105 protein-coding genes and 1 pseudogene (1 of these 106 running past the window's edge) are annotated in these 115,343 nt (G+C 57.8%); 42 read left to right on the top strand and 64 right to left on the bottom strand.

Features of this window, described 5'->3' with window-relative positions; genetic code table 11:
- The 3 genes from VN577_05655 to VN577_05645 all read right to left on the bottom strand — a co-directional run.
- On the bottom strand, positions 1-192 hold the beginning of the coding sequence (locus tag VN577_05655) for a HEAT repeat domain-containing protein (GenBank protein HWR14290.1). 750 nt of this gene lie to the left of the window's left edge; only the first 192 of its 942 coding nucleotides appear in the window; the start codon lies at positions 190-192; the stop codon falls past the left edge of the window.
- A 6-nt stretch (positions 193-198) separates the two neighbouring features.
- Entirely contained in the window at positions 199-885 is a 687-nt protein-coding gene (locus VN577_05650; protein HWR14289.1) for a sigma-70 family RNA polymerase sigma factor, read from the bottom strand.
- A 293-nt stretch (positions 886-1,178) separates the two neighbouring features.
- Positions 1,179-1,400 carry a hypothetical protein gene (locus VN577_05645; protein HWR14288.1) on the bottom strand — a complete coding sequence of 74 codons (222 nt, stop codon included), beginning with the start codon at positions 1,398-1,400 and terminating at the stop codon, positions 1,179-1,181.
- 194 nt (positions 1,401-1,594) lie between these two features.
- Between VN577_05645 and VN577_05640 the strand changes: the two genes are divergently transcribed.
- The gene (locus VN577_05640) at positions 1,595-1,780 is read left to right on the top strand and encodes a DUF6800 family protein (protein HWR14287.1); all 186 of its coding nucleotides are present in this window, start codon (positions 1,595-1,597) and stop codon (positions 1,778-1,780) included.
- Between the two features lie 70 nt (positions 1,781-1,850).
- Here VN577_05640 and VN577_05635 read toward each other — a convergent pair whose 3' ends face one another.
- Positions 1,851-2,105, bottom strand: a complete 255-nt coding sequence (locus VN577_05635) for a YtxH domain-containing protein (protein HWR14286.1) — start codon at positions 2,103-2,105, stop codon at positions 1,851-1,853.
- A 182-nt stretch (positions 2,106-2,287) separates the two neighbouring features.
- On the opposite strand from VN577_05635, the gene VN577_05630 reads away from it, so the two are divergent.
- Entirely contained in the window at positions 2,288-3,412 is a 1,125-nt protein-coding gene (locus tag VN577_05630) for an aldo/keto reductase (protein ID HWR14285.1), read from the top strand.
- 16 nt (positions 3,413-3,428) lie between these two features.
- On the opposite strand, the gene VN577_05625 is transcribed toward VN577_05630, so the two are convergent.
- The 3 genes from VN577_05625 to VN577_05615 all read right to left on the bottom strand — a co-directional run bounded on the left by VN577_05625 (position 3,429) and on the right by VN577_05615 (position 8,385).
- The gene (locus VN577_05625) at positions 3,429-5,672 is read right to left on the bottom strand and encodes a PBP1A family penicillin-binding protein (protein ID HWR14284.1); all 2,244 of its coding nucleotides are present in this window, start codon (positions 5,670-5,672) and stop codon (positions 3,429-3,431) included.
- Between the two features lie 132 nt (positions 5,673-5,804).
- Positions 5,805-7,031, bottom strand: a complete 1,227-nt coding sequence (locus VN577_05620; GenBank protein HWR14283.1) for a S41 family peptidase — start codon at positions 7,029-7,031, stop codon at positions 5,805-5,807.
- A gap of 145 nt (positions 7,032-7,176) precedes the next feature.
- Positions 7,177-8,385: a cation:proton antiporter gene (locus tag VN577_05615; protein ID HWR14282.1), complete on the bottom strand. Its 1,209-nt coding sequence runs from the start codon at positions 8,383-8,385 to the stop codon at positions 7,177-7,179.
- Between the two features lie 212 nt (positions 8,386-8,597).
- On the opposite strand from VN577_05615, the gene VN577_05610 reads away from it, so the two are divergent.
- Positions 8,598-9,212: a TetR/AcrR family transcriptional regulator gene (locus VN577_05610; GenBank protein ID HWR14281.1), complete on the top strand. Its 615-nt coding sequence runs from the start codon at positions 8,598-8,600 to the stop codon at positions 9,210-9,212.
- 685 nt (positions 9,213-9,897) lie between these two features.
- Here VN577_05610 and VN577_05605 read toward each other — a convergent pair.
- The 6 genes from VN577_05605 to VN577_05580 all read right to left on the bottom strand — a co-directional run bounded on the left by VN577_05605 (position 9,898) and on the right by VN577_05580 (position 15,206).
- Entirely contained in the window at positions 9,898-10,329 is a 432-nt protein-coding gene (locus tag VN577_05605; protein HWR14280.1) for a hypothetical protein, read from the bottom strand.
- Complete coding sequence (locus VN577_05600) at positions 10,326-11,114, bottom strand: RHS repeat-associated core domain-containing protein (protein HWR14279.1); 789 nt, start codon at positions 11,112-11,114, stop codon at positions 10,326-10,328. The genes VN577_05605 and VN577_05600 overlap by 4 nt, the downstream gene beginning before the upstream one ends.
- Before the next feature lie 547 nt (positions 11,115-11,661).
- Complete coding sequence (locus VN577_05595) at positions 11,662-12,432, bottom strand: RHS repeat-associated core domain-containing protein (protein HWR14278.1); 771 nt, start codon at positions 12,430-12,432, stop codon at positions 11,662-11,664.
- Positions 12,433-12,789: 357 nt separating this feature from the next.
- Entirely contained in the window at positions 12,790-13,128 is a 339-nt protein-coding gene (locus VN577_05590; protein HWR14277.1) for a hypothetical protein, read from the bottom strand.
- 462 nt (positions 13,129-13,590) lie between these two features.
- Positions 13,591-13,959 carry an NTF2 fold immunity protein gene (locus tag VN577_05585; GenBank protein ID HWR14276.1) on the bottom strand — a complete coding sequence of 123 codons (369 nt, stop codon included), beginning with the start codon at positions 13,957-13,959 and terminating at the stop codon, positions 13,591-13,593.
- Positions 13,960-14,204: 245 nt separating this feature from the next.
- A complete protein-coding gene (locus VN577_05580; protein ID HWR14275.1) occupies positions 14,205-15,206 on the bottom strand; it encodes a DUF4349 domain-containing protein in 1,002 nt (333 codons plus the stop codon).
- A gap of 307 nt (positions 15,207-15,513) precedes the next feature.
- On the opposite strand from VN577_05580, the gene VN577_05575 reads away from it, so the two are divergent.
- Entirely contained in the window at positions 15,514-18,462 is a 2,949-nt protein-coding gene (locus tag VN577_05575; GenBank protein ID HWR14274.1) for a glycosyl hydrolase 115 family protein, read from the top strand.
- A gap of 72 nt (positions 18,463-18,534) precedes the next feature.
- On the opposite strand, the gene VN577_05570 is transcribed toward VN577_05575, so the two are convergent.
- Positions 18,535-19,803 carry a vanadium-dependent haloperoxidase gene (locus VN577_05570; protein ID HWR14273.1) on the bottom strand — a complete coding sequence of 423 codons (1,269 nt, stop codon included), beginning with the start codon at positions 19,801-19,803 and terminating at the stop codon, positions 18,535-18,537.
- A 156-nt stretch (positions 19,804-19,959) separates the two neighbouring features.
- Positions 19,960-20,178 carry a tautomerase family protein gene (locus tag VN577_05565; protein ID HWR14272.1) on the bottom strand — a complete coding sequence of 73 codons (219 nt, stop codon included), beginning with the start codon at positions 20,176-20,178 and terminating at the stop codon, positions 19,960-19,962.
- 172 nt (positions 20,179-20,350) lie between these two features.
- Between VN577_05565 and VN577_05560 the strand changes: the two genes are divergently transcribed.
- Positions 20,351-21,346 (top strand): AraC family transcriptional regulator, encoded by a 996-nt coding sequence (locus VN577_05560; protein HWR14271.1) that lies wholly within the window; start codon positions 20,351-20,353, stop codon positions 21,344-21,346.
- A 126-nt stretch (positions 21,347-21,472) separates the two neighbouring features.
- Positions 21,473-22,654 (top strand): hypothetical protein, encoded by a 1,182-nt coding sequence (locus VN577_05555; GenBank protein HWR14270.1) that lies wholly within the window; start codon positions 21,473-21,475, stop codon positions 22,652-22,654.
- A 6-nt stretch (positions 22,655-22,660) separates the two neighbouring features.
- Here VN577_05555 and VN577_05550 read toward each other — a convergent pair whose 3' ends face one another.
- The 4 genes from VN577_05550 to VN577_05535 all read right to left on the bottom strand — a co-directional run bounded on the left by VN577_05550 (position 22,661) and on the right by VN577_05535 (position 27,607).
- Positions 22,661-25,198 carry a PAS domain-containing protein gene (locus VN577_05550; GenBank protein HWR14269.1) on the bottom strand — a complete coding sequence of 846 codons (2,538 nt, stop codon included), beginning with the start codon at positions 25,196-25,198 and terminating at the stop codon, positions 22,661-22,663.
- Between the two features lie 164 nt (positions 25,199-25,362).
- On the bottom strand, positions 25,363-26,028 hold the full coding sequence (locus VN577_05545) for a DUF1326 domain-containing protein (GenBank protein HWR14268.1): 666 nt from the start codon (positions 26,026-26,028) through the stop codon (positions 25,363-25,365).
- Between the two features lie 51 nt (positions 26,029-26,079).
- Positions 26,080-27,489 (bottom strand): deoxyribodipyrimidine photo-lyase, encoded by a 1,410-nt coding sequence (locus VN577_05540; GenBank protein HWR14267.1) that lies wholly within the window; start codon positions 27,487-27,489, stop codon positions 26,080-26,082.
- Positions 27,461-27,607 (bottom strand): hypothetical protein, encoded by a 147-nt coding sequence (locus VN577_05535; GenBank protein ID HWR14266.1) that lies wholly within the window; start codon positions 27,605-27,607, stop codon positions 27,461-27,463. Before VN577_05535 ends, VN577_05540 begins: the two co-directional genes overlap by 29 nt.
- Before the next feature lie 161 nt (positions 27,608-27,768).
- Between VN577_05535 and VN577_05530 the strand changes: the two genes are divergently transcribed.
- From VN577_05530 to VN577_05520, 3 genes are read left to right on the top strand one after another with little or no spacing between them, the layout of a single operon-like run.
- The gene (locus VN577_05530; GenBank protein ID HWR14265.1) at positions 27,769-28,920 is read left to right on the top strand and encodes a pyridoxal phosphate-dependent aminotransferase; all 1,152 of its coding nucleotides are present in this window, start codon (positions 27,769-27,771) and stop codon (positions 28,918-28,920) included.
- A gap of 32 nt (positions 28,921-28,952) precedes the next feature.
- Complete coding sequence (locus VN577_05525; GenBank protein ID HWR14264.1) at positions 28,953-29,828, top strand: penicillin-binding transpeptidase domain-containing protein; 876 nt, start codon at positions 28,953-28,955, stop codon at positions 29,826-29,828.
- Positions 29,807-31,447, top strand: a complete 1,641-nt coding sequence (locus tag VN577_05520) for a SpoIID/LytB domain-containing protein (GenBank protein HWR14263.1) — start codon at positions 29,807-29,809, stop codon at positions 31,445-31,447. Before VN577_05525 ends, VN577_05520 begins: the two co-directional genes overlap by 22 nt.
- Here VN577_05520 and VN577_05515 read toward each other — a convergent pair.
- The 4 genes from VN577_05515 to VN577_05500 form a co-directional block, all read right to left on the bottom strand.
- The gene (locus tag VN577_05515) at positions 31,425-32,249 is read right to left on the bottom strand and encodes a hypothetical protein (GenBank protein ID HWR14262.1); all 825 of its coding nucleotides are present in this window, start codon (positions 32,247-32,249) and stop codon (positions 31,425-31,427) included. The two genes, VN577_05520 and VN577_05515, sit on opposite strands and share 23 nt — an antisense overlap.
- The gene (locus VN577_05510) at positions 32,246-36,886 is read right to left on the bottom strand and encodes an MG2 domain-containing protein (protein ID HWR14261.1); all 4,641 of its coding nucleotides are present in this window, start codon (positions 36,884-36,886) and stop codon (positions 32,246-32,248) included. The genes VN577_05515 and VN577_05510 overlap by 4 nt, the downstream gene beginning before the upstream one ends.
- A 1-nt stretch (position 36,887) precedes the next feature.
- Entirely contained in the window at positions 36,888-37,931 is a 1,044-nt protein-coding gene (locus tag VN577_05505; GenBank protein ID HWR14260.1) for a DUF1175 family protein, read from the bottom strand.
- Positions 37,932-38,274: 343 nt separating this feature from the next.
- The gene (locus tag VN577_05500) at positions 38,275-38,568 is read right to left on the bottom strand and encodes a hypothetical protein (protein HWR14259.1); all 294 of its coding nucleotides are present in this window, start codon (positions 38,566-38,568) and stop codon (positions 38,275-38,277) included.
- A 106-nt stretch (positions 38,569-38,674) separates the two neighbouring features.
- Between VN577_05500 and VN577_05495 the strand changes: the two genes are divergently transcribed.
- The gene (locus VN577_05495) at positions 38,675-39,391 is read left to right on the top strand and encodes a hypothetical protein (protein ID HWR14258.1); all 717 of its coding nucleotides are present in this window, start codon (positions 38,675-38,677) and stop codon (positions 39,389-39,391) included.
- A gap of 118 nt (positions 39,392-39,509) precedes the next feature.
- Here VN577_05495 and VN577_05490 read toward each other — a convergent pair whose 3' ends face one another.
- The 3 genes from VN577_05490 to VN577_05480 form a co-directional block, all read right to left on the bottom strand.
- On the bottom strand, positions 39,510-40,661 hold the full coding sequence (locus VN577_05490; protein ID HWR14257.1) for an SDR family NAD(P)-dependent oxidoreductase: 1,152 nt from the start codon (positions 40,659-40,661) through the stop codon (positions 39,510-39,512).
- A gap of 179 nt (positions 40,662-40,840) precedes the next feature.
- Entirely contained in the window at positions 40,841-41,071 is a 231-nt protein-coding gene (locus VN577_05485; protein HWR14256.1) for a hypothetical protein, read from the bottom strand.
- A gap of 236 nt (positions 41,072-41,307) precedes the next feature.
- Positions 41,308-41,487, bottom strand: a complete 180-nt coding sequence (locus VN577_05480) for a Trm112 family protein (protein ID HWR14255.1) — start codon at positions 41,485-41,487, stop codon at positions 41,308-41,310.
- Positions 41,488-41,574: 87 nt separating this feature from the next.
- On the opposite strand from VN577_05480, the gene coaE reads away from it, so the two are divergent.
- Positions 41,575-42,219 carry a dephospho-CoA kinase gene (coaE, locus tag VN577_05475; protein HWR14254.1) on the top strand — a complete coding sequence of 215 codons (645 nt, stop codon included), beginning with the start codon at positions 41,575-41,577 and terminating at the stop codon, positions 42,217-42,219.
- A gap of 173 nt (positions 42,220-42,392) precedes the next feature.
- Positions 42,393-42,719, top strand: coding sequence for a hypothetical protein (locus VN577_05470; GenBank protein HWR14253.1), 327 nt, complete (start codon positions 42,393-42,395; stop codon positions 42,717-42,719).
- A 49-nt stretch (positions 42,720-42,768) separates the two neighbouring features.
- Here VN577_05470 and amrA read toward each other — a convergent pair whose 3' ends face one another.
- The 3 genes from amrA to VN577_05455 all read right to left on the bottom strand — a co-directional run bounded on the left by amrA (position 42,769) and on the right by VN577_05455 (position 47,129).
- Entirely contained in the window at positions 42,769-43,314 is a 546-nt protein-coding gene (gene amrA / locus VN577_05465; protein ID HWR14252.1) for an AmmeMemoRadiSam system protein A, read from the bottom strand.
- A 14-nt stretch (positions 43,315-43,328) separates the two neighbouring features.
- Positions 43,329-44,000: a CDP-diacylglycerol--glycerol-3-phosphate 3-phosphatidyltransferase gene (pgsA, locus tag VN577_05460; protein ID HWR14251.1), complete on the bottom strand. Its 672-nt coding sequence runs from the start codon at positions 43,998-44,000 to the stop codon at positions 43,329-43,331.
- Positions 44,001-44,132: 132 nt separating this feature from the next.
- Positions 44,133-47,129 (bottom strand): AsmA family protein, encoded by a 2,997-nt coding sequence (locus VN577_05455; protein ID HWR14250.1) that lies wholly within the window; start codon positions 47,127-47,129, stop codon positions 44,133-44,135.
- 265 nt (positions 47,130-47,394) lie between these two features.
- Here VN577_05455 and VN577_05450 point away from each other — a divergent pair, with 265 nt between their 5' ends.
- From VN577_05450 to VN577_05440, 3 genes are all read left to right on the top strand, one after another.
- A complete protein-coding gene (locus tag VN577_05450; GenBank protein ID HWR14249.1) occupies positions 47,395-48,105 on the top strand; it encodes a tetratricopeptide repeat protein in 711 nt (236 codons plus the stop codon).
- 83 nt (positions 48,106-48,188) lie between these two features.
- On the top strand, positions 48,189-48,650 hold the full coding sequence (locus VN577_05445) for a hypothetical protein (protein ID HWR14248.1): 462 nt from the start codon (positions 48,189-48,191) through the stop codon (positions 48,648-48,650).
- The gene (locus VN577_05440; GenBank protein ID HWR14247.1) at positions 48,647-48,871 is read left to right on the top strand and encodes a DUF2905 domain-containing protein; all 225 of its coding nucleotides are present in this window, start codon (positions 48,647-48,649) and stop codon (positions 48,869-48,871) included. Before VN577_05445 ends, VN577_05440 begins: the two co-directional genes overlap by 4 nt.
- Here VN577_05440 and VN577_05435 read toward each other — a convergent pair.
- Complete coding sequence (locus VN577_05435; GenBank protein HWR14246.1) at positions 48,840-49,295, bottom strand: hypothetical protein; 456 nt, start codon at positions 49,293-49,295, stop codon at positions 48,840-48,842. The two genes, VN577_05440 and VN577_05435, sit on opposite strands and share 32 nt — an antisense overlap.
- Before the next feature lie 22 nt (positions 49,296-49,317).
- A complete protein-coding gene (locus VN577_05430) occupies positions 49,318-51,495 on the bottom strand; it encodes a M28 family metallopeptidase (protein HWR14245.1) in 2,178 nt (725 codons plus the stop codon).
- A 194-nt stretch (positions 51,496-51,689) separates the two neighbouring features.
- Here VN577_05430 and VN577_05425 point away from each other — a divergent pair, with 194 nt between their 5' ends.
- Positions 51,690-52,343 carry a YdcF family protein gene (locus tag VN577_05425; protein ID HWR14244.1) on the top strand — a complete coding sequence of 218 codons (654 nt, stop codon included), beginning with the start codon at positions 51,690-51,692 and terminating at the stop codon, positions 52,341-52,343.
- On the opposite strand, the gene queA is transcribed toward VN577_05425, so the two are convergent.
- Genes queA through VN577_05405 form a run of 4 tightly spaced genes read right to left on the bottom strand, consistent with a single transcriptional unit; the run spans position 52,316 to position 55,565 of the window.
- Positions 52,316-53,389, bottom strand: a complete 1,074-nt coding sequence (gene queA, locus VN577_05420) for a tRNA preQ1(34) S-adenosylmethionine ribosyltransferase-isomerase QueA (GenBank protein ID HWR14243.1) — start codon at positions 53,387-53,389, stop codon at positions 52,316-52,318. The two genes, VN577_05425 and queA, sit on opposite strands and share 28 nt — an antisense overlap.
- 20 nt (positions 53,390-53,409) lie before the next feature.
- Positions 53,410-54,624, bottom strand: a complete 1,215-nt coding sequence (locus VN577_05415) for an MFS transporter (GenBank protein HWR14242.1) — start codon at positions 54,622-54,624, stop codon at positions 53,410-53,412.
- 45 nt (positions 54,625-54,669) lie between these two features.
- Positions 54,670-55,167 (bottom strand): OsmC family protein, encoded by a 498-nt coding sequence (locus VN577_05410; GenBank protein ID HWR14241.1) that lies wholly within the window; start codon positions 55,165-55,167, stop codon positions 54,670-54,672.
- Positions 55,164-55,565 carry a hypothetical protein gene (locus tag VN577_05405; protein ID HWR14240.1) on the bottom strand — a complete coding sequence of 134 codons (402 nt, stop codon included), beginning with the start codon at positions 55,563-55,565 and terminating at the stop codon, positions 55,164-55,166. The genes VN577_05410 and VN577_05405 overlap by 4 nt, the downstream gene beginning before the upstream one ends.
- 75 nt (positions 55,566-55,640) lie before the next feature.
- On the opposite strand from VN577_05405, the gene VN577_05400 reads away from it, so the two are divergent.
- The gene (locus VN577_05400; protein ID HWR14239.1) at positions 55,641-56,321 is read left to right on the top strand and encodes a winged helix-turn-helix domain-containing protein; all 681 of its coding nucleotides are present in this window, start codon (positions 55,641-55,643) and stop codon (positions 56,319-56,321) included.
- Here the strand turns inward: VN577_05400 and VN577_05395 are convergent.
- Positions 56,318-58,075, bottom strand: a complete 1,758-nt coding sequence (locus VN577_05395) for an ATP-dependent DNA ligase (protein ID HWR14238.1) — start codon at positions 58,073-58,075, stop codon at positions 56,318-56,320. The two genes, VN577_05400 and VN577_05395, sit on opposite strands and share 4 nt — an antisense overlap.
- Before the next feature lie 45 nt (positions 58,076-58,120).
- Positions 58,121-58,399: a hypothetical protein gene (locus VN577_05390; GenBank protein ID HWR14237.1), complete on the bottom strand. Its 279-nt coding sequence runs from the start codon at positions 58,397-58,399 to the stop codon at positions 58,121-58,123.
- 28 nt (positions 58,400-58,427) lie between these two features.
- On the opposite strand from VN577_05390, the pseudogene VN577_05385 reads away from it, so the two are divergent.
- Both VN577_05385 and VN577_05380 read left to right on the top strand, forming a co-directional pair.
- Positions 58,428-58,568: pseudogene (locus VN577_05385) on the top strand (DUF6496 domain-containing protein).
- 3 nt (positions 58,569-58,571) lie between these two features.
- Entirely contained in the window at positions 58,572-59,255 is a 684-nt protein-coding gene (locus VN577_05380) for an HAD family hydrolase (GenBank protein ID HWR14236.1), read from the top strand.
- On the opposite strand, the gene VN577_05375 is transcribed toward VN577_05380, so the two are convergent.
- Positions 59,256-59,954: a PilZ domain-containing protein gene (locus VN577_05375; protein ID HWR14235.1), complete on the bottom strand. Its 699-nt coding sequence runs from the start codon at positions 59,952-59,954 to the stop codon at positions 59,256-59,258.
- A 208-nt stretch (positions 59,955-60,162) separates the two neighbouring features.
- Here VN577_05375 and VN577_05370 point away from each other — a divergent pair, with 208 nt between their 5' ends.
- Positions 60,163-60,687, top strand: a complete 525-nt coding sequence (locus VN577_05370) for a hypothetical protein (GenBank protein ID HWR14234.1) — start codon at positions 60,163-60,165, stop codon at positions 60,685-60,687.
- Positions 60,688-60,751: 64 nt separating this feature from the next.
- On the opposite strand, the gene fabF is transcribed toward VN577_05370, so the two are convergent.
- The 4 genes from fabF to VN577_05350 form a co-directional block, all read right to left on the bottom strand.
- The gene (gene fabF / locus VN577_05365) at positions 60,752-61,987 is read right to left on the bottom strand and encodes a beta-ketoacyl-ACP synthase II (protein HWR14233.1); all 1,236 of its coding nucleotides are present in this window, start codon (positions 61,985-61,987) and stop codon (positions 60,752-60,754) included.
- 1 nt (position 61,988) lies between these two features.
- The gene (acpP, locus tag VN577_05360; protein ID HWR14232.1) at positions 61,989-62,234 is read right to left on the bottom strand and encodes an acyl carrier protein; all 246 of its coding nucleotides are present in this window, start codon (positions 62,232-62,234) and stop codon (positions 61,989-61,991) included.
- Positions 62,235-62,316: 82 nt separating this feature from the next.
- A complete protein-coding gene (acpP, locus tag VN577_05355) occupies positions 62,317-62,562 on the bottom strand; it encodes an acyl carrier protein (GenBank protein HWR14231.1) in 246 nt (81 codons plus the stop codon).
- Positions 62,563-62,716: 154 nt separating this feature from the next.
- Positions 62,717-63,445, bottom strand: a complete 729-nt coding sequence (locus VN577_05350) for a polysaccharide deacetylase family protein (GenBank protein HWR14230.1) — start codon at positions 63,443-63,445, stop codon at positions 62,717-62,719.
- A 132-nt stretch (positions 63,446-63,577) separates the two neighbouring features.
- Between VN577_05350 and VN577_05345 the strand changes: the two genes are divergently transcribed.
- Positions 63,578-63,967 carry a hypothetical protein gene (locus VN577_05345; GenBank protein HWR14229.1) on the top strand — a complete coding sequence of 130 codons (390 nt, stop codon included), beginning with the start codon at positions 63,578-63,580 and terminating at the stop codon, positions 63,965-63,967.
- A gap of 69 nt (positions 63,968-64,036) precedes the next feature.
- A complete protein-coding gene (cax, locus tag VN577_05340; protein HWR14228.1) occupies positions 64,037-65,176 on the top strand; it encodes a calcium/proton exchanger in 1,140 nt (379 codons plus the stop codon).
- Here cax and VN577_05335 read toward each other — a convergent pair.
- From VN577_05335 to VN577_05320, 4 genes are all read right to left on the bottom strand, one after another.
- Entirely contained in the window at positions 65,173-65,667 is a 495-nt protein-coding gene (locus tag VN577_05335) for a DinB family protein (protein ID HWR14227.1), read from the bottom strand. The genes cax and VN577_05335 overlap by 4 nt on opposite strands.
- On the bottom strand, positions 65,668-66,942 hold the full coding sequence (gene purD / locus VN577_05330) for a phosphoribosylamine--glycine ligase (GenBank protein ID HWR14226.1): 1,275 nt from the start codon (positions 66,940-66,942) through the stop codon (positions 65,668-65,670).
- Positions 66,943-67,055: 113 nt separating this feature from the next.
- Positions 67,056-67,781 (bottom strand): hypothetical protein, encoded by a 726-nt coding sequence (locus VN577_05325; GenBank protein HWR14225.1) that lies wholly within the window; start codon positions 67,779-67,781, stop codon positions 67,056-67,058.
- A 124-nt stretch (positions 67,782-67,905) separates the two neighbouring features.
- Positions 67,906-68,277, bottom strand: coding sequence for a hypothetical protein (locus tag VN577_05320; GenBank protein HWR14224.1), 372 nt, complete (start codon positions 68,275-68,277; stop codon positions 67,906-67,908).
- A 131-nt stretch (positions 68,278-68,408) separates the two neighbouring features.
- On the opposite strand from VN577_05320, the gene VN577_05315 reads away from it, so the two are divergent.
- The 3 genes from VN577_05315 to VN577_05305 are packed head-to-tail and all read left to right on the top strand — an operon-like array spanning position 68,409 to position 71,078.
- Positions 68,409-69,116, top strand: a complete 708-nt coding sequence (locus VN577_05315; protein ID HWR14223.1) for a metal-dependent transcriptional regulator — start codon at positions 68,409-68,411, stop codon at positions 69,114-69,116.
- The gene (locus tag VN577_05310; GenBank protein HWR14222.1) at positions 69,088-70,452 is read left to right on the top strand and encodes an Nramp family divalent metal transporter; all 1,365 of its coding nucleotides are present in this window, start codon (positions 69,088-69,090) and stop codon (positions 70,450-70,452) included. Before VN577_05315 ends, VN577_05310 begins: the two co-directional genes overlap by 29 nt.
- A 50-nt stretch (positions 70,453-70,502) precedes the next feature.
- On the top strand, positions 70,503-71,078 hold the full coding sequence (locus tag VN577_05305; protein HWR14221.1) for a ribonuclease HI family protein: 576 nt from the start codon (positions 70,503-70,505) through the stop codon (positions 71,076-71,078).
- A gap of 16 nt (positions 71,079-71,094) precedes the next feature.
- Here the strand turns inward: VN577_05305 and VN577_05300 are convergent, their stop codons facing one another.
- The 5 genes from VN577_05300 to VN577_05280 form a co-directional block, all read right to left on the bottom strand.
- Positions 71,095-71,757, bottom strand: a complete 663-nt coding sequence (locus VN577_05300) for a deoxynucleoside kinase (protein ID HWR14220.1) — start codon at positions 71,755-71,757, stop codon at positions 71,095-71,097.
- Between the two features lie 78 nt (positions 71,758-71,835).
- Entirely contained in the window at positions 71,836-72,348 is a 513-nt protein-coding gene (locus tag VN577_05295; GenBank protein ID HWR14219.1) for a heme-binding domain-containing protein, read from the bottom strand.
- An 18-nt stretch (positions 72,349-72,366) separates the two neighbouring features.
- Positions 72,367-73,410: a Holliday junction branch migration DNA helicase RuvB gene (gene ruvB / locus VN577_05290; GenBank protein ID HWR14218.1), complete on the bottom strand. Its 1,044-nt coding sequence runs from the start codon at positions 73,408-73,410 to the stop codon at positions 72,367-72,369.
- Between the two features lie 53 nt (positions 73,411-73,463).
- Positions 73,464-73,949 (bottom strand): prepilin-type N-terminal cleavage/methylation domain-containing protein, encoded by a 486-nt coding sequence (locus VN577_05285; GenBank protein ID HWR14217.1) that lies wholly within the window; start codon positions 73,947-73,949, stop codon positions 73,464-73,466.
- 188 nt (positions 73,950-74,137) lie between these two features.
- The gene (locus VN577_05280) at positions 74,138-74,344 is read right to left on the bottom strand and encodes a hypothetical protein (protein ID HWR14216.1); all 207 of its coding nucleotides are present in this window, start codon (positions 74,342-74,344) and stop codon (positions 74,138-74,140) included.
- 120 nt (positions 74,345-74,464) lie between these two features.
- On the opposite strand from VN577_05280, the gene rpmE reads away from it, so the two are divergent.
- From rpmE to VN577_05245, 7 genes are all read left to right on the top strand, one after another.
- Entirely contained in the window at positions 74,465-74,683 is a 219-nt protein-coding gene (rpmE, locus tag VN577_05275) for a 50S ribosomal protein L31 (protein HWR14215.1), read from the top strand.
- Between the two features lie 131 nt (positions 74,684-74,814).
- Positions 74,815-76,302: a c-type cytochrome gene (locus tag VN577_05270; protein HWR14214.1), complete on the top strand. Its 1,488-nt coding sequence runs from the start codon at positions 74,815-74,817 to the stop codon at positions 76,300-76,302.
- Between the two features lie 10 nt (positions 76,303-76,312).
- Positions 76,313-77,419, top strand: a complete 1,107-nt coding sequence (locus VN577_05265) for a hypothetical protein (protein ID HWR14213.1) — start codon at positions 76,313-76,315, stop codon at positions 77,417-77,419.
- 49 nt (positions 77,420-77,468) lie between these two features.
- The gene (locus VN577_05260) at positions 77,469-79,031 is read left to right on the top strand and encodes a glycosyltransferase family 39 protein (protein HWR14212.1); all 1,563 of its coding nucleotides are present in this window, start codon (positions 77,469-77,471) and stop codon (positions 79,029-79,031) included.
- 81 nt (positions 79,032-79,112) lie between these two features.
- Positions 79,113-80,144, top strand: coding sequence for an L-glyceraldehyde 3-phosphate reductase (gene mgrA, locus VN577_05255; GenBank protein HWR14211.1), 1,032 nt, complete (start codon positions 79,113-79,115; stop codon positions 80,142-80,144).
- 15 nt (positions 80,145-80,159) lie between these two features.
- Entirely contained in the window at positions 80,160-80,456 is a 297-nt protein-coding gene (locus VN577_05250) for a helix-turn-helix domain-containing protein (GenBank protein ID HWR14210.1), read from the top strand.
- 94 nt (positions 80,457-80,550) lie between these two features.
- Positions 80,551-81,309, top strand: a complete 759-nt coding sequence (locus tag VN577_05245) for a glucose 1-dehydrogenase (protein ID HWR14209.1) — start codon at positions 80,551-80,553, stop codon at positions 81,307-81,309.
- A gap of 70 nt (positions 81,310-81,379) precedes the next feature.
- Here VN577_05245 and gyrA read toward each other — a convergent pair whose 3' ends face one another.
- Together gyrA and VN577_05235 are read right to left on the bottom strand one after the other, a co-directional pair.
- Positions 81,380-83,998 carry a DNA gyrase subunit A gene (gyrA, locus tag VN577_05240; protein HWR14208.1) on the bottom strand — a complete coding sequence of 873 codons (2,619 nt, stop codon included), beginning with the start codon at positions 83,996-83,998 and terminating at the stop codon, positions 81,380-81,382.
- A 249-nt stretch (positions 83,999-84,247) separates the two neighbouring features.
- Positions 84,248-85,315: a VWA domain-containing protein gene (locus tag VN577_05235; protein HWR14207.1), complete on the bottom strand. Its 1,068-nt coding sequence runs from the start codon at positions 85,313-85,315 to the stop codon at positions 84,248-84,250.
- A gap of 104 nt (positions 85,316-85,419) precedes the next feature.
- Here VN577_05235 and VN577_05230 point away from each other — a divergent pair, with 104 nt between their 5' ends.
- On the top strand, positions 85,420-85,707 hold the full coding sequence (locus VN577_05230; protein HWR14206.1) for a hypothetical protein: 288 nt from the start codon (positions 85,420-85,422) through the stop codon (positions 85,705-85,707).
- A 14-nt stretch (positions 85,708-85,721) separates the two neighbouring features.
- On the opposite strand, the gene VN577_05225 is transcribed toward VN577_05230, so the two are convergent.
- From VN577_05225 to VN577_05215, 3 genes are all read right to left on the bottom strand, one after another.
- The gene (locus VN577_05225) at positions 85,722-86,468 is read right to left on the bottom strand and encodes a hypothetical protein (protein HWR14205.1); all 747 of its coding nucleotides are present in this window, start codon (positions 86,466-86,468) and stop codon (positions 85,722-85,724) included.
- A gap of 142 nt (positions 86,469-86,610) precedes the next feature.
- The gene (locus tag VN577_05220; GenBank protein ID HWR14204.1) at positions 86,611-90,369 is read right to left on the bottom strand and encodes a TonB-dependent receptor; all 3,759 of its coding nucleotides are present in this window, start codon (positions 90,367-90,369) and stop codon (positions 86,611-86,613) included.
- Positions 90,370-90,679: 310 nt separating this feature from the next.
- Positions 90,680-91,597 carry an isoaspartyl peptidase/L-asparaginase gene (locus tag VN577_05215; protein ID HWR14203.1) on the bottom strand — a complete coding sequence of 306 codons (918 nt, stop codon included), beginning with the start codon at positions 91,595-91,597 and terminating at the stop codon, positions 90,680-90,682.
- 141 nt (positions 91,598-91,738) lie between these two features.
- Here VN577_05215 and VN577_05210 point away from each other — a divergent pair, with 141 nt between their 5' ends.
- Complete coding sequence (locus VN577_05210; protein ID HWR14202.1) at positions 91,739-92,536, top strand: hypothetical protein; 798 nt, start codon at positions 91,739-91,741, stop codon at positions 92,534-92,536.
- Here VN577_05210 and VN577_05205 read toward each other — a convergent pair whose 3' ends face one another.
- Positions 92,537-93,100 (bottom strand): hypothetical protein, encoded by a 564-nt coding sequence (locus VN577_05205; protein HWR14201.1) that lies wholly within the window; start codon positions 93,098-93,100, stop codon positions 92,537-92,539. It lies immediately after the preceding gene.
- Between the two features lie 165 nt (positions 93,101-93,265).
- Here VN577_05205 and sigJ point away from each other — a divergent pair, with 165 nt between their 5' ends.
- The 3 genes from sigJ to VN577_05190 all read left to right on the top strand — a co-directional run bounded on the left by sigJ (position 93,266) and on the right by VN577_05190 (position 97,263).
- Positions 93,266-94,108 (top strand): RNA polymerase sigma factor SigJ, encoded by an 843-nt coding sequence (gene sigJ, locus VN577_05200; protein ID HWR14200.1) that lies wholly within the window; start codon positions 93,266-93,268, stop codon positions 94,106-94,108.
- Between the two features lie 575 nt (positions 94,109-94,683).
- Positions 94,684-95,175, top strand: coding sequence for a hypothetical protein (locus tag VN577_05195; GenBank protein HWR14199.1), 492 nt, complete (start codon positions 94,684-94,686; stop codon positions 95,173-95,175).
- 1,299 nt (positions 95,176-96,474) lie between these two features.
- Positions 96,475-97,263 carry a hypothetical protein gene (locus VN577_05190; protein HWR14198.1) on the top strand — a complete coding sequence of 263 codons (789 nt, stop codon included), beginning with the start codon at positions 96,475-96,477 and terminating at the stop codon, positions 97,261-97,263.
- Between the two features lie 832 nt (positions 97,264-98,095).
- On the opposite strand, the gene lpdA is transcribed toward VN577_05190, so the two are convergent.
- Positions 98,096-99,508 (bottom strand): dihydrolipoyl dehydrogenase, encoded by a 1,413-nt coding sequence (gene lpdA / locus VN577_05185; GenBank protein ID HWR14197.1) that lies wholly within the window; start codon positions 99,506-99,508, stop codon positions 98,096-98,098.
- Between the two features lie 160 nt (positions 99,509-99,668).
- On the opposite strand from lpdA, the gene VN577_05180 reads away from it, so the two are divergent.
- Both VN577_05180 and VN577_05175 read left to right on the top strand, forming a co-directional pair.
- Positions 99,669-99,890, top strand: coding sequence for a hypothetical protein (locus VN577_05180; protein ID HWR14196.1), 222 nt, complete (start codon positions 99,669-99,671; stop codon positions 99,888-99,890).
- Positions 99,891-100,035: 145 nt separating this feature from the next.
- Positions 100,036-102,699, top strand: coding sequence for a PAS domain S-box protein (locus VN577_05175; GenBank protein ID HWR14195.1), 2,664 nt, complete (start codon positions 100,036-100,038; stop codon positions 102,697-102,699).
- Here VN577_05175 and VN577_05170 read toward each other — a convergent pair whose 3' ends face one another.
- A complete protein-coding gene (locus tag VN577_05170) occupies positions 102,700-103,575 on the bottom strand; it encodes an NAD(P)-dependent oxidoreductase (protein HWR14194.1) in 876 nt (291 codons plus the stop codon).
- On the bottom strand, positions 103,572-105,053 hold the full coding sequence (locus tag VN577_05165; protein HWR14193.1) for a M20/M25/M40 family metallo-hydrolase: 1,482 nt from the start codon (positions 105,051-105,053) through the stop codon (positions 103,572-103,574). Before VN577_05165 ends, VN577_05170 begins: the two co-directional genes overlap by 4 nt.
- Positions 105,054-105,206: 153 nt before the next feature.
- Between VN577_05165 and VN577_05160 the strand changes: the two genes are divergently transcribed.
- Positions 105,207-108,440 (top strand): hypothetical protein, encoded by a 3,234-nt coding sequence (locus tag VN577_05160; GenBank protein ID HWR14192.1) that lies wholly within the window; start codon positions 105,207-105,209, stop codon positions 108,438-108,440.
- A 42-nt stretch (positions 108,441-108,482) separates the two neighbouring features.
- Here the strand turns inward: VN577_05160 and VN577_05155 are convergent, their stop codons facing one another.
- Positions 108,483-109,586, bottom strand: a complete 1,104-nt coding sequence (locus VN577_05155; protein ID HWR14191.1) for a TonB family protein — start codon at positions 109,584-109,586, stop codon at positions 108,483-108,485.
- A gap of 187 nt (positions 109,587-109,773) precedes the next feature.
- Positions 109,774-111,861 (bottom strand): molybdopterin-dependent oxidoreductase, encoded by a 2,088-nt coding sequence (locus VN577_05150; GenBank protein ID HWR14190.1) that lies wholly within the window; start codon positions 111,859-111,861, stop codon positions 109,774-109,776.
- Between the two features lie 1,126 nt (positions 111,862-112,987).
- Between VN577_05150 and VN577_05145 the strand changes: the two genes are divergently transcribed.
- Positions 112,988-113,566 (top strand): cupin domain-containing protein, encoded by a 579-nt coding sequence (locus tag VN577_05145; GenBank protein ID HWR14189.1) that lies wholly within the window; start codon positions 112,988-112,990, stop codon positions 113,564-113,566.
- 114 nt (positions 113,567-113,680) lie between these two features.
- On the opposite strand, the gene VN577_05140 is transcribed toward VN577_05145, so the two are convergent.
- Entirely contained in the window at positions 113,681-114,253 is a 573-nt protein-coding gene (locus VN577_05140) for a hypothetical protein (protein HWR14188.1), read from the bottom strand.
- A 61-nt stretch (positions 114,254-114,314) separates the two neighbouring features.
- A complete protein-coding gene (locus tag VN577_05135; GenBank protein HWR14187.1) occupies positions 114,315-114,920 on the bottom strand; it encodes a hypothetical protein in 606 nt (201 codons plus the stop codon).
- A gap of 50 nt (positions 114,921-114,970) precedes the next feature.
- Here VN577_05135 and VN577_05130 point away from each other — a divergent pair.
- A partial coding sequence (locus VN577_05130) for an SRPBCC family protein (GenBank protein HWR14186.1) occupies positions 114,971-115,343 on the top strand: 373 nt, incomplete at its 3' end.

The following is a 115,343-nucleotide window of genomic DNA, read 5'->3' as shown; positions in this document are numbered from 1 at the left end:
CGCCAGCAAGCTCGCCGAAGGCTCCAGCACCGGTGCCGCATCCATGGCAGCTCGCAAGCCGTTCAGCGCCTTCACTTCGTTCGCGCAATCGGCGCAGCGGTTCACATGCTGCTCGAACTCGAAGCGCAAATCGTCGCTTAGTTCGTCATAGGCGTACAGGAACGTGTTTTCTTTGACCCATTGACAGTTCATACTTCCCTACCTCATCTCCGCCAGAGCGAGCCGCAGCTTTTGCGTGGCCCGGAACAACGTGTTCTTCGCTGTCTCTTCCGTCGTGCTCAACATCTCGCCGATGGTTCGCAGCTTTAATCCCTGGTAGTGCTTCAACTCAAAAACCATGCGCTCTCTTTCGGTCAGTCTTGTGAGCGCCTTCCCGATCTTGCGTCCCAGCTCTTTGCGCATCAGGTCGTGCTCGGGATTGTGTGCGGCGCGATCGTCGGATACCTGGTCCAGCAGGCTGTACTCCTCGCCATCGCCGTCGCTCACAATTGCCGAATCCTCCTTGCGCACCTGCCTCTTGCGCAGGTGGTCGAGACAAAGATTCGTAACAATCCTGTATAGCCACGTGTAGAACGAACACTCGAACCGGAAATTGCCGACGCTCTTGTAAGCCTTCAGGAACGCTTCCTGGTATATGTCCTGGGCGTCATCCGGCGATCCCGTCAGGTGCAACGCCAGTCGCAACACTGCCGAGTCGTATTGCCGGATCAATTCCTCGAATGCGCGATGGTTTCCCTTCTGCGCCTCTCGGATCAGGTTCGTGTCGTCTACGCGACCTTGTGTCTGCCCTGCCATTCGCCCCCGACTTGGTGAAGCCGCATCACTGCGCTCCATTCTCTTCGCGCCGCCAACCGCAAACGACCATGTCATTGACTCGGCCGGCATCTTGCGTTCACCTGTCTTCTGTCGTTCCCTCTGCTGGATTCGGGCCGCTCGCCAGAGCCACTAGCTCTCTGGCTTGCAACGACTTAGACGGGCTGGCAGTCGAAGGGTGAGCAATTATAGGACCCGCCGCTCTGGGACGAAAATTCAAAAACCTGTGATCAAATGTAAGCAGTTGAAAAGGTAGGACTTACCCGATTCCCGGATTGGAACTCCCAAAATTCCCGCAAAATTAAAGGGCACGGTTTCATCCGTGCCCTGAGCGCCATCGATACTTCCGACGCCCCAACCCCGTTCTAAGCCTGGCGTGTTAGCCGGGCGATCTGTTGTACCCAGGGGGAGGCGATCTCGTTCAGCGTCGCCATGCCGATATCGGCGACAGCCATGTTCAAAGTCGAAATTCCCGCTACTACCGCAATCACCGCGCTCGCCAGCGTCCATGCAGTCCGTGCGCCGTGGCCTACCAAGGCCACCCGGCTCGCCATCTGCTGTATCGCTGCTGAAATCGCGGTGTTCATCTTTGTTCTCGCACCTCATCTGATGCGCCAACTCATAATGGAGTTACATCATTCAACTCACAACAGTACAGAGGTAATCTGGGGTACTCAGGTAACACAAAATCCTGTCACTTTGGACCCGTGTGACAGCATGGTTGACCGGAATGCGAGGAATGCCTGAATCTATTCACGTACTCATTTCGACAGGAGACTGTATGACCACACCCACCCGTAAGAGCGAAATCCGGCGTCGCTGGGCGCGCGCCCGCAAAATCAGTACACTGCGCCGGCACTACAAAGCCGCAAAGAACGAAGGCGACAAGCGTGCTGTTCTCGAAAAACTCCAGCGCCTGGTTCCTCCGATGTCTTCGGAAGACTTCCTCCGCCCGCTGCAGAAGTAGCAACCTCGTCGGGCCAAAACAAAATGGCAGCCATTTCGGCTGCCACGTTTGTTCTGCTGAACCGCTTTTATTACAACGTCGACGTTTCCGTTCCCGTCGGACGCGTTTCGCCGATGCTGCTGCCGGTCATGCGATCCGTTGCGCTACGAATGGCGCTGACGCCACGCTGCATACGGTCGCGGCCCTGTTCCACCGTGTCGCGGGCCGAATCGGCCAGATCACTCGCAGTTTCCGAAAGACGGCTGCGCGTTTCCTCGCCGCTCATCGGAGCGAACAGCACACCCAGGCCAACGCCGATGCCCAGACCCATCAAGAACGACTTCATACTGCCTCCTTGGACTTGGGGATTGCCGAGGAGCGGCCTCGTGTCGCAAAGAGGACTGCCCACCTCAGACAAGCTTTACCCTACGCAAGGAGAGATGCGCAGCCACAGCCAAAGTTTGCCGACTCGCGCGCGGTGCAGTTCCGGATTCTCAGATCCCGCTGCTGCATTGCTACACTAACCGGATGATCGCCGGCTTCGCTACGCCCGAAGGCACCTCTCGTTTTCGCTCCCGATTCACAGATCTCGCCAACGCGGGCTTTTACCGACATGCTCCCGGTGTCCCAGCGGCCGGAGATCTTTGGCTCTCCTCGATCGGCATCGGAACCTATCTCGGTGATCCCACGGCCGAAGCCGATGTTGCCTACACAGCAGCTCTACTCGCGGCGATAGGATCCGGCATCAACGTACTAGACACTGCCATCAATTACCGTCATCAGCGCTCCGAGAGAAATCTCGGAGAAGCCCTTCGCCAGGCGGTCGCCGCCGGAACCGTTTCGCGGGATGAAGTGCTCGTCTGCACGAAGGCCGGCTATCTGCCCTTTGACACCGACATGCCCCGCGACGCCGTCTCCTACTTGCGGCGCGAATACATCGAGAGCGGCCTCGCGCCCGCCGGGGAAATCGTCGGCGGATCTCACTGCATGAATCCGCGCTACCTTTCCGACCAGATCGAGCGCAGTCGCCGCAACCTCGGCCTGCAGACTCTCGATGTCTTTTACGTCCACAACCCTGAATCACAACTCAGCCACGTGTCGCGCGAGCTGTTCTACTCGCGCCTTCGTACGGCTTTCGAAATGCTCGAGCGCGCTGTCTCCGACAATCGCATCCGCTACTATGGCGCCGCTACCTGGAACGGCTTTCGTGCCAATCCGGCTGATCGCTCGCATCTCTCCGTCGAGCACTTCGTACAAATCGCGACGCAGGTGGCTGGCAAGGACCATCACTTCCGCTTCGTGCAGTTGCCTTTCAACCTGGCAATGCTTGAGGCCTATGCTTACGCAAACCAGTCGCGTGACGGCGCCAACGCATCCTTGCTGACGCACGCTCCAGAGTTCGGAGTAGCAGTTGTCGGCAGCGGGACGCTGCATCAGGGAAATCTCACCTCGGGATTACCGGAGCAGTTGAAGCAAATTCTTGGCTCTGACACCGACTCCGAAGCCGCGATCCAGTTCGCGCGCTCCGCTACCAACCTGACTACGTCACTTGTCGGGATGGGCAGCAAACGCCATGTGGAAACGAATCTCCAGGTCGCAAGCAAACCGCTGATGCCGCGAGAGGGTTGGGAAGCATTGTTTGCACGAAACTGAGGGAAACGGCTGGTGCTTAGTGCGCTTCGCCGTCACCCGGACGGAAGTCTGGAGTATCCACTTTGCGCGCCACTGGGTTGGCAGCTTTCTCGGGCTTCGGCGCCTCCGGGAACTGCTCGTTCTCATGACCTTGGATAGCCACTTTCATGAATTCGACCCACGCCGGCAAAGCTGCCTGTGCGCCAGTCTCTTTTTCGCCAAGCGATCTCTTTTCGTCGAACCCGATCCACACCCCGCAGGTGATCGACGGAGAAAACCCTACGAACCATGCGTCGGTGTAATCGTTTGTCGTTCCCGTCTTCCCCGCCAGTGGATGGTTGAGCTTCGAAGCCTGGAATCCGGTCCCATGTAGTACCACTTCGCGCAACATTGCGGTTAGTGTGCGAGCAGTATTCACCGAAATCACATCTTTCGCTTCGGGGTAATTCTGTTCCAGCACGCGCCCGTTATAGTCTTCAACCTTGCGGATGTAGCGGGGTACTACGCGGACACCATCGTTGGGAAATGCCGTGAACGCGCTCACCTGCTCCGTCAGCGTCAGGTCGGCTGATCCGAGCGCAACCGGCAACACCGGCGGAATCTGTGATGTGATACCGAACTTGCGTGCGTAATCGATGACAGTCTTGATGCCGACCTTCGCGGCAGTTTTTACCGCCGGAACGTTGCGTGACTGCGCTAGCGCCCGCCGCAATGTAATGTTGCCTTCGAACTTGCCGTCGTAGTTTCTCGGTGACCACGCGCCCGACGCGGTCGCGAATGTCACCGGCGCATCCAGGATGACGTCGTCGGGAGTCGCTCCGTCCTGTTCGACGGCAGCCGCGTAAACAAACGGCTTAAACGACGATCCGACCTGACGATACGCCTGCGTAGCACGGTTGAACTTCGACAGATCGAAGTTGCGTCCTCCCACGAGCGCCTTTACGTCACCGGTTGCGTTGTCCAGTGCCAGCAGCGCTCCTTGCGCTCCGGAATCTTGTTCCAGTGTCGCCTTCGCCTGCCCCTCCGATGAGAGCGACGTCACCTTTAGATACACCACGTCGCCTTTCGACAGGATCTCCTCGTAACCCTTGCGCTTCGTCCATGCCATGTCCGCAAGCGTCAGCGTCGAGGTGTATACCCCGAAACGCACGTGAACCTGGTCCGGAGCAACGTCTGTCACCAAGCCATGTACGTAAGTGCCGACGCGGATTGGTTTGTCCCAATCCGGATGGTCGTACTTCGCCAGATCAACTCCCTCTGCAATTGCATTGGGAAGAACGCCCTTCCACCCGTGACGCCGCTCGTAAGCTGCGAGCGCATCGAGCACCGCCTGGTTCGCTGCCATCTGCAAGCCGGTATTCAGTGACGTGTACACCCGCAGACCTCGCTCGTGTACTTCGTCAGTACCGTACTTGCGTTCGAGGTAGCGGCGAATCTCCTCCACGAAATACGGTGCCAGCCAATTTGGATCGCTCTGGATGCGCAGTCGCACCGGAGAATTCTTCGCGCGGGCAGCTTCCGCGGCGGTGATCTTCCCATCTTCCAGCATGGCGTTGATCACCAGGTTGCGACGCCGCAGTGCGCGCTCGGGATTGTTAATCGGCGAAAATGCGCTGGGCCCTTTGGGAAGGCCTGCGAGTAATGCCGCCTCCTCGAGCGTCAGATCCTTAGCGTGCTTGCTGAAGTAGTACTGTGCACCGGCCTCGAAGCCGTAAACGCCGTGACCAAGAAAGATCTGGTTGGCATAGAGGGTAAAGATCTGCGCTTTCGTAAAACGCCGCTCGATCTGCATCGACAGCAGAATCTCGTTCAGCTTTCGGTGGAAACTGCGCTCCGGCGAAAGGTACAAGTTGCGCGCCAACTGCATGGTGATTGTCGACGCCCCTTGCACTCGCGCTCCCGCTGTCAGGTCGTAGTACGCAGCACCAATGCCGCGCCACAGGTTGATGCCCCAGTGACGATAAAAGTCTTTGTCTTCAATCGAGAGAATGGCTTCGCGCAGGACCTTCGGAAAGTCGTCGTAGCTCACGACCACGCGCCGTTGCAGCGCGAACGATCCAATGACTTTGCCCTGATCGTCGTAAAGTTCTGTAACCGAACTCGGACGGTACCGTTCCAGTTCCGACACTTCCGGCAAGTCGGTGGTGTAGACCAGCAACACGCCCGCCGTAGCGCCGACTACCGCTGCCGCAATCACCAGGATGGAAAATGCGAGAACGCTGAGCCAACGCCGGCGTCGGATGACCATCGGCGGAGGTGGTTCTGCTGCTAGGATCGACATCGTCTCTCTGGAAACTGGCTCAGAGCAGGTTCAGAATAGCACGCTGTAGACGGCATGGCGGCGAGGCGTTCCTTCTAGGTAAAAAGCAAAATCGCGGGCACTTGGCCCGCGATCTCAAGTGAACTGCTTATATCAGGCGGCTTTCTTCTCTTTGTTTTGAAGAACCTGGATCGCCCGCTGCAATTGCTGGTCGTTCTCCAGAGTGCGAACCTTCTTCTGTTCAGGTTCCGGAGTCGATTCCGGTGCGTCCTCATCGGGGAGCACGAAGTCGTCGTCGTTCTCCGCGACGGTAATGTTCGGCGTCACCGCGGTATCCTGAATCGCTTTGCCATTCGGCGTGTAGTACTTTGCGATCGACAGGATCAGCGCCGATCCGTCAGGAACATTGATTACCTTCTGAATCGATCCGATTCCGAATGTCTTGTCGCCAACCACATCGGCGCGTGCATTTTCCAGGAGCGCCGCGGCGACCACTTCCGCTGGGCCACCCGTCCCACGGTTCACCAGCACAACTACCGGTAACGTGGTGATGGCTTTCTTCGGATCGGCTGTGAACGTTTCACGCGGATACTTCTGCCCCTGCAGGTAGGTGATGGTTCCATGATCGAGGAACAGGTTCGCCGCTGCGATGCCCTCGTTCATGTCGCCGTCGGACGTATCCCGCAGATCGAGAATCAGTTTCTTCGCGCCCTGCGAAGTCGCTCCCTTGATCTTTTCCGCAATCTGCTGCGATTCGCCTTTAGGAAGCGCGTCGACCTTGATGTATCCGATGTTCTCCTGCAGCATCTTCTCGCTTGCCGGTGGATACTTCACTAGGTCGCGAGTGATAGTGACCTTCAACGGCTCGGCGCGACGAGCACGCACGATCGAAACATTGAGGTTCGATCCCACCTGTCCGGCTAGCAGCCCCTGGATCTCCGCCAGAGACATCTCGCGGGTACTGCGGCCCTCGATTGCTTCAATGATGTCTCCGGTCTCTACGCCCGACTTCGCCGCGGCGCTTCCGGGCAGCACGGAAACGACAGCCGCATAGCCGAAGCGTTTCGAGATCGTGGCGCCGATGTTGCCCTTGCCCTCGTTCTGGCGTTCCTTGAGCTTCTTGTATTCCTCTGGCGTCAGGTAGCTGGAATTGGCATCGAGAGACTCCAGCAATCCGTGCAGCGCGCCATCGGTCACCTGCGGAATGTTTGGCTCTTCCACGTACTCCGTCCGGATACGCGAAAGAACTTCGCTGAACACGCCAAGCTGGCGGTAAGCGCCGTCATTGGACGCAGCGCTGACGCGAAGCCCGCCGATTACGATGAAAGCCACAACTGCTACGGAAGAGAGAAGGAGTACCGCTTTGAGAGTCTTAGACATGAGCTACTGATGACCAGGCCTGCCGGGCAAACTGTTGCTACATTATAGCCGGATTTCACCGGCTACCCTGCCAGGCATAATCTTTGGACGCTAGCTGCGGGAAAAGGTTTCCGGAAAATCGATTGCCAGCCAACAACTTACCCCTTTATCCCAGCGGACTGCGGCTGACTTCCTCCTCCATTTCGCTGGGAATGACCGTTCCGGCGTCCCGGAACAGGTACCGGAGCGCCACAGGGGCCACAATCGTGGTTACGGCGGTCATAAAGATGACCACCGCGTAGGCCTGCTGGGAGATAACGTTCATCTGCAACCCAATCAGTGCAACGATGAGGGCGACCTCGCCGCGGGGCGTCATGCCGACACCAACCTGGAGGGCTTGCCTCCAGCCGTTTCGCCTCAGGATTGGCAGTCCACAACCCACAACCTTGGAGACCAATGCCAGGAATGAGATGACCACCGCGATGATCAGCACTTCCCTGGTGAACAGGTTCACATCCAACCGCGAGCCCATGACGAAGAAGAAGAAGGGGGCAAGGAACTCGTTGATGCCGTGGGCGCGCGGGCTGATCTTCCATTCGTGGTCGTAATCGGCGAACACCAAACCGGCGAAGAAGGCGCCGATGATAGCGGCCATGCCGATCTTGGTGGAGAGCACCGACAGGCCGAGGCAGATGGCCAAGGCGAGGATCAGCGGCGCGTCGTGGGTGCTCATCCGCTGCAGGCCGGGACGCATGCGGCGCACGATGCGGGGGCCGATGAAGATCATGAAGATCGCGAAGCCGATAGACTCCGCGACCAGCACGATGATGTGCAGCCACTGGAATTCCGCGCCTGTGGCCATGCCGGTGACGATGGTCAGCAAGACCATGCCAAGGATGTCGTCGAACACGGCCGCGCCGAGGATGATGCGGGCAACATGCGTGTGCAGGACGTGCATGTCGCTCATGACGCGGGCGGTGATTCCGACGCTGGTGGCGACCATAGCGGCAGCGACGAATACGGCTTCGTGTCGCGGTTCGCCAATGGCGGCGAGGTATCCGAAGCCGAGGACGAAGGGGACGGCGATTCCGGCAAGGGCTACGTTGAGGGCTTCGCGGCCGACCTTAATAAGGTCGGATGGGCGCGTCTCGAGTCCGACGGTAAAGAGCAGGAAAATGGCGCCGATTTCGGCGATGGAGACGACGGTTTCGCTGGGCTGGACAAGTCCGGCGAGATGCGGACCGAGTATGACTCCGGCGAGGATTTCGCCCAGAACTCCGGGAAGTGAGATCTGCTCAAAGATCTCACCAAAGACCTTCGCCCAAACAAAGATGGCAAAGAGTTCCAGCAGGAAAATGTCAGCAGTGTGAGGCATCTTACGGTCGAACTAGAGGACTAAGGGGCAATCTTTATTTGTACTCCAACAACCTTAGGTGAGACCACGAAATTCCAAAGCTCCTGCTGCTGCAGCAGCTTGCGGCGAAGTTGGTCCGGGCGTATAAACCAACTGGTTAATTAAAAGTGACGAAGGCCGGCGAAAAAATCGCAAGGACAAAGGGCCGGGGGGACCCGGCGAAGACGCGCGCTGTGATTTTGAAGGCGGCGCTGGAGGAGTTTGCCACGGAGGGGGTGGCCGGGGCGCGGACGGATGCAATCGCCCGGGCGGCGGGGGTGAATAAGGCGCTCCTCTACTACTACTTCCGGAGCAAGGAATCTCTCTACGGGGCGGTGATGGACTCGATCCTGGAGGGGCTCCGGGACACCCTGCTGGAGTCGCTGGCGGGTGAGAGGCCTCCGCGGGAGAAATTGGCCCGCTACGTGGAGGCGCACTTCGATTACGTGGCGCGGTCGGCGCATCTACCGCGGCTGATCCAGTACGAGTTCATGCGGTCGGGCCGGAAGAAGTCTCCGCACCTGAGGCGCTTTGCCCAGAACTACTTCGTCCCGATCTGGGCCAAACTGATCGAGACGGTGGAGACCGGCATCGCGTCGGGTGAGTTCCGGCAGATGGACGTGCCGGGATTCCTGGTGTGCATGGTTGGATCGATCGTGAACTACTTCAACACGATTCCGTTTGCGCTGGCGATGGACCAACCCAATCCGCTGGGGAAGGAAGCGCTGGCGGCACAGAAGGCGGCAACCCTGGACTTCGTTGCGCATGCAGTGGCGAACACCCAGAATCGAGAATCGGGCAATTTGTAATCGGGTGATCTGAGAACCCGTTACGGCAACGGCTTTCGTCTGACCACAAGATGTTGTATTCGGCCAAAGTTCCCCGTCAGGTACCCCCCACCCCCTCCCAGGTCACAAAACAAAGCACTTGCACGACGGACTATGAAAACAAAGCACTTATAAGTCACTGATTTTGCAGCTAGTTACATTATCAATTTGATAACAAAGAACTTAGCTGTGGGTACAAGATGTTGTGTTCTGCTCACTGCTTATAGCTATTAGCTATTGGCTCTCAGTCGGCAATTCATTACCTACATTTTCAGAATAGCAATTTGGGCGGGGGCATCATGCCAAGGTTCTGAAATTTATTTTGCGAGTGTTTTCAAGATGTTGCGGGGAAAAGGGCGCGGTGACCCCCTTGACACGCTCCGGAGCAGGCAGTGCCGAAACAGAACAAAAAAGATAACCACAGAGACGCAGAGGCACAGAGAGTTGAATGGGAAAGAGTTCGGTGTGAACGCCGGCGGTAGTCCCGGTCATTGGTGTCACCGGTCAGGCGTCGAAGAACCCACCGGGAAGGGAGTGCGGTGGTCTCCCACCCTTCGGCTTCGCTCAGGGCAGGCCCTTAACGTCCCAAACAGCGGGACGTGAAGGTGGGGCACGTAAGCTGTGTAACTGGTCCGTTACGTGGGCCACCAGTCCGGAGGACGGAGGGCTAGAGCTCTTTGAATCCATACAACTTCCAAATCCCGTTGTCTTTGTGGAACTCGAAAGTGAAAATCGAACTTCCCTTTTGGAAAACGACACTTGTCGTATATGTAGCTGACCAGTTGTTCAGTGAACCTTCAGTTTTTACAGAGTATCCCTCGATTTCAAAGGACTTAAGCATCCCATAGTGGTCGGTTAGCGATTCCATTATCCGAAGGTAATCTTCAAAGGGTACAGCCGCCTTGAAATCTGAACCTGCCAAGGAATACGCTAGGTGGTTGTCTCCAATGGTGACTGCATGCATGTAAGACTCAAAGGCGTGGAGCGCTTCCTTGCGTTCATATCTGATTTTCGTCACCGCAAGAATTGCCACAACGCAGAGAAGAGTTCCCACAGCGATAAGCAGTGTCTTGGCTGACCTAATCACGCTCTTATTCACAATAAATCCCTATCTGGTACAGATTTCTGCATTTCTTGAACAAGATATTGGCCAAATAGATTCAAACTCTCTCTGGTGCTACTTAAAGCCCTTCCGAGCTGACTGAAGTTGATTTTGACTCCAATCCCAATCATTCCCTGGAGAGTCGCTCCGACTTTTACGTCTTTGTTCCCAGCGAGCGTCAGGCTCTTGTCCACATTTCCGTCGTGGTTAATACTGACCGACCCTTGGACCGGACCGATCCGACCGTTAGCGCTTGCCTCAACCTTCGCACCGTCAACGGTTGATAGTTCAGCTCCTGCCTTGATCTTGCCTTCCACCGGTCCCGATTGAGCTCCGAATTCAAAAAGCTTCGCAACATCCTTTGCCTCTGCGTTACCTCCTCCGAGTCCTGACTTCAGTTCTACTCCAACTCGCAGAGCTTCGACCTTGTACTCCACCGTTCCGGCTTGTGCTGAAGCTTTCACACCTACGCCAGCGTCAACTTCAACTTCAACTACATTCAGGAAATCTTTTATAAGCCCATCTTCATGCCTGTCTATATCCGGCAACCAGACGGGGTTGTTCCGGACATATGAATACAAATTAAGAGTTCTCGGATCACTCTGGTCCAAGTACGGCACTGTTTTTGGAGTCTCGGCCCAGTCAGGGCTCGTCCACCGTCCCACTGTGTTTCCGTAGTATCGGGCCCCGAAGTAGTCGAGTCCGGTTTCAGAGTCACGTTCTTTGCCGGTGAACTGGTACGTATAACGCGGTGAGACGTCGTACCTGTACCTCGAAATCACTCGATCGCCGAAGTCAACGTTAGTTGCATGATTCTGCGATCGTCATCGATCGTGCCACGGAGCGTCGTACCGTCAGACCACTCTACCTCGAATGATGATGTTCGCCCGTTCGGGTAACGAGATACGACACGCATCGCACGGCCGAATTTCCTTGAGGCGCTTGTACCGTTGGAACCGAGGACCAGCACGCAAGTCCCGGTTTCTCCAGAACGCTTGCCTGAAACCGTTACGGAATAAACTGGCGACTCTTCTCTGTCGACGAAATACGAACCGGCTGATACCTTTGTGTCTCCGACCAACCATTCGTAATCAATGTTCCCTCGATCTGAGTAGCCCTTTGCAAGTTCCTTTCGGGTAGATTTAGGTTCACCAAATCGCGCTCGCAGCCGGTCAAACGTATCGCGGCCGAGCCTTATTCCGGCGCAGCTAGTTGGAGCTCTCCCGGCCATCTGCTGAGGAGCATGATCCCCCGCCAATCGCGCTGGGGAAAGAACGACGCAAAGGGCTACAATCATCAGAACGTATTTTCTTCGTACTACGACGCGCATCAAGGTTTCACCTCCTCATTCTTTTTTAGCGTTCTGTTGTTCACTACAACGGTATATGTCAGGGGGTCGTCTTTGGCTGTGGTTTTAATCTGCTTCATTGCGTCTTCTGTCATCCGTATACATCCCTGGGTTGCATGCTCCGGACCCTTTCGTTTCAGCCCATCCGGCTTGTTTTCTCGGCCTGCATGTACGCCGACACCCTGATGCTTGTTGAGATTCCCTTTCGCATCCTTGTCTGGACCACTGAAGTCCTTCACCCGGAATATGCCAACCGTGCCGTACTCGCCATCTTTCGAGTCTTTTGCAGCATCATGCGTATGTGGAGCTTTGGTGTCCTGCATGTCATAGGTTCCATCCGGCAATCCGTTCTTTAGGCCCGAGTGACTGTCGACGTTGTTGGCAGCGTCCCAGTGACCCACTTGCTTGTTGTCTTTGTCGTACAGAGTGATTGTCTTCTCTTCACCGTCGAAAACAAGTGAGGAATGACCATCAGGATCAATGAACTTCAAAGGGTTGTTGTAACCGTAGGCATATTTGTTCAGTGATTGAGGATTGCCGATGTCCGCGTATGGAAGGGGCCCGGGCGGCGTGGGATCGCCGCCGAACACGCTGACCGGTCCGCCTGCAAACTCATCAGGACTGACGAACCTCCCCACGTTTGACCCGTAGTATCTGGCCCCGGAGTAGTCGAGGCCGGTTTCGGCATCACGTTCTTTGCCGGTGAACTGTGACACGCAACACAGCGGAACGTCGTACGAGTATCCGCTCATGCCGCTCGGCTTCGTAGTAGCACCAGAAACACGTAGCTCAATGCCAAAGTTATCAAGAAATACAGAGAGAGGTTGTGAGCAAGTGTGCCTCCGCACCTCTGAAACACCAGCACGATTGTGAGTAGTCCAGCGAATGCGACTCCTGTTTTCGCTAGAGAGACATGCCCTTGAGAAGTTCGCAGGCTTGCCAGCCGCGTTCCCAGACCCGCTAGTGCTCCGGCACCGAGGATAATCGATGCCGGATAGGCAACCGTGTTAGTCGCGGCCAGGAGTCGCGAATCTGGAGACAATAGCTCGTTTCCTGCCGCCCAACATACGACTGCGATGACGGCTAGCACGAATAATAGAAGGAGTTTCTTAGTTTCCATCCTTCTTCTCCTTCTGCTTGTTTTGAATTGCGGACGTTGACTGTGAAGCTGCGTTACCGGCTGCGGTCGCGGCGGTATTTATCTTGATCTGCACCTCAGCCACCGGTCGAAGTCCAGTCGTAGTCTTAACAGCATCGTATGCACTCGGATTACTGAGATTCTGTACAGTGTTTTGTCCAGCAGGCGTCACAACCGTAGATGAAACCAATGCCTTGGCCACCGCAGTACCGACGGCACCACTGACTGCACCTGCGACTGCGTCCTTGCTGATCTGCTTGCCGTCCATGGCGTGATGGTTCGGATCTCCGCTGGTAGCTCGCTGTACCATACCGCCTACGACGTTTGCTGCTCCCCCCTTCAAGGCATTGCCAATGAGTGATGTACCAAGCGTTGCCCCCGCTAGAGCTCCCGACCCTGCCCCTCCAAGGGCGGCTGAAGCGACTTTTTCGGTGTCAATTTTGGCTATGCTGTGTCCATTGCTTTTCCATTGAGAATAGAAACTAACGCCTGCACCAACAGCACCGCCTATCGCGCCACCAATCACAGACGTACAAACCGGCCAGCAATGTCCGTCTGCGTCTGCCCGCGCAACTGGGTTGTTTCCCACGTACTGATATAAGTTGAGGGTTTGAGGGTTATTGAATTCGGCGAAGGGTACCGGCTCAGGCTTTTCGGCCCAATCAGCAGATAGATACCTCCCGATATTACTTCCGTAGTATCTGGCCCCGAAGTAGTCGAGTCCGGTTTCAGAGTCACGTTCTTTGCCGGGAGAACGTGATCGTCTGTTGTTCTAAATGTCATACCCGACGCTGACTACGCACCCATTGCTTTTCAGCCGTACAACGGCAACACCCCCATGAGTGGTCTTCGGTATCTTCTTAGTCCGAAAGCCCCGAACGATCCACTCATCGTCATCTCGCCGGGCTTCGTACCTCTTCAATGCCCGGAACTCCGAATTTCCAAATTCGCTGCGAATGACAACTTGAGCAAACTGAATTGCGGTTTGTTCGTCGCGAATAGTAAATGGTTCCGACGCTTTCTGATCTGCAGCAAGACAACTAAACGCTGGTCCAGAAAGCATGGCGACGGCCAAAATACCAAAGAGTATCAATGTTTTCATTGTTGGTCTGGCTCCCAGGAATTTGATTTGGAATTCCACTTCTCGACTCTTCCGCCATCGCTTCCATCTCACATGAGTTAATCGATGGAACAGAGAAATATCCGTTCCCGACTGCCAGTGATTTTGCTCTCACGCTAGCGTGCTGTCCATTCCGATTCGATCTCGAGTAGCCCCATGTCGGTACCTTGAACTGGACAATCAGTCGAGGGTGATACGAACGTTCGTCTCACCCCACCCTATTGGCTGCGCGAATAGAGTGGGGCACCCCGGCAATGGGCGCCAGCCTAAATAGTGTTCACAGGTTTGGAGCTGAAGGTGAGGCGCAGTGCCCATCGGAGCAAACGCCACCCGACTGCCATGCCCACGAGGATCGTCGTGCACCAGAGCAGAATGGCGGGCAGGTGGAATGCGAATGACAGCATGCCGTTCAAGTACTGAACCAGGCTTTCGAGTCCTGTGCGCAGGCCCATCTTTATCTCCCACAGCGGCCGCCACTGGATGCCGAATACTTTCAACTCGGTTTCCGTGCGGAAGGACAAGGAGATGAGACAGGTGGCGACTCGAAGCGTGAGCGTTTTGAATTCAGCCTCGCGTTTCTCGATCTCACGTCGGACTTCGTGCAGCTTTTCGGTGACTTCGAGGATGTCCTTCACGGTGGAGGCACGATTCAGGATGTCGCGATAGCGGACTTCTTCGGCACGGTAGTTCTGGAGGGCGGCTTCGGAATCTACGTACTGGCGTGTTACGTCGTCGGCGGCGGTGGTTTCGGTGAGAACCTGGCGAGCGAGTTTTCGCAGCTGCGAGCGAACGTCGTCGTAGTCGCGGGCAGGCACCCGGATCTGCATGGATGCGTACTGCGCATTCGAGTCGCCGCGGATGTCGGAGCTGACAACGAATCCGCCGACGCTTTCCGCGATGCGCTGGCTTTGCTGGACCGAGTCGAGAGTAGAGGAGACGAGCAGGTCGAAGCTGGCGGAGCGAACCATCTTGCGGTCGCGGGATACTACGTTGATTTCCTTGTCCTGATCGTTGGGGTTCGGAGGAGCCGCGAGTGCGAGGTATTGGACCGAGCGTGCCTGTTCAGAGTATTCCTCTTCGTATTCGGTGAGGACTCCCGAAACTGCGCCGAGGCCGGTGGCTTTTGATTCAGCGATCCCCCGATAGCGAGACAGCGGGCGCACCCATCCCATGTTCAGTGCGATCAAGATTGCAATGCCTACAGCGGCGTATCGCGGAATGCGAGTGACGTGATCACGGCAGAACTTCCTAACGTTCGAGGTATCCATGTAATCCCCCTGGGAAATTCGACCCCAAGGGCACGGAGGTTGTTCCCACGATATTTCTTCGGCTGGCGGGAACAAGTGGTGAGCGGGTGGTGTCGTTCGCATGGGACACGAGCCCCATCTTCGCCGGTTATGGGCGAGGCTGGTGAGTGAACGGGTCTGCTGGAAAAGAGGCTCGTCGGATTGTACGGTTCGCATCACAAAGACAGAGTTCGGTGCCGAGGGTTCTTGTGGAATGAAAGGAAGAATCGATTTAGTCTTTACCTCAAACTATTCCGGCGGTCGGCTTCTGCCAACGAGGGAATTTGGGATGGCGTCTTCAAACAACACAGTTCGCGGCAAGGTGATTCGGACACTGTTGCTGTTCATGGCCGGCTTGGCGACGGCAGCGCCGGCAGCAGCGCAAACGATCCAACTCTTCGATGGAAAGAATGTCGCAACCATCTTTTACGACAACGCGAGCGGCACGCCCATCCGCAAATCGGCGGAGTTGCTGCAGCATGACCTGACGGCGTTGAGCGGACAGACGGCTGCGGTCAGCTCGAAGTTCAGCGACGGTCGTGGAGTCGGAGTGATTATTGGCCGGGCGGACTCGCCGGGGATGGCTGCGCTGTTGAAGAAAAACAAGGTCGACGTATCGCCGATCAGCGGCAAATGGGAAGTGTACGGGCGCGCCGTTGTTCCTGCCCCGTGGAACGCGAAACAGAAGGCGCTGGTGATCTTCGGATCCGACACGCGCGGCACGATCTGGGGCGTGATCGATCTCAGCCGTGAGATCGGCGTGTCGGCCTGGGAATGGTGGGCCGACGTCAAGATCCGCAGAGTGGACAGCATCAGCGCGAGCGCTGCGACGTACTACTCGAAACAGCCGTCCGTGAAGTACCGGGGATTCTTCATCAACACGCTGTCCCTGCAAAAATGGGCGGCGAACACTTTCGATCCAGAGCACGGCGGCATTGGGTTGAAGACTTACGCTCGTGTTTTTGAGCTCATGTGGCGGCTGAAGGCGAACATGCTCTGGCCTGCCATGACCAACTACGACAAGGTTTTCAACGAAATTCCGGGCAGTTACGACCTGGCGAGCGATTACGCAATCGTCCGAGGCAGCTCTCATGTCGAGATGCTGCTTCGCAACAATGGGCATGAGTGGGACCCCAAAACGATGGGTCCGTACAACTGGCTTACGAACAAAGCCCGGATGCTCCAGTACTGGAGAGAAGCAGTCGAGAAGTTCGGGAAATACGACAATCTGTACACGGTGGGACTGCGCGGGGCTGATGACTTTCCGATGGAAGGCGCCGCTACCCCCGAACAGATGGCAGACGTGGTAAGCGAAGTGATAGCGGAGCAACGAAAGATCCTGAGTGAAGTCCTTCACAAACCTGCGGATCAGGTACCGCAGGTGTTTACTCCGTACAAAGAGATCACGACCGCCTACAACACGGGCCGTCTGAAGCTGCCCGCAGACATCATCCTGAATTGGTCCGAAGACAATTTCGGTTACATCATGCAATTGGATAACCCGGCGGAGCGAAAGCGACCCGGTGGGTCCGGCGTCTATTACCATGCGACGTTCTGGGGCGCTCCGGCGGCGTATCTATGGCTTGGCTCTACGGACCCGACACTGATGTGGGAGGAGATGACGAAGGCCTACCACTTCAACGCGCGTAACCTGTGGGTGCTGAACGTTGGTTCGATCAAGCCAGTGGAATACCTGAACGAGTTCTTCCTGGCGATGGCCTTTGACATAGAAGCATTCGAGAAGCCGGAAAGCGTACAGAAATATTTGCACGAGTGGGCAGGGCGCAACTTCGGCCCGGAGCACCAGGACGAAGTCGCGAATGTAATGTGGCGTTACTACAAGCTGGCATTCGACAAGAATCCGGAACTGGCTTCATTCTCGACGACATTTCCAGAATCGTCGGTGCAGCAATCGAAATTCAACATCCTCGATTTCAGCGACGAGAACGCACGCCGAGCCGACGCTTACAGGGCCATCATTGCCGAATCGGCGAAGCTGATGGAAGAAATGCCGGCGGACCGCAAGTCCGCCTTTTATGAGCTGGTGCAATACACGGTGAACACCGGCGGGAACTTGAGCCTGCGTCAGTTGGCACTGGACAAGTCGATTGTTTACGGACTGCAGCACCGGGCCAGCGCCAATGTATACGCGCAGGAAGCCAAGGCGGCGCAGGAGCGGATTGCCGCCGACACTCGCCGGTTCAATGAGGTGATCGAGAACGGCAAATGGAACGGGATGGTCACCGACTATCCACATGCGCTTCCGAACTACGAAGCGCCGTATATCCCGCAATGGCAGGCTCCAACCGACGCACGCAAATGCGGTGTGCAGGTGGAAGGTGGCGGATACTTTGATGACGTGGGCTGGTGGACACCAACGCTGCCATCGTTCCATCGTGAGTTGGGAGCCAAGAGTTACTACCTCGATGTATTTACGGAAGCTTCGATTGATGAAGACTGGAGCGCGCAGCCGAGCGCACCATGGATCAAGATCGATCGCAGTGCGGGTCGCTTCTCGCAAGCAGACCGCCGGTTCGAAGAGCGCATCATGGTTTCGATCGATTGGGCGACGGCACCTGAAAAAGGCGAGGGCACGGTGACGGTTCAGTGCAGTGCGGGCAAACAGCCGCTACCCGTTCACGTAAGGATTGCACGTCCGATCGACACGAAAGCAGCGTCGTTTATCGACTCGCAAGGCGTGGTGGCGATGTATGCGAACCACGCTGACGAAAGGAGCGGCCGATGGAAGGTGCTCGAGGGAGTTGGTCATGCGGGTGCGGCGCTGCAATCCGATCTGGATTTGACGCCGGTAGATGTTGCCGATGCGGCGGCATTCGCCAATGCGCCGCGAGTGGTCTATCGCTTTGCGACTGGACCGCAAGACCGTGATTACAGTTTTCCCAACTACGTGATTGATGAGATCGCTACGATCAAGGCCATCGCGCTTCCCACCTTTCCGATCACCAAGAGCGATAAGCTGCGCATTGCGATTTCGCTCGATGGCGGGGCGCCGAAGGTGCTGGATTTCAGCATCGTGTATTACGGCGCCAAGTGGCGGCAAAACGTGCTCGACAACGCTGCGGTTGTCGCCCTTCACGACGTGCCGATCGCTCCGGGCAACCACACGCTGACGGTAACGGCACTGGACCCGGGCATAACGTTGGATCGTTTCGAAATCGTTTTTGCCGGTGCGTCCGGGGCTTATATGCCGATTCCGGAAACGCGGATCAAGAAGTGACATCTACAAAAATACCCCTGAGCACGAGGCTCAGGGGTGTGCGTAAGGGTACTGCCGTTTAGAGGAGAATCGTTAGTCGGTGTTGCCGCGCAGACGCTGGAAGCCGGTCTGCATGACGTGGTTGGCGACGGATGCGCCGATCTGGTTGCCGACGGTGCACGCCGGGCGATAGTGAATTCCGCCGAAGATGCGAGAGTCGTTGTTCTCGAGAAGAGCGTCGGTGAACGACGTAAACGAGCGCGTTCCGGGACGGACTTCCGATGCGACGGAGAAGTTGGCGCTGTCTCCGAAGTACTTGATCAGCACGGCGGCGGCTGCACCACTGAGGGTCGAGTGTCCGGAGGGGAACTCGGGGTGAGCGGGCGTGGTGAGGAGCGGAGTCCAGCCGAGTTGAGCGTCGGTGGCGGGATTGCTGTCCTGATCGGCGAGCGGGATGGCCGTGACCGGGCGCCACGCGCTGTAGTAGTACTTGGCGTCCCAGCAGGCGATGCCGGCGTCGGCGATGGCGACGTTGAGCGTGCCGAAGAGCAGCGATTCCTGCGAGAGGCTCAGTTCACGCTGGGCCGCAACCTGACGGGCGATGCGATTCCAATAGAGCGTGGTGTTGCCGCTCCAGAAGAATGAGACGTAGGTTTGCTCGGCGGTGCGGGTGGATGAAGTGAGTTCGCCGATGGTTTTGACTTCGTTGTAGGCGTCGGCATAAGCGGCGCTGTCGAGCGACGGAGGCGCGGACGGACGGAACTGGCTGGGGGCGGTCATGAACCACGGCGTCATGGTTGCGAACTGAGGCGCAGCGCCGGGGGCGAGGCCCGGAGGAGTGGGACGCCACTTGCCGATCTCAGTGGACCCGGTGTAAGGCGGAGGCGCGGGGGTGAAGCCGTCAGTGGCGCGCCAAGCGAGGATCTGGTTGGCGACGTGCTCTCCCCACTCGAGTCCGCGCGCGACGGAGACACCGCCATTACCACCGTTGGTAAGCGCGGCTAAAGCGGCTTCGCGCTTGATGGTGAGCGTGCCCTGCTGATTCGGGTACATGGCGACGAGCGCGGTGTAAGCGGCCTGGATGACGGCAGCACGACGCGAGGCCCCGAAGGGTGCGTCGGGCGTAACGTGGATGGGGGTATAGCGGCGCTCGATGCCGTTGAGGGCGTCGAACATGGACGCGCCGACGATGCCCATGACACGGGTGGTGACAAGCGGGTTGGTGCCGCCGGCGAGAACCGTGTCGTTGGCGACCTGGATCCATTCGCTGGCGGTATCTGCCTGCGCCGGCACAGCGGTGAGGGCGAAAGCAGCGATCAAGATGAGGGTGGAACAAAAGACTTTGCTTCTTCTGGCGAACATCGTTTTTTCTCCTGCGCAATGCGCTATCTGAATTTCGTGATACGGCGGTGTGGCCGCGGAGTGCAACGCGATGCCGTCATTGCTGCGTACATCACGAACCTACGAATCCACGGCGGTCTGCCCGAGGGCGATTGGCCCCCAGGCAGAGAAGTTGTTTCATTTGCCAGCGGCGATGGCGTGGACGTCGGCTGCGCTGAGGGCTTTACCGCCCAGAGCCCAGTCGCCGCCGCGGATTTCCTCGATGATGACCCAGGTGACGGGGCGCATGTTTTCGCCTTCGACGGCGACCATGGCATCGGTGAGCTTGGTGATCATCTGTTTCTTCTGCTCGGGGGTGAAAACGTTTTCGATTAACTTGACTTCGATCAGCGGCATATCAACTCTCCTTGGTTTGTGCTAACAGCGGTGACCCGCTACGAGAAGCAGTGTGCCGTGAAGGGACGGGGCGCACTTTGCAGGGCGTCTGGTTAAATTGACTGGGGCACGATAGGATGTGGGAATAGTTGACCCGGCGTCCGAAAACCTTTGCCGGGAGTCCGACCCCACCATGGATGCACTTTCAGAAGTGTTAAATGCAGTGAAGATGGAAGGCGCAGTCTTCTACAACGCCGAGTTCACGGCGCCATGGGGATTTCGTTCGCCACAATCGTGCAACATCGCGAGCTTTCTGGGTAAGGGGACGAAGCACATCATCATCTACCACCTGGTGACGGAAGGACGCGCGACGGCGAAGACGGACGACGACACGTGCAGAATTCCACTGATTCCCGGGGACATCGTGGTGTTCCCGCATGGAGATGCGCACACGATCTTCAATGGATCGCCGATGGAGATGATCGGCGGCAGCGAAGGTCAGATGAAGCGCGTGTTCGGGCGCGGCATGAAACTAGCACGCGCGGGTGGCGGCGGCGAACCGACGAGGTTCGTCTGCGGGTATATGGAATGCGACCGCGAGTTGAGCAAGGGATTCCTTGGCGGACTGCCACCACTGTTCAAGGTGAACATCCGCAACGATGACGCGGGAAAGTGGCTGGAAGGATCGATCAAGTTTTCGGCGGAGCAAGCGGCGGAAGAGCGCGCAGGCGGAGACGCGGTGCTGGCGAAGTTGTCGGAGGCGTTATTCGTGGAAACACTGCGACGATACATGATGGAGTTGCCGGGTGAGCAGACGGGCTGGCTGGCCGGGGCACGCGATCCGCTCGTCGGACAGGCGCTGGCGTTTCTGCACCGTGAGCCGGCGCGTTCGTGGACGATCGCTGAGGTGGCGAAAGAGGTGGGGGCGTCGCGCTCGGTGCTGGCGGAGAGGTTCCGGCATTTCCTGGGAGAGCCTCCGATGACGTACCTGATGCGCTGGCGGCTGCAACTGGGCGCGCAGATGCTGCACTCGACAAGCTACAGCGTGGCGCAGATCGCGGATGAGGTGGGGTATGAGTCGGAGCCGGCGTTCAACAGAGCTTTTAAACGCGAGTACGGCATGCCTCCGGCCCGGTTCCGCGTTCAGACGAAGAAGGCCAAACGGGCTTCGGCGGCATCGGTTCAATAAGCTTTAGTACTACGAAAGAGTGCTTAGTCGGCTGGCACGAGAGTTGCCGGTTGAGCAGCTGACATCTCCAGAAGCAGATCACACCTTCTAAAACACAGGCTGATCCCCATTACAAGGCGGTTTCCTGTGCAATTGCTACGAGCTGGTCTGTTCGTGCTGACACTTTCCTTTGTTGCGGTGTTTGCCGGATGCGGCGGAAATCCGGAACCTTCGAACAACAACGGCAATGCGAATCCAAATCCGGGTGGAGCTAATAATCCGCCGAGCGCTTCGTCGTGTCCGCAGGTGACATCGGCGATCAGCCAGGGACCGATGACCGGGGTGGCTCCGATGCCTCCGGCAGCGCCGATACCGGCACCGCAGCCGGGAACAACAGCGGCAGGGTCGGTGTGTGTATCGAGTCCGGCGAATGGGGCGTCGGTGAGTTCGCCGGCGCATATCGTGGCGTCAACGACGATGAAGAATATCGCCTACATGCGGGTGTATGTAGACGACAGCCCCCAGCAGTTCACGTTCTGGAACACGCTGGACTCGCTGGTCTTCATGTCGCCCGGAACACATACCGTGGTGATCGTGGCGACAGACAAGAGCGGCAACAATGCGAGCACGTCGTTCTCGCTGAATGTCGCATCGGCACAACCGTACACGATCGCTGACATACAGAAGATTCCGAATTGGGAGTTCTGTTCGGCGTTGTTTCCCGCGGGACATCCGAGGGCAGGCCAGCTTTGTGCTGCGGGGCTGGGAAATGCGGAATCCACGATGACAGAGAACCAGAGCACGCCGTCGATGAGCGGAGCGTCGGCGAAGCTCACGATAGGTGGTCCGAAGGGATACTCGAACGCGTTGTGGACGAAGTTCCTAGGCGGAGGCTCGTTCCCGACACGTTTCACGTACGACATGTACTTCATGATCGATAATCCAGACCTGCCGCAAGCGCTGGAGTTCGACGTGAACCAGGCGTTCAACAACCGTCGATGGGTGTTCGGGACGGAGTGCAACTTCAGGGGCAGCGGCAAATGGGACGTGTGGGACGGAAATCTCGGATGGCAACCGACGAATGTTCCTTGTGTGCCGTTTCCGGCGAACACGTGGATACACCTGGTGTGGGAGTTTGAACGCGTCGATAACCAGGTGCACTACATCAGCGTAACGGTGGCGGACAAGAAGTATCCGCTGGACCTGTATTACTCGAACGAGCCCGTCTGGACGATGGAAAGCATCGATGTGGCATTCCAGATGGACGGCAACTTCGCACAGCAGCCGTATAACGTCTGGCTCGACAAGGTAAACCTGACGGTGCAGTAAGGGGAATCAGAAGCCGACGGCCATGTTGTGGGCCGGGGCTTCGACGATAATCGCTTCATAGGGTAGAAACACTCGGAAGACGGTGCCGTGGGCGCCCCGGGCTTGGGAGCTGCGGAACTGAATGGTGCCATCGTGCTTGTCAATGATGCCCTTAGAAATCCATAGGCCGAGTCCGGTACCGGTTCCCTGCTTGGTAGTGAAGAAGGCGTCGAAGAGACGGCTCTTGACGCCGGGGGTCATGCCGAGACCCGTGTCAGCGATGGTGACAAAGACGCCGCCCCGGCCATCGCTGTGGCGGTAGCCGTCGCGCGTGCGAATCATCAGATATCCACCGTTGGGCATGGCATCGATCGCGTTACCAATGAGGTTGCTGAAGACCTGGCGAATTTCTCCATCGAGACAGAAAACGGGCGAGGTGGCCCGCATGGATTTCTCGATGACGATGCCGGTGTTGCTGAGGCGTCCCTGGAAGAGCGGGAGCAGAGACTGAACTACGTTGGAGAGATTGGTGCGGGATGGGGCTGTGGATTGACGATGGAAACGGAGCGTTTGCGTCGCGATCTGTGACACACGCTTAAGTTCCTGATCGGCCAAGGCGGCGTAACGCTTCGTCTCGTCGTGATACTCCGTGTTTTCGATGAGGTAAAGAAGGTTGGTTACGGCCTCGAGAGGATTGTTGATCTCGTGGGCGATGGAAGCGGCGAGGCGTCCGACGGCGGCCAGCTTTTCACTACGCACGAGTGCCTCCTGGGCACGACGGCGTTCGGTGACGTCGATGCCGAGCGCAATGATGCCGGAGACCTGTCCTTTACTGTCGCGTACCGGCTGATATACGAAATCGAGGAAGCGCTCTTCGAGCGGCTGTCCTGGCGTGCGATCGATCTCGAGCCGGAAGCCTTGGGCGACATAGGGCTCACCTGTTTCGTAAACCTTCTGAAGCAGGTGAAGCACACCCTGACTTTGGACCTCGGGCAATGCGTCGCGCATGCGTTTACCTATAACCTGACGGTTGCCGATGAGTTGCTGGTATGAGGCGTTCGTCAGTTCGAATACGAAGTCAGGCCCGCGCAAACCGGCGATGAACGCCGGCGCCTGCTGGAAGAGTTCAATGAGCCGGCGTCGTTCACTGGAGAGCTCGGCTTCGACCAGCTTGTGCGCTGTGATGTCCCAGTTGATGCCTAGCACGCGAATTGGCCGGCCGGCCTCGTCGTAGATGGCGCGACCGCGTCCGACGAGCCAGTGAATGGAGCCGTCGGGCCAACGCACGCGGAACTCGTGGTTGTACTCGGAACGGTTATCGATGGCGTGCTGGAGAGCTCGCATGGTTGCAAGGCGGTCTTCTTCGACGACGCGGTCCACGCACTTCTGGATCGGCGTCATCTCGGAAACCGGCGAGCCATAGACGGGTGCACTACTATCAGCCCAGGTGATGGAACCGTCGATGAGGTTCCAATCCCAGGTTGCGAGGTTTGCCGTCTGCTGCGCGAGGGCGAGCCGGTCGTGGGCGATCTTGAGGGATTCCTGCGCAAGCTTCTTTTCAGTGACGTCGCGAGCGAGGGCTTCCGCACGCCTCCGTTCTTCCTGGTAGGCGTGAGCGTCGGCGATGCTACTGGCGATCTGGCCGGCAACGCGTTCAAAGAAACGCCGGTACGAAACGTCAAACTCCTTGTGAGGGTTGATAGCGGCGACGAGGTAGGCGTTCGGGTGATGCTGACCGGTCGAAATGACGGGCAGGACGGCTGCACTGTGCGGCGGCACGTTCCAGGCACCAAGAGGAACTTTGCCGAACCGTGAAACGAGATCGGTGACAATCGCATTTTCCCGCGGCTCTGCTGCAAGTGGCCAAGCGGAATTTTCGAAGAGAGTGCCAGATGCCTGAGCACAGCCCGAAGTAGCAGCGAGCTTCCAATCACCAGCGGCGTCGTTCAGAAAAATCAAGCTGAACGGTACATCTTGAAGGTTGTTCTCCAGGATTTCCGCGGCAAGTTTGCAAGCCTGCTGCTCGGTTCGCGCTTCAGAGGTGCGGGCGGCAAGATCGCTCAAAGTGCGAAGACGACGCTCCTCGATCAAGCGTTCGGTGACTTCAATGACGGTGACAAAAACGCCGCCAACTTTCTCAGGGTCGTCATGAGGGATGGGACTGTAGGAGAAGGTGTAGTAACACTCTTCGATGTATCCGTTGCGATCAAGAAAGAGGCACTGGTCGATGAGTGTGGTGGCTTCCCCTTCGGCCAAGACGCGGTGGAACATGGGACCGATGAAATCCCAGATTTCCCTGAACGTTTCCGGCGTGCCGATGCCAAGCGCGGCGGGATGCTTGGTCTTGCCGAGAATGGGACGGTAGCCGTCGTTGTAAAACTGGGTAAACTCGGGACCCCACGCGATGTACATGGGGTAGCCGGAGCCAAGGAGAATTCGGAGGGCAATGCGAAGGGAGTGAGGCCAATTCTCGGGCGGCCCAAGCTTCGTACGCGACCAATCGAGCGAGCGCATCAGCGCGCCCATTTCGCCGCCGCCTACGAAGAGATTTTGATGCTCATTCATTTATTACAGACATGTAGTAAAACGTGCGTGAATTTTGAGGCCCGACAAGAGAGCAGCAGGAGAATGGAGTACCAGCAGCCCGAAGTCTGAGTAGATGCGGACTGCTGGGAACTTGTTGTACGTGAGGGCCCCAAACAGCAGAGTAGCCGGAAGCGTTAACGAAACTACCTCGCGAACGTACCGACAAATGCACTGCGTTTGCCGCTGTTCGACCAATTGGCATTCAGGCCCGGTCCCTGGTATTCGTCCTTCATGGCAACCACCGGCATGGCATGCGTGGTCTTTGTAAGCGGCGGATAGTAGGTTTCTTCGTTTCCGCAGATGTGATCGTTTCCGTTCAGCGGACGTGTTTGCACGGTCACAAAATTACCGGCACGCAACAAAGCTTTACCGTGGCGATCGTGACTTTGCGCAACCGAGAGATCCACGGGTGCGTCAACAACCCGCTCCACGTCGTCAGTGAGCTTGCCGGTCATGTGGTGAACGAAATTGATCAGCGCGGCACGCTGCTGCGGTGAGGCCTGATCGTCGATAACGAGCACCGACTTGGCGGGATATGGGTTCGCATAAGGATCGCCAAGAGTGGCCTTAGCCCGTACTACGGCAACAGCGGAGAGGCCGTCGAGCTTAACGCCGTCCCATGAACCGTTGGTGACACGCCAGCCCATGATGGCTTCGTTGCCCATCAAGTTCACTTCCCCGTTGGCGAAGCACGCGCCGGTGTAGACGTCGGCCGTACGGGTTTCAATGTAGTCGCCACTGATCTGCTGGGCAAAAACGGAAGGAACGACGAACAGCAAGAGCACAAAGAGAAGCTTCTTCACAGCCATACCTCACCCTATTGACTCTATTCTCTCGCAAGTTTGGGGGAGACGCAAAAGCTAGAAGAGGGCTTTTTGAAGCTCTGGTCCGCTGTTCTGCTCGATATAGAGCTTGCTGTTGAACTTTTTGCCCGTGCTGGCCTGAGACATGTAGCGGATCTTCCCGAAGATGGGGCGCTCGAACCAGGGGCGATCGAACTTTCCCAGTATGGCCCAGGCGACGCCGGCATAGCCATTGGGGTCGCGTCCATCGAGGAAGTACTTGTCGTTGAGAGCGATGGCGATCTGGTGCGCCTGCGCGGGGGAGTTCGTCCATTCGAGAATCTTCTTGGCCCAGTACATGCGCATCACGTTGTGCATCCAGCCGTGGGTGACCATCTGGCGCTGGGCGGCATTCCAGAGTTCGTCGTGGGTTTCTGCGTTCTCGAGTTGGCGCTCGGTGTAGACGACGGGGCGCGGGTCTTGGGCATGGTCGAGCAGAGTGCGGTGGGCCCAGGGTTCGGCGACTTCGAAGGAGTCGTAGAGCGGATTGAACCAGCAAAGGTTGATAGCGAGTTCGCGCCAGACCACTAATTCGTTAAAGAGCGAGTCTTTGTCTTCGGCGGGCGCATCGGCGTTGCGAGCCGCGAGCATGATGGTGAGCGGGCTGAGATGCCCGAAATGCAGGTAAGGAGAGAGTCGAGTGGTGGCGTCGAGTTCGGGTTTGTTTCGGCGTTCGGCATAACCGCGAAGCTTGTCCGCGAGAAATTCCTTGAGCAGGCGACGGGCCTCGCTGGAACCACCTTTGAACGACGATACCGGGCTGACAGAACGATCAATCGGCCATTCGTCGAGAATGTCGAAGTCGACAGGCAGGGAGCGAAAACGGTTGGGTGGAGTCCATTTCACTCGGGCCTTAGGGTTGTCGCAGGGTAGGAGGAATTGGTCGAGAAGAGATTTGAGGCGTGGACGGAAATGGTAAGCGGCGTATTGCGCTTTCTCGAAGAGCTTGCTGGGGACGATAACGTCGGAGTCGACGGTCCAGAGCGGGACCTTGAGTTTCCTGGACGCGATGGTGCGCCACTGGTTGGGCTCGCGAAGGGGATTTTCATCTCCGACAACGAGCGCGGGGTTAACTTCGTCGCAGAAGCGGAGCAGGCTGTGATCAGGATAGCGACGAAGAACGAAGCCGACGTTGCGAACTGCGAGATCGGAGGCGATGTCCGGAATGCCTTGAGCGAGGAATGCGTAGGCGCGAAGATTGGCGTGGGGATAAAACGGGACCGGCGCAAAATAGGCGACCACCGGGAGATTCAGGGCGTTGGCGGCGTGGACGGCGACGTCGAGAGCGGGATTGTCGAAGCCGCGTTGCGAACGCTGCATCCAGTAGACGACACAGCACCCACCGGGTACCGGCGCGCCGCGACGGCGAATGGTCAGGCGAGGGTCACGGGCGAGGTCTTCAAGCGACTTGTTTGGCGAACTCTTCAAAGGAAATCGCCTTCTCCTCCGTTCCTGATTCGATGCGTTCTTCACGCATAAGTTCGGTCACAATGAAGAAAGTGACCGGATCAAGTTCGTGGACTTTGTGACGGTCGTTGCGCTCCATACGATACCTCTCACCTTCAACTTTAGAGTAAGCGAATTTGATGAATGTTCAATAAATGAACGCTCTCGCCAGATGGAGTTCGCTACCGGCAAAGGGGAGGGCAGGTTCTTTCGCGACGGTCAAATCAGCATTTTGCTAAGCTCGATAGCAGGAGTGTGGGGATGCCGTCATTAAGTGCCCGCGCGGGGCGGATTGCGCAGTCGGAAATACGTGTGATGTCGGTGGAGTGCGAGAAGGTTTGCGGTGTGAACCTGGCGCAGGGTGTGTGCGATACACCTGTTCCGATCGAGGTGCGGCAGGCGGCAGAGCAGGCGATTGAACTGGGGCATAACTCGTATACGCGACTGGATGGGGTACATCCGCTGCGGCAGCAGATTGCGCGCAAGATGCTGGACTTCAACGGAGTGGGTTGCGATCCGGAAAAGGAAGTGGTGGTGACGGCGGGATCGACGGGCGCGTTCTACTGCGCGTGCCTGGCGCTGCTGAATCCGGGAGACGAGGTGATCCTTTTCGAACCTTATTACGGATATCACCTGCATACAGTGCTCTCGGTGGACGCGGTCCCGGTGTATGTGACTCTGAAAGCGCCGGACTGGAAGTTTTGGCCGGAGGACGTGGAGAAGGCGATCACGCCGAGAACGCGCGCGATTGTGGTGAACTCCCCGGCGAATCCGTCGGGAAGAGTGTTCAGTCGTACGGAACTGGAGACGATCGCGGAGTTGGCGAAAAAGCACGACCTGTTTGTGATCACGGACGAGATTTACGAGTACTTCCTTTATGACGACCTGCAACACCTGAGCATGGCCACATTACCCGGGATGAGAGACCGCACGATCACGATTTCCGGATACTCGAAGACGTTCAGCATTACGGGTTGGCGCATCGGGTATGCAGTGGCCGATGCGAGGTGGGCCCATGCGATCGGGTACTACAGCGATCTGTGCTACGTGTGCGCACCGGCACCGCTGCAACATGGGGTGGCCGCGGGGATTGCGCTGCTGAAGGATGATTTCTATCGAGAACTGCGGACGGAGTACGCGAAGAAGCGAGACCTGATCTGCTCGACGCTGGATGAGGTGGGGCTGACGCCCAGCGTTCCCAGCGGCGCGTATTACGTTCTGTCGGATGCGTCGAAGCTGCCGGGCAACAGCAGCAAGGCAAAATCGATGTACCTGCTGGAGAAGACCGGCGTGGCGACAGTGCCGGGCGGGGCGTTCTATCACGATGACGCCGGCGAGAATCTGATCCGGTTCTGTTTCGCGAAAACCCAATCCGATCTGGAAAATGCATGCGAGCGTTTACGGAAGCTGTGAACTCCATAGACGGGCCGCGTTAGAATCACGGCGTGATCCGGCTGCTCGCAGTCATTCTCTTTCTGATTCCTTCGTGTTTTGGCGCCGATCTGGAAGCGGCTCTGGCGCGGTTGATGCGCGGGCGCTCGGGGACGGCTGTAGTGATGAACGTCGCTTCCGGGAAAATCCTCGCCTCCTATCACCCGGAAGTCGCGGCTCGACGGCTCGCAAGGCCGGGTTCGACCTTCAAGGTCTTCACGCTATTGTCGCTAATCGAGAGTGGCAAGGTGCGCGCGAATGAGTCGTTTGTGTGCCGCCGGAACCTGCGCGTTGGGAGGCACAATCTTTCGTGTTCGCATCCGGAGTCGGGCGCATTGCAGGCGGTATCGGCGCTGGCGTATTCGTGCAATGACTACTTTGCGACTTCAGGATCGCGCCTCACGGCGGAGGAGTTGCGGCAGGCGTTTGCGAAGGCGGGGTTCACTTCGGCGACCGGATTGCAGAAGGGTGAGGCGACAGGATCGATCAAACTGGCGCGAACCGATGAGGAACGCAAGTTGCAGGCTATCGGCGAAGGCGAGATGAAGATCACGCCGCTGGAACTGCTGACCGCGTTTCGGTCGCTTGCGTTACGGCGTACCTCGACCGATGCGAGGAAGGCGGAGCGAACGGTATTCGCCGGACTGGAGGCTTCGACCGAGTACGGCATGGGAAGACTGGCGTCGCCAAAGGGAATGAAAGTCGCAGGAAAGACAGGCACTTCGAGAACAGAGGGCGGATCGTGGACAAACGCGTGGTTCGCGGGATACGCGCCAGCGGACAAGCCGCAAGTGACGGTCGTCGTTTTCCTGGAGCGCGGAACAGGGCCGGGCGATGCGGCTCCGATTGCAGGTGAAATCTTCGAAGCATGGAAGCAGAGCGCAAGGTGATGAAGGTAGCGTTCGCTACGGTGTGTCTGTTGCTGGCTTGCGTGTCAGCCGAGGCACAGCAGCGAATGGTGAAGGTGCGACTGTTCTGGCAGCATCCGCCGGAGAAGATCCTCGTTGAGCCGGTGGGAGCAACCTGGCAAGGCAAAGCGATGCGAGCGCCGGTTGAAGTGAGCGGCGCGTCAGCGAGCAGTTTCACACTTTCGGGAGCGGCGAGAATTTCGGGGGCGGGCTTTCCGGCATTTGTCACGCGCGATGAAATGAAGGTTGAATCACGCCAGGGCGTGCTGCTCTTGACGCTGACAATGCCGCTGGAAGATTACGTCACTGCCGTATTACAGGGCGAGAGCGGCGGATTCAAGTCGGATGAAGCGCTGAAGTCGATGGCAGTGGCAGCCCGTACTTACGCGATGAGGTTCGGCTCGCGACACAAACTGGAAGGCTTTGACTTCTGCGATACGACGCACTGTCAGGATGTCCGATTGGGGAACGAGTCGGCGCGAATGCGCGCTGCTGTCTCTGCCACCGAAGGTGAACTATTGTGGTTCGAAGGAAGGCCGGCCGCTACGTACTATCACCGGAGTTGCGGCGGCGAACTGGAGGACGCGAGTGCGCTGGAACCCACGTTGCGCGCGCCCTACCTGCGACGGCATCAGGACGACTACTGCTCGCGCACGGATGAGTGGCGGGCGGAGATCGCGAAGGCCGATCTGGCTCGCGCGCTTGGGCGTCCGGTGAATACGCTGAGCGTGGCGGAACGGACAGGTTCGGGGCGGACGGCGAAGGTGCTGGTGAATGGGCGACCGATGAGCGCCGTGGATTTTCGCCTGGGGATTGGGCGTGCTCTTGGATGGGACAAGATTCGAAGTGACCTCTACCAGATGGAAGATCGCGGAGATCGTATTGCATTCCGGGGGCGCGGACAGGGACATGGTGTGGGTCTGTGCCAGACCGGAGCCGATGCGATGGGCGCGAGAGGCAAGAGCTATCGCGAGATCCTTGCGTACTACTATCCGGGAACTGCGCTCGGACTGAACGCGCAAGGGCTGGCATGGGAGAAGTTGCCGGGGGCATCGGTGGATGTCGTCACCACCAACCGCAATGACGCTGCAACACTGATTCCAGTAGTGGAACGCGCATTCAGCTTCGCGCAGAACGCGACGCCGTGGAAGGTGAGCGGGCGTCCACAGGTGAAGGTCTATCCGACGATCGGAATTTATCGCGACGCAACGGGAGAACCCGGATGGGTGGCCGCAAGCACAAGGGGCAACGTGATTCGTTTACAGCCACTGAGCACATTGCAGCGGACGGGGGCGCTGGAGTCGACGCTGCGACACGAGTTTCTGCATATGTTGATTGAATCGCAGGCGCGAGGTGATTCGCCGCTGTGGCTGCGGGAAGGTCTTGCCATCTACTTGAGCAATCGGGCAACAGCGCGGCCCGCGAAAGTTGACGTTGTTGCGCTGGAGCGGCGGCTACACTCTCTACGCACGGAGGCCGAGATGAGAGCGGCATACCGGGATTGCGCCAGTGCGGTTGCCGACGCGGTTCAACGGTATGGACTGCCGAAGGTGCTCGACTGGGTGAAGTCTGGAGTGCCTACTTTGTCGGCGACGCAGTAACCGGTTCCGTTTCCGGTTCCACGCTTGTTTCCGTTTCTCCTTCGCTCGCCCGCATGATCGCGGCACACAGTACCAGCCACGCAGTCACCAACAACAGGTACCCCAACCCGAGTCGCATCACCATGCTCCAGGTTTGTGCATTCAGCGACGAAGGCTTGTCGGGCGTCATCCAAGCGAGCCGGTAGGGCAGATATGCGCCGATGACGAAGCAGACGGCGTAGGCGATCCAGAAGCGCAGTTCCCTCACGGGACGGAAAGCGGCAGCCGTGAAGAAACCGCGAAGCCCGCGAGTCGCAACCTGCGCCCCGACCGGGACAAAGAAGATTGGCCAGAGGAAGAAGCAGAGGAAGAAGACCGCTCCGTTGGCGGCGGAGATTACTGAGCGCGGACTGATCTGGCGCCGCAGGAATTCAGGAAATGTGTGGCGGGCCCAGGCCCCGATCTGCTCGTCGTAGTTCCAGAGCAACGAGATGGCCCAGAGCACAAATCCGAAGATCAAGGTCCAAACCAGAAACGCTGGAATGCGCGTCACGGCACGACGAAGCGACACTTTGAACGATCGCGGTGCCAGGCGGAAGTAATCGAAGGTGGCGCTGTGCAGCCAGAGGGTGATGAAGACGATGCTCAGGCCGCTGATGACGCTCATGGTGAACTGCCATCCGCGCTCGTCGGGAATGCGTGTCCAATAGAAAAACGACAGTATTAGCAGGGCATTCACAATGACGTGAATCAGCCATACACCCTTACTGTGCAGGACTGCCAGGAGCGAATCACGTTCGAAATCAGTCATGCGGGGGTTCATTTGACCTCCAGCGTCAGCGGATCGCTAGTCGCAAAATAGGACGGCTGGTACATCGGTTCCACTTTGCCCGGACTCACGCGGAACACGCCGGGGTTCACCACCTTCAGCATGTACACATATTCGCGGGCGCCACGCCAGAAGTAGGTGGTGAAGAATGCGGCACGGTCGTCGTGGAACTCACGTCGCGTGAAGTACCAACTCCACCAGCGAGGCTGATCTTTCAGCGTATATAGGTTGTCGTGCTCGATGAACTCGGTGCCGGGTGGAATCGGGTCCTCGATCATCAGGTACTTCCAATCAGAACCGGAGACGGTAAGCCGCACAGCGAGCGTGTCACCGACCTGCACCGGCCCACTTAGCGATTCCAGCTTGTACTTCACCGAGCCGTTTTCGCGCACGGGAGAGAGCTTGAAGTACTCGCGCGCGAGCGTCAGGTTGAAGGAGCCCACATTCGTGAGCTTCTTCTCGTCGGAGTAGTACTCGCCGCGCAGCGACCAGTAGAGGCGGCCCTGCCCCTTCTTCCGGATGATGACACGGTTGTTCTGCCCGAGTTGTTCGGGGGTAAGGCGAAGCATGACGGCGCTGGCTCCAAACGCATCGGCTTCGGTGAAGCGGTGCGAGATGATCTGACGGTCGTTGACCAGCACCTCGACGGAAAAGCTGGGCTTCAGTTCCCCGCTCTGCTTCAAGAAGTCCGTGAGCCCGTACACGACAAAAGCAGTTTGCTTCGTCGAGTTCCACCAGTATCCCTCGTTGCGATGCATGACCAGCCAGAATGCGGCCTTTGGAAGCAGCGCGCTTTCCGGCCGGACTTTGCTGAGGAACTTCGCGGCGAACGCTGTCGCTTCTGGGCTGGCGTCGGTCTCGAAGTCGAGCATTGGATCGCGGTTCAAGCTCCAGTGCGCCGTTTGCTCGTCGGTGACGGCGCCTTTCTCTACGATTGTGGCAAGCTCCGTTGTACGCGAATCTTTCACGAGATCCATGGCGAGGCCGAGCATGGCGGCGCCATAAGGGCTAAGTTCTGAACGCTGCTTCCAAACCGAGTCGAGGATGGCCTTGTCGTTAGCTCCGCTCAGCATGAGCGAATAGGCCATGTAGGCGCGAAGGTCGGCAATGATCTTCTTATCGTTATCGAAGGTTTGCCTGACCCAGCCCTGCGCGCGAGTGACGCGGTCCTGCTCAACGTTGTACCCGACCTGCTTTGCCTGGCTCAATCCGGCGAGCACATAGGTAGACATGAACACGTGGCTATCGTCAGTTTGCCACCATCCCCAACCACCGTCTTCGTGCTGATAGTCATAGAGACGCTTCAGACCGGCTTCGATTTTGGCGTTTAGTTCCTTCTCGTCCATCTGCGGCTTCAAGCCGAGTTGTTTCACCGCATCGGCCACGATGATGTTGGGAAGGAAACTGGACATCGTCTGCTCGGTGCAGCCGTACGGATAAGAAGTGAGGTATTGCAACGCGCCGAAGATGGCACCGGCGGCAGAGGGTGACAGATCGACTTGCAGGAAGCGTCCGCTGGGTTCGCTGCGCTGCGGGAAGTTGATCTCCTGGGTGATCTCGCCAGTGGTGCTGTTGAGCGAACCAGACTGCGGAACCGCCATCTTCACGCCATAGGGGATGACAGGCAGCGACAACTCCATGGCATCGGACTCTTCATTGGTGAGCGCCTTGGCGAGCACGGTGCTTTGGAGAACATTGTCGGCCTTCACGCGCCAGTCGACTTTCACTTCGCCGCGGCTGGGAACATTCACGTCTCGCGTGGAGCCTTCCAGCACTTGCAGGCCTTTCAGGTCCATGGAGACGCGTGCCATTTTTGCCGCAGGCAAATAGTTGTGGACGATTGCCGAGATTGTGACCTGATCGCCCTGCCGGAAGAAGCGGGGCACGACCAGGCGCACCATGACGTTCTTGCGAACGATCACCTTCTCGACGGCGCTGCCGACTTTGGTGTCGGCGGTGACGCCGCGTGCGGTCGCTCGCCATGCAGTGAGCGAATCGGGGAAGCTGAATTTCACGGTGGCACGGCCATCGGCTCCAGTACGGACGTCGGCGACCCAGAAGGCGGTGTCGGGAAATGCCTTGCGGATCTTAGGTTGAACGAGTCGCTCGGGCTTAATCTGTGCCAGCCAGTTGCGCCGCTTCACTTCGGCGAGACGCATCTGCTTCTTGCCGGCCTCGCCACGGAAGTAGTACGAGAGCGAGCTGTCGGTGTTCACCCGATTGAAAGTGCGTCCGTAGAAGAACTTCAGGATATCGGTGGTGGCTTCCGGACGAATCGCGTAAATGGCTTCGTCAACCACACCAATACTGAACTCGCCGCTGACCGGTTTGCCATTCGAGTCTTTGGCAACAATGGTGTATGAGGCTGCTTCGCCGGGCTGGAACTGCGGTTTCGAAGGCTGAATCTGAACGTTCAGCTTGTAGGCATCAGGCGGAACATTGATGCTCTTCGATCCGGTGTGCAGCGCGTTGTCCTTGATGTAAGCGGCGCTGACGAAGAAGTTGGGCGCGTATTCCGTACGAACCGGGACATCAACGGTGATGGGCCCGCCCTTGCTCCTGATGACCTGACGGCTGTGAAGTCCCATGCCTTCAGTGGTCACGAGAATACTTACGGGATCGGGACCGGCCATGATGAGAAGTTTCGCGGTGTCCCCGGGCTTGTAAGACTTCTGGTCGGGGACAATCTGGATGCGTTCGCTTGAGCCTCCCCAATACCAGTTGCGGTCGGGAACCCACAGGTAAGCAGTGTCTTCGAGTTGCCGATTTTCCGGAGTGGCGGCGGTTACGATCGCGCGCAGCGAACCGCCTCGGGTGATCGGGATGCTGACCTCCGCGTGGCCGTTGGCATCTGTCTGGCCATCGGCGGCGAAAACTTCGTCACCGCTCCGGGAGCGGTAATCCCAGGTACGAACAATGATGTGAAAAGCGGTCTGAATCGGCTTGCCGTCGTAGTCGCGGGCATCGACGTTGATCTGTGCGGTTTTGCCGACTTCGTACACGTAACTGGTTGGGTTGGCGCCGATCTTGAAGCTGCCGTATGTGGCAAGGATGTAGTTGCGGCCAGTAATCTCGCGATTACCCTCGTCGGTCACACGAGCTTCAATGCGATAGCTGATGTCCGACTTTCTGCTCGCGTCGAAGGTGGTGGGCAGGGAGATGCGCAACTTGCCATCAGCGTCGAGCGTCCCGGTCTTCTCTTCGGTTTGCTCGCCGTAGTAATAGTTCTCGCTGTCGCCGCCTTCACCTTCTCCTTCACCACCGTACTCGGAATAATCCTCGTCGTCTTCCCAGGTGTACAGGCTGTTTGAGACGCGATTCTGGTGGACAACCCAGGTGACTTTGGCGTTTGCTACCGGCTCGCCGAAGTAGTAGCGGGCTTCAATGGTGGCCTGAATCGGTTGCCCTTGCAGCACGCGTTTGCTGTCAGGGACCACACGAACTTCATATTCGGGCTTCTTGTATTCCTCCACGGCGAAGCTGCCACCCGATGTGTACGATTCGCCGCGGCGTACCTGGATGTTGTAGTCACCAAGCGAGGCGTTGAGCGGGATGGCGTATTCGCCATTCAACGTTCCCAGGGAGGAAGACTTCACGGTCTTGGTGAGGACGTCTTTTCCTTCCACGTCGGTGATGTTGACGTTGAATTCAGTATTTGCCCGAGCCTGGTAGGTGAATCCCGAACGCGTGCGCAGAATGGCCTTGAAGTGGACGGTATCACCCGGACGGTAGACGGGACGATCGGTATAGACGTAAGTGGTGAGCGAGCGGGCCGGGTCGGTGCTCATCCAGTAGGACCACGGCGAGCTGACGGCGAAGTCGTCCTTGGTGCGGGCCATTACCAGCACGTTTTCGGGATGCGCTTCAGTTACGGCAATTTGGGCGAGACCGTCGTTGTCAGTGACTTGCTGTCCACTCTGGTTGCGATTGATGAAGAAGTAAGTCTGCGCGTTCGTGACTGGCTGGCTCGACTGGCGGTCAACCACGAAGGCGAGAACGGTTCCGGGAGCAGTTTTGGTGACGATCGCCATCTGGCTGACAATGACGATGGTGTAGGCGCGCAGCTTGCCGTCGGTAGCTTCAACCAGATAAACGCCTCGGTCCTTCACCGGAACATTGACGACTTCCGTTTCCCATCGTTCACGTCCGGAGGGAACGTTTTGCTTCCACGTGGCAACGAGTTGCTGCGAGTTCAGGATCGGTATCTGCGCGAAGACCTGGGCGGGAGTTTGCGGCTGCTGCCTGGTCGCGGTCCGACGCTCACGGATTACACGGCGATTCTCTGCGGTGAACTGTGCGCGGAAGAAGTCGCGGATCCACGAGTAGATGCCGCGCTTCCAGTCGTGGAAGCGTTCCAGCCAGGTGAGCTTGTGAGGAGGAGCGGGCACCCGGCCGCCGAACTGGTGGGCGTCGTCGAGATCTTTGAAGAACTTGACGGGGTCGTTGACGCGATAGACGCGGAACTCGAGCGTCTCGACGTTTTGGGCCCACATGTCCACGGTGACCTTCTGGCCCGGAGCGTAGGTTCGGCTGGAGTTCAGCGAGAAGTAACCGACCTTCTCTTCCTGTGCGAAAGATAAGAGCGAGATGAAGACGAAAACCGCGAGCGCAACCGCGCGATAGGCGCGCATATCAGTCGGCCTCCCGGAGAATGTTCCAGCGATAAATACCCATGAACGCCGGATTTTGCGGCAATGGCCGCCAACGAACTTCAGGGTGATGCATAAGATCTTCTACGGTCACGCGCCGGATTTCGCCGGCATGTCCTTCGCTGGGACCAGTGTGGTAGACGAGCCAGTTGTCGCCGTCGCCGAAATGGCTTTGCCCAAGGAAGATCATGGTGTGAAAGGGCATACGCTGCCCGGTCTGACGAAAGAAGAGAACATCGCCCGGACGGGCGGCACGCAGATCGCGGCTGACGTAATGCGTGTTGTACCGGCGAAGCGTTTCGGCATCGGCGAATTCGGCGAAGGCACCGTTGGAGACGTCGTCCGGCGAGAACGCACCCTCACGGATGCGAAAGAGTCCGGCGCCCAAGGCGGTATGCGGATAGTCGTATTTGCGGACCGAAGGTGCGTTCGGCACTGTGCCGAGGTGCCACTGATTTGCCCAGACGCCGTCGTGAGTGCGCAATGCTTCGCGATAGGCAAAGCGGATGAGCGCGGCGCAATCGTTGATTTCCTTTGGGCGATCTTCTTCTTTCTGGACGTAAGCGGATTCGGCGAGGAACGCAAACCAGTTGCGGAAGGCGTCGCGATCGGCCTGATCCTGAAGGCGAAGGAAGTCGGGCGTGCCGTCACCGAACTGGTCGGTAGGATCGAGGCCAAGGTGGAGAGTGATCTCGGCCGGCTTAAATCCTTCGTGCGAAGCAGCGATGCGAACGTCGCCGGGGACGATGCCGGATCTCAACCTCAGTTGGTTCTCGGAGATATCCGTGGTAACGAGGTGCTCTCCGGACTTGATTCGCCAGCGGACATTTTCGACCTTGCGACCGTCTGACGAACTTGCCTTGATTACCCCACGCGCATAGCCGTCGGCGGGAAGCGAGGCGTGATCAACTTCTAGAACTAAAGAATGTGGTCCGGAGTTCAGATTTCGCACGAGACCGAAGGCGACCACTGCGAGCATCAGCGCAAGTGGTAGCAACCACCATCGTCGTGTGGATAAGCGCGTCAAATCTTTCCTCGTGGAAGGGCGGATTATAACGCTTGTAGTAGTGCACTCTGATTACCACGCAGATGACGTTGAGAAATATAGGGACTGAAATGGGAATGGTGTGCGTGAGGAGACACAGGTGTGTCACGGTCGCAACGCGAGAATCAGAAGGAGCGAATGATGATTCAAAGAATCAATTCGCAGATGCCCATTTCTTTGTTGGATCAGGTCCCGGTTCACGCACGGGAGCGTCGGGTTCGGTCTGAGGCGAGTCGGGAGGCTCTTCAACGGGAGCGTCTGGCGTTTGTGTGGGAGGTTGCGGCGGACGGGGATCATTCCCGCCCGCGTCATGTAGAGTTCTCATCTAGGCTGCCCTGCGAGTGCTTCCGCGGGTGGACTTCGTTTTAGCGCGAGTTCCGCGAGCGCTACTGATCGCCTGCACCTTGCTGCCACGCTCCGGATGACGGCGGCTGCCTCGTCGACTGCCTGCTGTTTCGCGTCCGATCAGCTTGTTGAAGTTGCTCGTCTGCCCACGTGAAGTGGAGTCCTGCACGACGAGGGCGAGGTTGTTGTCGTCGAAGGACTGGAACCAGTCGTCCCATTCGACCGGCTGCAAAGACTTTGCGCCGCTATAGCCCGGAAAATCGAGACGAATCATTCCGGTGTCATTCTTCTTGCGACCAGTGCCGCGCACGCATGCAGGTTGCGCGTTGCGCTCCTCAGCCCATTGGCGAATTTCATCGTGATCAGTGAGGATCCGATTCGTGCTGGAGCTTGTTCGACGGTTGCTGCCGCTGGAGGCAGTCCTACGGGTGGACGTACCGGGATTCGACTTGTTGCGTGATGCGGCTTGGTTGCGCCGCGAAGTTGTGGAGCGAGACCGAGTACTCGCGGACTTGCGGGCCGTTGTTCTGGGCGACTTTGCGCGGGAACGAGACTTGGAAGCTGCGCTGCGCGAACCTGTTTTCCGGGTGCTGGTGGCTCGGCCAGAGGCACTTCTTGAAGAGGAGCGGCTGGCTGCGGATTTCCGTGACATGCTTCGCGATGTTGTGCCCGCCCGTTTGCGCGAGGTGGACCGTGTCGCTGCTTTCCGGGAACTGCGCTTGGCGGCGGTTGCGCGTCCGCGCGAAGAGGTTGAAGCGCTCCGGCGCGTCGAGGATAATTTTGCGGTCGAGCGGGAACGCGCGCTGCCCCTGGAGCGTCCTCTTCCAGACTCCGCTGCCTTCGCAGTTTCACGCGAGACGAGCTTATTGAAGTTACTCTTCTGGCCGCGAGCCGTGGTGTCCTGGTGCAGGAGCGCCAGACCTCGCTCGTCGAACTTCTCGAACCAGTCATCCCACGAGATCTCCTCAAGAGAATCGGCGCCACTGTATCCGGGGAAGTCGAGGCGAAGGATACCGATATCGTTTTCTGCGCCGGTACGCCGCACACATGCGGGGCGCGCGCCGCGTTCTTCGGCCCATGTACGGATTTCGTCGTGATCGGTTGTGATGGTGGATTGCGCCCGCGTCGGCATAGTAGGGCCTCCTTCGAAGTGAGTCGCGCACACTGTATGCAGGACTGCTATTTCAAGTCGGATGCCGCAGGGCAGTAACGGGTTTACGCCGGGACGCGCCCGCGTCCAGTTGCTTCCTGCTCTGCCGGTCCGGGACCCTCTTCGTATGTGCCTGGATTCTGGTGGAACTCCTTTGCCGCTTGGTGTCCTGCCTTCTGAAGAAATGATTCGGTGAGTGCGGTTTGACTGTCCTTGCCGAGATAGCGCGCACGCTGTTCTCGATCAGCATCGGGCAGGACGCGATTGATGAGACCCAAAATGTCGGTGGTGAGACCGGGGAAGATGGCGTGGAAGAGCACGGCCGCCTTCGCCTGAGGCGTTATCACGAGCTCCGGTTGCCCCGAGCGAATGGCGTTGATGATCTTGCGAGCCGCACGTCGCGCGTTGATGGAGACGAAAGGAATCGTGGCGCCGAAACTGAATAGCGCGAACTCCTTGCGATGTTGACCCTTGAAATAGGCATTCAGGTGAGAGCCGGTGCGCATGAGTCCGGGGCACACGGTCGTCACCTTGATTCCGTGTTTCCTGAGTTCTGCCCGCATGCCTTCGGAAAATCCGACGGCTGCGAACTTCGCGGAACAATACGGCACCAGGTGCGGCACCGAAACTTTGCCTCCGAAGGAAGTGATATTGGCGATCCGGCCTTCTCCGCGGGACTTCATGTGCGGCAGCACGGCCAAGGTGGGATACACCGTTCCCCAATACATGATGTCCATGGATTCCTGGTAGTCGGTAAGGGTCTGCGATTCGACCGGTCCGACCGTGATAATGCCGGCATTATTGATAAGGATGTCGATTTGACCGAAGCGCGACAGGACTGCGGTTATGAATTCGGCGACTTCGTCGTTGTTGGTGACGTCGCAGACATGGGTAAAGACTTCGGTCCCGAACTGCCGCTCGATGCTTTCCTGCGCCCAGCGGAGTTCCCGGTCGTCGCGTGCACAGATTGCAACGCTGGCACCGAGTCGCGCACATTCTTCCGCGAGGGCAAAACCAAGTCCGCGCGAGCCGCCAGTGATTACGACGACACGGCCGAGGAAATCAAAGCGGTTCCGACGCCGGCGCGAGATCGCCATGGCGGCCAGGCCCATTGCTACTCCGGTTGTAACTCCGCCGACAAGAAGCACTGCTTTGGCTGCCTGTTTCAACCGGCGCACTCGTTCATGCCTCTGCGAGGAACGGTTTCGGAAACCCATGTTTGGAGACCTCTTGGCAGTAAGAAAGAAGGCGAGGGTCAGGAGTTGTCAGGTTGGAGTGTCCGGGTACTGATATCAGGATGGGTTTATGGAAAGAGGTAGAAACAAGAAAGCCGGGCAGGTTCGCCCGGCTCTCTTCAGGTTATGTCGTACAGCTTCGAACGACGGTTTCTGCCCGTTTACATCACCAGGGCTACGCCTTCGAGCTCCTTCGCAATCGCATCCATAGAGCATCCCGCAGCTCCCATGCGACTGGCCGCGTCCATGGCCGCCTGCGGCGAAACGCCGTAACCGCGGCCCATCAGGAATACTTGCAAAAGTTCTGCGGCTTCCGAAGGATCGAGCATGCGTTGCATCAGCTCGTTCCTTAGGGCCGTAACTTCCGCGACGGTGAACTTTTCGGTTGCCATCTTCGGATCACCTCCGACCCCACTACTTTCTATTCCTTTAGACTCCACCACCCACCATTTCGTTGCAGCAATTTGAGTGCCGAAGTGGGTCACGTCACTCAATCTTCGTACGGTAAATACAACCCGAAGCGCCACAAGTAGTTGCAGGCCGAGCCTAAGTGCCTGAAATACAAAAGGCCTTGTCCGATGGGACAGGGCCTAGGCATTTTTGTATCAAAACTGCCGAATTGCGTCGCTCATTCCTCGACGTGCGATTCCTCGACGAGCAGTACGGGTATGTTGTCACGGATCGGATACACCCGGTGACATACCCCGCATTTCAGGTTGTCCTTGTCTTCGTTGTAAGCCAGCGGCTTTTTGCACACGGGACACGCGAGAATTTCGAGGAGATCTTTGTTGATCATGGCGTGCGCCATTTTACTACCCATCCAGAGCGGAAGCACGACAGCTTACATCGGTTGCGAGGGGCAGTGATGTAGCATGAAGCAATTCGGAGAACAGCCTTGCTGAAGGTCGGATTAACCGGTGGCGTATCGTGCGGCAAGAGCACGGTAGGGGAGATGTTCGTCGCCAAGGGAGCGCACCTCATCAAGGCGGACGATCTGGGCCATCAACTGATGCAGCCGGGGCAATCGGTTTATCACGCGATTGTTGCAGCTTTTGGCGAGGGCATTCTTAATACCGATAGGACCATCAGCCGACCCAAACTTGCCGATGCAGCTTTTCCGACCGGGCGAATCGCGGAGTTGAACGCGATTGTGCATCCGGCGGTGATCGCCGCGCAGGAAGCGTGGATGGACGAGTTCCTGCGCACAGATCCGTCGGGCGTTGCAATTGTCGAAGCAGCCTTGCTGCTGGAGTCCGGGAGTTGGAGGCGCTTCGACCGGTTGATTACGGTTGTTTGTTCTTTCGAGCAGAAGGTGGAGCGGTTCGCCAAACGGCACTCGCTGTCACTACAGGCGGCGCGAGGCGAAGTGGAACGCCGGCAGAAAGTCCAGGCAACAGATGACGAGAAGGTCAAGATCTCGCATTACGTAATCGACAACGCGGGTTCGCTCGTCAGCACAAGGGAACAAGTGGAGAGAATCTGGCAGGAACTTAAGGATCTTGCCCGAGTGCCAGTGGTTCCGAATCCCACCCAAAAATGAGACTGAGACGCTGACAAGTTACCAAAGTGAGACTGCCCACGTGTCTCACGGAGAGAATCTCAGCCCTACTACAAATGTAAGTCATTGATTCTATTGAATCGCATTCTGGCACATGGAATGCTCTTTCCCTTATGGATTGTATGAACGAGAGGCAAGCACAAAAGGAGGGGGCCATGTTGAGGAAGTGCGTGAATCCCTTCTGTAACCGTCCATTCCGATATCTGAGCCAGGGGAAGCTGTTCGTCGTGGAGTTTCCACGCCGCGCAATCGATCACCTGAGCCACCGCATTGCCGGAAGAGAGCACTTCTGGCTTTGCGAAGAATGCGCCAAGTTCATGACAATCGCCGTCCGCCGCGAGTTTGATTCCGTGGCCGTAAAGATCATCAATCTGCCGGTTTCAGGCGCCACCAAGTTGAAGTTCATTCCGCCAAAAGCGACCCAGCAGACCGAACCGGTATTCGTGCAGGTGGCCGAACCCACCATGGCACAAACGGCTTAGAACGCTTCTCTCTCTGCGCCCGGGGTTGAGGGACCTCGGGCCTTTTTTTCTAAAAATCTTGTTCTGAAAATATCTCGGCGGTGAAGGCTTCTACTTTCGCGCCGTGCTCCCAGGCATCGGACGGCAGTCCGGCTTTGAGGCAGGTTTGCTGGAGGAAGGTCTCCCGATCCCAGCCATGCTCATTAGGAACCTGCGGGAGCAGCAGTCCGCGACGATTGCCGTAAGTGATTACCAACCCATGAACGCCGATTTCGACGTCTTCCGGGTCGATCGGTTGCAGCGGCGAGAGCACGCTAATCTCGAACTGCAACGACGGGACTTCCTGTTTCTGCACCGGCGTGAAACGGGGATCGTCAAAGGCGGCCGCGCAGGAGGTTTCGGCTACGGTGCGGTAGAGCGAATACTGCGGGAAGACATAGCCGACACACCCACGCAGTTCGCCCGCGATGTGGAGCGTGGTGAAGGCGCCGCGGTGCTCGGCTAGGTGTTCGGAGGGCGGAGTCAGGTCGAGTTTTCGACTGTCTAACGCAGCCGTGATGGATTCCCGAGCGAGAGCGAGGAGTTGACGGCGTTCGTCTTTTGAATATTCGGGCATGTAGTCAACCGGAATTAAGGAGTGTGTGCGGTTCCGGGCGCAACGTCGCGTTTCTTACGACGGCTTAGGACGAATGAGCGGCGGCGCTGGCGTTTGACAACCTGTTTGTCGATCTTGGACCAGAATGCCCAGAAATAATCGGCTGCGCCTGCAAGAGACAGCACAACCATGAACCAGATGGCAAAGTGCGCGATCAGGTCAACGGGAAAAACCCACGTTGTGCCGGGGATGTCCCATTCGAGCCATCGGTGGGAAAGGATCGCAGCCACGACGGACACGATCTGGACGACCATCTTGGACTTGCCGAGGTCGCTGGCTTCGATGGTGAAGCCCTGTGCCGCCGCGATGGACCGCAGTCCGCTGACGAGGAACTCTCGCCCGACGATGATCACGGCCATCCACGCAGGAACAATGTGCGGGTTCACCTGCACCAAGGTGATGTAGGCGGCGGCGATCATCAGTTTGTCGGCGAGGGGATCGAGCAACATTCCCATCGTGGTGATCTGATTACGCTTGCGAGCCAGATAGCCGTCGATGCCGTCGGTAATCGAAGCAAGGATAAAGACGGTCGAGGCGATCAGTTCCTGCTCTCCATACACGCCAATGATGCGCTTGGTCGTCAGCAGCCAGATGAGTACAGGGATGCTGGCGATTCGCGTCAACGTAATGGAGTTCGGTAGATTCATGAAGCCCTGGTACTTTGATGACAAAACGGTGTTTACGCCGATTGGATTATGACCCACCGGAAACAAGCAAAGCAATCGGCGCAGCAAAAGAACCCGCGAAATCAGACGTTCGCGGGTCAGAAATGGGAATTTCTACTTCTGTTGCTGGTCTGGCGGCGGTTGCTGCTGTTGTTGCTGCTGCTGTGACTTTTTCTTTTTATTCAGCACCTGGTTGAGCAAATCGCCCAGTTGGCCGCCCGGATTGGCAGGCTGGGTCTGATTTTGTTGTTGCTCGTTACCGCTGACCGCATCCTGCTTCTGAGGTTGCTGCTGCTGTTGTTGCTGGCCTTGCTTGCCTGCAATGGCCCCGAGGATGCCGCCCAAGCCGCCCTGTTGTTGCTGGGTTCCCTGTTGGCCCTTCTTTCCCAGTACTGCGCCAAGGATGCCGGTGGTGAGGTCACTGGGATTATTGAAGCTGGGCACCAGATTTTCGAGTTTCATACGGGCGACCTGCTGTAGATCGGGGGCAAAGCGCGGCGCGTCGGTGGTACCGGTGACGAGGATCGGCATCACAAGCTCGCCTTTGTTGTTGGCGAGCGCGGTCTGCATGAAGCCTCCGATACCTGTGCCGCCGACTTTGTCGCTGAACTGCTTCGACAATACCGCCGTCAGATGCATGTTCAGCGCGTTGTTGGCGAGATTCACGGTGCCCGCGGCCGCAAGGTTCGCACCGGGGATCACCGCGCGCAGGTTGTCGGTTTCCGCTACTCCGTTCACCACGTTGAAGGTGCCGGTAAGCTTGGTAACATCCGTGAACGGCTGCTTCGGAGCCGCCGAGGCGTTCAAGAAGCGGCCGATACTCGCAAGCTGGTTGAGAACGTCGACCTTGGCGATTCGCCCATTGGAAAGATCGAGCGACATCTGGCCGTTCAGGGATTGCGCGAAGTTGCTCTCCCCTCCCGCACGGAAGCTCGTGTTGGCGTTTGCGGCGAGCAGACCGTAGAGCGTTTCCTTCATCGAGCTGACGGAGGAGACAAGCTTGTTGGCGTCGACTTTTTGCAGCTTGGTGTTAACGGCAACGGCGGTTGGTGTTTGCCGGGTGTCAAGCACGATGGATCCGGTCTGCTGGCCACCATAGACAGTGCTGGTGACAGGGTCGAGCCGGATCACTCCGTGGTTCAACGACACCTGAGACTTCACGTCGTTGAGGACGATCTGGTCATAGAGAATCTGGCCAGCGCTGATAGTGCCGCTGCCCACGGCCTTCGAAAGCAGGCTAGGTTCCTGGGTGGCCGCATAGGCACGCGGAATCAAGCTGAAGCTTGCCCGTTTCTGAGTCTCGGGCGCGGTGACGATGATCTTCTGCATGGCGGCAAGATCGAGCTTGTCCATGTGCAGGGCAAAGTTGATCTGCGGCGCGGCGAAGTTGCGGACGGACAGGTTGCCGCCGGCGGTGGTCTGGTCCAGCACAACGGCCAGGTTGTCCAAGGTCATTGAGTTCTGGCTGAAGCGCATGTTCGCGTTGCGAACGTTCAGCGGCTTGGTGAGAGAAGGCGTGTTCAGCGACGCGTTCTGGAGCGAGCCAGAGCCGTTGAAGACCATTGCGGAGGCATTCTTCAGCGGGCCAGCGGCCGAGAGGTTCAGAGTGATTTGCCCGGAGCCGCTCATCCCCTCAACCGCCGTAACTCCGTACGCGTTTGCGATGGAAAGTAGTTCGCCAACATTCGCGTTGTTGGTCTGGAGCGTCGCCCGCATGGCCGGCGCCTGAGTAGTGTAATTCTGCAATGAGAACTGCACGGCAAGTTGGGTTCCCCCGGTGCGGGCGGTGAACTGGTTGCTGTCGATGGCGGTTGGCGTGAGGGACAAGTTGATCTGGGGCACGCTGACAGCCTGCTTGATCTGCCCTCCTGTGATCTCGACGTTGCTGGCCTGCAAGTTGCCGTTCAGCGCAGGATTGTTCGAGGCGCCACGTGCCGAGATATTGGCGTTGAGATTGCCCTTGATGTCGGTCCCGGCGTTAAACGCGACTCCCGCCGCGGCGGCCAGTCGGGCGATCTCCGAAATGGATGCACCCTGAGTCGAGACGCGCATGTCAAGTTGTGCCGGATCCGGACCGGCGTTCATGACGCCGGCGATGGTCACGGGCGTAGGACCCAACTTCAGGACCGAGTTCTCGATGCGAATGACGTCACCTTTGAGGTCGTCCGAGAGCTTGTAGTCGAGCGAGATGGGATATCCGAGCTTGGTGGCCTTGATTTGAGGATCGTCGATCTTGAGCGAACCCTCGGAGTTGAGTACGCCGTTATCGGTTTTCATCTTCAAGGAGCCGGAAAGCGTGCCGTTATAGCCTTCGAGCGCGGCTATGTTTGCGGCCTTCTGAAGATCGGCGATTGGAATTTGTTTCAGGTCGACGGTGCCATCGAAGGGAATGATTGCCGATCCATTCGCCATGGGGCCTGCGGTGCCTTCGATCCGGATTTCTTGATCTGACTTCCCTGCAATACGGACCGCCCCGTCGATGTCGAACGCCTTTCCGGGCGCAAAGTTCTTGAGGGTAAGGTCGATATTCTCGTAGGTGTTCTGCGAGTTCTTCTGCTGATCGATCATGCGGACGCGGCCGTTCTCAATCTGCAGGTGGGCCAGCGAAAGCTGCGGCGCCTGTTGAGCCGACTGTCCGGCTTCTGGCTTGGCTGCCGTCGGCTTCTGCGGCTGCGGTGGCTGCGATTTCTGCTGTGCCGAGGCTGGAGCGGCAGGTGCTGAAGGTGCCTGACCGAGCGAAGAGTAGTTCCACTGGCCTTCCTTGTTGCGGATCAGCTGGATGTCGGGATTTACCAGGCTCAGGGCCTGGATCTGGATGTCCTTCCGCAAAAGCGGCAGCAGGGAGATGCGAACGTAGAGAGAGTTGGCTTTCGCGAATGGGCCCGCGCCGAACTTCGGGTCCTCACCGATCGCCACGTTGTTCACGGTCAGCGAGGGCGGAAGCAGCGAAAGCTTCATGGTGCCAAGGCTGACGGGACGCCCGAGGCGATTCTGCAACTCCGCCTGAATACGGTCGTGGTAGTGGTTGACATCAAGGAACTGGGGAATGATGGCAAGTCCGAGGACGATGAGGACACAGACTACGACGAGGATGATGGCAAGTTTTCGCATACGGGTACCCCTACTCTGTCAGGGTTTATTGTCAGACGAAAAAGCAGCGCTATCTACTTATATTCGAACCCCCAGTAGGAACGACGGTTGCAAAACGCCATTGCACATGGGTGCTAGTACTAGGGCTCTTTAAGGATAGATGCGGATTCCGCGCCCGGCAGGCCGACCTCTTCCCAAGTTGGGAACTCAGGTTTGACGCTGTGGAAAGGGTACTGCTAGAGTAGGAAATTCATTCCCCTATATCGCTCTACTCAGGATAGCTACCTTGCGCAGTTCCGAACGTCATCAACTGAAAGAAGATCAATTTGCCGCAGCAACGAGCCAGACCTTTACCTGGGCTGCGGAGCACCGCAACATCCTCACCTATGGAGTTTTAGCGATTGTCGTCATCGCAGCTTTGCTGGTCGGCGGTTTCTACTATCAACAGAATCGTGAGCAGCAGGCCAGCATCCTGCTAGGCGATGCATTGCGGATCTATTCGGCTCCGGTCGTGCCGGCCGGGACCACGATTCCTCCGGGTGAGATCGGCTTCTTCAGCGCGGAAGAACGCGCAAAGCAGGCCAGCGGCAAATTCCTGGAAGTAACCGACAACTACGGTCGAACCGACTCCGGCGCGATGGCCAAGTACTTCCTCGGGCTCTGTTCGCAGGACATGGGCGACAACGCCAAAGCCGAGGAGTATCTGAAGAGCGTGGCCGGTTCCCGCCGTAGCGACATCGGGGCGCTGGCGAAGAACGCGCTGGCTTCGCTGTACCACGAAACCGGACGCGACCAGCAGGCGATCGATGCCTATAAATCGTTGATCGATAAGCCGACAAATACCGTCCCAAAAGCGCAGGCACAGATGGCGCTGGCGGAACTCTATTCCGCGAAAGACCCGGCGCAGGCGCGCAAGCTGTACGAAGAGATCGTGAAAGAGAATGCCGACAATCCGATCGGAAACATCGCGAACGCGCGCATGTCGCAGTTGAAATAACAGAAAAGAGTTACGGACGCCGCGCCCACGGGTGCGGCGTTTTTGTTTGGTGCATCTGAATATGTGAGCGTTATGCTTTACCTATGACGATCTTTGAAGCCCCGGAATACGATGCGCGGAAGGCAAGGCGCCGCAAGATCATTATTTCCGCTGTTGTGGTCTCGGTGCTCGTGCTGGGCGTTGTGGCCTGGCTGTTCAGAAATTGGCCGGAAGAGCGTGTGGCCAGCAAATTTTTCACGGCGCTGGTCGCGAAGGACTACAAGACTGCTTACGGTATCTGGGTTGCCGATCCCGATTGGGAAAAGAAGCAGCCGTTGGCGCGGTATCCGTTCAACGAGTTCTATCGCGATTGGGGGCCCGCCGGAGAGTGGGGGCCGATCACGAGTTTCCATATTGATGGTTCGTCGCGTCCATCGGACCGTAATACTTCCAGCAATGGTGTGGTGGTGGTGGTGACCATCAACCAGCGCAAAGAGCCGGCAACCATCTTTGTGGACAAGAAAGACCATTCCATCAGTTTCTCGCCGTTCGAAGTGGTGCAGTGACGGGCATTGGCAAGCTGCTGATTGTCGCGGGCTCGCTCACGGTTGTGCTCGGCATCGTAGTCGTGCTCGCCGGCAAGACAAATCTTCCACTCGGGCGCCTGCCGGGAGACATCGTCTATCGAGGGAAGAACACAACCTTCTATTTTCCGCTGGTTACCTGCATCGTGCTGAGCCTTGTGCTTTCGGCGATTATGTGGATCCTGGGACGGTTCTCGCGGTGAAGTAATCCACTACTTCGGGTTGCAGCAGGTACCGGATTGCCATGATGGCGCCGATGATCTTCGTGCCGTGAATGAAGATCGCCAACACACGCGTGTCGATGACGGCGCTGGAGATTGGGACCACGGTGACGGCGATCAGGAAACCGGAGGCGATTACCGCCAGGCGTCGTGCCCAGCGCCACCCTCGAAGCAGACCGAACCCCAGCAGCACAAAAGCAATGCTGACTATCAGGAACACCACGGGTCCCATCGTGGAATACTCGCCCAGAAGATACGCGCCGCTGGCGAGCGAAAGCACGCCGAAAGCGATCAGCAATCCATTCGCAGTCAGGTAGAGAGTGATCCCGAAGCACACGAATGCAAGCGTCCGTACTCCCGCGGGACGTGTGATCGGACGCGGCTCATCGAGAAAGGTAAGACTCACCGGAGCACATTAGCAGAGAGAATTACTTGTTCGCCTGCAACACGTTGTAACTACGCGGACGATAGGACTCCATCCGGGAGGCTGCGCGGTTCAACGCCTTGGCGAGTTCCCCGATCTGCTGCGTGGTCAAGGCGAGGTCGCCGTAGCCAATTGCTTCATTCACGCCAGGGATGACGGAAGCGGCGTAGCCCTTTAAGTCCGCCGGAGCAAAGATCGCGTGACGGAACCACGGGCGCTTGGGCAATCCGTCAGGCAAGAGCAGATCGCGTTCCACGTTGATGAGGGTTTCGTTCAACTCGCGGACGTCACCAGTGACCTGAGTCTGTTCCCTGCCGATCATGCGTCCGGCGCTGACGAAACGCTTAGCCGCGCGAAGCACGGGAGAGAAATCCGGCGCTCCTTCTCCGAAGGTGTCCTTGGCACGATCTTCGGCCGCGAGCACGTACTGCATGATGTCCATGCCGTAAACCTGATAATCGTAAGGAAGCACGTCGGCATCAGCCATACGCAATACCTGCAAGCCGAAGACGCGGGCCACCATCTGGGAATAGAGAAATCCAGGATCGCCGAACTTGCGGTACCACTCGTAGTTATCGAAAACCGAGTGATACACACCATAATTCCCGCTGGTCCGTATGTCGCTGGCCGGAATACCCATGTGATCGACGAACGACGTGTAATCCGAACCGCTGCCAAGATTGCCCAATGCGACATCGGAACCGCCCGCGGCCGGAGCAGTCCATTGCGCAAGGTTCCGCCATTGCTCGAAAAGCATGCCGCCCTTTGGGCTCGGCACGATCATCGTGATGTCGCGCAGGAAATTGCGGAGACTCGGAGTGGCGGCGGCGCGGAAGTTCGGTCCCGCAGCACCAGTATCGGTATTAAAGTAGACGACTGCTTTAGCCAGCAACGCTCGGTTGTCTTCCACCCATTCGGTGGAACCGATGAGACCCTGCTCCTCAGCGTCCCAACTCGCGAACACGATCGTTCGCTTGGGTTTCCACCCGCTCTTCAGCAGGACACCCAGCCCCCTGACCGCCTCAAGCATGGCGACCGTACCGCTGACAGGATCGACTGCGCCATAGACCCACGCATCACGGTGATTGCCGGCAACCACTAGCTCATCCGGATAGGCGGTGCCCTTGATCTTGCCGATCACGTTCCAGATGGTTCGATAGCCGTAATCGTGCTTCACCTTCAGGTGAATCTTCACTGGACCAGGTCCGGCACGATAGGTCAACGGGAGCGTACCTTGCCAATCGTGCGGGGCGGCAGGCCCGGCCAGTGCGGCCAGAATGGGCTGAGCGTCGTGTGCACTCAAGGGCGTGATCGGAATCCTGGGCATGTCCGAGTTCGACATCGGATTAATACGCTGGGAATCGGGCAGGTCTACACGGGAGGCAAAGCCGGGAGTGGTCGGATCGCCCGGATGCTGGAAGCCGAATTCCACCGTGCCTCGTTGCACGCCCGTACTTGGACGCCACGGACCTTTGGGATAAACGTCTCCCTTGGTGTAGCCGTCATCGGAAGGGTCGGAGTAAATGATGAGCCCTGCGGCTCCGGCTTCCTGCGCCAGGTAGGCCTTCACGCCACGGAAATTCTCACCGTAGCGGACCAGCACAATTTTTCCGCGAACATCCACGCCCATCTGCTGTAGGGCCTGGAAGTCTTCCGGACGCCCGTAATTTGCGTATACGACGGGCGCGGTTACATCGCCGGAAGGCGAGTATCCGCTGAACGCCGGCAGGACGTGCGCGTGGTTCTGGTAGGGATCGTGATCAACTTGCTCGGGCGTGGGACCGACCATAATCGGCCCGCCTGGGCCATAGGCTTTGACCGAGACTTCAGCGGGGTAATCGAGCCAGACTCTGTACTCGACAATGGACGTGTCAAGTCCGGCTTCTCGGAAACGCACGGCGACGTACTGGGCAGTCTTGTAGTCCTCGGGCGAACCGGCGATGTGCGGTTCCGCCGCAAGGATCTTCATATGTTCTTCTGCCGACGCGGGATTCGGTACGGAAAGGAAAAGCGTTTCATTCGCAGTGGCAATGCCCGAGGTGGTGGGGCTTTCTGTGGCGCGACCGTTTTTCGCGCCAGAGGCGCTGCCCGCAACAAGCAGCACCAGAACTGCGATCAAGAGCTTGACTTGCCTCGACCCCACAACGAAGGTCCGCCGCGTGGCGGAAAAGAATGGCGACATCGTACCAGAACCCGGCCCGCCGGCCTTCCCCTAAATGTTCGGCAGGCTGGAACCTGCTACATATGAGACGCCTACTTGCCTCCGGCTGTTGTTAGATGCCGGTAAGCATTCGATGATCGGCTACTTACGCGATGCTTCAAAAATCCGGGCTTTTTTGATCGCCTGATTCCCATTCTGGGAAATTTGGGGTCCGCATGTATAGTGGCAGGAAAACCATGTTCCTGCGCAAAGGCCGCTTCTGGATCGTTGTATTCGTGCTCGCTGCTCTGCTGATTCTGGTGGGCGCGAAGGCCGGCGAGTTCCTGGTGCAGGATAACCGCGAGAAGTCTGACGTAATCGTGGTCCTGGCGGGAGACCATACGACGAGCCGATATAACAAGGGTCTGGAACTACTGCGGGCCGGATACGGGAAAGTCATGCTTGTGAACGCCTCCGCCGACTACCTGTACTTCGGCCATCCGCCCTCGGAATACGCGGCTCGTTACATCAAAGAGACAGCCGGGCCGGATGTCGAACGCGTCAAGGTGTGCCCGGTCTGGGACAACTCCACCAAGAATGAAGCTGCATGGGTAGTCGAGTGCCTGAAGAAGGTGGGAGCGAGAAGCGCACTGATCGTGACCAGCGATCACCACACACGACGCGCCCTGGCGATCTTTCGCCGGTCAGAGCTAGGCGTTCGATGGACGGTTGCCGCAGCTTACAACCCGAAGGAGTTCGGCACGAGATGGTGGACCAATCGCGAGTGGGCGAAGATGATGCTCACCGAAGGAGAGCGGCTGTTCTGGTGGTACGTGGTCGATCAATGGAACCAGCCACAGCGTCATTCGATCAACATACAGTCGCCGTAGGAGTAGAAACGGTACTTCTCCTGAACCGCGTGCTCATAGGCGCTCAGCACCAGATCTTTCCCGCCCAACGCTGATACCAGCATCAGCAGCGTGCTCTTCGGCAGGTGAAAATTGGTGAGCATGGCGCTCACGACGCGGAATTGATATCCCGGATAAATGAACAAAGAGGTATCGCCGGAACCCGCTTCGATGCGGCCGTTACGTCCGGCGTGCTCGAGAGTGCGGACAGCGGTGGTTCCAACGGCGAGCACGCGGCGGCCCTCATCGAGTGCGCGATTGATGCTGTCGGCCGATTGCGGTGTAATGCGATACCACTCCTGATGAAGCTTGTGGTCTTCTACGCGTTCCTCGTGGACCGGCTGGAACGTACCTAATCCGACATGCAGGGTAACTTCAGTGGTTTCGACACCGCGCTGCCGGAGGCGGTCAAGAATCTCCGGCGTGAAGTGGAGCCCGGCAGTAGGCGCTGCAACCGAGCCTCGCTCGCGCGCATAGACGGTCTGATAACGATCGCGGTCAGTGGCCTTGTCTGCACGATCGATGTAGGGCGGAAGCGGGACGTGGCCAACTTTCTCAACGGCAGCGAAGAAGTCGGGGACCGGATCGAAACGCAATGTGCGTTCACCGAACTCACCGCGCGCAACGACTTCAGCATTAAGCTCGTCGCTGAAGGTCAACCGTTCACCCAGACCTATTTTTCGTCCCGGACGCACGAGGGCTTCCCAGTCCCACTCGGCGACCGGACGTACCAGCAGCGCTTCGCACTTCCCCTTTAGGAACTCCTTAGCAGCGGGATTGTTCGGGCTGACGGCTTGTGCATGCGATCCGCTTCGATGACCGAAAATCCGCGCCGGGAAAACCTTCGTGTTATTGAAAACCACCAGATCGTCCGGGCGAATCAGGTCCGGGAACTCGCGAAAGAGACGATCGTGAAACTGACCTGTGCCGCGTTCCACGTGTAACATGCGCGAGGCGGCGCGGTCCGCCAAGGGTTCCTGCGCGATCAGTTCCTTCGGAAGATGGTAGTCAAATTCGGAGACAAGCACCTTTCGATTCTAAATGTGCCTCATCGTGCTGCGGTGGTCACGAACTGCTTACCTTTCTGCTCATGTCCGAACCAGACGATGATGGCCAGCGAAACGATAGTCATGATTTCGAACGACGCCAGTGCCCACTGGTAGCCGAGGTGGTCACGCAGGGCGTATTCGATGGTATTGGTCGGTGATGCAAACAGGATCCCCAATTGATACGCAAACCCCGGGACAAGCCCGCGCGCTGCGTCGGGCGACATTTCGACGAGGTGTGCCGGAATAATGCCCCATGCGCCCTGCACTCCCATCTGCATGACGAAGGCGCCGATGGCGAGAATGATTGGCGTCCATCCGAATGCCCAGAACGGAATCACGATTAGCGACAAAGCGAGGGCGGCGATCATCGCCTTGCGGCGCCCCACGAACTCCGACAGTTGCCCGAAGAGTATGGCCCCAACGATTGCGCCGAAGTTATAGAAGATGGCAATGTTCGACACCGTTCGTGGCGCGATGTGGTGTTCGCTCTTCAGAAAGTCGGGATAGAGATCCTGCGTGCCGTGCGAGAGAAACATCATGAACGTCATCAGCACCACGAGGAACAAGAAACGCTTCCAGTAGTGCATCGTTGATTTCAGGATCGCGCCAATGGTTGGGAGCTTGTGTTCCTGCCACGCTTCGGATTCAGGAACCTTCGTCCTTATGTACAGCGCCAGCAGCGCAGGGATGCCGCCAACCCAGAACATCCAACGCCAGCCGAGATTCGGCAGCACAAAACGCGCGGCGATGGCGGCAATCAGGTAGCCCATGGAATATCCGCTCTGCACGATTCCCGAAAGCACGCCGCGCCAGCGCGGAGGAGCGTTCTCCATGGCGAGCGAAGCTCCCACACCCCACTCGCCGCCCATACCGATACCGTACAAGGTGCGCATCACGACAAAGAACGTGTAGTTCGGCGAGAAACCACAAAGCAGGCCAATGGTGGAGAAGAAGATAACGTTCGCCATCAGCGGAATGCGGCGGCCGTAGCGATCAGCGAGGATGCCGAAGACAACTGCACCAACCGGACGCGTGGCTAATGTGGCGCCAATAGTCGCCACGATCGCGGCTTTTGAAACACCAAACTGCGAGGCAAGGATGTCGACCAGGAACACGACGACAAAGAAGTCGAAAGCGTCAAGGGTCCAGCCGAGATAACTGGCGGTCACCGCGTGGAAGCGGTCGGATCTGCTCAGAGTCGATGTGGCGGCCATGGGGTGCACGCGATGATACACCCACGGACGCCGAATCCATTGTTCTCAGGCGACGGAAGCTTCTGGTTTTTGTTCGTTTTCGAGGACGATCTCGGGCGTCACCTCGACCGGAAACTTAACGGAGTTGGCGATGAAGCACTTCTCATGCGCCTGGTGATGTAACTCCTCTGCTTTGGCCGGATCGCTGCCGGAGGAGATGGTGACGGTTGGCATCAGTTGCACGCTGGCAAACTCCCCCGCGCCATCCGGCTTTTCACGCATGATGCCGGACGCGGCATCGGTGTAGGCGACCACGTTTACCCGATTCACCGCGCAAAGGTGCAGGTACATCAGCATGTGGCAAGCCGAGAGGCTGGCAACCAGAAGGTCTTCGGGGTTGTGACGTGTGGGGTCGCCGCGAAACACCGGATCGCTTGACCCCGCAATCGGCTGTTTGCCGACAACCTCAATAACGTGATCGCGACGATAACTGCGATAGCCCTTCGTGCCCTCGCCGTCATTTCCTATCCAAGTAACGCCAACTTTGTATGTGTGCTCTTTCATGATCGCTCTTCCACTTTGCGCGTCCATGACTCGGAGACGGCGCGTCCTTTCTCCATATCGTCGACAACAAGGATGAGTTGGTTCGCGTGATCGCTGTACTGAACCTCGATGTTCACGCCTACGTCGGCCATCTGTCGCGAGAGCTTTCCCAGTTGACCCGGTTCGTCCTGCCTGAGTCGTTGAATCAGAACATCGCGAACCGCCGTGACCTTGATACCGGCGTCTTCGAGTGCACGTCGTGCTTTCTGGCCGTCATGAACAAGAAAGTGGGCGACCCCGCTACCGTTCACCACGAAAACACCGCCACCTTCCAGGCTGATGCCGGCTTTCCCGAGCACTTCACCCATGGTGGCCAGAGTGCCGGGGCGATCTTCCAAAGCGATTGCCAGATCCTGCATTTGCCATCCTCGGAAAAGATTGTTTCGTGCGAGCGGGGGCTTGTCACGCACAAATACTTCGTTCACCATGAAACTATGACTGCAAAGCCCGACATCGAGCGTATTGCCCAGACCATCGGCGATGCCACACGGATCAGGATGCTTGTTCTCTTAACGGAAGGCCGTGCTCTCACGGCAAAGGAACTCGCGTACGGAGCAGGCGTGGAACCTGCAACAGCCACCGCGCACCTGCGCCGACTGCTTGCCGACTCGCTCATCCAATCGCGAGAGCAGGGCCGGCATAAGTATTTTCGGCTGGCGTCGCCGGAAGTGGCCCGCTGTGTGGAATCGTTATTGACTGTGGCTCCGGCGCAACGCACCGAAGACATCAACGCCTCACCAATCCGCCTGGCCCGTTACTGTTACGACCATCTTGCTGGAAGGCTGGCGCTCGACATTACCGAATCACTGACGCGCAGGAAGTTGATCGTGGCCGACAGTAAGAACTTCAGCGTTTCCTCGCGAGGCGAAAAGTGGTTTCAGGATTTCGGGATTGACTTGGGAAGACTTGCGCGGAACCGCAGAAAATTCGCGCCGCTTTGTCTCGACTGGACGGAACGGAAAGATCACATCGGCGGAGCGCTTGGTGCAGAGATTGCTTCGAAGCTGCTGGAAGATGGGTGGTTCTCCCGAACGAAAGAGACACGGGCGGTTTCGCTCACCGCTGCTGGCAGGCGACGCCTTAAGTCTCATTTCGGCATCGACTGGCAGGCCTAAACAGCATCTCTCGATGGATAGCTCTTCTTCTGCCGTTCGAAGATCTCGCGCACTCTTTCCAGGGTGTCGACCTGGTCGGTTGTTTTGTCCGGACGCAGCCTGACAATTCGCGGGAAGCGCAGCGCATAGCCGCTGTTATGCCGATCGGAGATCATTACCGCATTGAATGCGACTTCAATCACGATCTGCGGCTCCACGGTTCGGCGCCAGCCTTCGTCTTCGATCGTGTGCGCCTTGAACCAATCCGTCATCTGCGCAATCTCAACGTCGGTCAAGCCGCTATACGCTTTGCCGACGTTGAGCAGAGAGTCGTCGGTGTCAGACGCGCGCACCGCAAACGTGTAGTCGCTCAGGACTGAGGCCCTTTTCCCGTGGCCGAACTCGACGGCAGTCACTACCACGTCGAGTGTTGCCAATTCACGCTTCAACTTCAGCCACGATTTGCCGCGCCTGCCGGGAGAATACGGCGAGCGAACATCCTTGATCATCAGACCCTCGTTGCCGCGCTCCAGTGCTTGCTCGAAGATCTGCGCGAGTTCTTCGGTCGACTCCGAGCGTACCACCGGTGCTCGTAGAACCTGCGCCATCGAGGATGTCTCCACCAAGGGCTTAAACGCCAACTGGCCTTGTGGCGCCCGCGTGCGCACGGCACGCCGCGTATTTGGGAATTGAACCGCGCGCGCGAAGATTGCCTCAAGCAGGGCACCACGGTCGGCAAGCGGCCGCTCGATCACCAATTCGCCGTCTGCAAAGAGAACGTCAAAGACCACGTACGCCACCGGCACTTCTCGCATAAGGGACGGCGTCACTTTCTTTCGTCCGAGGCGCTTCTGAATTTCCGTAAATGGCAACGCACGGCCGATGTCGGTTGAACCCTCCGGGCGATGCCACGCCACAATTTCACCGTCCATGATCAGTTCGCCGGTAAAGGCGCAAAGTGCATCCGGCAGTTCCGGAAATGAGTCGGTGATCTCGTCCAGCGTTCGCGAGTAGATGCGAACCTCTCCGTTGGATACATGCGCCTGAGCGCGGATGCCGTCGTACTTGTCTTCGACCTGTGCGTGATCGAAATAGCTGAATGCTTCTTCGGCGCTTTCCGCTGGGCTCGCAAGCATGAAGCCGATGGGGTGGAAGAGGCGCATCCGAGCGTCGGCGAGTCGTCGTGCTGCCGCAAGCTTGAGAGTCTCGCCGATATCGCCGAGCAGCATGTTGGCCTTCTGCACTTCGGCGAGGGGGTCACCATAGGCGACTGCAATTGCCTCTTCCACTAGACTCTCCCGCAAGCCGATTCGCAGATCTCCGCTCATGATCTTCACCACGTACTTCGCTTCGAGAGGAGTGAGCTTCGCGAAGAGAAGGCGCACGAACGATGCCTTCGCCGCTGCGCCCCTGGTTCCCGCGATGCGACGAAATTCGCGCGCAAGGTCGACGACGTTCACCGAACCTAGCTTGGGTGCGGAGCCTTGCAGCAGATCATATGCGGCGGAACCAAGGTCACCATATTTGCGATAGGCCTGCGTCATCTCTTCGTCCGAGTGGTGCGAGATTTCGCGCAGGACGCTCCACAAAATTGTGCCGCCAACTTGCAGGGTGATCTCTTCGAACGCTGGAAATGCACGACCAGAAAGAAAGATCGCCGAGGCCGCTGCTTCTTCTACCGTTCGCTCACGAAAGTAGTCCGCGAGCAGGCGAACTTTCTCCGACTTCTTGGTCGTGGCGGCGATTGCTTCGGCGACTTGTGCGAGCCGGTGCATGAATGAACCATTTTTGATGAATGCGCGCTTGAAAGGATACGCGATTCACACGCAACCATTTGTGGTTGCCAGCACTCTGAAACTGAAAGTGATTTTATCCGGGAGGATAGTGATGGCAACAAAACGCAGTGGCCGCAAATCAGCTTCGAAGAAATCGAGTTCACGCAAAAGCGCCAGCCGCGGTTCGAAGACCGGTTCGCGCAAAACGAGCACGAAGAGCCGGGGCACGAAACGCTCGAGCGGCAGCAAGTCGAGCAAGTCACGTTCGTCGTCCTCGCGCGGAGGTTCGCGGTCTGCAAGCAAACGCTCCTCGAGCTCACGCAAATCGAGTTCATCAAGGAAATATGGACCGAAGGCACAGGAAGAAGTCCGGACTGAAATGCATCACCTTGAGCAGGGTGAGCATAAGAACCGCAAGCAGGCGATCGCCATTGGGCTTTCGAAAGCGCGCCGTGCCGGCGCGAAGGTACCCCCACGAAAGAAGGCCGCTTAGCAGATGGTTAAGGCGGTTATCTTCGACATTGATGGAACGCTCGTCGATTCCGTCAATCTTCATGCGCACGCTTGGCAGCAGGCGTTCCAGCAATTCGGTCACAATGTGACGTTCGAAGAAGTCCGGCAGCAGATTGGAAAGGGATCAGACAAACTGATCCCTCATTTCTTATACGAACGCGAAAACGAACGCCTGGGAAAGCAGCTGGATAAGTTCCGCAGCGAACTGTGGAAGCGCGAATACCTGCCGAAGGTGCAGCCATTCCCGATGGTCCGAGAATTGTTCGAGCGGCTACTGGCCGAGAGCAAGAAGGTGGTACTGGCCTCGTCGGCGAAGGGCGACGAACTGGAAGCGTACAAGAAGATCGCCGGCATCAACGACCTGATCCAACGCGAAACTTCCTCCGATGACGTCGAGAACTCCAAACCTGATCCCGACATCATTCACGCTGCGTTGGCCAAGCTACATAATCCCGATCCGAGCGAAGTCATCATGATCGGAGATACTCCCTACGACGCCATTTCGGCAGACAAGGCCGGAGTGCGGACTATCGGTGTATTGTGCGGAGGGTGGTCTGAAGAACAACTGCGAGAGGCCGGATGCGTAGCCGTCTATCGTGACCCGAGCGATCTGCTTCTGCACTATGCGCGGTCACCGTTGGCATCGCCAACCGGTATAGCCGCCTAGCTAATCAATGTCCAGGTACTGGTCGATCCACCGCTTCACCGACTCGCGGGCCGGTTGATCGATCTCGAATTTCACGCCCGCCATGGAATCCGTAGGACGAAGCCAGCAAATCTGTCCTTTGAGTTTTAGCCCGGCCTGCCCGGGAAGATCGAACGCCACCTGGATATCGTCACCCATCGCAAGCTTGCCCTTGTAGCGGATCGACATGCCGCCGCCGCTCACTTCGATGGTGCTACCGGAAATGTGTTGCAGTCCGGCAACGGCTTCGAGTTTCACCACAATGGGAATGCGCACATAGCGCCGGAACTCGTTGATGATCAACAAGTGCGTCGCGCGAACGGCGCGTAAGGCGTTTTGCCGGTCAACGGGCTTTTCGAGAAGTACGTTGATTCCGTACTTCGAATAACGGATCGCCTCGCCCACGCCACCGCAGATACCGAAGACCACCAGGCGCCGATTCGAAGGGGACGTCCGTGCCTGCTCCAGGATTTGTCCGGCGTCCTCATCCAGCCAAATCACGCAAGCATCGACCTTTTCCTTCTGAAGGCGCGCCGCATCGGCGGTGGTCAGGACGGTGGTGTCGATTCCGAACTGCTTGAAGCAATCGCGCAGGATTGCCGCCGTCATCTCGTCGACGTTAAACAGGACCGCGCGAGCTGCGGCTTTCTTCAGAACCGACACTGCTGATGTAAGGGCCATGGAGACAGATTAACTCACGGGGAGAACTCACATTCTGCACGTTTCCGAAAAACTTGGCAATCACGCAATCCGGTAACCAAGGTCATGGCCCATCAGATTTTTGCCGGTTGTGATTTACAGCCTTGCAATCCGGCAGGTGCACTGGACAACCTCAGTGTTTCCCCTCACATCTAGGCGCTACGGGGTGAAGTATTTAAGGAGAGTACCTATGAAGCGAGTATTGCTTGCGTGCGCCACGGTGTTTCTTGCGGGAATAACCGTTGTCGCGCAAAACCAACCTGCCACATCCAGCACCAGCCAGGGTTCCGGCAGCAGCATGCCGAAACATACCAGTGACACCAAATCGGCAAAGGCCGGCAAGACACTCACCGGCTGCTTAAGCCAGTCCGCGAACACCGAAGGCAACTACACGCTCACGAATCGACGCAAAAAGACAGTCGAGTTGATTTCCACCTCCGAGGATCTCAGCAAACACGCCGGGCATGAAGTGCAGCTAAGCGGCAACTGGACGACGGAAAAAGCCGAGGGCAAAACGACGGAGAAGTCCGAAGCGAACGAGGACAAGAACGAGAAGCACTTCCAGGTCAGTTCGGTGAAGGACGTCGCCGACACCTGTGAGACGCAGGCCGCCTCGGGTATGGCTACGCACAGCGGCCATCATGGGAAACACAAGAAGAGCGCGCAAACCACGACGACCAGCGCCAATACCACTCCCGCTCCCAATCCTCGTTAATTCTCAGCCCAATAAAAGAGGCGCAGGTATGAGCCTGCGCCTTTATTTTGTTCAGAAGTAAGAGCTATTCGGTCCAGCGACGGAATACGAGCGAGCCGTTCGTTCCGCCAAAGCCGAAGGAATTCGACAGTGCATACTCCACCTCCGCTTTGCGTGGGTGGTTGGGAACGTAATCCAGATCGCATTCCGGATCCGGGGTCTCGTAATTCATCGTCGGAGGCAGAATCTGGTCGCGAAGCGCGAGCACGGTGATGCCTGCTTCCAGTCCGCCGGCCCCGCCGAGAAGGTGCCCTGTCATGGACTTGGTCGAGCTCACAGGAGGGATCTTGTCCACGAAGGCACGCTTGATCGCGATGGACTCAAGTTTGTCGCCGATATCGGTCGAAGTGCCGTGAGCGTTTACGTAGCCGACTTGCGACGGCTGGATCTTCGCATCACGGATGGCGTTCTGCATCACGCGATACCCGCCCTCGTGTTCCGGCGCCGGAGAGGTGATGTGATAAGCGTCGCCGCTCATGCCGTATCCCACGATCTCCGCCAGTATCTTCGCGCCACGCTTCTGGGCGTACTCGAGTTCTTCCATGATCAGGATGCCGGAACCTTCGCCAACCACAAAACCGTCGCGGTCCTTGTCCCACGGACGGCTCGCCTTTTCGGGAGCATCATTGCGGGTGGAAAGAGCGCGCATGGCGGCGAATCCGCCGATGCCCATCGGAGTGATGGCAGCTTCAGTTCCGCCGGCAATCATGACGTCGGCATCGTTTCGTTGAATGATCTTGAAGGCATCGCCCACGGAATGTGCGCTGGTGGTGCAGGCGGTCGCGGTTGCCTCGTTGGGCCCCTTGGCTCCGAAACGCATGCTCACGTGTCCGGCAGCAAGATTGATAATCGATGCGGGAATAAAGAAAGGCGAAATCTTGCGCGGACCACCCTGCATGAGGTTGGTGTGCTCACGCTCAATTACGTCAAAGCCGCCGATGCCTGAGCCAATGTGGACACCCACACGATGGCCGTTCTCTTCCGTGATCTGCAGGCCAGACATCTTCATCGCTTCCTCCGACGCTGCCAGCGCCAGATGGATGAAGCGGCCCATCTTTTTCACTTCTTTTTTCTCGACGAAATTGAGCGGGTCGAAATTCTTGACTTCAGCTGCGATCTGGCATGCGAACTGGGAAGCGTCGAACTGGGTGATCCTGCCAATGCCACTCTTGCCGGCAAGCAAGCCCTTCCAGACTTCCTCGGTGGTATTGCCAACTCCGCAGATCAGACCCAAACCGGTAATAACGACGCGCCGCTGCAAACTATTTGCCGCCTTTCGCGTTCTTCTCGATGTAGTCGATCGCGTCTTTCACGGTGCGGATCTTTTCGGCGTCTTCATCGGGAATCTCTATGTTGAAGGCCTCTTCGAAGGCCATCACCAGTTCCACGGTGTCGAGGGAGTCGGCGCCAAGGTCGTCGACGAAGCTGGCGCTGGGTGTCACTTCGCCCTCATCGACGCCAAGTTGTTCCACAACAATCTGTTTTACCTTCTCATCTACTGCAGCCATGCTGTTCTCCTGCGAATCGGCGGAATTCGCCAATACAACGCGGCCTCCGCCAGGCGGAGGCCACCAAAATTCTTGCTCGGGATTATTGTTTTACCTTGGCGTTTTTGCCGATGTAGTCCACCGCGTCCTGGACGCTGCGGATCTTCTCTGCATCTTCATCCGGTATCTCGATGTCGAACGCTTCTTCAAAGGCCATCACCAGCTCGACCGTGTCGAGAGAATCGGCGCCGAGATCATCGACGAAAGAGGCATTGGCCGTCACTTCTCCCTCGTCAACTCCGAGTTGTTCCACGATAATCTGCTTAACTTTTTCCTCTACGGATGCCATCTGAGCGGCTCCTCCTATCGTCTGTAAACCAGTTAGTGTATATGCCGCGCTGAAAACGTGTAAAGGAAGGCTTGTCGCAGGCGCTTGTGACATGCGAACACCCGTTCCCACCTCCCCAGGACAGGAATCATCCTAGCGACTGCCGAAACCGGGGTCAAACCGCGGCAGTCTGCGGCCGGGACGCCGGAGCCATCATCTCGGGTATGGTTTTAAAGACGTACCCTTCGGAGCGGAATTTCTCGAGTAGTTTCTCCGTCGCTCGAACCGTGTGTGACCGGTTGGTGCCGAACGCCAAATGCCCGCCATCGTGCAGCAGGATTACATCTCCCCCACGCACCTGCGGCGTGACCCTGTTTACGATGGCCTCAGCCGACGTCAACTTCCAGTCGAAGCCGGTCACATTCCACATCACCGGCGTGAATCCTTCCGAGCGCACGGTGCGAAGGACAAAGGGCGTCCTTCCTCCAAACGGGGGGCGAAACAACTTGGCATGCTGGTTGCCGACGGCGTTATCGAGCGCTCGCTCACAACGAAGTAGTTCTTCCCGAACCTGCGACTGCGACCGGAAGATCAGATTGGGGTGGGTGTACGTGTGGTTCCCGACAACGTGTCCTGCTTTAACGAGCTCGCGAACGATATCGGGACGGTGATCGACATATTTCCCGACCAGGAAAAACGTCGCGCGGACATCATGCTTTGCCAATACCTCCATTAAATGGAAGGTGTGGGGGTCGTTTGGTCCATCATCGTACGTCAACGCGATCTCGCGTCGCCCGTCACGATGTCCGAGGAAGGTTTTGCCGTAGAGCTGCGACCGCGGAGCCATCGTGTGATAGCCTGCGTAAACAAGTGCCCCGGAAATTCCCACAGCTAACCCTAGCATTTTCAGCATTATACAAAAATGTGGAAAAAGTTTGCATTTTCTCTTGATTCCGAAAAAAACAGAGCTATACTCAGCCGTTAAGTAGCGTCTCCCCCCTCCGCTCGCAGATTCCTGTTTGACAGGATAGGTTCGATGGCCCAGAGATCCAGTTTCGTATTGCGGCCCCTCGGTTCGCAAAAACGTGTGCTGCTCGTTGCAACCAGCTACCAGGATGCAGCCGAGCGCTCCGAATGTTTGCGCCGACGGGGATATGAAGTCGACTCCGCCAGTTGTGCGGAAGCCGCCATGACCATGACACGCTCTCGCTCCTACGACATCATCGTCATCCCGGTGGAGTTGAACGCCGTGTGCGCGGAGGATCTCAGCCGCAAACTGCAGCGCCTCAACCCGAACGCGACGATTGCATGTCTGGCGGACTGCAAGAAGCCGCTGCCCTCGCTTCCTCCAGGCCGCTTGCTGTGGAAAGGCGAACCCCTGGAATATTTCATCGCTCGTTTCGAAGCATTGGCACACACGGCCTGACAGCTACAGCGAAACCCATTACAATCGGAACCCTATTGATGTGGTCTATCCCTGCTTGCAGGCGGGTAAGTGACAAAATCGCAAGGCGGTTCCTCTCGAAAAAACGCCAGTTGGCGTGAAAAGTTCCCCTTAAATACCGGGCACAAGTATCTCGATTTGATGCTTGTGTTCGTTCCTGCCGCCATTGTCATTCATTACTTTGTACCGGCGCCGCCTCTGGTTGTATTTGCGGTTTCAGCCCTCGGCATCATTCCTCTTGCCGGCGCCCTCGGCCATGCCACAGAAGAACTCGGAGGCCACCTGGGCGAGCGCATGGGCGGGTTGCTTAACGCCACCATGGGAAACGCCACGGAGTTGATCATCGCGTTCTTTGCGTTGAAAGCCGGGCACTCGGAGGTGGTCAAGGCATCGCTTTCCGGCAGCATCATCGGCAACGTGCTGCTGGTGATGGGGTTGAGTGTGCTTGCAGGCGGAATCGGGCGTGAGCGCCAAACCTTCTCCCGACAGCACGCCAGTATCAACGCGACCATGCTGTTCATCGCGGTTGTCGCGCTGGTTATGCCGGCCGTCTTCGACCTTGCCGTCTTCGGACGGCTTGAGGAACATGGCGACAAGATCGAGCGCCTCAGCCTGCTGACCTCGGTTGTGCTGGTTGCCGTGTACGCTCTCAGCCTGCTGTTCACTTTCCGTGGCGGGCCGTCGTCGCCAACCTCCTCGGAGCACACCAAACCGGCTGGTTCGGCAAAGTTTGCTGCCATCTCGCTCACGATCGCGACCGTTCTCGTCGGACTGCTAAGCGAGATCCTCGTCGGCGAGATTGAAGCCGCTAAGAGTGCGCTCGGAATGTCAGACTTGTTCATGGGCGTGATCTTCATCGCCTTGATCGGTAACGCCGCCGAGCACGCTTCGGCCATCATGGTAGCGCGCAAGAACAAGATGGAAATGGCGCTATCGATCGCCGTGGGATCTAGCATCCAGATTGCGCTGCTCGTGGCTCCGCTGTTGGTCTTCCTCTCTTATGGGCTGGCGGGACGGCCGATGTCCCTGGTGTTCACTCCGCTCGAGATCACCGGCATCGCGCTCTCGGTAATCACGGTGGAGATGATCGCCTCAGATGGCGAAACGACCTGGTTTGAAGGCGTACAGTTGCTGGCTGTCTATCTGATTATGGCGGTGGCGTTTTACTTCGTCCCGGCCACAGGACACTAATCGATCTTCTTCGAAAACAGCAGGTCGTGGCTGAAGTCGGCGCGCTGACCGTTTTCACGCAGCACCCGCGCGATCTGTGCCCAATGCCGGATGCTATGCACAATGGCATGCGCAAGTAGTTTCTTAGGGCTTGCCTGAAACTGTCCCAGCGTGTGACTTGGGAACGTCTTGGGCTCTGCGATTTCCTGCTGCGAGGTTTGCGAAAGGTACTCGCGGAATTTCAGACGCGCCGCATCACCAATGCTGAAGAGATCGCTGACTGTCCGTTGTGCAAATTGCGTGTCCGGCGTCATCTCTTCGCCGAGCAATCGCTGCGCACTGCGATATTCCGCGGCGAAGGTGTGGAACAACAGTTCAGCCACCGTGCTGGTGGGAGTGGCATCGACTTTGAGCAGGTAAGGCTTTTTAGTGAATAGTTGGCGCCACTGTTCGGTCTGCTCTTCCTCATATCGGAGCAGGTCTTCGAAGCTGATGCCCGGCGACTCCGGCAATCACTTCCCCCGCAGTCCGCGGGCAGCAATGTCGTGCCGGAACTGCATGCCCTCGAAGTGAATCTTGCCAACTGCCTGGTAGGCGCTGGCAACCGCGCTTTTCAGATCCGGGCCGCGAGCTGTCACGCCCAGGACACGTCCGCCGTTGGTGACGAAATCGTCGCCAGTTCGGCGCGTTCCAGCATGAAACACCTTCACCCCGGGTACCTGGTCTGCCTCTTTTAATCCGTGGATTACCTTGCCCAGCTCGGGCTTGTCCGGATACCCGCCCGCCGCCATCACGACACAGGCGGTTGCGTCCTTCGACCATTTCAGGTCGCCTTCGCTGAGCCGGCCTTCCGCAGACGCGATAAACGCCCCGAGCAGGTCGCTTTCCAGTCGCATCAGGATCGGCTGTGTTTCGGGGTCGCCGAACCGGCAGTTAAACTCCAGCACCATTGGGCCGCGAGCGGTCATGATCAAACCGCAATAGAGGACGCCGCGATACTCCGCCCCCTCGCTCTTCATGGCCTGGATCACCGGCCGCGTTACATGCGTCAGGAGCCACTCGCTCATTTGCGGATCGAGCAGCTCCGGAGTGGAATACGCACCCATGCCGCCCGTGTTGGGGCCGGTATCGCCGTCTCCTATGCGCTTATGGTCCTGGGCTGCAACCAGCGGGATGGCCCGCTCACCATCGCAAATAGCGAGGAACGACACTTCTTCGCCTTGTAGGAACTCTTCCAGTACCACGCGCGTTCCGGCGTCACCCAACATGCGGCCGCTCAGCATCTCGGCCGCTACATTGCCGGCTTCCTCGCGCGACTTGCAGATCACCACGCCCTTGCCGGCGGCCAGACCATCGGCCTTCACCACAATCGGCGTGGAAAAGTGCGGCAGGGCGTCCTTGATTTCCTGCACTTTTGTGCACACGGCGTAATGCGCCGTTGGAATTCGGTGCCGCTGCATGAACTCTTTTGCGAAGATCTTGCTCGACTCAAGCCGTGCGGCTGCCGAGGTGGGTCCGAAGATGCGGAATCCTCGCCGCTGAAATTCCTCTACCACTCCCAGAGAAAGGGGAAGTTCGGGGCCGACGACCGTCATGTCCGGCTGAATCTTGCTCGCGACCTGCGCCAGTGAATCCACGCTCTTCAGGTCGCCGAAAACGCACTCCGCCTCTTCACAGATTCCGGCATTCCCCGGAACGCAATACACCTGCTTGACGCTGGGTGATTGCCGCAGCTTCCAGACGATGGCGTGCTCACGGCCGCCGCTTCCTAGGACAAGAACTTTCATCGCAGTCTCGAACGCATCAGGTTAGGTGCGATGGCGTTCAAAGTCAAACAGCAACGGGATTAGGAGTTAGAACCCAGGGAAAGCCTGCTGGCTCCGAGGGCACCTGCAATGACCTAATTGGTCACAGGTTTCATACCTTGCGGGAGCAGCGGAAAAACATTGTGAGGAACTTTTCCCAGGCACGATTCCCCGCAGTCCTCGTTGGCGGTTGGGAAGATCATTGTGTCGTGCGCATGCTCCGCTACGAATTGTCGAAGGGTTCGCGAGTCAGCCCGGGCCACCGAGTCCTTGTCCAACTGAAGCTTCTTCGACCAGTTCTCAGCAAGTAGAAACCGCCATCTGATCAGGCGTGGAATGCCCTTGTCCAGGACTACCAGGAACACTCGATGTAGCTTGGGCTTCTCGTTCTTCGTTGTGACGTCGAGAAAGAGTTGACCGTTCAAGCGCACGAGAAAACCCTGGAAAACGATCCTAAATTCAGGATCGTCCGCACGCCTATCGGGTAGGGAGGAGAACACAAGTTGATATTCTGCCGTCGCGCGATTCGCGGTTACCTGCACTCGTGTGGAGATCGGAGCAATCATGATGCCCAGATCCAGCACGAGATAACTGAACCAAGTCCCGAGCAGTCGCTCTTCGATTACATGTGGGTCGTTCGCAACCCATAGCGGATGGACAGACGCATCTCCGGAGTTAGGCCAATCAATGCCGCCCGCCATGCAGGTAGAACTTAGCAGCGCGGCTACAGCCGCCATCAACACAACTGTTGAAAATCTAAGAAGGCTCTGCACCGCGCACTGGAACGTCAGCCGGATCAGTCTGCGAGAACTTGCGGACATTTGGCACTCGTTGGGCGGATGGTACTCCGAAGTGCAGGCGCCAAGCAGTGATCTCCGATAACCTTTGAGATACGTGCGACAACCAGCAATCTCGAGGGAAAGCTCAGTCCGGTACTCCATCCTCTCACGCAGCAACAGGGGGTTTCGCCGGACGGTTTCCGTGGAAGAACTCGCCAGCTCGCGGCCGGAAAAGGCCGTATGCAATTGCTGCCAGCAGGAGCAGATGGATGATCGTTTCCGACCATGAATGCAAGGTACTTAAGGCGACGTGGTACAGCATCCAGCAGATTGCCAGCCAGCGTGCCCAATCTCTCGCGCGAAGAATGTACACGCCACAGACCACCGCCACAAAGCGCAGAACCATCGCCCAGATGAACTCGCCCATGGGTATGTTGGGGGTTCTCCAGTCTCCGAAGTGGTAGAAGAGGCCAACTACACCCGCCACAATGAACATGCAGCTCACGATCAACACCGAAACTGGAGGTTTCCTCGCCATCGTCGCGCCGAATCCCCAGATTCTAGCTTAATCGGGCAAATAACGGCCGATGCGGCTCAAATATGATGGTGAACTATGCATCACAGGTGTAACTTAACCATAGTTAACCAAAGATGTATAATTCCAGTTTCATGATCACGGTCTCCAAAGAGGATTACCTCAAGGCCATCCTCGAAGCCGAGAGCGAAGGGCAGGAGGTAATCTCCGCCACCCTGGCGCACTGGCTCTCCGTCTCCGCTCCGGCGGTCACCATGGCCTTGAGACGCCTGAAGAAGGACGGCCTCGTCCGGGTGGAAGCGCAGGGTACGGTGCGGCTTACGCCCGCCGGACGGGAGATCGCCCGTCGCCTGGCGATGCGGCACCACCTGATCGAGCGCATGCTGCACGAAGTCTTCGGCATGGAGTGGTTCAAGGTCCACGACGAGGCGGAGCGCCTGGAACACGCCGTATCCGCTGACTTTGAATCCCTGCTGGTGGACAAGATCGGCCGCGCCGGCACCTGCCCACACGGCAACCTGATGATCCCGGAAAGTCCGGTTGCGCGACGCAAGCGCGGACTGCTCCAGCTTTCCGCCGCCGAACCCGGCGGTGATTTTGTAGTGAACTCCGTTTACGAACGCGACCGTCAACTGCTTCAGTATCTGGACAGGCTTGGCATTCGCCCGGGCGCACAAGTTCGAATCTCAGAACGCAATTACGACCAGACACTCACACTGCAGACCTCCGCTGGCACTGTGCCGTTAGGCCAGGGCGCCGCCGAAAAGGTCTGGGTGGAGTCTGCCGCACAACAGAACCGTCGAGCCAACAAGAATGTCAAACGAGCAGCAAACAGTCACTGAGGCCCCTATCGGTTTCCAGACCGGAGGCTGGCGCGCATCTACGCCACTGCCGGTTCTGCCGGATATCCACACGCGCATCCCTGTCCCTCACGGATCGTCGTTCCTGCGTAAATTGTTCGCGTTTGCGGGCCCGGGCTTCCTCGTAGCGGTGGGTTACATGGATCCGGGCAACTGGGCCACCGATCTCGCCGCCGGGTCCCGCTACAACTACACGCTGCTCTCCGTCATCATGATCTCCAACCTGATGGCGATCCTGCTTCAAAGCCTTTGCGTGAAGTTGGGCATCGTCACCGGACGCGATCTTGCACGGGCCTGCCGCGACTCCTACAGCAAGCCCGTCTCGATGTTCCTGTGGTTCATTTGCGAGATCGCAATCGCCGCCTGTGATCTTGCCGAAGTCATCGGCTCGGCGATCGCTCTGAACCTGTTGTTCGGCATTCCGCTGATCTGGGGTGTTTGCTTGACGGCGCTCGACGTCTTTCTGCTCCTTTTGCTGCAACAGCGCGGGTTCCGCTACATCGAAGCGCTGGTCATCTCGCTCATTGGCATCATCGGTGTGTGCTTCGGACTCGAGATACTTTTCGCGAAGCCGAGCGTCGCCGGCATTCTCGGCGGCTTCGTGCCTTCGCCGCAGATTGTCGTCAACCCCGAAATGCTGTACATCGCCATCGGAATTCTTGGCGCTACGGTGATGCCACATAACCTGTACCTCCACTCGGCCGTGGTGCAAACGCGCGACTTTAAGCGCACCCGCGAAGGCATGCGGGAGGCGATCAAGTTCTGCCAGATCGACTCGGCCGTCGCGCTCTCACTCGCGCTGTTTATCAATGCGGCCATTCTGATCGTTTCCGCTGCCGCGTTTTACAGTACCGGCCACAACGAAGTGGCAGAGATCCAGGACGCCTACAAACTCCTGACGCCATTGCTCGGCGTCACCGGGGCCAGTACGCTTTTTGCGCTTGCGCTGCTTGCCTCCGGACAAAACTCCACGCTGACCGGAACCCTCGCCGGCCAGATCGTGATGGAAGGCTTTCTGAATATCCGGATACGTCCGTGGCTGCGCCGGGTGGTAACGCGCGGAGTGGCCATCATTCCGGCCGTCGCGGTGACTGCGCTCTACGGAGAATCCGGAACCGCAAAACTGCTGGTGCTCAGCCAGGTGATCTTGAGCATGCAGCTCAGCTTTGCCGTGTTCCCGCTTGTCATGTTCACCAGCGACAAGCGGAAGATGGGCGAATTCGTGAATGCGACGTGGCTTAAGGTACTTGCGTGGACAGTCGCTGTCTTCATCGCCGGACTGAACGGCTGGCTTTTGGTCCAAATGTTCAGGGGATAGCTTGGGCCATGCGCTGTTAAACTCAGCGCATGCCGTTCCGTCGATTCCCGATGAAGAACTCCGCCCTTTTCACTGAGCCGACCAAGCCCGACTCTTACCTGATCGCCTACACCGATGGAGGCGCGCGCGGGAATCCTGGGCCTGCGGGATACGGCGTCTTCATCACCGACCAGGCTGGCCACAAGCTCGCCGAACTCAGCCACTACCTCGGCAACCAGACCAACAATTACGCGGAATACTCTGGTTTGATCGCCGCGTTGGAATGGGCGGTACAGAACGGACATCGTGCTCTTCAGGTTGTTTCTGACTCGGAATTAATGGTCAAGCAGATGAAGGGCATCTACAAGGTCAGCAACGCCCAGCTACAGGAACTACATGCCCGCGCAAAGCGCCTGACCTCTCAGCTCGACTGGTTCAATATCCAGCACGTCCTTCGCGGCAAGAACAAAGACGCCGATCGCCTCGCCAACGAAGCCATGGACAAAGGCTCAGGCCGGCCGAAACAAGCCGAAGCCCCCGCTCCGGTGATCTCGGGCGTGTTCCACGGCGTGGTGAAAAACGGAAAGATCGAACTGTTGGATGGCCCACTTCCGGAAGGAACCAAGGTGCTGATTCGAAAAGCCTGATCGCTTTCCCCTGAAGTTACGCGTTCGCCGACTGCGACCCGAGTGGCAGGAAGTACTGCGTCCCTCGTACCGGTTCGCTGACCTTCCGCAATAACTCTTGCAGGTCTTCGTTGCGGTCGACAAAGTCGATCTCGTTCGTATTCACGATCAGCAAATCCGACGCCGTGTAGTGGAAGAAGAAGTGTTCGTATGCCTTGACCACTTCCTCGATGTAGTCCTCGCTGATCGACGACTCCGAAGTCGCGCCCTTCTTCTTTAGCCGCTTCTTCAATATCTCAGGCGTAGCTTGCAGGTAAATCACAAGGTCGGGCGTGGGAATCTGTTCGCGAAAGCGGTCGTAATAACGATTGTAGATATCCAATTCCTGGTCGCTCAGGTTCAAGCACGCGAACAGCTTGTCTTTTTCGAAGATGTAGTCGGCCACCACGATCTTTCGCGAGTTCGGACCCACATCGAGCGAACTCAACTGCTCGAATCTGCGGATCAGGAATGCGAATTGCGCCTGGAACGCGGCTCCGCGATCGCCGTCGTAAAAAGGGCCAAGAAACGGGTTATTCTCCGGTTCGGAGATCAGCTGCGCATGCAGGCGGTCGGCGATCACCGACGCCAGCGTGCTCTTGCCGACCCGTATCGGTCCTTCAACGGCTATGTATCGGGGAGACTCGAAAAGATTGGCCATGTTCCAGGGTCCCTGTGTTTAGCGGATGCCAGAGCATATCGCCTCTTGTCCGCAGAAACAATTGCGCGATCAGTAAACTTACTTCTTCTGTTCCGGTTGCATGCCGCCGCGTTCCTTCGCCGGAACCGCCACACCGGTTCTTGCTGTCACACGCGCCTGTTCCGCCTTGGTCCAGTTGCAGAGTAGTTCCTTCTGCGACTGGTTCAGCCCGGATTCCGTGTGGATCCAAACGTACTGCTTCAACGGCATCTCGCCCTTTTCCACTTCCTCGCACAGTTCGCTCAGCTTTCGCTGCTGGCGCTCTGGCTTGTAGGTAGACCACTCCGAAAAGTTCAGGTGACGCCGTCCATCGTTCACGTCCGAGATCACGAACCACGACACCGGCGCGACATTGCTGTACCACGGCCACACGGTTTTGTGGCTGTGGCAGTCATTACAGGAACGCGCGAGCACCGCATCCACCTCCTGCGGCACTTCCGCCACCGCCTTCAAGTTGTGCGACGGATCTTCCGCGGGATTGGTTTTCGCCGGACGGTATAGCTGAATCGCTACCAGAGCGACCACCACGATGAGCAGGATTTTCTTCTTCATCTTTCTCTAATGATTCTATTAGAACAGTGTGCTCTGCTTGCGTCCCGGCTTGATGTTGAAGTGCTCGTACGCAAGATGAGTTACAGTGCGTCCCTTCGGGGTCCGGTTCAGAAACCCGATTTGGATCAGGAAGGGCTCATAGATCTCCTCGATCGCGTCGGCCTCTTCCGCCAGCGCCGCCGCCAGGGTATTCAACCCCACCGGACCGCCCTGGTACTTCTCGATAATCAACTTCAACAGACGCCGATCCATTTCGTCGAAGCCGTGCTTATCCACTTCCAGCAACTCGAGCGCCGCGCGGGCCGTCGGGCCGTCTATTTTTCCGCCACCTCTCACCTGGGCGTAATCCCTCACGCGTCTCAGCAATCGATTCGCGATACGCGGCGTGCCACGCGAACGGGAAGCAATCTCGTGCGAACCCTGTTCATCGATCGGCACATTCAGGATTTCCGCCGAGCGCTCCACGATGAACTTCAATTCGGCATCCGTGTAGAACTCCAGCCGCAACACCACGCCAAAGCGCGAACGTAATGGCGCCGACAGCAACCCAGCCCGGGTCGTTGCGCCGACGAACGTGAACGGCCTCACATCCATGGTGTGGGTGCGTGCCGCCGGGCCTTGTCCGATGATGATGTCCAGCTTGTAATCTTCGAGTGCCGTATAAAGCAGTTCTTCCAACTGCGCTTGCATCCGGTGGACTTCGTCGATGAACAGCACCTGCTTGTCGCGCAGGTTGGTCAGGATCGCCGTAAGGTCACCCTTTATCTGAAGCGCCGGGCCCGACGTCTGCTGGAACATAACGCCCAGTTCATTCGCGATGATGGTCGCCAGTGTTGTCTTGCCCAATCCCGGAGGGCCATACAGCAGCACGTGATCCAGAGCTTCGCCGCGCGAGCGCGCAGCCTCAATGGCCACCGCCAGGTTTTCTTTGACTTTCTTTTGTCCGATGAATTCCTGCAAACGCTGCGGCCGCAGCTTCAATTCGAAGGAGGCATCATCCTCGGTGACCGATGCCGAGACGATTCTTTCGCGAAGATCGGGATTTGGGTTGGTGGAAGCCACTCACCCGGATACTAAGCTGAACGCGGCTTGCTGGCAATCGGGGGATTTGCCGTTTACTGCAGGATCTTGTTGCCAGCTTTGCAACTCGCCGCCAAGCCATCTTCGGAATACCGGATCACGCCCGACGAATCGGAACAGAAAGATCGCTGTCCGCTGCTGCCGATTTGCAGGGGAGTGGCGGCCGATTCGAATGACGCGCGCGGCGTACCGACACAGTTTGCCAAGGCGTAGGAATATCCGCTCTTCGCGCCCGCGGCAATCACCGGGTCAAGAATGCCAGCCGCTGTCTCCGTCGGAGGATCTGTTGGATTGGGAGGCGGACCGAGCTCCGAGATCGTGCACGTGAATCCTATTTGCGGATACGTCTGGTTGTAAGCGTGCTCGGCCGTTGTGATGGCGCGGATGCCCGACACTGCCGCGGCCTCATTAGCAGCAATTCGAGACCGCATCAGGTTGGGAATAGCGATTGCGGCGATGATCAGGATGATCGCCACCACGATTAGCAGTTCAACTAAGGAGAATCCCTTTTCACGCACCATATCGCCCTCGTCTCCCAGAGACACGGCCCCGTGCGGGCGATTGTAACTGCCCATCACCGCCGCTAATAATACTGGCGAATCCTGGTACGCGGGGTAGGAGGGTACATGGTTCGACAACAACCCGCGAAACCTGAGTCAGTCTCCCATAGCCTTCCGACCCTGCCAAGGTTACTTCCGTGTCGGAACTACTAAGGCTCTATCCGGGTGGCTCCCACTTCGGCGATTATCTCCTGCTCCAGCATCTGCGAGCCCTCATAGGTAACCTTTAGTAGGCGTACCCTGTCCTTGCGGTTCCTGCTGATCGAGTACGCGGTGTCGAAGTCGGTGAACGACGCCACGAAGTTCCAGCGCCCTTCCTGCACTTCCCAAACCTCGTATTGTTCGAACCGGGCCATCGCCGAAAGCCCATAAAGTGTAGCTCTTGCGTGCCTTTCGCGACAGGTGACTCGCGGATTTGCCCAAAACTGCCGGTTTCCGTTAAAATAACTCTTTTGCAGAAAGGGTTTTGAAGCAACATGAAGGCAGCCGTCCATCCCGATTACCATGAAGTCCGTGTTCACTGCGCGTGCGGAAACACGTTTACCACCCGTTCCACGCACCACGGCGACATCAACGTAGAAATTTGCTCCGCCTGCCACCCGTTCTTTACCGGCAAGCAGAAGCTCGTTGACACTGCTGGTCGTATCGACCGCTTCCGCCGCAAGTACGCGAAGAGCGAAACGGCCTCCAAGTAGAGCCGTTTTTCACAGTTCAGGAAGCCTCCGCCAGCCGGAGGCTTTCCTTTTGTCACCCGCCAAGGTGCGATTCGTCACAGCCTGTAAGTGCTGAAAAGTTGATGGTTACCTCTTCGTCCGAGAGGTAACCCATGAACTATCCTGTCTGGCAATTGGGCGTCCCCGGCGGACTGCTCATCGCGTTTATCGCTGTCCTGCACGTCTTTGTTTCGCACTTTGCGATCGGCGGTGGCGCTTACCTCGTCATCACCGAACGCAAGGCGTACCGGGAAAACGATGACAACCTCCTCGCCTACGTCCGGCAGCACTCTAGATTCTTCGCCCTGCTGACGCTCGTCTTCGGGGCGGTGACGGGCGTTGGGATCTGGTTCACCATCGGCCTGGTCAGTCCCGAAGCAACCTCGTCGCTGATTCACACTTTCGTGTGGGGATGGGCCATCGAGTGGGTCTTCTTCTTCATCGAGATCGCCGCCGCGCTGATTTACGCCTATGCGTGGGATCGCCTCGACCGCCGCACGCACCTCATCGTCGGCTGGATCTACTTCATCGCCGCCTGGGCAAGTCTGGTTGTAATCAACGGCATCATCACCTACATGCTCACGCCCGGCAGGTGGCTTGAGACAAAGGCTTTCTGGGACGGCTTCTTCAATCCGACCTATTTCCCATCACTTTTCATGCGCACCTTCTTCACCGTCGCGCTCGCTGGTGTGTTCGGACTGATTACCGCCATGGAGCTCTCCTCCCCGACCCGCGAGAAGGTCATTCGCTGGGCGGGACAATGGCTCATCCTCGGACTGGTCCTGACTCCGATTGCCGGGTTCTGGTACTTCCTGAAGTTCCCTACCTTCTCCGAGGACTATATCGCCGGATTTCTTCCGGCTGCCCAGCACACCGTACGGCTTGGCGTAACCTGCACACTGTTCGCACTTCTTCTAACCATCATCTTCGCAATCGCCAAGCCGCAGTGGATGAAGCGTCCGGTTATGACGCTTCTTTTCCTCGCTTGTTTCGGCACGCTCGCAACGGGCGAATACCTGCGCGAGTACGTGCGGAAGCCGTGGGTGATTAACAACTACATCTATGCCAATGATCTCCGGGCCGCCGACATCCAGAACGTTGCCATGACCGGAGGCATCGCCGCGCACGCAAGGTGGTTGCGTGTTGCACCTGCCGCGAACGCCACTTACGGACAGCAGGTCTTCGCTCTGCAATGTGGAAGCTGCCACTCCGTTGACAGTTACCGTGCCATCCGGCCCAAGATTCGCGGATGGGATGCCAAGTACGCCGCCGGTATCGTACCGAATCTGAATCTCACTCGCGGCACCATGCCGCCCTTTGCCGGCGATGCCACCGATGCGGCCGCTCTGGGCATGTATCTCGCGTCCATTGCGCCACCCGCTCCCGCGCAGCAGTCGGGCGCCGAGATCTTTCAGGCGCGTTGCGCACAGTGTCACACCATCGGCGGCAAGATGCGTCCACTCGCAATCGCCGGATCGGACGTCGATTCAATCGATTCCATCCTCCAGCAACTCGACGTGATGATTCCGCAGATGCCGCCCTTCACCGGAACCGAAACCGAACGTCGTGCTCTCGCCCAGTGGCTGAGCACACAAAAGTAAGGAGAACGACATGATCACCGTCATCATTCCGACCGCCGATCCCATGCCGCTGCCCGCCCCCGTGTGGCTGCTGAAATCGCTGTTGCTCCTTACCTTTTTCCTTCACCTGTTGGCTATGAATATGGTCGTTGGCGGCGGACTGATAGCGTTGATCTCGCGCATACGCGGACGCTCGAATGAACTCGCCCACATACTGGGAACCCGGCTTGCCGCCGTGCTTCCAGTCCTGCTGGCCGGCACCATTACGCTCGGCGTGGCTGCGTTGCTCTTCGTTCAGGTTCTGTACGGACAGCTTTTTTACACCAGTTCCATCCTGCTCGGCGTTGCGTGGCTCTCCGTCATCCTCTTGCTCCTCATCGGCTATTACGGGTTCTACTGGTCGAATCTGCGCCAGTCGATGACGGGTGCCGTCCTCGGCGTACTCATGGTTTTCACCATCGGCTTCATCTACGTCAACAACATGACGCTGATGCTCACACCTGAGCGTTGGGCCGATATGTATCGCGCGAACGCCGCTGGACTTCATCTCAACATCGGCGAGGTCTCGCTCATCCCGCGCTATCTCCACATGGCGATCTCCGGCATCGCCTTCGGCGGGCTGCTGGTCGTGCTCCTCGCTTTGCGCGAAACCGAAGCTAAAGTGCGTGACTGGATGCTTCGCCAAGGGGCCCTTTGGTTCACCATCCCGACCGTCGTGAATTTCGGAATCGGCTTCTGGTTTCTGCTCGCCATTCCCCGCGATGTTCGCATGCTCTTTATGGGACAGAGCCCGCTTGCTTCGGCCCTGCTGCTGATTGGCTTCCTTCTTCCCGTTGCCGCCATCGTTCACTTGATGCTCGCTCTCTCTGGGCGCAAGCCAGCCCGCCAGGCTATCGCCGGAATTGCCAGTGCAGTGCTGACTGTCGCCGTGATGATCGCGATGCGCGACGTGGTCCGAACCGGATACCTCAATGGTGTCTTCAATCCGCATGAACTTGCGGTTGTGCCACAATGGAGCGTAATCGGGATCTTCCTGGTTCTCTTCGTCGCCGGACTTGCGACTCTCTTCTGGATGTTGCGTAAGGTCGTCACCGCGAAAGGATCAGCAGATCTTGCTCGGCACGCAGCCCAACATTGATCGAGAGGTGGAGGTCGACCCAGCGAGAGGCCTCCACGCGGACCCCTAGATGGCAACACCTGCAATCAGCACTGAAAAAGAACGCTCCCGTTTCAGCAGCGGACCAGCAATAGTTCTCTACATCGCCACCGCTGTTTTGCTTCTGCAACTTGCCACGGCTAACCGTTACGGATACTTCGGTGATGAGATGTACCACCTCGCCTGCGGCGAACATCTCGCCTGGGGATACGTCGACCAACCGCCGCTGATCGCAGTGATCGCCTGGCTCGTGCGCCACACCCTTGGCACTTCACTGCTGGCAATCCGTCTGGTTCCTGCTCTGGCTGGATTCTTCATCATCTGGCTCACCGGGCGCATCACCCGCGAACTCGGCGGCGGCCGTTTCGCGCAAGCGCTCGCTGCCCTTTGCGTTGCGTGTGCCGGGATTTATCTCGTTCTCAATCACCTGTTCACCATGAACGCCTTCGAGCCGCCCATCTGGATGGCTTGCGCGCTCGTGGTCATTCGGGTCATCAAGACCGGCAATCAAAGGCTATGGTTATGGTTTGGTCTGCTTGCCGGCATCGGACTTGAGAATAAGTACTCCATCGCGCTCTTCGGGTTCGGTGTCGTCCTCGGACTACTGCTCACCCCGGAGCGCAAGGCCTTCGCCCAACCCTGGATATGGATCGCCGGCCTGATCGCGTTTCTGTTATTTCTTCCCAATCTCATTTGGAACATTCAGCACGACTGGCCCTTCCTTGAACTTATGCGCAACATCAGGGCCAGTGGCCGCGACACGGTCTTCACTCCCCTCGGCTATCTGCGGGCGCAAGTCATGCTTCTCACGCCCTTCACGTTGCCGGTGTGGCTTCTCGGCGCTTTCTACTTTTTCTTCTTCAAAACCGGCAAGCCGTTTCGCGTCCTCGGATACACATTCGTCTCCGTGATCGCCTTGCTCATCGTACTTAAGGGCAAGGACTACTACGCCGGGCCGGTTTTCCCCATGGTCTTCGCCGGCGGAGCTATCGCGATTGAGCAGCTCTTCCGTCATCGCCTTTCCTGGATCAAGCCCGCGCTCGTCTCAGTGATCGTGATCGGCAGCATCCTTTCTCTGCCGATGGTCGTTCCTGTCCTCTCGCCGGAAGCTTTTCTGGCCTACCAGAGAAAATCTCCGTTCTACATTGAGCCCAGCGAAAAGAGCATGGCGCTTGAACCCATGCCGCACTATTACTCATGGAGCTTTGGATGGGAGGAGATGACACAGGCGGTTGCGAAAGCCTACAACTCGGTTCCACCGGAAGAACGCCCGGACACCGCCATTTTCGCCAACGACTTCGCGGCTGCCGGAGCAATCGACGTGCTCGGCCCAAAGTATGGGCTCCCGAAAGCCATCGGCGGCCACCAGACCTATTGGATTTGGGGACCCCGCCACTACTCCGGCAAAACCATGATCATCCTCGGCAGTTCCGTCGAACGCGCCAAACGTCGTTTCGAAGAAGTCACAGTCATGGCCGAGTTGCACCACCCTTACGCCGCGCCTTGGGAAAACCGGCCGGTTCTCCTTTGCCGCAAGCCTAAGTCTCCGGGCACGCTATCCGACTGGTGGCCGGATTTGAAGAACTGGGACTGAACACTCCCTCATCGACACAACTTGTGGAATTAGGCTGCCCGTCACTAAACTGGCTGTTCATTCAAGAAGGAGCCTGCATTCATGTCCTACGTCGCTGATTCGAAGCGTTACGAGAACCCGCAGTTCCGTCGTTGTGGCCGCTCTGGCATCCAGCTTCCACCGATCTCGCTGGGACTGTGGCAGAACTTCGGCGGTGTTGATTCCTTCGAGAACGCCCGCGCCATGCTGCGACGTGCCTTCGACCGCGGCGTCACTCACTTCGACCTCGCCAACAACTACGGCCCTCCGTACGGATCGGCAGAAGAGAACTTCGGCGTCATCTTCCACAAGGACTTCCGCCGCTACCGCAATGAGCTCATCATCTCCACTAAGGCCGGCTGGGACATGTGGCCCGGCCCTTACGGCATCGGCGCCTCGCGCAAATACCTGCTCGCATCTCTCGACGACAGCCTCAAGCGCATGGGACTCGACTACGTCGATATCTTCTACGCCCACCGCCCGTGGGCCGACACGCCGCTCGAGGAAACCATGGGTGCGCTGGCTCAAGCCGTTCGTCAGGGCAAGGCGCTCTACGTCGGCATCTCCTCATACAATCCCGACCGGACGCGCGAAGCCGAAAAGCTGCTGCGCAGCGAAGGCGTGCCGCTGCTCATTCATCAGCCCTCCTATTCCATGCTCAATCGCTGGATCGAGAAGGGCCTGCTCGATACTCTCGGCGAACTCGGCGTCGGCTGCATCGCCTTCTCGCCGATGGCGCAGGGACTGCTCACCAATAAGTATCTTCATGGTGTCCCCGAACACTCGCGCGCCAAGGGCGAAGGTTCTTTCCGAAAGAACTTCCTCAACGACGAGAATTTGCAGCACGTGCGCGCTTTGAACGAAATTGCGGTAAGTCGCGGACAAACACTCGCTCAAATGGCGATCGCCTGGGTGCTTCGTGATAAGCGTGTGACTTCAGCCCTGATCGGCTCCCGTAACGTGCAGCAACTCGACAATTCGCTGGACGCCCTGAAGAAGCTTGATTTCACCGCCGACGAGTTGAAGGCCATCGACCAGCACGCCATTGATGGTGACATCGACATCTGGCGCAATGCCCGCGAGAAGATGGCATAATCGAAGCGTCAGGCGATGAATGCACAAAGGAAAGCGGTTCGGCTTACCGATCAGCAATTTGCTCGCATAGCGCGCGCGCTGGCCGAACCGCGACGCTACCAGATCCTCACCCAGATCGGCGCCTGCACGTCTGCAATGGCGTGCAGTGACCTTCGCAAGCGGCATCGCCTGAGCGCCGCCACGCTCTCTCACCACATCAAAGAACTCGAAACTGCCGGCCTTATAGAAATCGAGCGCGAAGGAAAGTTTGCCAAGCTCATTCTGCGTCGTGACATCCTCGACGCCTACCTCGCGCGCCTGTCCAAAATATAAGCCCATCTTCCTTTCTCCTCTGCTTTTGAATCTTTTCATTTCGATGATTATCTAACTATCGAATTGTTGAAAGCGCGACGCCAGGAGGTCGCATATGAAGCAGAAAACGGAATTGGACGGCAAGGTCGCCGTTGTCACTGGGGCATCAAAGGGAATCGGTGCGGAAATCGCTCGCGCGTTGGCTTCGGCCGGCGCCTCGGTAGTGGTGAATTATGCATCCAGTCGGACCGGCGCAGATCGCGTCGTCCAGGAGATCACCAGCAGTGGCGGAAAGGCTGTTGCCATCCAGGCAGATGTCTCGAAGTCAGACGACGTACAGCGCCTCTTCACCGAAACCGTCAAAACGTTCGGTACCGTAGACGTTCTCGTCAACAATGCCGGTATCTACAAGTTCGACCCCATCGAGTCCGTCACCGAGAACGAGTTCCATCGCCAGTTCAACACCAACGTCCTTGGACTCATCCTCGCCACCCAGGAGGCTGTGAAGCGCTTTGGCCCTGACGGTGGAAGCGTCATCAACATCAGCTCGGTGATCACATCCGTCACGCCGCCCGCTTCGGCCGTCTATGCCGGGACCAAGGGCGCCGTGGACACGATCACGCGCGTGCTGGCCAAGGAGCTCGGCCCTCGCAAGATTCGTGTGAATGCCATCAACCCGGGTGGAGTCGAAACCGAAGGTGCGCACGCCGCGGGCATCATCGGCAGCGACTTTCAAAAGCACGTGGTTGCCGAAACGCCGCTTGGCCGCTTCGGCCAGCCGGGAGACATCGCTCCCGTGGCGGTCTTCCTCGCATCGCCGTCATCCGGTTGGCTGACCGGTGAAATCATCACCGCCTCCGGCGGCATGCGCTAAATTGACCTGTTCATACCTAGGCAAAGAAAAAAGGGCAGGCGCGTGGCCTGCCCTTGGTTGTTTAACCGAATTACTGAATCAGCGTTGGCGACTCGTCCTGTTCCTCTTCCGGAATCACCACTGCCGCTGCGACGCGGTCTCCAGCTTCGAGGTTCAGCAAGCGGACGCCCTGTGTCGAACGTCCTGCCGCACGAATCTGTTCCGTATCGGTGCGCAGGATCTTGCCGAACTGGCTGATCACCATCACTTCGGACTTCTCCGTAACCAGCATGATGGAGACCACCTTGCCGTTACGTTCCGTCGTCTTCACGTTGATGACGCCCTTGCCTCCGCGCGACTGCAGACGGTATTCGTCCACATCGGTGCGTTTGCCGTAGGCGTTCTCCGTGACCGAAAGAATGCGGCAGACATCCTTCTCGTCCTTGCCGTTCTTCTTCTTCGGTGATTCCTTCGGCGTGACGGCCATTCCAACGATGTAGTCCTTCTTGTCGAGGTCCATGCCGCGGACGCCGTAAGCCGGACGGCCCATTGGCCGCACGTGTTCTTCGTCGAAGCGGATCGCCAGGCCTTCATGTGACGCGAGGAAAATGATCTGGTTGCCGTCGGTGATCTGAGCGGCCACGAGTTCGTCATCCTTGTCGATGCCGATGGCGATGATTCCTCGTGACATCACGTTCGAGAAGTCTTTCAGCGGCGTTTTCTTGACCGTGCCCTTGCGGGTCACGAAGAACACGTACTCGTTCTCCTTCTCAAGATCGCGGACCGGCAGGAATGCCTTCACCGACTCGCCCGGTTGCAGCGCAACCAGGTTGCCGACGTGCTTGCCTTTTCCAGCGGCGCCGACGTCGGGGATCTCGTACACCTTCAGCCAGTACACACGGCCCGTATTGGTGAAGACCAACAGGTAGTCGTGCGTGCTGGGCACGTACAGGTGCTCGACGAAATCCTCTTCTCGCGTACTCATGCCCTTGCGGCCGGTTCCGCCGCGACGCTGCGAACGATAGGTCGTGATTGCAGTGCGCTTCAGGTAGCCGTTATGACTGATCGTGACGGCGACTTGCTCGTCGGCGATGAGGTCTTCGAGTTGGATCTCGGTGGTCTCGTCGACAATCTGGGTGCGACGCTCGTCACCGTACTGCTTCTTGATCTCCTCGAGTTCTTTAACGATGACCTTGCGCAACTTCGACTCGCTGCCAAGAATCGATTCGTATTCCGCAATCTGCTCGCGGATGTCCTTCAACTCCTTCGAGATTTCGTCGATGGAGAGACGCGTCAAACGGTGCAACTGCAATTCGAGGATCGCGTCCGCCTGACGTGCTGTGAAGGGCTTCTCCGGTTCGAGCTTTGGCGCTCGGCCCGTGGTGTTGATGTCGATCTTCTTGCCGGCGAAGTAGTTGACCAGGTTTTCACGGGCATTCGCACGATCGGCGCTGCCACGGATGATCGCAATCACGTTGTCGAGGTGATCGAGAGCGACCGTGTAGCCTTCCAAGATGTGCTCGCGGTCCTTTGCCTTCTGCAACAGGAACGCCGTCCGGCGACGCACCACATCAATACGGTGATTGACGAAGTGCTGGATCGCCTCGACCAGACCCATTTCCTTCGGCTGCCCGTTCGCAACCGCAAGGAAGATCATGCTGAAGCTTTCCTGCATCGAGGTGTGCTTGTAGAGCTGGTTAAGCACGATCTGCGCTTCGGTGCCGCGCTTCAGTTCAATCACGATGCGCATGCCTTCGCGATCGGATTCGTCGCGAACGTCGCTGATATCGTCAATCACCTTGTTGTTGACGAGTTCGGCGATGCGCTTGATGAGCGTAGCCTTGTTGACCTGGTACGGGATCTCGGTGACCACGATGGCGTTGCGCCCGCCGCTGATGTTCTCAATGGCAGCCTTGGCGCGCATGATGAAACGTCCACGGCCGTTCTTGTACGCATCGACGATGCCGCCCTTGCCGTGGATGAATCCGCCCGTCGGGAAGTCGGGGCCCTGGACGAACTTCAGCAGGTCGAGCAATCCCGCCTTCGGATTGTTGACCAGCGTGATGGTTGCGTCGACGATCTCAGTGAGATTGTGGGGCGGTATGTTCGTCGCCATACCCACGGCGATACCGTTCGCGCCATTCACGAGCAGGTTGGGAACCCTGGTCGGAAGAACCACCGGTTCCACCGTGGAGTTGTCGAAGTTCTCTGCGAAGTCGACAGTCTCCTTGTCGATGTCGGCCATTAACTCTTCAGCGATCGCCATCAGGCGGCACTCGGTGTACCGATAAGCCGCCGGGGGGTCGCCATCAACTGAGCCGAAATTGCCCTGGCCATCGATCAGCGGATAACGCATGCTCCACGGCTGTGCCAGGCGCACCAACGCGTCGTACACGGCAGAGTCGCCGTGCGGGTGATACTTCTTCAAGCACTCACCAACCACACCGGCGCACTTCATGTACTTCTTGTTATGCAGCACACCCATGTCGTGCATCGCGTAAAGGATGCGCCTGTGCACGGGCTTCAGGCCGTCGCGGATGTCCGGCAGAGCGCGACCGATGATCACCGACATCGAATAGTCGAGATACGAACGCCGCATCTCCTCTTCAATGTTGATCGGTTGGATATTCGCCGCGCCGGGTCCCATCAGGTTTCCGGCACCATCGCCACCAAGTGGAATTTGATTATTCGGATTCTGTTCGTCAGCCATAGATATTCACTAGCTCTCGGCGTATTCTGCGCACAAATCAGGCATGCGCGGAACAACTTTTCAAGCCGCACAAAAACGCCGTAACCACTTGCATTTACAGGAAGTTACGCAGTGGAAGAGCCATTGATCATTATAGCATGTGAGCACGTTTCTGCGGGCGGCTTTCAGGGCCAGAATCCTTGCCCCGGAAACGTCGAAAAAACAAGGCACCGCGCCTCTTCCCAGCCCTTCCCAAGGGCCGGTAGAGGTCTACTTGCTGGCTTGCTGCTGCTTTGTGTCCGCGTAGTAGCCGTCGCGCGCCTGAACCTTGTAGCCCTTCTCGCGGGTGATCAGCTTGATCTTGCGGTAATCGTTCCCGCCGGTGGGTTGGTCCGACGAATAGCCCAGGTTGTACTGGTTTCGCAGTTCATCCTGGATCGCGCTGTAGATCTGCGTAACATTCTGTTTTGCAGTAACCTCGAACATCCTCCCGCCGGTTTCGCGCGAGATGCGTTCCAATACTTTCTTGCCGTCTCCGTGAGAGACGCCGCCACGGCCTCCCCCTCCGGGCCATCCCGTTCCTGACCCTGGCCATCCTGAGCCACCCCGGCCCCAGGGACCTCCAATGCTGATATGGGGACGCCCACCTCGCGAACCTCCATATGCCTGCTCGTCCGAGAACAGGACTGTGTACACCACCGTGTCTGCGCGTTGTGCTGCTTCGACGGCACGGTCAATCGTGACCTTGCTTCCTTGGTCTACCCCGTCCGTCAGGATCACTAGCGCCTTACGGCCTTTTTGCTTCTGCATCAGTTCGTCCGAGGCGAGAAAGACCGAGTCATAGAAGTGCGTACCGCCACCCTGGCCCACCGGAGTTCCGGAATAATCGTGGCGACGAGGCGACGTAAGTTCGTTCAGGGCAGACTGGATCTTCAGCGGTGAGGTTGTAAGGTCTTGCAGTAGCTCCACATCGAAGTCGAACCGGATCAGGAAAGCGGAATCCCTGTCCGCCCTAAGGACGTCGTTCACGAAAGCGGCGCTCGCATCTCTTTCCTCATCAAGCACCCTTAGTTGGCTCAGGCTTGTGTCGACTAGCAGTCCCAGGGTAAGTGGCAGATCGGTCTCGCGGGTGAAGTACTTGATCACCTGCGGATGGCCGTCTTCCTCCAGCAAGAAGTCTTCTTTGGCGAGCGAGTTCACGATTCGGCCCTGCTTGTCGCGTACGGTCGCAAGTACGTTCACCACCTTCACATTCACCGAGATAGTGGGGATTTCCTGCGCAACTAGCAGTGTCGATAACAGCAACGACAAACCGGCGGCACGACTCGTCCTGAACATCGCCTTCCCTTGGCCTTAACAGGCAAACACAACCGCCCGCGAATAGTCTCGTAATGCCTTTTTTGCCCACTTTCTTGGCCGATCACAACCCGCGGTTAAAATTCATGGATCAAACGAAACTAAGAAGATTCGGATGCGTCGCGAGCCGGCGTATCCGTGGTATGGGCCAAATGTTTCGTGTGGGGAAAAACAATCCAGAGTACATGTCGGTGTTGACCGGAGTAGTCGCCTGTCTTTTCAACGAGCTTCAACATCCCAAATTAAGCCACCCCACCGCCAAGGAACTCACCGACTGGCTGCACCATGTCAGCCTCGAAGAAGTGCAGGCAGCCTTGGACAGAGTTTTGGAGCAGAAAGAAGCGAAATCTAACGACGCACAGTCAGGGACCTAAGCGAGAACATCTGGCTAGGCTTCGGGAACGTAGCCGGCCGGAAGCGTGAATTCGACTCCGCGTTCCTCGTTCTTTTGAACGGTCTTCTTCAGATCCAGTTCCGCAAGTTTGATCTTGTGCGAGGTATACGTCCCAATTTCGTAGAGCGTATCGCCTACGATCGCGAAGTTCCGGATCTCTTTCTCCCGACCATCTTTGTAGATGACGAGTAGCGGAATTGGCTCTGGTTCCGCGAAGCCTGCTCCAGCGCGACTCTCTTGCTCTCGATTCTCGCTCTGGGCAGCCTCTTTCGCCTGTGAGGCTGTTTCTTCTCCGACTGGCGTCGGGTTCGGCGCAGGCCGCACGTTCGATCCCCTGTCAAACACGGTCAGTGCCGGACGCTCCGGTTGCGCCGGTTCCTCATTTACGTACTCTGGAGCTACGTACTCTGGCTCGGGAGCGACAGCCATGGGATACGTGTACGCGTACGGGTATACATATCCCCCGTAATAGTACCCGCCATAGTAGTTCCCGCGGTTATGACCGTTATGGCCGCCCCGGTGATTTCCTCTCTGGCCGCGCGGACCCTGAGGTGACGGAACCATAGTCCGGAAGTTCTGATGACCGGTAAACCCGCGGGGTCCTAGCGAGGTGATGCTGGCTCCAACTCCAAAAGTTGAAGGACCATTTCCTGTGGTGGAAGTAATCGAGGGTGGCACTCCGCGCACTTGGGCGAACAGTACGCCGGAACTAAGTACAAGGATGGCTAGCGCCCGCTTCACGGTTCCCGCTCCAAAGTTAATGATACTCCCGAATCGAGCAGCCGAGATGACTTTACCTATCACCTAGATAACCCGAAAGTCGCGGTACTGTTCCGCAAAAGAATAGCCCCGGCACGCGGCCGGGGCTGAAGGGAGGCAATTCTTACCAGGTCAATTTCAGTGCGAACTGGAACTGGCGCGGATCGAACGCCGCGGTCGGCTGACCCGCGCTCGTGTACAGCGGGTTCACGTCGGCCACGTTGAAGGTGTTGATCAGGTTGAAGACGTCCATGATGCCCTCGAGCTTCAGCCGCTCCGTGAGGTTCATCCGCTTCGCCACGCGCAGGTCCGTGAAATACGTCCACGGCTTGACGCCCGTGTTGCGGCCCAGGTTACCCGTGTACTGACCGGCGAAGTCGCAGGGCAGTTGGAAGTACCCGGTCGGCGAGTACTCGGAAGGCACAACCGGATCGCCACAGGCATTCGTCGCCGTGCCAGCCGGAACCGCGTTCGGGCGGTCTGTGCCGGTGCTGAGATCATGGTTGCGATCCGTGAACGTCACGATGTTGAAAGGACGACCCGAGCTGATTTCAATCACCGGAGCAATCGTCCAGTCGTTGAAGAAGCGCTTCCATCCGGAATTCGACAGCTTGCCCGTATCGTACACGCTGCTGAACACCAACCGGTGCCGCTGGTCGAAGAGCGAATTGCCCCGCTCCAGATACGGGCGGAAGCTGTCCTGCGGCGACAACGGAGACTGAAGGTCGGTGCCGTCGTCGATCGCGTGCGACCAGGTGTACGAGAACAAGAACTCGTAGTTCTTGCGCATGCGCTTCTTCACATTGGCCGTGAAGCCGTGGTACACCGACGTGCCGTCCGAGAAGTTGGCCGGCATATCGCTGAACGGAACCGTTACGCCAAGTCCGAGCCCGTACTCCTGTAGCAGGTTCCCTGCGTTCGGAAGCCCGGTATTAGCCGCGCAGGGTGCCACCGGAGAGGCCGCTGCCGTAAGCGACGGGTTAATTCCCGACGGGCGGAAGAAGCTCATCAGCGCCGCAGGCTGGAAGTTGCCATATTGCTGGACAAGCGCGTTCACGGTATTCGCCGGAACGCCCAGTCCGACCAGCATCGCCGGGCAGATACCGATCAACTCGGGAGCTGCCAGTTGCCCACGCAGGGTGGCTTGCGCGTTGGCGGGCAACGACGGCAACAGAGCATTGATCACATTGCGCGCCCGGAAGTAGTTCTGGAACAGCAGGTCTGTGCGCACCGGATTTACGTTGATCGGCCGGTTAAGGTGACGCCCGCCGTTGTAGTTGTACTCGAGGCTGAGCGACATATCGCGCATGATTTCATGCTCATATGTCAGGTTCGCCTGGTGCGAGTACCCGTACTCGAAGTTCTTTGCGACCGGGAATCCAAACGGCTGCAGTACGAGCGGCACGCCTGCCGTCAGGTAGTTCTGGTTGGTGAAGAGCGACTGAGTGCCCGGAGTGGGATCAAACCGCTGCTGACCTTGCAGGTACGTGAACGGAGCAAGGTTGGCGGCGGGGCAAGCCGCAACTGCCTGTCCCTGGCTGTTCACCGTCCCCGGGAAGCCCTGGAACACGTTCGACGCGTTCAAGCTGCATCCACCCGGAGATCCCGGGAACAGCACGATCTGCGGTGCCTGCGTTCCGTCAGCAACGTCCGAGTCGAACGCCAGCGCCAGCAGTGGGTGATCGTAGAACATGCCGTACGACGCGCGAACAACCGTCTTGCCATCGCTCCATGGATCCCATGCGAACCCGATGCGCGGCGCAACGTTGTTGTTGTCGCGGGGAATACCCTGCGTGATGCCGAGCGCGTCCTGTGCCGTCTGCGACATCGCATTCACTGCTGCAAACTCCGGCGTGAACTCAACGTCATACCGGACACCGTAGTTCATCGTCAGGTTCGAACGTAGACGCCACGAGTCCTGCAGGAACACGCCCAGCGTTTTGTTCTTAAATTCATCGTGCGGATTGCCAACGCCCTGAATGTACGCCGCCGGAATACCCAGCCCGTAGGCCTGTACCGGCGAGAATCCCGGCACCGAGATTCCTGCGATCGAGGTAATCGGATTGCCACTCGTGTCGGTCATCAACTGCCCCGCAGCTAGGCTGCCAAAGTTGTAGAGGCCGCCGAAGTTGACCGTGAAGTCTGCCGTCAGCGGCAGGTAGTTGACGTCGCCACCGAACTTGATGGTGTGGCTGCCCTTAGTCCATGTGAAGTTGTCGAGGAACTGGTAGCGCTCCTCGGTGCGGTTCACGTACGAGAACGGCTCACGTCCCCAGAACCCATAACCCGCCATGTTAACGGCAACGTTGCTTCCGCCCGGACCCGATGAGTAGTTGTAGCGAAGTCCGCGACGCGCATACTGGAACCGGAACTCGTTCACCTTGTTATTGCCGAGGACCATCGTGTCCTGGGCAGTCACGTTGAAGTCGCGATACTGCTGCTCCGACGTACGCGACCAGGCGTTCTGACCGAAGTTCTGCGGACCCTGCGCGTTCACCTGGATACCCGTCGCCGTGCTCGGGCTTACTCCCACGCGCACGTTGAAGTTGTTCGCGGCGCTGAAACGGTGATCCAGCCGCAAAGAGTAAAGGCTCGTTTCTTCCCTGACCGGGAAGTTGCCAATCAGCGACTGCATGCCCACGAACGACGCCGGTAACTGCGCGCCGCTGGTGGGGAACATCGTCAGGCTTGGAGTCACGCCATAACGGGCTGCCAGCGCGCCCGCCATCGTCGCGGAAGGCAACTGGCGGTTCACGCCGAGCCCTGCTCCTCCGCCTGCGAGCACCACATAGTTACCCATGAAGCTTGCTACCGACGCATTCCCGGCGGCAATCGGGGCGATCTGGCTCACGAACGCAGCCTGGGCCGGCGTCAGCATTACGTTCCCGAACGGAAGTCCCACTGCGGCCGTGTTGAAGTTCACCAGGTTGAAGTTGTTCTGCCCAATCGTAGAGAAGCCTGACTCCCGGCGCCGTGTCGCTTCATAAGAGAAGTAGTAGAAGGTGCGGTCCTTGATAATCGGGCCGCCCGCGGCCACACCGGCCTGGTACCGCGTGTACGCAGGGTCTGCCGTGGTCGAGAAATACGGCTTCGCCTGGATGTTGCGGTTTCTCAGGTATCCAAATGCCGTTCCGTGGAAATCATTTGTCCCTGAGCGCGTGATGATGTTCACCACGCCGCCCGAAGCGCGCCCGTACTCGGCGTTGTAGCCATTCGTGATGATCTGGAATTCCTGTACCGCTTCCTGCGACACCGTCGAGCGAATACCATTCGTCGAGTTGTCGACCGCGTCCGCGCCGTCCACGTTCACCAGGTTCGAACGTGCGCGCTGTCCGCTGAAATTCAATCCGGAAGTCGGGGCCGCGCCGATGGAAGGCGCCGTGTCGCGCGCGATCTTCGAATCCGTCAGCGCAAATTGGATGTAGTTACGACCATTGATCGGCAGGTTGTCGATGCGCACCTGGTCGACCGTGGTGTTGGCAGACGTCACCTGTGTCTGGATTAGTTCCGCTTCGCCGCTGACGTTCACCGTCTCGCTCACCGACGCCAGTTGCAGCGTCACTGGCAACTCAGCCCGCTGGCCGACAGTGATCGTCACATTGCTGATCGTTGTCTTCGCGAACCCGGCGGCGTCCACGATTACCTGATACTGTCCAGGCGGAAGTAGCAGAAATTGGTATTCGCCCTCGGTGTTTTCCTTCGAAGCCCGCTCGAAGTTCCTCGCCTCATTGCGGACGGTTACATTGGCGCTTCTAACCACCGCGCCTTTCGGATCTTTCACCGCAACGTGCAGTTCTGCGGTTGCTGCCGACTGAGCCATCATCCCGACTGGCACAAGCAGGCAAATCGCCAAGATCCCGATAAAGCTGAGAATACCCTTCATCCCTTTCCACCTTTCGCAACCGCCAACCAAGGCGGCGACACTCCTGTCGTTGCTGGACACCAAAGAGCTAACGATTCGTCCTACCCCACATCTATTTCGCGAATGGGATTCGCGCAGAAAAAACGCGGCTTCTGTAAGTAGCTGCGGTGCTAGGTTTTACACCACTGGCGGTGCAACTTGCAAGCAATGAAAGTGGCAATACTAGTCCCAAAACGGGAAACTCAAAATGGTCGCGGAAAATCAGTTTCTGCTTGGCAGGAAATGGCTCACTGAGGAATCTTGAAAGTAACACTACTACCGGTCGCAACCGCTAGATTTCAATCCCCGAACGCGCTTCCGACGTTGTTCTCGTCGCCCATGTCATGCGCGGTGTGTTGTGCGAGATCCCAAACCGTCCCTTCGCATCCAGCACGATCATTCCACCGTGCCCGTTCAGCCGGTTCTTCAGGTACGTGATCGCGTCCTTCGCCGCCTGTTGCGGCGTCGATCCCGCACGAATCTGGTCCGCCGCCCACTTTGCGATCACCAGCTTCATCATCGGCTCGCCCCACCCGGTGGTTGAAACCGCGCCCGACTCGTTATCGGCGTAGCAGCCGCAGCCGATCAGCGACGAATCCCCCACCCGTCCGGGCGTCTTGTTTAATGTCCCGCCCGTCGAAGTCGCACCGGCCAGGTTCCCATCCTTGTCGAGCGCAACGGCTCCCACCGTATCGCTCGGAAACTCTTGCGACGCGAAGATCTCGTGGACTTCTCCCTTTTCCGCCTTCGCCTGGGCGACCTTCAGCAATTCGACCTCGCGCGGAACCACCAGCTCGGAGTTATCGATCAACTCAATCCCATGCTTCTCCGCAAATCGCTCGGCTCCTTCCGCCACCAGGTACACGTGAGGACTATCCTCCAGCACCTTTCGTGCCGCCTTGATCGCGTTGCGGATATGCTCCACGCATCCCACGCCTCCAGCCCGCAACGTGCCGCCGCACATGATCATTGCATCCAGTTGCACCCTGCCATCCGAGTTCAGGAAGCTGCCCCGTCCGGCGTCGAAGGTCGGGTCGTCTTCCATGACAACGACGGCTGCTTCTACCGCCTCGATAGCGGTGCCTCCGCGTTCAAGCACACGCCAACCGGCGGCTTGAGCGTTACGAACTCCATTTAAATGTGCTTCGACTTGATCGTCAGGGATGGCCCAGGCTCCACCGTGGACCAGGAGTACTGGCTTGTTCGACAAGGGAGCTACCTCAATAAGTACGGTCCGCGCGACGGACTACATATCATAGCAGTGCCCCCGAACCGCCCCGCTGTGAGCGCCATCTCGTCCCCTCGTGCGCCATAACCTAAGGAAATCGGCTAACATTACAGACTCTCCCCTGTGACGAACCGCCTCCTCCAATTCGCTGGGGTCTTTCTGCTCTTTGCGGGGCTAACCGCGTGCGGCGGAATCTCGGCCAACCTGCAGACCGCTGCCGCCTCGAGCGCAGCCTCATCGACTGCGGAGCGGCCCACGCTCACCTACTCCAGCGCGCACTTCGTGTTTCATTACACTTCGCTTGATTCCAGCAACATCTCGGGCACCGCCTCGAAGCTGGAGGCCGAATACTCGCGCATCCTTTCCGACTTCGGCACCGACTCTATGCCCAAGGTCCATGTCACCCTGTACCCGGACCATCGCCAACTCGAACTCGCCACCACGGCCCTTGCCGGATACATCCCCTCCTGGACCGCCGGGCTTGTCACCTCCCCGACCGCCATCCACATGATGTCGCCCAACCTCTCCGAGTGGGGTGGCTATGACATCATGATCGGCAACCTCTTGCACGAGTTCGCCCACTGCGTCTCGTTGCAGATCAATGGCTCCATCGCGAACCATCCGCGTTGGCTTTGGGAAAGCGTGGCCATCTACGAAGCCGGACAACTCGTGCCTCCGCGCCGTGTCGACTACATGAAGGCCCACAACCCGCCGTCGTTTTCGGAGCTGAATTCCATAGACGATACCCGCACCTACCAGGTCGGGTTCACCATCGTCGAGTACGTCATGCAGGAGTTCGGAAAAGAAAAGTTGCGGGAACTCATCGTCCGGAACGGCGACACCCAGACCGTGCTGGGCGTCGCGCAATCGGACTTTGAACGTCAATGGTTTGAGTGGGTGCGCCGCAAGTACAGCATCTGATTAAATAGCTTGCAGTATCTTCGGCAACTCGTGCGACACGCGAACATCTTTTCCCGCCACCTTGATCAGCGTGCATTCGTGTCCGAAGCCCAGCGCGTATTTCAGCGTCGGGTAGATCTGCCCCGCAGTCGCCGCGTACGCCAGCGTGATCACCGCCCGGTCGCCCCACTTTTGCCGGATCTCTTCCCGTAACACATCCGCTTCCAGGCTGCGCGCCAGTGCAGCTTCGATGAACTTCACCACCAACTGCACGTCATAAGTCATGGCGTCCCAGTCTTTGGTCAGCACCGCATGAATCGTCGTCGGTGCTACGCCGGCCCGCTCGGCCCACGTCACCACCAGTTGCGTGCATGGTCCGCAATCCGCGCGCAGAACCGACGTAATCTTCGCGGCATAGTAGGCGTCGCGCGGAACGTCTTCGTGGTGGGTTGCGAAACCCTGGATTTTTCCCAGCTTCCACAATGCCGACGGCGAGTGCTCCACGATGTACCGGGTATAGCTGCCGTCATAACCGTTCTGCCGCTCAAACCTCGCAATCGCCATCTTCAGGATCTTCTTCAGCATGCTTTCCCTCTCTTCAATGGCGAAGACGTAGAACGCTCTTTATCTGTGACGGCGCCAGTAAAAGAAAAATTTCTGCGATAATCTGTCACAACCGCGGCGCACAGCCGTCTGAATCTTGTGGGGACAGAACGGGCTCAAATCACCGGACCAGGCAACGATTTCCGCGTGACGGAATTCGAGCGCCATCGTGCGCGACTCTTCGGACTCGCCTATCGCATGCTCGGCGTGCGCGCCGAAGCCGAAGACATCGTGCAGGAAACCTACTTGCGCTGGCACGCCGCCGACCATGACGCCCTGCGCTCTCCGGAAGCGTGGCTTGTCACCGTCGCAACGCGCCTGTCGATCGACCGCCTTCGCGCCCTCGAAATCGACCGCGTGTCTTACCTGGGTGAGTGGCTGCCCGAACCGATTGTCGAGAACGATCCCGGCGGCCCAATCCAACTCCGCGACGACATCTCGCTGGCCTTCCTCTACGTGCTCCAGCGCTTAGGTCCCGAAGAACGCGCCGCCTTCCTGCTGCACGATGTCCTCGATTCCGATTACGCCACCATCGCCAACGCACTCGGCAAGTCCGAAGCCGCCATCCGGCAGATGGTCCACCGCGCGCGGGAACGTGTACGCAACGACCGTCCGCGTTACGACGTCAGCGCCGACCAGCATCGCGCTCTTGTCGGACGCTTCGTCAAGGCCGTCGAGGCCGGAGACGAAAACGCCCTCATGGCCCTCTTCGCCGAGAACGCCACCTGGACCGCCGACGGTGGAGGCAAAGCCGCTGCCTCCGTCAACGTCCTTCACGGCAACACGATCCTGACGAAGTTCCTGATGGGCATACGCCCGAAGATCCCGCTCGATTTATCCGTCGAGTTCGCGATAGTGAATGGCACTCCGGGCCTGTTCCTCCGCTCCGGCGGAAAGCCCTTCGCCGCTTACTCATTTGAAACCGACGGCGAAAAGATCACCGGCGTGTATGTGGTGGTGAATCCGGATAAGCTGGCTGCGTTGAACTAAGAATGATTTACAACCTATCACGTTCTCGCAGCATGGATAGGTAAGATAGAACCGTTCCAAGCAGGGCAAATGGAAGAGAATCAATCGCCGCGGTAATGAGTGGTTTTCGAACTCGATGAAACTCCGGATTCCACCGCCGCAGTCCAACGAAATGGAGCCAAAGGACCAGCGCGACGTAGAGAATTAAGAAGTTCCGAAGAAGTCGTAACCGAATCGTTTTGAAGCGTAACGGACGTGCGAACCTTTTAGGGAAATCCCGAGTGAAGTGCACGAGGCCTGACACAATTCTTCGAGCTAAGCTGGCCTCGTTCGCGGTTTCAAACATTTGACACTCTGCTTTCTCGGCTCCTTCGCGCTCTCTGCGTGGAGACCAATAACGCCAATCAAAGTTAATCGCCATCGTCCGCCAACCGAGGCCTAAAGGGCGCACACCTTCTGTGCTGTCCCAATCTGGGATTCCGTATTTCGCGAACCCGCACGATAAGGCCACGCTTTCGCAAAGAGATGAGCTAAAGTGTAGGCGTGTTCAAGGAGAACACCACCCGTAGTCTGCGCCAGCCGAGGATTCTGTGTTCATGAAACTGATGGATGTTCTTGCCTCAGTCTCCATAGCCTTGCTGGCTTTGATCTTCGGAACGTACCGAAACAGAGACGACGTTCCGCAGCAGTTTACGCTTTATGTAGCTGTGTTAGGAGTTGTGATGTATGTCTGGCCAGTTTGCAGAGCTTTGTTAAAGAAGACCCCGACAAAGCTTGCACTGGCAATTACGGCGATTCTAACTCTAGGTTCAACGCTGTTTGGCCCACGAGCCTTGTCATTTTCTTCTACAAGCGAATCGTTCTTTTTCAGCCTACCTTTGGCTTGCTTTGCGATCCTGCCTAACCGTCTGCCAAAGTTCATACCAATTCTGGGAGTCGTGGTGTGTCTGTTGGTGATCCTCCTGCAATCTTCCTGGGGCACACCACGCGAGATTCATGCGGTTATAAAACTGCTTGTATTTATTGTCTTGGCGCCACTAATCATTTGGTACGTCGCTAACCGTCGCAGGGTTTGGAGTGACGCTTAGACGTCTGTGCTGTCCCAATCTGGGATTCCAGATTTCTCGAACCCGCACGATAAAGCCATGCTTTCGCAAATAGATGAGGTAAAGTGTCGGCGTGCTAAAGGAAGATTGTCTGCGCCACCCGCGAGGAGCACCCGGGTGCGGCAAATAAGGCTTCGACTAGTGCTACCCATCATCGCGGTTCTGTTTGCCGGGATTCTCTTTGAGCTCGGTAGGCGTGAGACGGGACCACCGGGTCTTGATCTCTTTGCGCCAACTGCAAACATGTTTTGTTATGGCGTGAATGCTCCAGCAGTACTGTTGACGATCCCATACAACTTGCTTGTTCAATGGTACGTTGACAGGCAGGTAATCATGCCTTGGTTTAATTGGAGACTCCTTGGTTTCTTTTCCTCGGACTGGGTCTTCTTCTTAGCTGTAGCGCTAACTTGGTTCCTAGTCGGTCGCGAGTTGGATCGGTACCGCTATTCGAAATCTGTACCCTCCGCGAGATTTGGTATCCGGAATCTTCTCGTAAGTGCATTATTAACGTCTGCCGGGTTGTACTTAGCCTACGCGGCGGTGTTCGAGATCTGGGGACAGCCAGGCAACAACCCACTCGGCAACAAGGTAGAAGCAATACTTTTCCTTACTTGGTCGCTTTTGCTATTAATCAGAGCGCTTCTGGGGCCTAGAATTCGACATTTGGGCTGGTGGAGCACATGATGGGTCAGTTATACAGCTTCGGCTGGTGGGGGCGGGTGGCCCACGTAGCGCACCAGCTATACGGCTTCCGTGCCCCACCTTAACGTCTCGTCTTTTGAGACGTTAAGGGCCTGCCCTGAGCGAAGCCGAAGGGTGGGAGACCACTGCACTCCCTTCCCGGAGGGTTGCCGGTCACCGACACGAACGCGCACGTTCACTACCCTTTCTCCCATGACCCGAGGCCTCGTCCGGTTTCAGCAGTCCGGTCAACACCACTTTCTAACCTTCAGTTGTTACCGGCGTCAGACGAACTTCTCGGGCCCAAGCTATACGACCTGTCTTTCATTGCGCTGCATTTCGGGCCGGTCGAGCTCGAATCGGAATGGACAGCACGCGAGCGTGAGACCAAAATCACTGGCAGTCGGGAACGGATATTTCTCTGTCCCCCCGATTAACTCATGCGAGACGCAGGATCAACAGCACAACCGCTCTGGGAGCGGAGTGCAGTGGACTCCCACCTTAACGTCCCAAACGGCGGGACGTGAAGGTGGGGCACGAAAACTCCGGAGTTAAGTGAAACATGGGCCACCAGCCCTCCCTGTAACTATGAGGAACCTTATGTCAACAAACGACGATTCCACCTTCACCGGTTCGTTGCTGCAGTTCAGGTACATCCGATGGCTTTATGAGGGTTCTCTATCACTCCTGTTAGCTTGGATGTTTATTTGGGTCAACCGAACAAGGGGATTTGGTCATACAGGAGGACTTTTTGATCGTGCTGGACAGGTCAAGATATTTCCGTATTGGGAAAGGTCAAATCTACTGAGCTATCTCTATTGGCACCGCATCATCAATGATAATGGGCTTGTTCTAGAGCAGGTAAGCTGGTCCTTTCTTCTGGCCAGCATGATTTTCCTTATCCTTCGCGCTCCGGTGTGCGTCAATCTTATGAGCACTATTTTGCGAACAGTTGGAGGCGCTTTAGCCGTCTTTGGGTTCCCATTCTTCTATTTAGTCGATCTCTACTCTCTCTCGCACAGCCTTCTTCTTGATACGGTGCGTATCACCATGTTTCCACTTCTTGTCTGGCTGGAACTAATATTTGTATTGGCTGGTGCGATAGTGATTTATCTTCAGAGACGGCGAATCGCGACTTACTTGACGATTGCTTTTCTCGTTCTTCACTTTTCCTTTTGGGGTTGGCTCACGCACAACTATGTCAATCCACTCTCCCTGATTCGCACTTATCAAATGCAGGGGTATCACATCTGGAGCCCAGGACTTTGGATCTCAGCCACTTTTTACTTTGGCTTTCCTATGTTTGGCTTGTTTGCCAGTTTGCTCTGGGTCTTATTTGTGAAGTATTCATCAAAATCCGCAGGGCGGGTTGCCGAACCTTCGCGTTAGCAATGACTTGGGTGGCCCGGTCCTTTCGGCGTTTTGTGCCGAAAGGGGCGACTGGTGGCCCACCTAACACACTAGCTATACGGCTTCCGTGCCCCACCTTCACGTCTCGTCTTTTGAGACGTTAAGGGCCTGTCCTGAGCGAAGCCGGACTACCGCCGGCGTTCACCCCGAGTTCTTTCCCATTCACTCTCTGTGTCTCTGCGTCTCTGTGGTCATCTTTTTGTTCCATTTCGGCACAATCCGCTCCAAACGATGTCAAGGGGGTCACCACACCCTTTTCCCCGTATCCCGCTGAAAACACTCGCAAAATAAATTTCAAAACCTTGGCATGTTGCCCCCACCCAAATTGCTATCCTGAAAATGTAGGTGGTTTTGGCTTTGTCATTCTGAGTTCTGAGGCGAAGCCGAACGAACCCTTGTACGTGTTTTTTTGTCGTTCTGACCCTGACGCTGAAACGAAGTGAAGCGGAAGGGGAAGAATCCCTATAGCCACCACCGGTTTTTCAGGAGGAGAGCTTTTGCCGACGACCAACGACTGACGGTCGCCGACTAAGTACTAACAACTAATGACTGACAACTTGCTTCTTCTAACTCCTTTGTTTTCATATATGCGCCCTGTAACTCCCTTGTTTTCATATACAGATTCTCCATATATGAAAACAAAGGACTTGTAAATCCTTTAGAATCATATACGTAGAGCCCGACGCTCGCGCAACTGCTTTGTTTTCTTATACGGAGGCAAAACAGGGGGGGAGGGGGTCAGTGCACATGCTTTCTGATGAAGTGACGCTTTGTGGGGCGCGGACACTCCTGCCCGCGCCCGTTCGCGCGATCAGAAGTTGATCGCCATCCCGCTCACCGCGCCCACTGCGTCCAGCATGCCTTCTGCCAGCGTCGGATGTGCGTGTATCGTGTACATCAGGTCGTCCACCGTCGCTTCCAGTTCCAGCGCGGTCACGGCCTCGGCGATCAACTCGGTCGCGTTCGGCCCAATGATGTGTACACCAAGGATCTCGCCGTACTTTGCGTCCGACACCACCTTGATGAACCCTTCATGCGATCCGACGATGCTCGCCCTCGAGTTCGCCGTGAACGGCATCTTGCCCACCTTCACGTTAAAGCCGAGTTCCTTGGCCTTCGCCTCGGTCAGGCCGACCGACCCGATCTCCGGATGCGAATACGTGCAGCCCGGTATGCGGTTCTTGTTCAGCGGACGCGCCGGCTTGCCGGCGATCTTCGCTACCGCGACCATGCCCTGCATTGATCCGACGTGCGCCAACTGGGGCGTGCCGGCCACGATGTCGCCGATGGCGTACACGTTCGGCTCTTCCGTCTGCAGCCACTCGTTGACATGAATGAAGCTGCGGTCCGGCTTGATTTTTGTTTTCTCCAGTCCGATGCCTTCCGTCCGCGGCTTGCGCCCAACGGCGATCAGCACCACATCGGCTTCGACCTTCTGCTTCTTACCATCGGCTTCGAACTCAACCGCAACTCCATTCTTCGCGCGCTCAACCTTCGTGACCGAAGCACTGGTATGAATGTTGATCCCGCGTTTCTTGTACGACCTCGCCAGTTCCTTCGAGACTTCCTCGTCCTCCACCGGAACGATTCGCGGCAGCATTTCGAGGATCGTCACATCCGTTCCGAATGACTTGTAGATCGATCCGAACTCAACGCCAACCGCGCCCGAACCGACGATCACCATCGACTTCGGAATCTCCTTCAGTGAAAGGATCTCGATGTTGGTCAGGATGCGATCATCGGCTTTCAGTCCCGGAAGCATGCGCGCTTCGGAGCCGGTCGCAAGAATCACGTTCTTCGCCTGAACTTCCTTCACTTGTCCGCCTTCGACGGCGATCGTGAGCAGGCCGTTCTTCGCTGGACCAGTGAGCTTGCCGAAGCCGCTGATCGTCTCGACCTTGTTCTTCTTCATCAGGAACTCGAGGCCTTTCGCGTGCTTTGCAACGATCTTGTCCTTGCGGTCCTGAATGGTCTTCCAGTTCAGCTTTGGCGTGCCCAATCCTTCAATGCCGAACTCCTGAGCGGCCTTCAGGTGGTCGTAAACCTCGGCATTGAACAGCAAGGCCTTGGTCGGAATGCAGCCTACGTGCAAGCACGTTCCACCCAACTTGCTTTCCTTCTCGATGAGTGCGGTTTTGAGCCCGAACTGTCCGGCGCGAATCGCGGCGGTATAACCTGCTGGACCACTTCCAATAATGGCGACGTCAAACACCTTCTCTGCCAAGTAATGCTCCTCTTGTGGGGATTTCACCCTGTAGCAAACGGATGATTGTACGTGAGAGACGACGCGCCTGAAAACCGAGCTGAGCTGATTCAGCCAACTCAAGGCAGGACTAAGGCCTTCTAATTCCTTGCTTTAGCACATCCGCGGCAAGGAGCAACTCGTGACTGAGAAAGCACGCAAGCCCGGCGATCCGCAGGTGACGCCCTTTGAACCAGAACATTCGGGAAACCGGCGCGATCCTGAAGAACGTCCGGTTTCGCCGCAATCCGAAGAGGAAGTGAAAGAGAAAGCACTCGACAAAACTCTGGCAGATTCGTTTCCCACCAGCGACCCTCCGTCTTCGATTCCAGACCCAGGTGAAGACGACTCAGAAGCAGCGTAAGAATTCCCGGCACAGCTCTCGCTCGCCGCAAGAATGCGAACGGGAGCTGCTTCCGTTCAGACACATGCAATGTCCCGAGGTGCTGTAATATGAAAGGTTGCACTGCGCGTTCTGCCCTGTTCTGGGCGTTCGCCGACGTTCCCCAATGAGTTCTCCCGAGTCACACGTCCGTTCGTCAGAGAATAGCGATCTCCTGCGTATAGATTCCGCTGCATTCCAGGCCATCTTCGAGTCGGCCGCGATCGGTATCGCCATCATTGCCCCGGACGGAAAGTTACTTGAGATCAACCCCTGCCTTCGCCAGATGCTTGGCTACACCACTGAGGAACTGCGCACCCTCACGATTCCCGCCGTCAGTCACCCCGACGACATGGCCGCCGATGAGCGGCTCTTCGCCAAGTTGACCTCTGGGGAAATCCGCAGCTATAGCCTCGAGAAACGCTACTTCCGCAAAGACGGATCGATCATGTGGGGACGCCTGACAGTCTCCTCCGTGCCCGGCGACACCAAAGGCCAAAAAGGCTTGGTCGTCGCGATGGTCGAAGACGCCACGCGCAAGAAAGAGGCCGAGCGCGAGATTGACAGCCGCAATGCTCGCCTGAACATGGCACTGGATGTTGGCGGCGCGATTGCGTGGGACTGGAACCTGAAAACGGGCGCGCTCTACTGCCACGGCGAACTCGCGGCATTCCCGAACGGCACACCTCATCGTGCGGAACACTGGCACGATCGCATCGACTGGTCGGACCGCCAGGCCTTCGACGAAGCCGTCGCGAAAGCGCTTGCGGAGAAGACTGGCTACGAACTCGACTACCGCATTCTCGGCTCCACCGGCGAGATCCACTGGCTACACACAAAAGCACAGGTCGCCGTCGATGATCGCGGCGAACCAGTCTACATCGTCGGCGTTACCTCCGACGTCACTCGCCAGCGCGACACAGATCGGCGCCTGGAAGACGCTGCCAACGAGATCCGTAAAAGCTCCGAGCGCGTTCGCCTCGCGCTGAAGACCGCGAACGCCGCGTCATGGGAGTGGGACATCTCCAGCAACATCCTGATGTGGGATGAAAACTCGAAGCGCCTCTTCGGACGCCCAATGGTCAACATCGGCATCGAAGACTGGCGCAACATCATTCATCCGGAAGATGTCGGCCGAGTCTGGTCGGCCATTACCACCGCGATCGAATACCGCTCAGAGTTCGAAGCCGAATACCGGGTCATCTGGCCCAATGGAAGCACGCACTGGATCATCGGTCGCGGACGCGCCATCTACGATTCCAGCGGCAAAGCCCTGCGCATGGCCGGTATTAACATCGACATTACCGAACGCAAAGATACGGAGCAGGAACTCCGAGCGACTACCGAGCGCTTTCGACGCGCGCAAGCCGCCGCGAATGTCGGCGCATATGACTGGAACCTCGTCTCCGGTCAGATCACCTGGTCGGCGGAAGTTCCGACCCTGCGATCAGTCGCGCCGGATGGAAGATTTGAGTCCTGGCGAAACGCCCTTGTCGAAGAAGATCTCCCCCTCCTGCAAAGTTTCGTGGATCGCATGTTGGACTCCACCGCCGAGCAGCAGTCGGAGTTCCGCATCTACGACGCGCAGGGAAACATCCGCTGGATCTATGTCACCGGTCGTGCCTATCGCGACGACCGCGGCAAGCCTGTAAACGCCAGTGGCGTCGTCATCGATATCACCGATCGCAAAATAGCCGCCGAGGAAGTTCGCCGTAATCAGAAGCAACTGCGCCTGGTAATCGACGCGATTCCCAGTCTTATCGCCTACATCGACCAGGACGAGCGGTTCCGCTTCGCGAACAAAGCCTACCAGTTGTGGATGGGCGAGCATGTGGCGGTCGAAGGCCGAACGGTTCGCGAAATTCTGGGTGAAGAGGCACACAACGCGGTGCGCCCTTTCCGGGAAGCCGCGCTGAAAGGGAGAACCGTCGAGTACGAGCAACTGGTGCATTTCAGATTTGCGGGCGACCGCTACGTGCACAGCATCTATATTCCAGATATCGACGACAAAGGAATCGTCCGTGGCTACGTGGCTTTCGTCAGCGATCTGACCGAACGCCGCCGCTCTGAAGACCAGTTACGTCGAACGGAAAAACTCGCCGCGACCGGGCGTCTTGCCGCGACCATCGCACACGAGATCAATAATCCACTGGAGGCGGTGACAAACCTTCTTTATCTCGTGAAGACGGATCAGGGGCTCAGCGAGTCCGGACGCCAATTCCTTTCCCAGGCCGAGCAGGAACTCTCGCGCGTAGCGCACATTACCCGGCAGACGCTGGGCTTCTACCGCGACAGTGTCGGTCCCATTCGTATCAGTATTCAGGAAGTAATCGAAGACGTATTGCAGCTGTACAGCAAGAAGCTGATTCTGCACCGGGTCGAGATTACGCGTGATTATCGCGGCGACAGCATCATTACTGCACTCGCCGGTGAAATCCGCCAGGTGTTCTCGAATCTCATCGGCAACGCCGTCGACGCCATGCAGAATGGTGGCAGGCTCATTCTGAAAACTCGCACCTACTCCTCCAACGGCCACGGCGGCATTCGCATTATGGTCGCCGATTCTGGTGTTGGCATTTCGCGCCAGAATATGATGCAGGTCTTCGAACCGTTCTTCACGACGAAGCGGGAACTTGGCACGGGCCTCGGACTCTGGCTCAGCCGCAACATCGTGCAGAAGCACGGAGGCACAATTCGCGTGAAGAGCCGCACCCTGCCAGGAAACAGCGGCACCGTCTTCATAATAACGCTGCCGTTTGAATACTCTGCGCGTCTCGAAGATACGGCTTAGCTACTTCAGCCCGGCGTTCTCCGCCGCAATCTTCGACAGCGCCGACCAGTCCAGATCCCCCATTCCGTTGTTCACCGCTCTCACCGCATTGGCACGCATGAGATCGGCAATCGGCAAAGGCACTTGTGCTGCCTCGCCCGCGGCAAGCGCAAGCCTTATGTCCTTCAATCCCAGCCGAAGCTTAAACCCAGCGGGCTCGAACTGTTGCGACGCCACCAGTCCGCCATAGATTTTGAAGATCGGCGCCGCGAACAACGAACTCGTGAGGAAGTCGATGAATGCCTGCGGCTCCACGTCGTACTTGCGCGTGAGCGCTACTGCTTCGCCCAGCGACTCGATAATCGTCGCAATCAGAAAATTGCCGGCCAGCTTCACCACGTTCGCCGATACCGGATCGTTGCCCATCACAAATGTCTTCTGGCCGAAGGTCGCAAAAAGTGGTTCGCATTTCTTTACGGCGTCGTCGGCGCCGGCAGCGACTACGAACAGTTGCCCCGCGTCTGCCGCCGCTGGCCTTCCAAACACTGGCGCCGAGACATACTGCTGACCGCGCCCTTCGTGCGCCTTCTGCATCCGGCGCGAAAGATCCACGCTGATCGTGCTCGCCGAAACATGGATCGCGCCCTTGGGCAGCGCATTCAGGATTCCATCATTCCCGAATACCACCGCCTCCACCGCCGCATCATCGGCCAGCATGGTGAACGCAAGATCCGCGCCACGTGCCGCGTCGGCCGGTGTGGCCGCCGCGATCGCGCCCGGTACTTCCTTCACTCGTGCTTGCGTGCGATTCCAGGCGCGAACCTCGTGAGAACCTTTCACGAGATTGCGCGCCATGGCCGCGCCCATATTGCCGATACCCAGAAACGCAATCTTCATTTCTTCACAGCCTCAGACATTGCTTGCTTCAACCACTCAGGCAGCGGCTTCACGCTCCGCGGAAGTTGCTGATCGATATTCGCCAGGAAATACGCCAACACGCCGAGCACAGCCGTGTTCTCGCGCTGGGCCTGTGGCTCGATCTTGTCGAGCGTATCGGCAGCCGTGTGGTGGTAGTGAAAGTACGTGCGGACGTCCTGCAGCGGTTCGAACGTCGGCACACCCAGCGCACCGACCGGAATCGTGTCGGCGCCACCCTGATCGGTCGCCCTTACAATACCGGCGCCGGAACCCCGCAACACCTTCGAAGCCGGCTCCAGCATCTTCTCGATCGCTGGATCTCCCGCGAAGAGAAGGCCCGTCGGATGCCCCGCACCCATATCGCTCTCGATCGCTGCCTGATGATTCGCGATCTCATCCTTGTGTGCGATGGCGTATCCGAGTCCACCGCGCAACCCGTTTTCCTCATTCGCCCAAGCAATCACACGGATCGTGCGCCGTGGTCGCAATCCGAGCTCCTTGATAACACGGACGGCGTCAACCGCGTGTGCCACACCAGCGGCGTCGTCGATCGCACCCGTTCCAAGGTCCCACGAATCCAGGTGCCCGGAAACGATCACCACCTGCTCCGGATGCTCGCTGCCCTTCAAGTCACCGATCACGTTATAGGCTTCGGCATCAGGCAGCGTCTGCGGAGTCATCACCAGATGCATGCGAACGGTTCCTTGCTTTACCAGGCGCGCAATCAGTTCCGCGTCTTCCGCGGCAAGCGCTCCAGCAGGAATCTTCGGGACATCCTTCGCATACCGCGTGTTTCCCGTGTGGGGCAGACGGAAGTCCGCTCCTCCCACCGAGGAAATCAGCGAAGCCACTGCGCCGAGTTTCCCCGCTTCGGTCGGAGCCTTGCTCCGGTATTCCACCGCTAGGCCGTACGCATCACGGGCGTCGCCGATTTCAGCCATACGCTGGTCGAACTTGTGATTAAAGACGACGATCTTCCCTTGAACCTTCTCGCGGCCCAGCGCTGCCAGTTCGTCGAAGTTGTTGACGGCGATCACTTCGGCCGTAATCCCGTTCGCGGGCGTGGCGACACTGGCGCCGAGCGCAGTCAGTACGATCTTCTGTGTGGTATTTGGTGTCATACCGGGAAATTGAACGAGTTCGGCGCGCTCCTCGCCGCGTACCCAGTGCGGCACCATCACCTTCTCGAGTTTTACTTCGAGTCCAAGACGCTTGAACTCAGCTGCCACCCACTGGGCGGCATGGTTGTACTGCACCGAACCGCTCAGGCGCGGTCCAATGTTGTCGGTCAGATGTGCGGCAAATTGATACGAATAGTCGCTCTGCAGCGCAGCTTGCTGAATGCGCTTCATTTCGGCCGTAAGTTTGGGTGATGCTTCGGGTGCCGTTTGCGCCGACAACGACGCGGCGCACAGGAGTGCAACGACCAGAAAGTTCCGCAATGTATTGAGCCTCACGATAAAGTTCGATTCGTCCCCGTCCCGGGATTAGATCTCCCATGAAATCGATTCAGAGAAGACCTTTCAGTGTATTCCTGCATGGATTTTCCAGCAGCATTCATTTACGCTTCCGCGCGTCAGCAACTCTGGACTTCCTGGAGGATCGCCATCATGCCATTTCGCACTGCCTGGCGTTTGTTTGCAGTCATCATTTTGAGTATGGGCCTCTGCTCTTTCGGTTGGGCCCAGATCGACGACACAGCGGACCCCGCCAAAGAAAGAGATCCATTTCAGAACATTAAGTTTCGAAATCTTGGTCCCGCCGTTGGAGGCGGCCGTGTCGCCTCGGTCGTGGGTGTGCCGGGTCAACCAAACGTCTATTACGTCGGCGCTGCCGCAGGTGGTGTGTTCAAGACCATCGACGGAGGCCTAAGCTGGAAGGCGATCTTCGAGAAACAGCCAGTTGCGTCCATCGGATCCATTGCAGTCGCGCCTTCCAATCCGAATCTGATTTGGGTAGGCACCGGAGAGGCGAAGCCTCGCAACGATATTTCAACAGGCAGGGGCGTCTTCTTCTCCCCCGATGCGGGCGTGACATGGAAGCACATGGGTCTCGCTGACGCCGGACAGATCGCTCGCGTGATTGTTCATCCCACGAACCCCGACATCGTCTGGGTTGGCGTTCTCGGACACGCCTGGGGTCCGAACCAGGAGCGCGGCGTTTTTAAAACGACCGACGGCGGTAAAACCTGGCAGAAAACCCTTTACGTGAACGACAAGACCGGCATTGCCGACATGGTGATCATGCCCGGCAATCCGATGGTGCTGTTCGCGGCTATGTGGGAGATGCAGCGTCGTCCATGGGCACTCGAAAATGGCGGACCGAACAGCGCCATCTGGCGCTCCAATGACGGCGGCGTGACGTGGAAGAAGTTGAGCGAAGGACTTCCCAAAGGCGCACTCGGAAGAATTGGACTGGCCATCGCACCTAGCGAGCCAACTCATGTCTATGCGCTTATCGAAACGAAAAAAGGCGTGCTCTGGGATTCCAAGGACCTCGGCGATCACTGGACGCAGGTTAACGATAAGCGTGAAATCGCCGCACGTGGCTTCTATTTCAGCCGCCTCGAAGTTGCGCCCGACAATCCGAACCGACTCTACCTCTTATCCTTCGACGTGATGCTGTCGGAAGACGGCGGCAAGACCGCCAAGCGTCTCGGCCGCGGCGTTCATCCTGATAATCACAGCCTCTGGATCGACCCGCAGAATCCGCATCGCATGATCCTCGGGAACGACGGTGGCGTTTACATTTCCTCCGATGCGGGCGTCACGTGGCGCTATCTCGACAATCTGCCGATCGAACAGTTCTACATGGTCGCTCACGACGACAGTACCCCGTACATGCTCTGCGGCGGATTGCAGGACAACAACGGTTGGTGCGGTCCGTCGAACAGCCTCGCGCGCGGCGGCATCGTGGGCGCAGACTGGTGGACCACTGTGGGCGGCGACGGCGAGTACATCGTCCCTGCCGGAAACAAGTCCAACATCATTTACGCCTCGTCGCAAAACGCATTCGTCGAGCGGCTTGATGCCACGACGGGAATGTCGGCGGGCGTCCGTCCTTATCTGGCAGGTGTCGGACAAATGGCGCCTTCGGAACTGAAGTACCGGTTCAACTGGACTTCGCCGATTGCAGTCTCCGCGACCGATCCCAAAACCGTCTATCTCGGGGGCAATGTTGTCTTCAAGTCCACCGATGCAGGGAACACCTGGACTCCGATCTCGCCCGACCTCACCCGCAACGACAAATCGAAACAGATTTCCAGCGGTGGCTCGATCTTCTACGACCTGAGCGGCGCCGAGACTTTCGACACCATCCTCTCCATGTCGCTTTCTCCCATAGACGAAAAGGTAATGTGGGTCGGCACGGACGACGGACTCGTTCAAGTAACGCGCGACGGTGGCAAAACCTGGACGAATACAACCGGGAACATGAAGGGCCTCCCCGAGTGGGGACGCGTACAGCAGATCGAGGCCTCTCCCTTCGACGCGGGCACTTGCTACGTCGCTTTCGACCTGCACCAGGTGGACAACAACAAGCCGTATGTCTTCCGCACCAGCGATTTCGGCAAGACCTGGACCGCAATCAACAAGGGCCTGCCGGAAAACGATCCGGTGCGAGTCGTCCGTGAGAATCCAAACAAGAAAGGCTGGCTGGTGCTCGGCACTGAGACGGGCCTTTTCTATTCGGCGAATAACGGCGACACGTGGACTCCGCTGAAGAGCAATTTCCCTACGGTGCCGATCTACGATCTGAAGTTCGTGAAGAAGACGAATGACCTGATCGTTGCGTCACACGGTCGTGGCCTGTTCGTGATGGACGACATCACTCCGATCGTGGAATACACCTCGGACGTGCAAGGGAAAGACATGCACCTGTTCGCTTCCATGCCCGCAAGCCGTTGGCACACGTGGAACAAGCGTGGTTTCAGCCAGGCCGGTTTCACGGCCCCTAACCCGCCACTCGGCGCAGTGATTTCATACAGCCTGAAGTCGGAAATAGAAGTGACTCCGGAAATGAAGAAGGGTCGCAAGTCGCCGGTAAAGATCGTCGTCACCGACGAAACCGGCGCACCGGTTCGCACCATCTACGGTCCCTCGAAAGCCGGCGTGAACCGCGCGGTATGGAACCTCGATTACGAACCGGCGACACGACTGAGTTTCCTGCCCGAGCGCGAGCCAAATGAATACTTCGACAGCGCTTCGGGTGTTCCGGTTCTGCCGGGCACGTACAACATCGCTGTTACGGTAAACGGCAAGACGGAGAAGACGACGGTCAAGGTCGGGCCTGATCCTCGTTATGAGATGAACATGGAAGTCGCGCGTACCCAGACGAAGTACGGGCTGGAAACTCGCGACCTGCTCAATGCCTTCAACGCAACGCTGAACCGCCTCGACGCGATGCGTGCCCAATTGACCACCGTACAGAAGCTGCTCTCCACGGCGGAAGAAGGCAGCACACTGGCCGTCAGCTACAAGCCGGTGATCGACAATGCTCGCGATCTCGAGAAGAAGCTCAAGGACTTCCAGGAAGGCTTCTACAACTCCGAGAACCAGGGCGGAAGCGACCGCCTCCACTTCCTGGCCCGCCTTCATGATCGCGTGGAAAGTCTCGCGCGCGGTGGAGCGAACTTCGGCTATAACGAACCCGTGAGTGCCCTGTACCAGGACGAGTTGGCTGAGCTTCGCCCGCAGGTGCAGAAGATCGTGGGCGAGTTCAATGCCTTGCTCTCCAACGACGTGACCAACTTCAACAAGCTCGCCTTGGAGAAAGGAGCGAACACGCTCTACGCAGGCGTGCCGATCGAGTTAAAAGGAGGATCTACCGCGGAAGTCGGAAAATAGACTCTGTGTGGTTTCATCGCCCGGCAGAAATGCCGGGCTTCTTTATTGGAGGCTGTTGCTGCGCGGGTTGTAATAGAAGTGAAAACGCAGTGCCAGGTACTCGCCGCTGAATTCACCCGGCAGTGGCGGAAACGGATTTGACGCCGTGATGCCGCCCCACGCTGCGCGATCCAGTGAGATATCGCCCGACTGACCCGCCAGTCTCATGCCGGCGACCTGCCCGTTCTTCAGAATCGCAAATTCAATCGAGACCTTTCCCTCTTTCATCAGTGGAGGCCGAGCCACTTCGGGGATCAGGTTGTACCAGTTCAATCGAACCGTGTGCAGAATTCGCTCGAGGTACGGGCCGAAGTCCACGCCGCGTGTGTCGCTCAGGATGTCGAGCTGGCTGTGAACTGTCCCACCCTGGCGGCCCGTGCCCAATCCATAATCGCCCGCACCGCCACCAACACCTCGCGATCCAACTGTGGCTCGTGCAGCCTGTTCGATGGCCGAACCCGCAGACATCGCTGCGCGGAACGGATTGTTAGCCGAGGCGCTTCCACCGCCCGGACTCAGCGATTCCAGCCGGGGGCTTTGGTTTTGCGACGGAGGCAACTGTGGACCGCCGCCGCCACGTTGTGCTTGCTGCTGCACTGGATTCTGCGGTTGAGGCGCTTGCGCCATTTGTTGCTGTTGTGCCGGGGGCGTCGGTGGCTGAGGCGCGCCGGGCTGGCTTGGCGGTCCCGGACGGGCGGAGTCCAATATCTTCCTGAGTTCCTTTTGGTTCGGGCTTGGAATCTTCGAGGAAGCAATTCGGTTCTTGTCCGAAATGATGTCGGTCTTCGGAGGCTCGGTGACCTTCTGCGCATCCGGCGGCAGGGCGAGGTAGGTCATCTCCTGCTGTTTGAGGATGTCGGCGGGAGTCATCACCACCACGCCGCGAACCGGATAGGCCCACTTCGGCGAGGTCGCGATCGCTATCACCACCAGCAGGTGAACGACGACGGAGATCCACAGTGCCTCGCGCCTTCTGGAACGCGCGAGTTCATCCTGCAATTCGAGCAGCACCACGGGGGTCTCGTGCAGGTCGTACTCCGTCATGTTCTGGAATACGTCTTCTGACGTCTCAGGACCGGGTGCGGTCGGGATTTCGGAGGTCTCCATCTACTGCTTCACTTAGACGTTTCCGCCACGCCTTGGATGCGCGGGACACACCATCCCTCTTGCGGCTGGAAACTCTATTTTCGCATCATCTGGTGGGCAAAGCGAATTGGCATTCCGTGTCGCCCCGCACACTGATCCCACAAAAGTAAACCCTTGCAACGAAAGGAAGTAGCGGCCGGTGGGACGACTACAGGGGCCTTACGTCAACCAGCACGGAATAAAAGGTGGGACCGCGCCCGATATCGGTCAACCGCTCCGAGGTCAGCACGTTGATGTTGATCCCTTCCGACGAGTGCTTCGCCCAATCCAGCTTCGCCCCGAGCACTCGGGGCTGAACCGTGTCCGTCACTTTAGCCGTCAGGCGGATTTCGCCGCGGTCGTTGTACACCGCGACCGGATGGCCGTCCTTAATACCACGCGGGCCGGCGTCTTCGGGGTGGATCTCCAGGAGAGATGGATTCTCCATGGCGCGCGTCCCGGGCAGGTTCGCGAACGTGGAGTTCAGGAAGTTGTCGGCCTTGCGCGCCAGCAACTCGAATGGATACTTCGAATGGCCATTGTTGGTGTGGCGCGACTCGGTCGGGGCCACGAACGACGCGACCGGATCCAGACCCATGTCCTTCAGCGACTCACTGTACAACTCGGCCTTGCCGCTCTTGGTGTAGAAGTGGCCGTTGGCGAAGGGCAGGAACGGGTCTTCGGTCCCGAAGTTCAGGCGTTTATGTCCGGCTTTCTCCAGCGTCGGGCGAGTCAGTCCCTTGAGCCACGGATCCTTCGAGGCCAGGGCCGCATCGATCATCTGGTCTTCCGTCTCGCGGAAGCACTCTTCGGTGAACCCGAAGCGCTGTGCCAGACGCCGGAACAGTTCCACGTTCGACACCGCTTCGCCCAGCGGTTCGATCGCCTGGTTCGACACCTGAAGGTAGTAATGTCCGTAGGCCTTTTGCAGGTCCTTGTGCTCGAAGAAGGTGGTTGCGGGCAGGACGATGTCGGCGTAATCCGTCGTATCGGTGAGGAATTGCTCATGGACGACGGTGAACAGATCCTCACGCTTGAGTTGGCGGACGACCTCGTTGTGGTTCGGAGTAACCGCCGCTGGATTCGAGGCGTACACGAAGAGCGCCTTGATCGGCGGATCGGTGACGGTCCCGAGCGCCAATCCCAACTGACTCATGTTCACGATCCGAGCTGGACGTCCAAGCGCCACGTGCATCAGGTCCATGCGCTCGAGGGCATCGCTGCATAACGGATACGCTCCGCTGGTGGAGAGCTGAAGTCCGCCGCCAACTTCCTTCCACGAACCGGTGATGCAGGGAAGCATCGTGATGGCCCGAACTGCCATTCCGCCGTTCTCGCAGCGCTGCAAGCCGTAGTTCAGCCGGATCGCGGCGTGACGAACCGTCGCGTACTCACGCGCCAGCTTACGGATGTCGTCGGCCGAAATGCCGGTCCAGCCGCTGACTTTCTCGGGCGTGTATTCCTGAACCTTGGCGCGGAGTTCGTCGAATCCGAGCGTGTGCTGCGAAACGTAGTCCGCGTCGTAAATCCCTTCGTTGATGATGACGTGCATCATCCCGAGCGCGAGCGCTACGTCGGTTCCGGGATTGATCGGCAGATACCAGTCGGCGCATTTCGCCGTGCGCGTTTTGTAGGGATCGATGACCACCAGTTTTGCGCCGCTGCGCCGCGCCTCTTCGATGAAGGGCCACAGGTGGACGTTGTTGCCGTGAATGTTCGCGCCCCAGGCGATGATGTACTTCGAGTGCCGGAACTGTTCGGGCTCGGTGCCCAACTTTTTTCCGAGCACGGTCAGGATGGCGTCGCCGCCGGCGCTGGCGCAGATGGTGCGGTCGAGTTGCGAGGCACCGAGGCGGTGGAAGAAACGCCGGTCCATCGACGATCCGTTCAGTGCGCCGAGCGTTCCTCCGTAAGAGTAAGGAAGAATGGCTTCCGGCCCGAATTCCTGGGCGATTGATTTCAGCCGCGCGGTGATTTCGTCGAGCGCCTGGTCCCAGGTGATGCGCTCGAAATCTTCGAACGACCGGGTGCCGCTGCCTTTGGCGAGGCCTTTCTTGCGGCGCATGGGATGGAGCACGCGCCCAGGCGAATACACGCGGTCCAGGTACTTCGCGACTTTCGCGCAGAGGAACCCGCGGGTTACCGGGTGCGCCGGATCGCCCTGGATCTTCGTCGCCTTGCCATCGTCGATGGTGATCAAAACCCCGCATGCATCGGGACAATCGTGCGGACAGGCGGCGTGGACCACGTGCTTCATGCCATCGATTATAGGGGAGATCACACTGGGATGTGATGAGGGAGGTGAGGAAGATCTAAGGCGGGGTCTCTGGTTGTAGGTTCAGTGGGTCAGTGCCGGCCAATGTATTCGTCTTACGATCCGGTCGTTGGCAGATGAGTAACCTGCACGTGATACCCTCTATTTTCGCCGTCAGGATACCTACCCCCCTCCCCCTATCTCTTGCGATGCAATGGAATCAATGACTTGCATATGGACTTTGGGTTCGACCAAAGATTCTAAAGGACTTGCATATCAAGCTGTTCATTCCAGAGCAGTTAGCTCAATTGGTGTTTAGCTTCTAGTTATCATTCGTGGTTGCCGGTTGTCGGTAAAAGCGCGAAAGGTGGTGAGACGGAATTGTCGTCTTCACCACCTACATATTCAGAATAGCAATTTGGGTTGGGGGATCATGCCAAGGTTTTAAGAAATATATTTCGAATGGAATCAAGATTTTGCGGCGAACGAAGACGTTAGACCCCCTTGACATGGGATTTCCCGAAACGGGCCGCGGATGACGCGGATGGAATGGATGGACGCGGATAAACCTAATGCTGAAGGACCGAAGAGTGTGGCGCGTGAGCGGCACGGAGGACAGTTGACGGCGAGAGGTAAAATGTAGGGGAAGTTAGCCACCGATGACTGGACATCGGCGGCTCGCTGTTACTTCGCTAGAAGCAGCAGCGCGACGGCAGCTAACGCTAACAGACTTAACGCGGTTGCCAATACGAACCGATCATCGATTCGCACGGCAAACCTGAGCCTAGAAGGTCGCATGCCCATCACCTCCTTTCGGTGGGCGCAAAAAGAAAACGCCCCGGTTGCTGCCGGGGCATTTCCATCATTGGTGGATTCCCACCACCAAAGATTTCGTTTCGCCGGCGCCCGCCAGATTTCGAAAAGAAGGTGATTGCATTGTATGAACTCATCCGTTAACTATCTGTGACATGCCGCACGGAGTGGGGTGTTTCGGCTCGGGCTGGCTGTTCGCGCCGATGGTGAGCCGCGGATGACGCGGATTGAATGGATGGACGCGGATAAAATCCGGGGCTGATCCCACTTCGATGGACGTATAATCGTCGGAATTTTTTTGTGGGGGGGTGGGTTGATGGATCGTCGTTCGTTTTTGAATATGGCGCTGGCGGCGGTGCCGGCGCTGGCGGTGGCGCAAGAACAGGGGTCGAAGCCGGAGCCCAAAATAGAGCCAAAGCAGGACGCAGGCAAGAGTGGGGGCGCGGTGGTGGTCGCGGCGGGGAAGGACCGGTACGGGATGGAGAGGCCGCGTCCGTTTGGAACGTCGGCGTTCAAGGTTGCGACCCAGGATTCGGGCGGCGACATGTTCGTGATGGAGCATCGGCTGACGGTGAAGGGCGGCCCGCCCCTGCATCTGCATCACGGCGAAGACGAATTGTTCTACATCATGGAAGGGGATTTCCTGTTTGAGATCGGCGGTCGGAGGTTCAAGGCCGGGCCGGGGGACTCGGTGCTGGGGCCGAAGGGTATCCCGCACACGTGGGCGTTCGTGGGGAACACGCCGGGGAAGATGCTGTTCGTGTTCGCTCCGGCGGGAAAGATGGAAGATTTCTTTGCGGAGCGTGACCGTCGTGGCGGAGGCCTGGTGGAAGACGCGGCGTTCCTGAAGAAGTACGGGATGGAGTTGCTGGGTCCGAGGTTGAAGATCGAGTAGCTAGTGCTTGGTAGTTAGCAGTTGGTCAAAACCAAATAGTCGAAGTTCGGACATAGGAAGGTATCCGGATTTTCAAGGGACCCAAGGCTTCGAAACATCAACGTGCGGTAGGTTTCATGTAGTACCTGTGCTTCGTGCTCGCCCGGGTTTGCTATCCATCCGTTTCCGTGTCGCGCTCATCGGCTCAAAACCGATTAAGAACACCGCACCGGTCTTTCGGATCCCTAACAGTTCCGCAAACATCATCACACCCTGACCATTCCTGTCCGTGAACAACGCGCCTCCGAAATCGCCTACGTGCAAACTGCCACCAGTCACAATATTACCGAGGAGAAGAGGTCCGCCCTTAAGTCGTACATCAGGTAGACGCATCTCGATCTGACCACCGCCAAGCTGCCGAAAGGTGACCACATTCCAGTCCAGATCGTACCTTTCAAGAGTCGAAGATGCATGGTGAGGCATTACGTGGCTTTGGTAGTCAACGTCGAACAAGACATAACCTAGCGGATATTTGTGCAAGAGGGATTTTCGGTCAAGGGTGTCGGCTAGGTTTCGAAGAATCCAGGCGCGATCATCATTCAGAGCGGGGCGCCCATGTGCAACCAGAAGAGCACTAAGTAAGGCTTCATTGAAGGGCTGCTCAACACAAGGATCCTTAGGAAGAACGGTATCTCCTTGGGCCTTCATAGCAGAACTGGTGCTTCCTGGTTTGTCGTCGACGTCTCTAAAAGAGATCGTGACTTGCGGATCATTTTCTCGCATTCTTGCACGCGCCAAGCTGTTCGGAGAAAAGAGTATCCATCCGCAAACGGAAGCCTTTCTCGGTGAGGAGTGGAGTCTCGAACGTGGCGAGAACGCCAGAACGAGTGGTGATGGAATCACCTTTCTTGAGAGTTTCTGGCCGAATACCTTCCTCGGTGTAGGATCCAGATCTCAACGAGAGTCTGAATGTATCAACTGTAACGAACTGGCGCCCTGTATTCTTCAGAGATACACCAAAAAACATCAAGGTCTTGGGTGGGCGGTTCTCCTGAAGCAGGTCGAAAGTCATGAATCCTAAGAACTTCGCCTTCACGTTCGTTCGCCACAGCCAAGACTCAAATGCAACGCATGGAATTGTCACCGCAATAGCAAGCAAGACCACCCTACAAACCTTCGAACTGGTCGAAGAAGCTTTTGAAACCCAAGGAAGGTTGAGCAGGAAGACGAAAAAAGAAACACCCATCAGTACCAAAAGTAAGATAAGTATGGATCGGTGAGGATCAGTAAAATTTTCGAGTATAAGAAGCAACATCGCCCAACATGCGCCTAAGTAAAAGCTTGTCTGCTTCTTCCTCGATTTTTTGTCTGACATGAGCCGGGATTGTATCCCTTAACTAATCCAAAAACTATAATGCCGACAGGATGCCGGCATTATCTGTAACCCGCTCGTTTCCCTTCCCGCCTGATCGCGTCTTTGATGCGTGGCTTGATCCGGCGCGGGCGTCGCGATTTCTGTTTGCCACGCCGGACGGACAGATGGTCCGCTGCGATATTGATGCGCGCGTGGGTGGCCGCTTTAACCTGACCGACCGGCGCAATGGCGAGGACGTGGAGCACGTCGGCACGTATGAAGAGATACGGAGGCCGGAGCGGCTGGTGTTTACCTTCAGCGTCCCGAAGTACTCGCCGGTGGTGACGCGGGTGGCGATCGATATCGTGCCGACTACCCATGGGTGTGAACTGACGCTTACTCATGAGGGTGTGCTGGACGAGTGGGCGGAAGCGACACGGAAGG

The organism is Terriglobales bacterium (assembly GCA_035561515.1).
Lineage (GTDB): Bacteria > Acidobacteriota > Terriglobia > Terriglobales > Acidobacteriaceae > DATMXP01.
This window is presented reverse-complemented; position numbering and strand designations above follow the sequence as displayed.

What these genes read in the sequence shown, in the direction of transcription:
- VN577_05650 (HWR14289.1), bottom strand. Translation starts at nt 885, where the DNA reads ATGCCGGCCGAGTCAATGACATGGTCGTTTGCGGTTGGCGGCGCGAAG.
- VN577_05645 (HWR14288.1), bottom strand. Translation starts at nt 1,400, where the DNA reads ATGAACACCGCGATTTCAGCAGCGATACAGCAGATGGCGAGCCGGGTG.
- VN577_05640 (HWR14287.1), top strand. Translation starts at nt 1,595, where the DNA reads ATGACCACACCCACCCGTAAGAGCGAAATCCGGCGTCGCTGGGCGCGC.
- VN577_05635 (HWR14286.1), bottom strand. Translation starts at nt 2,105, where the DNA reads ATGAAGTCGTTCTTGATGGGTCTGGGCATCGGCGTTGGCCTGGGTGTG.
- VN577_05630 (HWR14285.1), top strand. Translation starts at nt 2,288, where the DNA reads ATGATCGCCGGCTTCGCTACGCCCGAAGGCACCTCTCGTTTTCGCTCC.
- VN577_05625 (HWR14284.1), bottom strand. Translation starts at nt 5,672, where the DNA reads ATGTCGATCCTAGCAGCAGAACCACCTCCGCCGATGGTCATCCGACGC.
- VN577_05620 (HWR14283.1), bottom strand. Translation starts at nt 7,031, where the DNA reads ATGTCTAAGACTCTCAAAGCGGTACTCCTTCTCTCTTCCGTAGCAGTT.
- VN577_05615 (HWR14282.1), bottom strand. Translation starts at nt 8,385, where the DNA reads ATGCCTCACACTGCTGACATTTTCCTGCTGGAACTCTTTGCCATCTTT.
- VN577_05595 (HWR14278.1), bottom strand. Translation starts at nt 12,432, where the DNA reads ATGAGCGGATACTCGTACGACGTTCCGCTGTGTTGCGTGTCACAGTTC.
- VN577_05590 (HWR14277.1), bottom strand. Translation starts at nt 13,128, where the DNA reads ATGGTACAGCGAGCTACCAGCGGAGATCCGAACCATCACGCCATGGAC.
- VN577_05580 (HWR14275.1), bottom strand. Translation starts at nt 15,206, where the DNA reads ATGGATACCTCGAACGTTAGGAAGTTCTGCCGTGATCACGTCACTCGC.
- VN577_05575 (HWR14274.1), top strand. Translation starts at nt 15,514, where the DNA reads ATGGCGTCTTCAAACAACACAGTTCGCGGCAAGGTGATTCGGACACTG.
- VN577_05570 (HWR14273.1), bottom strand. Translation starts at nt 19,803, where the DNA reads ATGTTCGCCAGAAGAAGCAAAGTCTTTTGTTCCACCCTCATCTTGATC.
- VN577_05565 (HWR14272.1), bottom strand. Translation starts at nt 20,178, where the DNA reads ATGCCGCTGATCGAAGTCAAGTTAATCGAAAACGTTTTCACCCCCGAG.
- VN577_05560 (HWR14271.1), top strand. Translation starts at nt 20,351, where the DNA reads ATGGATGCACTTTCAGAAGTGTTAAATGCAGTGAAGATGGAAGGCGCA.
- VN577_05550 (HWR14269.1), bottom strand. Translation starts at nt 25,198, where the DNA reads ATGAATGAGCATCAAAATCTCTTCGTAGGCGGCGGCGAAATGGGCGCG.
- VN577_05545 (HWR14268.1), bottom strand. Translation starts at nt 26,028, where the DNA reads ATGGCTGTGAAGAAGCTTCTCTTTGTGCTCTTGCTGTTCGTCGTTCCT.
- VN577_05535 (HWR14266.1), bottom strand. Translation starts at nt 27,607, where the DNA reads ATGGAGCGCAACGACCGTCACAAAGTCCACGAACTTGATCCGGTCACT.
- VN577_05530 (HWR14265.1), top strand. Translation starts at nt 27,769, where the DNA reads ATGCCGTCATTAAGTGCCCGCGCGGGGCGGATTGCGCAGTCGGAAATA.
- VN577_05520 (HWR14263.1), top strand. Translation starts at nt 29,807, where the DNA reads ATGGAAGCAGAGCGCAAGGTGATGAAGGTAGCGTTCGCTACGGTGTGT.
- VN577_05515 (HWR14262.1), bottom strand. Translation starts at nt 32,249, where the DNA reads ATGAACCCCCGCATGACTGATTTCGAACGTGATTCGCTCCTGGCAGTC.
- VN577_05510 (HWR14261.1), bottom strand. Translation starts at nt 36,886, where the DNA reads ATGCGCGCCTATCGCGCGGTTGCGCTCGCGGTTTTCGTCTTCATCTCG.
- VN577_05500 (HWR14259.1), bottom strand. Translation starts at nt 38,568, where the DNA reads ATGATTCGTCTCGATTTTCCGGGCTATAGCGGCGCAAAGTCTTTGCAG.
- VN577_05490 (HWR14257.1), bottom strand. Translation starts at nt 40,661, where the DNA reads ATGGGTTTCCGAAACCGTTCCTCGCAGAGGCATGAACGAGTGCGCCGG.
- VN577_05485 (HWR14256.1), bottom strand. Translation starts at nt 41,071, where the DNA reads ATGGCAACCGAAAAGTTCACCGTCGCGGAAGTTACGGCCCTAAGGAAC.
- VN577_05480 (HWR14255.1), bottom strand. Translation starts at nt 41,487, where the DNA reads ATGGCGCACGCCATGATCAACAAAGATCTCCTCGAAATTCTCGCGTGT.
- VN577_05470 (HWR14253.1), top strand. Translation starts at nt 42,393, where the DNA reads ATGTTGAGGAAGTGCGTGAATCCCTTCTGTAACCGTCCATTCCGATAT.
- amrA (HWR14252.1), bottom strand. Translation starts at nt 43,314, where the DNA reads ATGCCCGAATATTCAAAAGACGAACGCCGTCAACTCCTCGCTCTCGCT.
- pgsA (HWR14251.1), bottom strand. Translation starts at nt 44,000, where the DNA reads ATGAATCTACCGAACTCCATTACGTTGACGCGAATCGCCAGCATCCCT.
- VN577_05455 (HWR14250.1), bottom strand. Translation starts at nt 47,129, where the DNA reads ATGCGAAAACTTGCCATCATCCTCGTCGTAGTCTGTGTCCTCATCGTC.
- VN577_05445 (HWR14248.1), top strand. Translation starts at nt 48,189, where the DNA reads ATGACGATCTTTGAAGCCCCGGAATACGATGCGCGGAAGGCAAGGCGC.
- VN577_05430 (HWR14245.1), bottom strand. Translation starts at nt 51,495, where the DNA reads ATGTCGCCATTCTTTTCCGCCACGCGGCGGACCTTCGTTGTGGGGTCG.
- VN577_05425 (HWR14244.1), top strand. Translation starts at nt 51,690, where the DNA reads ATGTATAGTGGCAGGAAAACCATGTTCCTGCGCAAAGGCCGCTTCTGG.
- VN577_05415 (HWR14242.1), bottom strand. Translation starts at nt 54,624, where the DNA reads ATGGCCGCCACATCGACTCTGAGCAGATCCGACCGCTTCCACGCGGTG.
- VN577_05410 (HWR14241.1), bottom strand. Translation starts at nt 55,167, where the DNA reads ATGAAAGAGCACACATACAAAGTTGGCGTTACTTGGATAGGAAATGAC.
- VN577_05405 (HWR14240.1), bottom strand. Translation starts at nt 55,565, where the DNA reads ATGCAGGATCTGGCAATCGCTTTGGAAGATCGCCCCGGCACTCTGGCC.
- VN577_05400 (HWR14239.1), top strand. Translation starts at nt 55,641, where the DNA reads ATGACTGCAAAGCCCGACATCGAGCGTATTGCCCAGACCATCGGCGAT.
- VN577_05395 (HWR14238.1), bottom strand. Translation starts at nt 58,075, where the DNA reads ATGCACCGGCTCGCACAAGTCGCCGAAGCAATCGCCGCCACGACCAAG.
- VN577_05380 (HWR14236.1), top strand. Translation starts at nt 58,572, where the DNA reads ATGGTTAAGGCGGTTATCTTCGACATTGATGGAACGCTCGTCGATTCC.
- VN577_05375 (HWR14235.1), bottom strand. Translation starts at nt 59,954, where the DNA reads ATGGCCCTTACATCAGCAGTGTCGGTTCTGAAGAAAGCCGCAGCTCGC.
- VN577_05370 (HWR14234.1), top strand. Translation starts at nt 60,163, where the DNA reads ATGAAGCGAGTATTGCTTGCGTGCGCCACGGTGTTTCTTGCGGGAATA.
- acpP (HWR14232.1), bottom strand. Translation starts at nt 62,234, where the DNA reads ATGGCTGCAGTAGATGAGAAGGTAAAACAGATTGTTGTGGAACAACTT.
- acpP (HWR14231.1), bottom strand. Translation starts at nt 62,562, where the DNA reads ATGGCATCCGTAGAGGAAAAAGTTAAGCAGATTATCGTGGAACAACTC.
- VN577_05350 (HWR14230.1), bottom strand. Translation starts at nt 63,445, where the DNA reads ATGCTAGGGTTAGCTGTGGGAATTTCCGGGGCACTTGTTTACGCAGGC.
- VN577_05345 (HWR14229.1), top strand. Translation starts at nt 63,578, where the DNA reads ATGGCCCAGAGATCCAGTTTCGTATTGCGGCCCCTCGGTTCGCAAAAA.
- purD (HWR14226.1), bottom strand. Translation starts at nt 66,942, where the DNA reads ATGAAAGTTCTTGTCCTAGGAAGCGGCGGCCGTGAGCACGCCATCGTC.
- VN577_05325 (HWR14225.1), bottom strand. Translation starts at nt 67,781, where the DNA reads ATGTCCGCAAGTTCTCGCAGACTGATCCGGCTGACGTTCCAGTGCGCG.
- VN577_05320 (HWR14224.1), bottom strand. Translation starts at nt 68,277, where the DNA reads ATGGCGAGGAAACCTCCAGTTTCGGTGTTGATCGTGAGCTGCATGTTC.
- VN577_05315 (HWR14223.1), top strand. Translation starts at nt 68,409, where the DNA reads ATGATCACGGTCTCCAAAGAGGATTACCTCAAGGCCATCCTCGAAGCC.
- VN577_05310 (HWR14222.1), top strand. Translation starts at nt 69,088, where the DNA reads ATGTCAAACGAGCAGCAAACAGTCACTGAGGCCCCTATCGGTTTCCAG.
- VN577_05305 (HWR14221.1), top strand. Translation starts at nt 70,503, where the DNA reads ATGAAGAACTCCGCCCTTTTCACTGAGCCGACCAAGCCCGACTCTTAC.
- VN577_05300 (HWR14220.1), bottom strand. Translation starts at nt 71,757, where the DNA reads ATGGCCAATCTTTTCGAGTCTCCCCGATACATAGCCGTTGAAGGACCG.
- VN577_05295 (HWR14219.1), bottom strand. Translation starts at nt 72,348, where the DNA reads ATGAAGAAGAAAATCCTGCTCATCGTGGTGGTCGCTCTGGTAGCGATT.
- VN577_05285 (HWR14217.1), bottom strand. Translation starts at nt 73,949, where the DNA reads ATGGTGCGTGAAAAGGGATTCTCCTTAGTTGAACTGCTAATCGTGGTG.
- VN577_05280 (HWR14216.1), bottom strand. Translation starts at nt 74,344, where the DNA reads ATGGCCCGGTTCGAACAATACGAGGTTTGGGAAGTGCAGGAAGGGCGC.
- rpmE (HWR14215.1), top strand. Translation starts at nt 74,465, where the DNA reads ATGAAGGCAGCCGTCCATCCCGATTACCATGAAGTCCGTGTTCACTGC.
- VN577_05270 (HWR14214.1), top strand. Translation starts at nt 74,815, where the DNA reads ATGAACTATCCTGTCTGGCAATTGGGCGTCCCCGGCGGACTGCTCATC.
- VN577_05265 (HWR14213.1), top strand. Translation starts at nt 76,313, where the DNA reads ATGATCACCGTCATCATTCCGACCGCCGATCCCATGCCGCTGCCCGCC.
- VN577_05260 (HWR14212.1), top strand. Translation starts at nt 77,469, where the DNA reads ATGGCAACACCTGCAATCAGCACTGAAAAAGAACGCTCCCGTTTCAGC.
- mgrA (HWR14211.1), top strand. Translation starts at nt 79,113, where the DNA reads ATGTCCTACGTCGCTGATTCGAAGCGTTACGAGAACCCGCAGTTCCGT.
- VN577_05250 (HWR14210.1), top strand. Translation starts at nt 80,160, where the DNA reads ATGAATGCACAAAGGAAAGCGGTTCGGCTTACCGATCAGCAATTTGCT.
- VN577_05245 (HWR14209.1), top strand. Translation starts at nt 80,551, where the DNA reads ATGAAGCAGAAAACGGAATTGGACGGCAAGGTCGCCGTTGTCACTGGG.
- gyrA (HWR14208.1), bottom strand. Translation starts at nt 83,998, where the DNA reads ATGGCTGACGAACAGAATCCGAATAATCAAATTCCACTTGGTGGCGAT.
- VN577_05235 (HWR14207.1), bottom strand. Translation starts at nt 85,315, where the DNA reads ATGTTCAGGACGAGTCGTGCCGCCGGTTTGTCGTTGCTGTTATCGACA.
- VN577_05230 (HWR14206.1), top strand. Translation starts at nt 85,420, where the DNA reads ATGGATCAAACGAAACTAAGAAGATTCGGATGCGTCGCGAGCCGGCGT.
- VN577_05220 (HWR14204.1), bottom strand. Translation starts at nt 90,369, where the DNA reads ATGAAGGGTATTCTCAGCTTTATCGGGATCTTGGCGATTTGCCTGCTT.
- VN577_05205 (HWR14201.1), bottom strand. Translation starts at nt 93,100, where the DNA reads ATGCTGAAGAAGATCCTGAAGATGGCGATTGCGAGGTTTGAGCGGCAG.
- VN577_05195 (HWR14199.1), top strand. Translation starts at nt 94,684, where the DNA reads ATGAAACTGATGGATGTTCTTGCCTCAGTCTCCATAGCCTTGCTGGCT.
- VN577_05190 (HWR14198.1), top strand. Translation starts at nt 96,475, where the DNA reads ATGTCAACAAACGACGATTCCACCTTCACCGGTTCGTTGCTGCAGTTC.
- VN577_05175 (HWR14195.1), top strand. Translation starts at nt 100,036, where the DNA reads ATGAGTTCTCCCGAGTCACACGTCCGTTCGTCAGAGAATAGCGATCTC.
- VN577_05170 (HWR14194.1), bottom strand. Translation starts at nt 103,575, where the DNA reads ATGAAGATTGCGTTTCTGGGTATCGGCAATATGGGCGCGGCCATGGCG.
- VN577_05160 (HWR14192.1), top strand. Translation starts at nt 105,207, where the DNA reads ATGCCATTTCGCACTGCCTGGCGTTTGTTTGCAGTCATCATTTTGAGT.
- VN577_05155 (HWR14191.1), bottom strand. Translation starts at nt 109,586, where the DNA reads ATGGAGACCTCCGAAATCCCGACCGCACCCGGTCCTGAGACGTCAGAA.
- VN577_05150 (HWR14190.1), bottom strand. Translation starts at nt 111,861, where the DNA reads ATGAAGCACGTGGTCCACGCCGCCTGTCCGCACGATTGTCCCGATGCA.
- VN577_05145 (HWR14189.1), top strand. Translation starts at nt 112,988, where the DNA reads ATGGATCGTCGTTCGTTTTTGAATATGGCGCTGGCGGCGGTGCCGGCG.
- VN577_05140 (HWR14188.1), bottom strand. Translation starts at nt 114,253, where the DNA reads ATGAAGGCCCAAGGAGATACCGTTCTTCCTAAGGATCCTTGTGTTGAG.
- VN577_05135 (HWR14187.1), bottom strand. Translation starts at nt 114,920, where the DNA reads ATGTCAGACAAAAAATCGAGGAAGAAGCAGACAAGCTTTTACTTAGGC.